This is a genomic window from Bacillus sp. 11C, from assembly GCF_055486375.1.
In genome coordinates, this window is the sequence record NZ_JBUPVZ010000007.1 from 112666 (window position 1) to 223849 (window position 111184).

A 111184-nucleotide genomic window follows, 5' to 3' on the forward strand; every position below is an offset into this window, starting at 1 on the left:
TTATTATTTTTCAAAAAAAATGAATTCTTTTATTTTTTGGAGATTTTAAACAAAAAACAAAGAAAATATTGCAAGCAGAATGTAACCCATATAGAATGTTAAAGTGACATAAGGTATTTAGAAAATTTTGAAAGGTCGTTTTATCAAATGCAAAAATTATATTTTTCCAGCTATATCAGTTCACAAAAACCTGAAACCATTGTCAATAAGCAAAACGCCTGTCCTTTTTGTGACCGCGATAACCTTACCGGCATTTTAGAAACTGACGGGGATATGATTTGGCTCGAAAATAAATACCCCACCATCCAAGATACGTACCAGACGCTGATTGTGGAGACAGGCCAGTGCAACGAAGATATAACGACTTACAGCAATAAAAAAATGAGAAAACTGATACGGTTTAGTTTAGAAAAATTGATACATATGGAAAAAGATCCTCAATACAAAAGCGTTATATTGTATAAAAACCATGGCCCGCTTTCAGGCGGCAGTATAAAACACGCCCATATGCAGATTGTCGGATTGAAACATGCGGATTATATGGAATCGCTCTCATATGAGAATTTTCTAGGGATCAAGATTGCAGAGAATCCGAATCAAGCTGAATTCAATCTGTCGAGCGATCCGATTATGGGTTTTACTGAAATGAACGTCATCATAAGTGACTCGCTGGAGCATACAGACCTAATGGCTGATTACATTCAAACAGCTGTTACATATTTGACCCAAGATTTCAGCTATAAATGTACAAGCTATAATTTATTTTTCTATCATACAAATCATCATATCATCTGCAAAATCGTACCGAGATTCGTCGTTTCCCCTTTCTTCGTCGGCTATAAAATCCCGCAAGTCTCGGTAGATGAGCGATTACATGAAATAAAAGAAGAATTGCAGAAAAAACTGAATACCCCGATGAAAGAAAACAATGTGCTATCGAAAACGAATGCTTCGAAGTTTGACAGTATAAAAGGCAACTGAGAGGTTTAAACGTGCAGGGGGCTTCAATAATGAGCAAATATAAAAAGTATTGTTGGAGGCAACTCACAATTTAAAATCATCCTTTTAGCAAGACACAGTCATTTTTGAGCATGTTTGAAAACCCTTGAAGTCTAGGAATAACGAGCATCGAAGCACAGCGAATGTTGGAATTCGTGAGCACCGAAACGCAGGCTTGACAACGTATGAGAGGGTTTGTCGACACGCTGAAAGCCGCTTCCCTTTTGGAAAGCGGCTTTTGTATTGGTTATTCTTTTTCTTCATAATACTTAGACAGCTCGATAATCATCGCGCCCATCCGCTCAATCTCCGGAGCAAGCAGTCTCGTGATGCCTTCTTCCCGCAGTGCTTCAGCAGTCACTTTTCCGACAGCCGCAGCGATGGCGCGCTCTTCGAATACGGCCTTCAATTCATTGATATAGCCGCGCTCCTTGGCAAAGTCAAACAGGGAACGAACCTGAATTGCAGTTGTAAAACAAACGGCGTCGATCTCACCGTTCATCAGCTCCCGGCATAACTGCTCCACTGTTTCCTCCTCAGGCGGGATGTGCTGATAAGGCAGAACCGGCAGGACAGACGCGCCCTTTTCTTCAAGAAATGCCATGAGGGCCGGCGCGTTTTCTCCATGAAGCTGCACCATAACTGTTTTTCCTGAAAAGTCGTAAGGCGCCAAGGACCGGATTAAACCCTTTGTTGTCCCATCTTCGTCAGAAGCTTCCGGTGTGATCCCAAGCTTTTTCAGCACAGACAGCGTTTTGTATCCCCGGCATGCCGCTTTGGCCTGGCGAATCGCCTGCAGAAACTCCTCTTTCATACCAATTTTCTCTGCCATATCGACAAGAGTCTCTGTGCCAATACCTGTCGTGAAAATGAACCAGTCAGCTTTTTCCTCCGCAAACGCCCGCAAATCCGGCTCCACCTGCTTCTCAGCTAAATAAACCGTTCCTTGGAGAGGCCGGATGACAGAAGTTCCGCCCTGTTTTTCAATGATTGTGCTGATTTCTTCCGTTTTTCGGGAGCCCCCGATCGCCACGCGTTTTCCATGTAACCCTTTTCCCATACCCGTTTCCTCTCCTCTTTGCATAGTTTTTTTATATATACGAGCTTAATAAAGCTATTGTGGCGCAAACCAAGGGAGAAATCAAGATAAACCCAAGCCTCTAAAATCCATTTGAATACACCTGAAGCTTGCTGTAATATAAACAGCAGACACGTTTGCTAACGGAGGATCGACATGGAAACAAAAAATGAAGAATATGAAACAAAAGGCTACGATACATCGATCGTTTACGAATTCAATGAATACCCGGACGTCCGCAGCGGGCGCTGTGACAATTGTGATTACACACTGTTCAAAAGCTCTGTAAAAGGCGGAAAATTTCTAAGAGAATGCCGGAGATGTGGGTTGAAAAAAAATATCTAAACAAAAAACCGAAATCGAATTTTTGATTTCGGTTTTTGTGATTTACTGCGGAACAGCCGTTTTTTTCATAAACGCTTCAATCTCTGCCGCCGCACGCTCCGCTCCGCCTGCTTCTTTTACATCCTTTTGCATGTTTTTGACGCGGCTTAACACCTCTTGATCACCGGATACGGCCTGAACTGCTTCCCGCAGCCTGGAAACAGTGACTTCCTCTTTCGGCAAATAAACGCCAAGGCCTAATTCGTCGGCACGCTTTGCGGTGAGCTCCTGCTCATACATTTGCGGAATGACGACAAGCGGCACACCGGCATTCATTGCTTCCATCGTACTGTTCATCCCGCCATGAGAAATAAACAAATCGGCTTTCGCCAACACCTCAAGCTGCGGCACGCTTTGGCGAATGGTAAAGTGAGCAGGGATATCATCCAAGCTTTCAGGATCAATCGTTTTCCCGACCGACATGATCACTTGCCACGAAGAATCCCGAAATGCCTCGATGCACATCTTATAAAATTCCGGCCATGCGTTAAACGCCGTTCCCAATGAAATCAGCATAAGCGGGCGATCACCCTTTTCAATCAACAGGCTTTCTTGTTCCGTCCGTTTTCCAAGGGAAGGGCCGACAAAACAGAAACGGTCATCGAACGTCTCATGCTGGATTTGAAAAGACTTCGGCATAAAGACAATATTTAATGCTTCCGGCACAGCTAATTGTTCAAATGAAACAACCGGCAATTGCTCTTGCTCCAAGTAGGCTTTAAATTCAGCCTCGGCCTCTTTTATCATTTTCAGCATGTCTTCACTTCCAAGCTGAAAGGATTCATTTTGGGCATATGATGAACAAAGCTTGACAGCGGGCACATGAAGCTTGTCAGCAAATAATTTTCCAGCCAGCGCGACAAAATCATAGATGATCAGATCAGGCTGATCATCTTGATATAACTCCTCAAGCTGCGGCAGAATGCTCAGTGATTCTTTTAAGAGACTGAGCGGCGCGTCATTCTTTTCCATCATCTCCCTGATTTGCTTAGGGTCAATGTTCAACGAGGTATGATAAATTAGTGCTTCTCCACCGGCTTTCTGAACAGCAGGCGCGAACTCCTCCGTCGTGGCATACGTGACACGATGCCCTCTCTCACAAAGCTTCTCTACTAATGCCAGCGTAGGATTGACATGCCCGTACGCCGGGATATTGATGAGCGAAATATGGTACTTTTTCATGAAACCAGTCCCCTTATTGATTAAATTTTGACACGAAAGCTCTTTAATCCGTATATCACGCTGTTTTCAATCGGCGTGATACTGACACATTCCATATGAGGAAAAGCAAAAATCAAAGACGTTAACGCAATATTCGCTTCAAGACGGGCAAGCGGTGCCCCAAGACAAAAATGGATGCCGTGTCCAAACGCGATATGCGGATTGGGATGGCGGTGAATATCAAACAGGTGCGCCCTGTCAAACGTCGTTTCATCACGATTTGCTGACGCCACAAAAGCCAGAACCATATCACCTTCTTTAATGTGGTGTCCCCCAATCTCCGTATCCCGCTTGGCAATTCGCCTCAAAACCGGTGCAGGCGCCCTGAAACGCAGGGCTTCCTCCACTGCCTGAGGCATTAGTTCAGGATGGCACCGCAGTTCCTCGTAAGCATCCGGCGTTTCCAATATGCTGTACATCGCATTTGAAATCAGGTTTGTTGTGGTTTCATTCCCGGCCACCAATAGCAGCGTGCAAAACGGAATCAGTTCTTCTCCGGAAAGCTTCTCGCCTGTTTCTTCCGCTTTCACTAAAATTGAAATGATATCCTGTGCCGGTTTTTTTCGCTTTTCTTCTATGATGTTGGCAAAGAACGCAGCCAGTTCTTCCTCGCACTTGTTTCGTTCTTCCAAAAAGGCTTTTTCAGCTTCTTCACTATTATCCTTCGGCGTGCTGACCAGAAGATCAGACCATGTTTTAAACCGCTCCATATGCTCAGAAGGAACCCCGAGCAGCTCAGATATCACGATGACCGGAAGCGGATATGAAAAATCGCGCACAAGATCAAACTCGCTTCGTCCCTGAAACTTTCGAATCAATTCATTTGTGATTTCCTGAATTCTCGGTTCCCATTGCTTCATCACACGCGGTGTGAAGGCTTTATTCACTACAGAACGGATTTGCGTATGCCTCGGCGGGTCCATATTAATGATGGAATTCCCAATAGCGCTTGATTGCTGCGGCATATAGCTGGAAAACACCTCTTTATCTCCAATGACTTTTTTGACATCATTATAAAGAAAAACGCTCCACACCTGGTTTTCTTCATCATAGGAAACAGGTGCATTCCTTCTCATCGATTCGTACCACGGAAACGGATGATAAGCATCCTGTTTGTTTTTTCCATTGAGCAGCGCTCGCTGCAAGGCTTGCCGGCGGTTTAACACATTCATGTATTGTCACTCTCCTTGAAAGAATTCAGCAATTGGCGCTCTTCTTCACCTCCCGCTTTCGAGAAAGAGAGGGACAATCAAGTATAGACAGATTGATAACAGCAGGCAGGCGATCATGAAGTCCGATGCAGGCATCATATATTCCCTCTCGAATTCCGTTCATCTTACCATAATCTCTCAATTTTTTTCTATTCTGCACTACCATTTGGGCTCACAACGTGACGTTAGGCATAGACATGCAAATTCAATATGCATTCAATTGCACACGTTCCGATGCGAAAACACCCCTATTTCCAACCAATAGCACTAACTTAAAAAGATGACTTTTCCATTATATAAAGCACGCTGATTCTATGATTTAATAGAAGGTAAAAGGTGAAGGAGAGAACAACATGGCAGCACAGACTGATTTCCAAAAACAATTTGTCGGCATCCTGCTTTCACTTGCATTTGTATTGTTTGTGTTCTCTTTTTCTGAGAGACATGAAAAACCGCTTGTTGAGGAAAAAAATCAAGAAAACTGGCATGCTGTCGTCGACAAAGCTTCTGTCGAGATTTACGGCAACCGATTAGTTGAAGAAAACAAATTAAAGCAAAAACTCGGCCATAAACAAGCCGATTCTATTTTGACCCTTCTGAAACTCGCCAACGAAAAACATATTGCGCTATAAAAAAGAAAGAGCTTTCCGGGCTCTTTCTTTTTTAGTCAAATAGCGTGTTTTTTTCTGGATGGCGTATAAAGTCAAACAGCATGCAAAGCTGTGAGGGTGTGTTTCGTTTTGGAGAAAGCGGCGGGAGCCTGTCCTCCGGAAAAAAAGCGGCATGGTTCGTCTCAATTCCCGTTTCCCCCTGCCCGCCCGTTATGCTGCATGCAATGAAAATTTTATAGTAATGATACGGCTGAGGCGGATGGGGATGCTTTTGGCTGTCCAACACGGCCAGCAATCGGGACGGTTCTGTATCGTACCCCGACTCTTCTTTGATTTCCTTGACCACGTTTTCAGCCGGTGATAAGCCAATCTCGCAAAACCCGCCCGGCAGTGACCACAGCTCATCATGCTTCTCCCGAACAAGCAAAATCTGATGATCTCGGAATACTGCGCCGCGAACATCCGCTTTCGGTGTCGGATAGCCTTTCTCGCCCTTCCATAATTCAGTGATCACCTCAATTTCCGTTTGCGTGTAATCCGCCATCATCTCTGCGCTTAGCTTCATCAGCTCTTCGTACCTTTCCCTGTCATACACATCCTTTGAAAAAGCGAGTCCCGCCTGCGCGATCGCCCGAATCCGCTGCGCCCGCTTCAGCCATTTGGTTTGCACTTTGATCACTCATCCTTTCACATTATTTTCCGCTATAAAAAAAGCACGTTTCCCACTAATGAAAACGTGCAACTGTAAATCTATTTCTAATCTAACTTCACCAAATAATCAATATTGTCCTTCACTCTTTCTTCAATTTTAGTGGTTGTTGAATTATTAGCTAAAAACGGATTATATACCAGTGTGCAATGTTTTTGTTCCCCTTTAGGGATGACATAACTGAGTACACCTGTAACCTTTTTCCCTGATACTAGTGTTCCTCCCATAAGCATTCTGCCCTGCTCTTCTATAGAAAAAACTGGCCGGACTGATTGATCATTCTTGTCTTTTAAGTCTATCCCGATAAAATTGTAGCTTATTGAGTCTTTCCCTATGTTTTCTATCGTAACTTCTATAATGAGCCGTTCCTCATCTTCTTTTAATGTTTTTGACTTAGAGTCTACAGCTCCTCCAAATTCCGTATATTCACCTTTTTGCACTCTATCAACTTTATTCACTGTAAAATTCGTATGTCCTGCTTTAAACGTTTCTCCTATTTTATGTATTTGATCATCTTTTTTAATCTTCGGCTCACCGCCTTTTTTCAATTCCTTATCAATTTCCTTTTTAAGCTCTTCTTCCGATTTTTTCTCTTTCGGTTTTTCTTTCTCTGACGCATCGCTCGATTGGCTGCACGCGGAAAGCGCAAGCCCGATCGTCAGGACAAATAATAGCAATAAGACTTTTTTCACGACTGTTCCCCCATCTAAAGTAATCGATTTCTATTATAATCAGGTTTTACCTTTTCCTGACAGGTAAGAAAGTAACAATTTTATTTATTTTATCTATTACCAACTGACTCTTTTCTAGTGTTTGAACATTTTTCACTAGTTCATTAGTCCTTTTCATCAAAAAAAAACCCGAGCTGGCAGCAGCCGGCTCGGGCAGGTAGTCAATCTCGCTTATTCATATCCCTTTTCTCTCTCGGTTCCTGTTGTTGTTTTTGGTGCTCCGGAGGCTGCGTCGTGCGTTCCATCTCCTTTGTATCTTGTCCCATTCCCTTTAAAAACGAGAAAAGCAGTGTAATTGATTTGTTGATTTCCGGGTCTTTGAGCGAACGAATGATATCGAAATAACCTGTTTTCTCTTCGCTGTCCTTCTGTTCCACCGCGTTTGCCACCCCCGCATTCACTTTCAAAATGAGGGGCTCCAGCTGTTTCACATCCAGCATGCCGAGCGTTCCAAACAGAAGAAGCAGATTTTTCAGCGTATTGGCCGTTTCCTCTGTATCTGCTTTTTTGACTAGGATATCAAGGACTTTATCCCCTTGGCCAAAAAGGCCGCGGAGCAATGGCAGGACGCCGCGCTCGTTCATGTGGCCGAGCATTTGCAGCGTTTCTAGAATGACTGCCTTATTTTCAACTAATGCATCTTCAATTTCTTTCATATCACGCTTACGCTGATCCTCTTCGGTTACTTGGATTTTCTGGATTTGTTTAATTGCTTTAGCCATTACGCCCAATCCCCCTTTTCACTGCGTCACCAGGGAAAATATAATCCTTCCGCGCCCATTTCTTTTGCACTTGCACACCGATTTGCGGCTGCGGGTTGCCGTTGCGGTGATTGATTTTAGGGAGCGGGTTGGTTCCGTCCCGTTTCAAAATTTCCATTTTGGCTGACGTTTCTTTGTATGCCGGCGTATCGGTATCCTTATCGGCATGGCTGCCTGTTAACAGGTTGATCGCTGCTTCCCCTGAATCGTTCATTGGCAAATATACTTCCTTCCCTTTGACACGATCAGTGATCAGGCATTTCACTTTGACATTTCCGAAAGGCGAGGTGAGTCTGACAAGTGTTCCATCCTGAATTCCCCGTTCTGCCGCTAGCTCAGGAGAAATTTCTAAGAATACTTCCGGTGTTTTCTCCGAAATCCCTTTTGATTTGTAGGTTAAGTTTCCTTCGTGGAAATGTTCTAAGAGCCGCCCATTGTTGACGTGGATATCATATTCCTCACCGAACTCATCAGGCTCCGTCCACTGAACAGGATAAAGAATGGCTTTGCCGTCCGGAAAAGGAAAGCGCTCTGTAAAGAGTAAAGGCGAATCCTTTCCATCGGCGCTTACAGGCCATTGAAGAGAATTGTAGCCTCGAAGACGTTCATAGGTAACACCGGCATAAATCGGCGACAGCATGGCTGCTTCCTCCATAATGTCACTAGGGTGTTCATAGCGCCAGCCAGCGCCAAGCTTATTGGCTACTTCCATAATAATTTGCCAATCAGGCTTTGATTCGCCCAACGGTTCAAACACCTGATACAATCGCTGAATACGACGTTCTGTGTTTGTGAAAGTACCCTCTTTTTCAAGGCTTGGGCTCGCAGGAAGAACAACATCGGCATACTCTGCTGTTCGTGAAAAGAAAATGTCCTGCACCACAAAGAAATCAAGCTTTTCATATGCGGCGTGCACATGATTGATGTTGGAATCAACCAGCCCCATTTCTTCCCCTTTTACATACATCGCTTTCAGCTGGCCGGAATGGATTTTTTCAATCATTTCGTGATTGGTCATGCCCGGCTCCTTCGGCATCGGCACCCCCCACGCCCGCTCGTATTTTTGGCGGACTTGTTCATCCGTTACATTTTCATAGCCAGGCAGTTTGTTAGGCATGCTTCCGAAGTCACTTGCCCCCTGCACGTTGTTATGACCGCGCAACGGATAAGAGCCTGTTCCCGGTTTTCCATAGTTTCCTGTCACAAGCAGCAGATTCGAGATCGCCGTGCTCGTGTCGCTTCCGCCAATATGCTGCGTCACACCCATCGCCCATAATGCACACACACTGTCAGCCTGACCGATCATCTCGGCCATTTCGATGAGAGTTTCTCGATCTATTCCGGTTTTCTCCTCGGCATATTCGAGTGTGTATGGCGCCAGGCTTTTTACGTATTCATCCCGTCCGTTCACTTTTTCTTGTAAAAAGCGTTCATCAGCCTTGCCGTTTTCAATCAAATATTTGGCGATGGCATTCAGCCAGACGATATCTGAACCCGCACGCGGCTGGACAAATAAATCAGAGCGCTCTGCCATTTCGTGTTTTCTGATATCCGCTACGATCACTTTCTGTCCTCTCAGCTTATGAGCCCGTTTAATGCGAGTGGACAAGACTGGATGGGACTCAGACGTATTCGAACCGATAATCAACACAAGGTCTGCTTGCGCGATATCTGTAATTGACCCTGAATCACCGCCATAGCCGACTGTTCGGAACAGGCCGGCAGTCGCAGGAGATTGACAATAGCGCGAGCAGTTGTCCACGTTATTTGTGCCGATGATCCCTCTTGCCAGTTTTTGCATGAGGTAGGATTCCTCGTTTGTACATTTAGAAGATGTAATAAAGGCAAGTGAATCAGAGCCAAACTCGTCTTTCAAATCGGTGAACTTGTTGGCGATCAGCGTTAACGCTTCCTCCCATTCCGCTTCCCGGAAATGGTCGCCTTCGCGGATCAGCGGCTTTGTCAGGCGCTCCTCGCTGTTTACGAAATCCCAGCCGAACTTTCCTTTTACACAAGTAGAAATGCCGTTGGCTGGCGCTTCCTCCTGCGGCTCCACTTTCAGAATGTCTCTTCCCTTTGTCCAGACATCAAAGCTGCAGCCCACGCCGCAGTATGTGCAGACGGTTTTCGTTTTCTTGATCCGTTCATCACGCATGGCGGATTCCATATCAGAAATGGCGAGAATCGAGCCGTACCCTGTTTCTACGCCTTTTGTGATCTCGATCATCGGACGGAGCGTTTCGTGATCAATGCCTGTTAAATATCCGGCTTCCCCTTCCATTCCTTTTTCCATCATCGCGTTACACGGACAGACCGTTGAACAGTGGCCGCATGACACACAAGACGACTCATTGATCGGCACATCGTTATCCCAAATGACGCGCGGGCGTTTCCGCTCCCAGTCAATGGTCAGGGTTTCAGTCACCTGAACGTCTTGGCAAGCTTCAACACAACGGCCGCACAAAATACATTGGTCTGGATCGTACCGGTAAAACGGATGAGATTCATCCTTATGATAAGGCTTATGGTCAAACGGGATGCTTTGGTGATTGACTTTCATTTCTTTCACCGTATTATGTATTTCACACCCCCCGTTGTTGTAATCGCAAACTGTACAATAAAGCTCATGATTATATAAAATCTTGTCCATCCCGATGACCTGCGCTTTTTTGACATCAGGCGAAAGCGTATCAATGACATCCCCATCCTTTACTTCAGCGGAGCACGATCTCTTTAGCTCACCATTGATGCTGACGATGCACGTATCACATGTTTCAATCGGCCCTAAGCTGGGATGATAGCAAACTTGCGGCACTTCAATCGAACTGTTGTTCAAAAGCTGCAGCAGCGTTTGATCTTCGGAGGCTTCCATTTCAACGCCGTTTATTGTGATTTTTTTCTGTTGAGCCATCTCCATTCCCCTTTCTTGCCAGTGTATATACCGAATTACCCATTTCTCTTCCCTTACAAGAGATCAATAAAACATACAAAACGCACTCAAATGTTTTAGCACATTCACACCGGGAAACGAGGTGGTAGATGAAAAAGGAGGGATATCATGAACAAAACAATGTCTGTTCTAACCGCGACAGCCGCACTGACAGCCTCTCTTTCCAGCTTTGGCGCAGCACCTTTTCCAACCCCTGTAAAGGCCGAAACTCAAGCAACAACGCTCTCCGAAGATACGAATCAATCCGCCGCCGAGCTTGTCAAAAACCTCTACAACACCGCCTACACAGGGGAAATGCCTCAGCAGGCGCAAGGCCTTACCATTAACAAAAGCACGAAAGGCGATGTCCATGCTAAATTAGGGGAACCGGAACGGCCGTCCGGAGGAGACAATCGGTTTGATTTATATCACTGGAATATGGGGAACCCGGGCTACGGATTTTCCTATCATCAAGACATGACCATTTCAGAAATCCGCTACTTTGGAACCGGCGTGGAACGGCAGCTGAATTTAGGAGGGGTTACCCCGGAAGTGCTGCGAAATGAATTAGGCGCCGCTAATCGAGTGTTAACCGTCCCGTTTACCGATGAAATAGATTATGTATATAATACAGGCCGATATGAACTCCATTTTGTAATTGGCAAGGACCAGACCGCCGACCATGTAAACCTTAAAGCGAAATAATCACATCATGCGGCTGTTCAGCCGCTTTTTTTATTGGACAAATAGAGGGTATATTCCTTACAATACATGGGAGTTGAAACAGAGACGGGGTATCAATTCTCAATGAAGCGAAATCGATGGATATATGCAGCTGTCACCATGATGATCATAGCGATGGGGCTGGGATCCAGAGCATTCTCAAGTGTTCTGCCGGATGCCGTCAATCCTTATCTGGGGGACTCGCTGTGGGCGGCCATGATCTATATGGGATGCGGGTTTCTATTTCGGAAAATGAAGACAATGATGACGGGCATGATCAGTCTTTCTTTCTGTTTTTTCATTGAAATCAGCCAGCTGTATCACTCAGATTGGATCGACCGGATCAGAGACACTTCTCTTGGCGGCCTTGTACTGGGGTACGGTTTTTTATGGAGCGATATCGAAGCGTATACGATCGGAATTGCACTCTGTGCAGCCATAGAACTGCTCGTCCTAGGAATCAAAGAGCGCCACAAAATGTGACGCTTTTTTCATATAGAAAACAACTTTTCATATTGCTCAAAGGTTTTTTCCATTACAAGATTCATCCTGATTTCCCCCTTGTTAAAAACATACGGTATGCCGCAGCGTAAGGGTCAACATGGAAAATTAAGCCCTTTTGCACTGTAAAATCATCCAAACCCGCCGATAGGTAAGGCATAGGAGGTGGAACGATGGATATTCCCGCTTTATCAGTTGCTATGCATCAAGCATCACTTGCCCAAAATGTTGATATCGCTTTAACGAAAAAAGTGTTGGACACGGCCCAGCAAAATGCCGATCAAACCTTAAAGATGATTCAGCATCCGACACTCGGACAAACCATTGATATAAAAGCTTAATCACACACCAAAGGCGGCCAAGGACTCCATCCTCCCGGCCGCCTTTATTGTTCACAAAAGAGCATGCATGTTTTGACTGTTCCTCCGTATGATGTATTGTTTGCCATATGAAGGAGGTTATTAAAAGACATGAAAAGATTGTTTACGAAAGCTTCATTGATATTATTCGCAGTTGTATTTATTTTCGCCGTCAAAGGGACGCCCGCCAACGCCGAAACCCATGCCTACGATGGAAAAAGCCCTTATTACAATGATTGTGCATCCAGCGGCTTTACAAAAAAATCCTCAAACTTAGTGAATGCCAACAATCAAGTCATCGGGGTGGTCGAGCTCAAATTCAGCAGTGCATGTAAAACGGCTTGGGCAAAAATCACGATGAATCATACATTGACGTCAGGCTATGAAGCAAATGCGGAGATTACCCGGAACACGGACGGAAAGAGATATAACTGTGATTCTGCAGGCGGCAATGGAAAAGCGGTGGCCGGCCAAAAATCTTGTTATACACCGATGGTATATGATTTGGATCCACGGACTTCTTACGCTTTCGGTAAGTATTCAGGACCGAATCTGAATGTTTGGGCCACTACAGGCTCTTACTAAAAAGAAAAAAGGCTGTCCAAACGGGCAATATCCGCGGCAGCCTTTTCGTATTAATTCGCTTCTCTTTGTTTTTTAACCTCTTCAAGCTGAGAGACCGTCACCAATTGATAGCCTTGATCGGTGAGCTTTTTGATAATTTCATCGGCCGCGTCAGCAGAGGTGCGGTAAATGTCGTGAATCAAGATGGTTCTTCCATCTCCCGCCTGACTCATGACCCGGTCAACGATTGTTTTTTTGTTGCGTTCTTTCCAATCTTCCGGGTCAATATCCCATAATGCGACATCCATTTTCAATTGACTCCGCAGCTCATCATTAATGCCGCCGTATGGAGGTCTTACAAGCGTCGGACGGTATCCGCTTATTTTTTCAATAATATCCTGCGTGTCGTTGATCTGCTTTAACGCTTCTTTTACTGAAAGCCTTGTGAGAAGCGGGTGGCTCCATGAATGGTTCCCCACCTCATGTCCTTCTTTCAGCATCCTTTTAAGCGTTTCCGGATAATATTGCACCCTGCTCCCGAGAACAAAAAACGTGGCATGCCCCTTATGTTGCTTCAAGGAGTCCAAAATTTGATTTGTTGTCGCAGGATTCGGGCCGTCATCGAAAGTAAGCGCAATGACTTTTTGATTTGGATCAACCGTTTCCTCTTTAGGCAATGAAATCACTTCATGCTTCGGCTTTTGCTCTTTGATTTTATTTTTGTTTTTTGCTTTATCAATATATTGTTCTTTCACAATGTCTTTCAAGAGGCTTTTCTTAATCGCAATCGATTGCTCCCCAAGATAGCCTGCTGCGACCTGATATGTATCGAAATAAAATTCGATATAATCTTGCTTGATGGCAAAGCGGCTGAAATTTTCTTTTTTCGGTGCCGTTCCTTCCTTTAACAGCGCTTCGTCAGCAGCAATGTCCTTATCTTTTTTCAGTTCATGATAAGCGATTAACGAAAGCTTATGTAAATAGTCAGCGTCCTCTTTGAAAATATCATCAATCGAAAGAAAAGCTTGTTTACTAAAATCATAGTTAAACGTTTTTTTCACGGTTTGCCCGTGTGCACCGCCGATATATTTATATTCATTAAATACAATCGCTACTGTCTGTTTGGCGTAATGGGCAATTTTATAATCAACATTTAATTCGTTGCGTTTTGTCGTATGCTCCTGATCAACGTCTTTTGTTTCCTTTTGAAATTGGCGAACCTCTTTCTCTGCGAAACTCTTTAATGCCGCATCCATTTTTTTATTTTTAAAAACTGGATAATTGACTGCGTAATTGAACGTTTTCCCGTCGTTCACAAGCGTTGCGATCTCCACGTTCCCATACTGAGAATCAGTTTTCACTTTAGTCATAACCGTTTCTTTTTGTAATGAATTATGGAAAAAGCCAATAAGGCCCGCCACACATACAACTGCTAATAAGATATGAAACCATTTGATTCTTTTTGCCAACAACCCAAATTCCTTCTTTCATAACCATTTCGATTTATCCTTATCAGTTAGAACTGTATCTTTTTAGAAATATTCTTGTAATATTACAGTAACATTTATTTCACATTTGTAATACTATGAGATTTAGTAGTTCTTGTCAATCCTTTTTCAGGGATTTCATCATAAAAAAATCGATTTCACGAATGTACATACACCCAACTCACACATCAAGAATATGGTAAAAGGAATAAAAAAAACATGGGAGGTTTTCCTCTTGGATTATCCTTTGAATGAACAGACATTTGAACAAATGACACCTTATGATGAAAGACAGCCTTATTATTATCCGCGCCCGAGACCGCCATTTTACCCGCCTTATTATTACCCTAGACCGTTCTATCCGTTTTATCCGCGTCCGCCTTACTATTACCCGCGCCCGAGACCGCGCCCACGACCGCCTTACTACCCTTGGTCCGGTTATGGCGGCGGTTTCGGCGGCGGATACGGAGGAGGTTACGGCGGAGGTTACGGCGGAGGTTACGGATACTAGGCGTCGTTTACCAAAATGGGGGCAGTCCAGCTCCCTATTTTTTTGTTTTAAAAATGACAATATCATGACAAATATAGGAAATGATTGTAATTCTCATAGCCGTCTTGTTACGATAACAATAGCATGCAGTTTTGGGGGAGGCGTCTATTTTTGGAGAATACAAGTGATTCTGCAGCTATATCTGAAACGAAATACATAAAACCTTCAAATCGGGTAACAATTTACGATTTTATCAAACTTGCAAAACCCGGCATTATCATATCAAACTCGATAGCAGCCTTCGGCGGATGTTGGATCGCATTTGCAAGCGCAGAAAAACCATTAACCGGAATGGCTTTTTTGATGACAATGGTGACAGCAATGTTTGGAACCGCGTTTGTTATGGCTTCCGGAACTGTTTATAACAACTATTTTGATCGGCATATGGACGCAAAAATGGCACGCACCCGCAGCAGAGCCTCGGTCACAGGGAAAATGCCGCCAGCTATGCTCTTAACGTATGGCTCTGTTTTAGGAATCACCGGTCTTGCGATGCTCTATTCCCTCAATCCATTAACTGCCCTTCTCGGACTGGCCGCCTTTATTTTTTATGCGATTATCTATACGATATGGGTGAAACGAACTTCTGTGTGGAGCACATTTGTCGGGAGCTTCCCCGGAGCTGCGCCGCCATTGATGGGGTATTGCGCGGTAACCGGAGACATCAGTATGACTGCAGTGCTGTTGTACGCGATCATGTTTCTGTGGCAGCCCCCGCATTTTTGGGCAATTGGGATCAGACGCAAAGAGGAATATCGGGCAGCGGGCGTTCCGCTTTTGCCTGTTGTAAGAGGAAATCATATAACAAAAATAAAAATGATTCAATATATTGCAGTTTTGGTGCCGGTCACGTTATTATTTCCTTTTACTCTCGCCAGCGGCCATATCAGTCCATTTTATTTCTTAGCTGCCCTGGTTCTCGGAGGCATATGGATCAAAAAAAGCATCAAGGGATTCAAAACAGATGATGATGTGAAGTGGGCAAAGGATATGTTTGTCTACTCGCTCATTTATTTTTGCTTGCTGTTTTTGATTATGATGGTTGATTCATTTGTGATGTTTTTGATCAGATAATAGTTATGCAAAAAGAGTCACACATTAATGCGACTCTTTTTTGTTTGGAAACACAGCATCTAATAGAAATGTCATGATCAAAAACACAGCCATGCAAATCAAAAATCGTACGATCTCACTCAAAATCCAGCTATCAGCAATACGCATACCATCGGTTTCTCGTAGGCTTGCATATATTGAAAAAATCATGAGTATGTTTTTTAGGGTTTCTTTGTTCATGTCATACCATCGCTTTCTTGAAATGATTACTGTAATGCAAAAATAAAAGATGAGGCAAAATCCATCCGCTTAAAAACATGTCCGCATCACTGCATGTTTTGATTGTATGAAATCCTTGTTGTTTCAGCCAGCCATTTGCAAAGTTCAGGCAAACAGATAAAAAACAATAGACACTTGTAAGACCTCTCCTTTTGCTTAAAGCTTTATTTCAGTTTAGATAACAAATTTTACTTTCAGGCCTTATCCAAGGTTTACGAAACTTCTTGCTCGAACTACCGTATACCTTATCAGGAGGGATCAAACGATGAAAGAGTATGAATTCGTAAGAGTTGAACTGAGTACGATGAGAAGAAGGCCTAAAGAAGACTACCAGCAAATCATCCATGACTATGCGAAAAGAGGCTGGACATTCATTCAGATTTTCGCTCCCAGTATCGATGGGTATGGAGCGGCTGCTTATTTTGAAATCATATTTGAAAGAGATGCGGAAAAAGCTTAGTCTATGTGTCTAAGCTTTTTTATTTACTCTTTGTATCCCAATCTCGTTGCGGGCCATCTATACAATTTCTGCAAATGCAGCATCACATGCTTTTGCTAAATCTCGCGGCGCTACCTTTAGCTGCATACCGATTTTCCCTGCACTGACAATGATAAAATCAAGTGTTTCAGCGGCCGCATCAATATATGTCGGGAACCATTTTTTCATGCCAATTGGTGAGCAGCCGCCGCGAAGATAGCCAGTTACTCTTAATAGCTCCTTCATTGCAATCATGTCTATTTTCTTTTCACCTATTACCTTTGCCGCCTTTTTTACATCTAATTCTTTTGCAACAGGTACAACAAAGACGTAGTAATGATGGGCTCTCGCTGTTGCCACCAATGTTTTATATACATACTCCAAAGGATATCCGATTTTTTCCGAAACAGAGACGCCATCTACCGGCTGGCCCCCTTCTGTTTTGTAGCCTAATAACTCATAGGAGATGTTCTGCTGTTCGATCAGACGAACCGCATTCGTTTTTGCCATTTTTTTCGCCATCCTTTTCCCCCACTATCAAAAAAATTCCTGAAGTCCTGTATGTCTACTTTATTACAGTCTATATAAATACTATCACTAGAGATATCCATATTCCACCAAGCTGCATGTCCAACTCCCAAAACACAGTCATTGTCCTCACACTTTTCGTTCTATTCTTAGTTAACATGAAATAAATCAGGAATGAACGAAATACACCCACATACAATTTGTATAAATGTAAAATGAAGGAGTGGTTGCTTTGTATCCTTACTTTCATAGTCCTCCGTCAATTCCTTACTTTACACCTACTCATAACTCTCAGAGACATCCAGACTTTACAGAAAGACAGCGAAGAAGACAAATCACATTGAATGTAGATGGCGTTGTACCGCCATCTTCCTATGAGGATCTCGGAGACGGGTTTTATTCTTACGCATGGACGAACCAACAGGTCATAAATCCGGGTGAATACCTTGTTTGCCACCTTGAAGGAAGGGATATAAAAGTGATGAATGGCGGGTTTTCATCACGCGATACTGCTCCATTGTATGCGATCGCAAGCTTTCCAAGGAGAAGAAACCAATGGGTTATTACGCTTCATAATCCTGTTCAAACCCAAAGAGCCGTATCGCTTTATCTGATTGCGAAAAGGTGATACGAAATGTCCTCAGAAAGCATTCAGGTGGCATAATGGTTCTTCTTGAAACGAACAGTTACGATAAAGATGAACCTTCTTGATGCCACATCTAAACGAGATCGGTGAATAACTTTTTTTGAATCAACACCTTATTTCCGTGAGAATTCAGTTAAAAACAACGGGACAAAAGAATTTGACTCATGGATTATTTTAAAGAAGGACAATCAGGAAATTGTTAGAGGAACCATTTTTAGGTGACCATTTAAAACAATAAAAAAAGCAGGCATTTCGTCTGCTTTTTTGAAGGCCGTGTAAATAGTTTAAACCCTTCCTCTAAACTGAGAGCGGGTTTAAACAATGATTTATGAAGTTTCCTTACTCATCTTTTTTATCTTTGTCGGTATCTTCAGGATCCTCAACTGGATCTTCTGGATCAGGATCATTATCTTCTTCATCATCTTTATTGATGGTATCATCCTCGTCGACACCTGGGACGTTGTTATTGTCAGTATCTTGGTTGTTGCCGTTATGATCTTGATCGTTCTCCTCAACATCTGGAGCATTGTTATCATTATCATTATTATCTTGACCAGTATTACAGCCCATTAATACAAAACTGGATAGGAACAACGCACTTATGATTTGCAGCCATTTTTTCATATCCACCCTCCTTTCTTCTTTTTGATCCCTATCAGTTTGTCCAGCATGTTTACTTTCATTCGTTTGCATTCTTATATTTCTTTCTTTAAAACTAAGTAACGAAACAAATATTATGAAAGGACATGGCTCGAAGATGAATCATTTCCGATAGATAACTGTCCTTATCTGGCAATTATAGGAGCCAGCATAGCTAACAGCATGAGGGAGGGGGCTAAAATAAAGGGATCAGATCACTCCCTTTTAATTCAATCAAAAAACCCTTCAATTCGAAGAAGGGTTTTTCCATTCATCAACACCTTAGTCTGCTACAGTCAACAGTCAAGACCAGCATGAATTGGCGCACTTGTTATCTTGATCGTGTCATAGATGAGAGACGATACACTCTGCCTGCCCCTCCAGTTTAAATTCTCCAAACCCGTAAGGCAGCAACATATGATCTCCTTTTTTGAAGCGATTGACACTCCCATCGGAGATGATACGGCCTTCTCCTTCAATCACACTGACAAGAAGGAATGGTTTTTGCTGCTTTAAGCTTACATATCCTGATAAACTCCACTTTTCCACTGAAAAGTAAGCGCATTCAATAAACGTGGTTGTAAGCAAATCATCTGTTTGCTCATAATGAACAGATTGCCGATCTGGAATGGATGGAACCTCTATGACTTCTATGCTCTTTTCCAGATGAAGCTCTCGCATATTGCCTTCTGCATCTTTTCGCTCATAATCATATATTCTATACGTTGTATCTGAATTCTGCTGCGTCTCTAAAACGAGAATGCCTTTTCCAATCGCATGAACGGTACCGCTTGGCACATAGAAGAAATCCCCCGGCTTTACCTTTACGCGGCGCAAGAGCTCATCCCATTCTCCAACCTCTATCATCGAGATCAGTTCTTCCTTTGTTTTTGCATTGTGGCCGTAAATGATCTCTGCATCTTTCTCGCAATCAATGATGTACCAGCATTCAGTCTTTCCTAGCTCTCCGTTTTCACGTGTATTGGCAAAATCATCATTCGGATGCACCTGAACGGACAAGTCTTGGTCTGCATCTAATACTTTTGTAAGAAGAGGAAAACGGTCACCTTCAAGATGTCCGAATAAATATCTGTGATGCTCCCATAATTCGTTAAGTGTTAATCCCTTATACATTCCGTTTTGAACAACGCTTTGACCATTTTGATGCGCGGCAAAAGCCCAGCACTCCCCTGTTCGTTCTGACGGAATGTGATAGCCGAAATCAGCTAAAGCGGTGCCGCCCCAAATCCTCTCTTTGAAAACAGGCTTGAAAAATAACGGTTCAGTCATCATGAAAATCCCCCCGCGTTACACGATTTCATCCAACAGTTTGTATGCTTCTTCTGTTGTTTGCACGGAGAGCAGCCGCTTCCTATAGCTGTCATCCATTAGTTTCCGTGATAACATCTGCAATATTTTCAGATGCTGGTTCCCTCCGCTCTCTTTCGGTACAGCAATCATAAAGATTAATTTAGCATCTGATCCATCCAGGCTGTTCCAGCCAACACCTGATCGTTTGATCCCAAAGGCAACACTCGGCTTCCTGACCGCCTCAGACTTTCCGTGCGGAATCGCGATATTCATGCCAATCGCCGTTGTTCCTTGTTGCTCACGATTCAAAATGGCTTGTTTAAACCCGCTCTCTGAAAGCAGCATACCTCCGCGGGACAATGTTTGAATCATTTCATCAATGATGTCATCTCTCGTTTCCCCGGATAAATGTGGCTCTATCAACTCTGGACTGATAATGTCTGTCAGTTTTTTGATATCCGTCATCTCGGCTTCCGGGCTTTCAGCTTGAATTGGCCGCGGTATTTCTTTTGCTGCAGCAGCTTCACTTGGCGGTGCAGTTTCGCTGAGCACAGGGGACGCTCCCGTAATATCCTTTTTTAATACATTGACGAACAGAGCAGTGACAAGAGATCCTGCAATCACAGCAATAAAAAACATCATGACATGATCAACTGCACCAAGCACTGCAACGATAGGTCCGCCGTGCGCCACTCTGTCTCCCACATTGCCAATCATCGCTATGACAGAACCAGTCATAGAACCTGCCATAATACTTGGAATGACGCGAAGAGGATCCTGCGCCGCAAATGGAATCGCTCCTTCAGTGATGCCGAAGAGTCCCATCGTAAATGCCGCTTTCCCCATTTCTCTTTGCGGCGCCTCGAATTTTCTTTTTCCAAAAAACGTCGCGATGCCGAGGCCAATCGGCGGTATACAAATGGCAACTGCAATTGGGCCCATGATTTCGTAATTTCCCTCACCAATCATGGCCGACCCGAACAGAAATGCCACTTTGTTTACGGGGCCGCCCATATCAAATGAGATCATCGCGCCTAAAATCAATGCCAGAAGGATCGAGCTCGAACCTTGCATCCCCGCCAGCCAAACCGTTAAAGTTGTGAAAATTCGAGCTACAGGTGCGCCAATCAAAAACACAAACGCTAACCCTACAATCAGTGATGCAAACACCGGAATAATAATAATCGGCATGATCGGTTGGATTGCTTTTGGAACTTTTAATTTTTTGATCCCAAGTGCCGCGTATCCAGCCAAAAATCCGGCAATGATACCGCCGAGGAAACCGGCGCCGCTTGCGCTGTCATAAAAACTTCCAGCCGCTGCAATATATCCGCCAATCATTCCTGGCACAAGTCCCGGCTTATCAGCGATGCTATATGCGATATATCCGGCTAATATCGGGATCATGAATGAAAATGAAGCACTGCCGATCTGTTCAATCGTTTTCCAGAAGGAATCATCCGGAATAACTAATCCTTTAGGTGTTTTTTCGCCCCCAAGCGTTAATGCAACCGCTATCAATAATCCGCCGACGACAATGAAAGGAACCATAAAAGAAACGCCGTTCATTAAATGACGGTAAATCGGATTTTGCTTCTTCTCCTGTTGACTGCCGGATTCCGATTTTGAAGCGGAATGATAGACCGGTATATCCCCGCTAAGTGCTTTTCGAATCAATTCTTCCGGTTTGCGGATGCCGTCCTGAACCCCGACAGACAGCAGTTTTTTCCCTATAAACCGATCTTTGTTTACGGAGCGGTCTGCCGCAATAATGATCGCGTCTGCCTCCTGAATTTCCTCAGCGGTTAGCTCATTTTCTACCCCGATTCCGCCCTGGGTCTCAACTTTAATGCGAACGCCTAATCTATCAGCAGCTTTTTGCAGATTTTCCGCTGCCATATACGTATGGGCAATTCCATTCGGACAAGAGGTTATCGCTAACAGTTTCATATAAATCCTCCTTTAAACTATGAATCGTAAGATCTTGACTCAACTGTATACTGAAATCAGGCCGTAAAAATCGTTTTATTTTACCGTTAATTCCGGAAATAAAGGCATTTTTCGCTATAAACAAAAAAAGCAAGGTTTCAACCCTGCTTTTAATATTCCAAATGAGATAAAAATGTCATGACGTCTGTTTCTTTCGTCAGCTTCTGGACGATGGCCGGCTGCTCACTCAGGTATGAAAGCTCACTAAACAGCTGCTTTGTCATATTTTGATCCTCATGTTTGACAGCCAGCATAAAAACAAGCGATACTTTCTCATTTCCCCAATCAAGCGGCTCTTTTAATGTAGCAATTGCAATGGCTGATTGTTTAATGTATTTAGCGTTTGCATGAGGAATGGCTATGCCTGCCCCAATGTTTGTCGCCGCCATTTTTTCCCGCATAACCGCATGAACCGCATATTCCTTTTCAACATAGCCTTTCTCATACAAAGCTGTCGCCAGCTGTTCAATCAACTTGTAGCGGTGCTCTGCCTCTTGCTGCAAAAAAACCAAAAAAGGAGTCGTATTGTTCAGCATATGAAAGGTTTTTCGTTTTTGGCGGTGCGATTCCCCCAGCTGACGTATAAATGCACTTAATTTCTTCTCTTCACCAGGCTCTAAAAGCGGAGATACAACAACATGAGGGATCGTTACATGTTCCAGCGCAATGGTAGAAATGACAAGATCGATATCCTCATGCTTTTTTATATAGTCCTTTAAATCAGCCTTTGCAATACAGGCCATTACAGCGATTTGATGATATTTCCGTTCAATTTTTGTCCGCAGCAATTGAGACATTCCAATGCCCATGTGGCAGACGATAACCGCCTTTTTATGTGTCTCGCTGCTGTGGTGCAGCCGTTCGATCGCTGCCTGAAAATGCAGCGTCAAATATGCTGCCTCTTCCTCAGGGATATAAAGATCAAACGATTGATTGATGTCTTCCAGAACGTCAATGATCAGATGAAACAAATAAGGGTACATCTTTTTGATGTCATTGAGCATAGGATTTGATACAGAAAGATCGTAGCTCAGCCGTTGTAGCACAGTATTGAGATGAATGTTCAATCCGTTGACCAAATCCTGATCTTTATGAAAATCCAGCATTTTCAGCTCTGAAACACGATTGATTAAATGCCCTACAACCTTTGGAAGCACTGCATTTTCAAGGTTATTTGTCTCTTCTTTCTGTAATGGATAACGAACTTTCCCGCCCAATATATGTAATGTTAAATACACAGCTTCTTCTTCAGGAAAGCGGATGGCAAAAACCGGCTCAAGCCGTTGTAAACAAGCAAAAGTCCATTGGTATTCTTTCTTCTTTTTTACTGCCGCCAGTTCTCTTGGAGATATCGAGATCGGCTGCTTCAATTTGATTCGGCGGATCATTAACAATGTATGCAGCAGCAAACTCTCAAACGTCTCATCTGTGAAATAGAGAGAATGCTTTTTTTGTAATGATTTGATTTCTTTCATCACAAAATCGACTTCATGACGTAAGAACTTACTTTTAATAAATTGGCTAGTAAACTCCGTGTTATCAATCAAATCAGATATTCTTGCCAATGCTTTTCTTTTATTTTTTTCGTTCCCTTCAACCTTCAAACCAATCCGCTGCTTCGAAACCAACGTGATCTCATACCGCTTCAGCCACTCTTCTAGCGCACATAATTCCTTTTTAATGGAAGAGCGATTCACAAAATGCTGAGCGGCTATTTCTTTTGCGGAAACAGGCTTTGCATTCATTAATAAATCATAAGCAATATGCAGCATTCTCTCTTCATCGGTCCGCTGCCTAGAATGAAAATGTTCAGTATATAATTGTTGGCTTAACCAGGTCCTTTCCTGTTCTTCTATATTTAGATAGACACCAAATCCTGGCTTCCGAATGAGCTGCGCATGAGAATGTTCATTGAGATAATCCTCAATCGCTTTCAAATCATTCCTGATCGTTTTTTCAGAACACTGTACCCTGTCTGCGAAATCTTGCACAACTAAATAGTCATCAGGTTCAGATAACAACAGATACAAAATCTCTTTTTGTCTTGTATTCATGTATTTCATCTGTTTTTCTATCCTTCCTGTCAGTATCCACTTGAACAAATATATAGTATAAGTATACTACAAATGAAACCGTTTACATCATAACGTAAAATGATAGAGTCAAAAGTTTCGTTTTTTACCGAAGCTTCCGGAAAAAAGGTTTTTTTTATGATTTTGAGTTAACTGCTCTGATTCTGTGATAGTTTCTTTTTTTCGTTTTATGTCAGCTTAGTATACGAAATAAAAAACGGACACCAACCAAAGCACAGAATTCTCTGTCCAGTGATCAGTATCCGCAGACATTCCACCTCGGGCATTTTTTTACGGCCCGGTTCCACAGTCTACTTTGTATTTACCATCTGATACTTTTTTTGAATAGCATAAGTGAGGCGTTTGTCCAGCTTTATCTTTCCAATCTAGCCAATTCACATAATAAAGATTCCCAGATTCATTGTCACCTTCTTTTTGGAGAACTGCGAAGTAGCTTTGGTAGGGATATCCTCTATTATTAATTTCATGTCTGATTGCTCCTTTTTCAGAAGCAGCTGTAAAAACAACAGGAGATAGAACTGGTAGTGCTATCAATATAACTATAAGTGCTGCTAAAAGGGAAAGTATAATTGGGCTTTTCTTTTTCATTTTTTTCTCCAAGTTTTTAAACATATTATTAATAATATGTATTTAATCCTCCGCATGATATTGTTGGCGGAGTTGGACAACAATCCGCCAACAACTTTCCGATTCTAAGTTTTTGAATGTCTCTTTTGAAGATGCCTTATTAATCATTCACATTGCTTTTCATTAACCATTCTACTTCCGTTAATTCTAGTTTTTGAACATCTTTTGTGTGTTTTTTCGTGAAATGAGCTTTAACTGCTTCTTCGTTTTCCCAAATCTCCCAAAGCATTATTTTGCGTTCTGATGGTTCAAGCGGATAAGCATGAAATGTAATACACCCTTCTTCTTTGTTCGTTTCTTCCTCAAGTTTTTTAAATTCCTTCATTATCACATTAAGGTCTTTATCACTGATGATTTTTAAGCATACCGTTATGTAATGCATCGAAATTCCCCCCCTGCCTCCCATTTTACACCGCCGATTTCAGCGAGTTCAAATATTGCAGAAAGTTGGCTTCTTTGACTTTATTGAAGATATTGCCGATTATGGCTGTTTTGATCTTTCTGATGGTATCCCGAGAGCAACAAGGTGGTTTGCGATAGCAGTGTAGCTCATGCCTTCCATCATGCAATCATAAACGATGCGGTGCTTTTCTTCTTCAATGTGTTCCATAGCGTTGTCCAGGTAATGTACAATAGATTCATATTTGTGAAGCCGTCTCTCTCTTCGGTCCATCTGTCGCAATTCTGCCTGACGGACGCCAGCTGATCCCCTTGGCATGCCCGCTTCATCCCCGTATGTTGCAGTGAAATTTGTGCTAATAAAGTCTACTTTGTTCAACACACGGTTGAGCCTTTTTATCTCCCGCAACATGAAATATAATCACGAATCCATTCCTCAATCTCCCATGCAATCATTTGATCTGTCATAGTGCTTTTTCTCCTGATAGTTAAATAGAGTAAGTGTCATTCCAGTTGTTTGCTTTTTGTTCCGCGATATATTGAGGCCTCGATACCTCTTTCACGCTTATTCTGAAGGTTTTGACCAAGAAGGCTTTCAACTCGTTATAGAGCTCTTCTTTGCCGCAAAAGATATTTACAAGCTTTCCGTTTTTATAAGCGAATCCGTATTTCATCCTGAAACTCCCCTTTTACTTTCTGCGTTTATAAGCGTCGCCTTTGCCGCGTCTGAGTGTTTGCATGTTCGTGTTCATCATTGATTGCCAGAAACGATCTGAGCGCGCCTGTTGCTTCTGTGATGGTTTCTTTTTGGACTATTTCATGTCTAATTACTCCTTTCATAGCTAGTAATCGCGATAGACATCTAGTTATTTACGAAAAAAAACGGACACCGACCGAAGCACAAATTTCTCTGTACAACGATCAGTGTCCGCAGGCTTTCCGTCTTGGACTTATTCAATTTTAAAATTTATTTTTCAGGGCCCTGTTCCACAGCTTACTTTGTATTCACCATCTGATGCCTTTTTTGAATAGCATAAGTGAGGAGTTTGTCCTGTTTCATCTTTCCAATCTAGCCATTTTACATAATAAAGATTCCCAGATTCATTGTCTCCTTCTCTTTTCTGGAGAACTGCAAAGTAGCTTTGGTAGGGATATCCTCTTTTATAAATTTCGTGCCTAATTGCTCCTTTTTCAGAAGAAGCTGTAAAGACAACAGGAGATAGAACCGGAAGTGCTATCAATATAACTATAAGTGCTACTAAGAGAGAAAGTATAATTTTAGTTTTCTTTTTCATTTTTTCCTCCGATACCTTTTTATGTATTTGTTTTTATGTTATATTATTATATGTATTTTATGCCATATTCCCACTGGTGTAAATGATAAATATTACTTATATTTAGATTTTATTGGAGGTTTCGTATGAAAAAAGAATTACTCGCTTCACTAGTTTTATGTCTATCGTTGTCACCATTAGTGTTAACAAATGAAATTTTTGCAGCCACTACTAATAAAGAGGCTAAAGAAAAAGTTTCAATTACCAACGAAATTGGTTACGAAAAAGTTAAGGATATGTTGGAACAACAAAAATATGACTTTGAACACAACACTCCTTTAGCTCATCCTAAAGAGTCTAAATTGACTGATTCCGACGAAGGAGTCTTACTGTATTCTGCGTTAAGTAAAGTGGACAAACAAAAATTCCACGAGTTTACATACGATATAGACGATGTTAAGACTTCTGAAAAAAACAATAAGCTAATTGTTGAAGCTTATATTACTCGAAACTTTGTTTTTGGTGTTGATAAAGTAACAACATCTCTGGGTGATAATATTAAACTTGAAATTCCAAAAACAGCAGCTTCTGATAAACCAAGTTCTCAATCAACAAATACTTCTAATCTAAGTTTATCTCAAGTTAAAAATTCTTCTAGGCAACTAAATGTAATACCATTGAATAATTCTTCTAAGCAACTAAATGTAACACAAGTAAATAAGTCTTCTTCAACTCTACAATATGAAAATGATGAAGAATATTCTTCGGATGTTAAATTAGATGAATTTTTAAAGAATTATAAGCAAGAAGTGAAAAATGATGATAAAGAAGAAGTAAAGAGTGAAAATAAACCAGTAAGTATGAGCTTCAATGCTGCTAACTCTAATCAACTAACTGTGATGGCAACATCTGTTAAAGGGTATAGTGGTTATGCTGCAAAAAAATATGCAGACAAATATGCATTGAAACCAAATAAAAACTATAAATATTATAAAGACAAAGATTGTACTAACTTTGTTTCCCAAGCATTAAGAGCTGGAAGAATGCCATACTTTAAAGAATGGAAACCCTATACAGATGCTTGGGTTAATGCAGGAGCCTTCAGATCATACATTTTAAAAGCTGGCGGAATAAAAATGAAGACTGTTTCTGATACATATTCAAATGTAGCGCTTGGAGATGTATATCACTATGATTACCATAATAAAATAGGTCTTCGCCGTGCTGATGGTTGGATGGATCATACGGCTATTGTAACGAGTCGAGAGAATTACAAAATTTATGTAAGTTATCATTCTACCAATAGACATAACGTCCCTCGGGAATATGTTACTTCCATGGAAGGCGGAAAACGGTACGTTTCTAGTATTCGCAATTAATAAATTGATACTAAACCGTTGATCATGCCTTCCGCTACTAATAAGCTGTTGGGAAAGCAATCCCCTGATCCAAAATGGTTCAGGGGATTTTTGTAATTTAAACGTGTTCCACCCCTCAGAGATTCCGTTCATTTGTTTCCCTTCTCTATATACTTATCAATATCTTTAAAGTAAGCCGCAGCCGTGAATGAAATGATTGCCCCGATCAAAGCAAGGTTCGCTTTCATGTCCGGCCTGTAGTCGTGTTGGAAATATATCAGAATCCGCATCCCATCAGCAGAAACAGTATTCTAAGTGCCATCCAATCCCCCTAACTCAACTCACTAACAAAAAATACTTGGATATTTTTGTATTTCATTTAATAATAAAGTTGTATTTTAAAAAAGGAAGTGCTTAAAATGAATTTGAAAAAAACTTTAACTGGTTCTGCGTTATCCCTTGCTTTACTCGTTTCTGTTGCTCCTGATTTTGCTACAAGCCTTGCAAACCATAGTACAAATCACGAATCAGTATCACCCCAAAAAGTTTAACAAGATTATTATAAAGGGGCTAGCAGAATTAAAAAATGCAATTGATGTTTTCGGTACAAAACTTTATTTAAAAGATGCATGGCTGAAGTGACGGTCTTGGACTGGCTTTTATCAATGAAGATTTAACAGAAATCCGATCTTCCGTTTGTTACTATTGGAGCTAATCAAGTAAGTTTGGAGGTAGTTTTTGGACTACGGTCAATGAATTTCGCTAACAGTTCGCCAACAACTCGCGAATTTGATAAACCGGCTTTATTAAAGCAAAGTAAAAAACCCTTGCTGCGCAAGGGTTTAAGCTATGATTCCGACTGGGCTCGAACCAGCGACCTCTACCCTGTCAAGGACGAGACACGTATTCTGACTAATCATTAACAATCCTAAATAATTGCCTAAACCCTTGCCATATAAGGGTTCATGGGATTTAGTTTCCTGACTGATATTTGTTGTTACTAAGTGGTTTTTAAAGTTTTTGTGACTCCGATGTGACGCCAAGGTGACACAAAAACATAAAGATTGCCTACGGTTTTGTAGATACCTTCACTGAACGAATCATTAACTCTGATAGCCATAATATAACATCAGGTGCTCTCAAAAATTAAAGTCCATCTATGACTGCTACCCTGTCATGAAAACAATGCGCTTAAGGCAACATAATCTTTTTCATCAAAAGAAACCGTAACTCTATCTACTTTTTCAGAGTCTGCGAACATAAAGGTTGTTTGGCGAAATTTAACTTCTCTAGGCCCAATTATGTTAAATATACAGTCCAGGACTTTAAAACAGTCTATATCTATCCCATTTTCCGAATGGTTTTTGACACTTACAGTTATAAAACCATCGCTTTTTGTAAATCTTGCTTTTTGCGGTGACATATTATGTCGCTTACAGTATGACTTAATAGCTGCTTTGAAGTAATCTTTCGAATCCATTGGTACCCCTCCTTCTCTCCCCCTTGTGAACAAAACACCCATCCATATTTTAACACAACGCATTAAAAAGACCCCCAGCTAAAGGGAGTCTAATTATCTTTTGAATCACTTAAAAACGGGGAATATTTATTTCAATCTTCTTTTCCATAGCCATGACGTTTGAAAAATTTGCTTTCCTTTATAATTCTTAAAATAAGTATCAGATTTACGTGAATATTGACCTTTCTTAGCATTGAGCAATCTAAAGTCATACCTACTCCATGTAATCGTGGTTGCTACACTACTTATACTGCTAAGAATTCCTGCTGCAGCTGTTACAGCACCAGCCCTGCCAGCTGTTTTCATACAAGTTGCCAATAAAACACCAGCAAAAACACTTACACTTGCGGAAATTCCATTGAAACTACCCTTGCTGACATTATAGCCTTCCCAATGATCTCTCAAAATTCCAGCCGATGTATCATTTTTATTAGCCAATTGCTCTACTGGTGATGAAGTTTGTTCAAAATTCACCACTTCGCCATTAACTTTAAGCTTATCGTTATTTTGGTCATATTGAATCTTGTCTGTTTTTTCCCCATCATTTACAATAATCTCAACTACATCATTAACAGTTCTTTCTGAAAAAGTGTACGTAGTTCCGTTGTAATCTACAGATTCAGTTTCATAAGCCGGTTCTACATTCTGGACAACTGAATTTGAAGATTGAAGTTCTTTTGCATCTGAAACAGGACTAAAAATTGTAACAGCAGTCAACACAGCAACACTTGAAAGGACAATCTTTTTCATGATAAATTAAAACCTCCTCTTGTTATACATTTACAATTCTGGAGGTTAATAGATTTAAATGCAACCCATTAATTGTATTTTAAGGAGAATTTAAACTAGGGGGTTTATAATGACTAGTCTTACATTCAGACTTTTCCACTACACAACGCTAGCATTGGTTCTTTTATTTATCATATTGGGCTTTACTTTAAAAGGAGTTTTCTTTTATTGGACTCTAATATTAGTCGGTCTTAATTATCTAATCAGAGGAATACTAACATCTAAATCAGAAAATAAAAAAAACGGAACGTTTATTACAGTTTGTGGAGCAATTATAATTCTTGTAGGTTTATTTAACTTATTAATCCGTTAGAAATGGCTAGATAATGGTTCAGAGGGTGCTTCTTTTTGAAACGCTCTTTTTTCATTTCTCAATAGCTTCGCTCAGGTCGTTTTTATTTCATCAAGGAGCATACCTAGGTCGTGGTTGTTTTGTCTACGACCTCCACATGGTCGTAGATTGAGTCGTTGCTAATTTATCCACGAGTGATGTAAGGTCGTATACGGTATTGGGTATGACCTCTCCACTATTACAATTGGTAATACAGTCCCATATGAACCTCACAAATTTCTTTGTTATTTGTCTTGACTTTTCTTTTGATCTTTTGCTTGATTGGTTGAGACTGTGGACAACGGCTGGACAAGTTGTCTGCCTGAATTTGCTTGTAAAAAAATAAACAAACTCAGGCAGGCGACTGAACTTGATTGTATATCCACTTGTGGTATCCGTGTGTTCACCCTATTTGCCGTTGGTTATTCCCCAAACAAGCCTACTGTGTCAAGTGTCCCTAACAGGTTCTCAAAGCTCAAATCTGAGTCCTGATACTTGTGGCTTGTCCTGCATCGTCAGAAACGATACACCCTTCCTTCGTCAGCACTTAATGGCAGCTTTCGCCTTTCAGATGCATGTGTAAATAGGGAAACACAGAAGGCATCCTATCCTCATTTATTGCGGCGGCTGAGTCACTACCCTGTCAAGTTTTACGTGTGTTAGCGCATTCCACGGCAGCCTGATCCTTAAAAAAGGCATCACTAAAGACAACACCTTAATTCAGGAGCATGAGACTGACTAATATTTAATTGTAAGGAGTCGTATTACACGACCCCCCTTGATTAAATTGTTGAGTTTAAATACAATGGAATGGCATAGTATTGACCAAGATTAGGAGAGTGTGCCAGCACTCCCTAATCATCCAAACCAAGCTACAAACTGGATACATATAGCCGGTACAGCTACTAGTAATACTCCAATAGCCACCTTACAGAACCACTCGTTATGTGCCTCAGTTTTATTCATCAGCATCTGCTTCCTCTACGTCATACTCACCAATCTCACATAAATTGTCGCTAACTCTTGGGATAACCGTTTGTCCTCCGCCCATTTCAAACATCACATATATATGATCAATTGCCATTTGCAACATTGACTCTAAATTGTCTCTTGCGTCCTCTTCACTTTCACCATCTATATTGAAGGAAACTGGAATTGTGATATCAGTATGTATGTTGAAGCGCTTTGTGGGCGCTCCATTATTACTTGTTTCAATGAAATTAACTTCTTCTGACTTGTTATTTAGGATGAAATGGTGAAAATGATTAGCCATATCCTCAAAGCGTTCCTCGTTAGTTATTGTCCCTAAGCTCGCTACGTTAGTTCCTACAGTGTGTCTGTTAATTTGCATTGTCATTATCCCCTTTAGTATGTTTTGTTTTTGTCTAAGATTTGAAACTTGTCATAGGTGATAAACAAACTACGATCATCAATAAGAACGTTCCATAAGGTTGTGTGAAGTAACTTTTTAACTACTGCATTAGTCAGACTAACAAGACTTTTGTATTGAATATCTTCACCTAAGAAATCTGAATGAAGGCTATCGTACGTCCCATCTCCTCTTTTTAAGACGTGATACAGATGAACTTGACCATCTTCGCCAGCTATTGCGAATTGCTTGTAAAAGAGTATTGCGGGCAATTTACCTAAGTCATTCCTACGGATGATTATGCGTTTCAAATCACTCACCCCTAATTCATATTTTCTAACGTGATGTTTAACTTTCTAAACATATTATATTACCTATTTTGAACTTAGTCAATGCATTTACGAAAAAAATGTTTAAAAAGTTAAATCTGAAGTTTTGCAATGTGCTATAATAAAGAAAAACCCTTGAGGTGTATTATGAAGTTAAGACCTAGTTATAAACCGATGGAAATCACTCTTATAAAAAAAGATAAGCGTAAAATAGATTTAAGGAATGACCTTGATGTTTCATCAGCAACTCTTGCTAAAATGTCTAAAGGGGAAGCAGTGTCACTCTCAGTTATAATTAAAATTTGTGAGTATCTTGAGTGCCCGATACAGGATGTAGTTGAATTAGTTGAAATCAATGACTCAGACTCTTAAGCAAAAGTATTGCTTTTATTTTTTAATTCGTTAAACAAAACCATTGAAATATTCTACTCATCGGAATTTCCGAGGATCAAAAGTATTGCAATAGCTGTTATACTGTACGGAGAGGTGAACGGGATGGAGAACAATATGCTTCAAGCTATATTGGATGAGATAAAGAAAATTGATAAGAAGATTGACGGTGTGTCATCCGAATTGAATTCCTTTAGAGAAGAAACAAAGAAGGAATTCAATCAGATTAACGTTAAATTAGACCGACTTGAGGAAAACCAACCTCAAGATATTACGGCTCATCTTAAACAGCTGCAGAATGTAGATAAGAAGACTGACGTTCTTAATAAACGTGTGTTTGAACTTGAAGCAAGATTGAATAACTGAGTAAAATTATGAGAAGTTTGTTCAAGTAATCTACACTGACGGAGCTCCCACATTTTTCATTTGATATGTGCTATGCTTCTTTTAAAGGAGGTGTTGCACATGAACTTACAGCCATTCAGAGTTAGTACAACTGATATTAAAAACTTTCAACAAAAGATAGATGATTGTAAGAAAAATAATGAGAAATTAATAACAATTGACCTTAAAGAATATGAGACGCTGGTTAGAGCCTGCTCAGCTTCTATTTTCAGATAAAAAACACCCCTTCACAGTTTGTGAGGGGGTTATCTCGTTCTGATTAATCGTCCCAGTCTTCATCTTCTTCCCAGTTTTCTTTTTTTTCAAGCAACCTTTTGTAGAAAAACTCAATAAAGCTATCGGCTAGCTTGTCTTGGTATCCAAGCACTCTATCCCAAATAAAAACAGGACATTCATTATTACTGTTCATTTTGTTAGTATCTAAGGCATATGCAAAAAAATCAATATCTTCTATTACAACAAGTCCCTCAGATAAATTAAAATGATTACGATATTCTTCTGTGGTTTCAACTACAGAAGCTCCCCCATAGTCATACCCTAAAGTATCAATTCCATATAAGCCACCAGAGCCAAAGTTTCTCAGAAACCATTTGTAACTATCAGGAAGTTGTAATTGAAGTTCCTTCTCTATATTAATAATCTTTTCTTCACCTATACCTCCAGTAAAATAACTGTCTGCTTTATTTTCAGTTATAAATTCTATGGTTTTTTCATATAAGTCCATTGATATCTCTCATTCCTTTTTTATTTTTCATATTGTTTTGCTCTCCACTTCCAATACCTATCTCGGAAATTATCATACTGGGCTTTCAAAACTGGATCGTTTCTGAAGCTTTCGCCGTCAGATTTAAGCTTATGGATAATGCCGCTATATTTAGTATGTAGGCTATTTGGAATTTCAAGCATTGGGCCAGGTTCTTCTTGAATCAGGTGATGTAAATTAATCTGTGTGCCGTCTTTTGCAAACGGAGCGTTACCATTTTTCATCAGTTGAAGATTCGTAAGGCCTTTACGATTTTTTTGATTAATATCTATATCTTTCATAGTATACACTCTTCGGCTTATATCTTTAACTTTCCCCTTCGCCTTTACCTTACCCTCTATTTCATACGCTTCATACTTTTCTTTATTTAACCATGGCGGATTAATCTTTTGTCCAGTAAACGGCTTTCTTGTTCCATCTGGTAATTTCTTCGCATTAGTCAAAAGTTCATTCTTAAGGTTTTGGCTATTAACCACATTGTATGGTACGTTATCAGCTAGAGCAAGCTTATACTTAGGGTTGTAAGGCAACATATCTGGAATCTTGACGTCCTTAATTTTCTTCCCTGCTTGACTAGCTTTATTTATTACCTTGCCTGCTGCATCTGCTTTGTTAATGGCTCCTGCACCTTTTGTTCCAACAACAGCTGCAGCCACTGAACCAATTGCATACGTTACCCATCTTGATCTAGAATAGGCATCTCCATTCACCATATCCTTTTGATAAGACTCTTCAATTGCCGCTGAAATAGCGTCATATGTTTTCACTGGATGAATAACTGCATTGCCCAGTGCTGACAATGTTTCTCCTGGATCGGTGATGAAGTCCCAAATACCGGTTACAGTGTCTTTTCCGACATCATATAAACCAACTCCTACACCCTTTACGATATCCCAGGTGACTTCTCCTGCTTCTTCCATCTGTTTGGCCTGTTCGATTTGCACAGCAAGCTGTACTTGAGCCGGCTCAAGATTCTCATAACCTACTTTTTTAGCAATCTCTAAATACTCATCAGGGTCAGAAACACCATCATTAAGTTTTTTCTTTAATTCTTTAATTTCACGTTCTTTAGCTTCTTCTTTCTTCACGTTTAAATAAGCTTCAGAATGCTTCTCAATATCGCCTTTTTTCTTATGTATGTCACTTTCTCTGTACGCTTTGGCGTTGTAGTGAATCGGTGTGGCGTTCTTCCCTTTGCCTGTAGATTCCTGCAGCTTTTTAAAATCTTGTTGAATGAATTGTTCGTTTGGCTCAGTCTCAGCGTACTCTGTTTTTAAATCCTCATCAAGCTTGTTCAATTTATCGACAGTCTTCTCACGTTTGTCATCTGCAGAAGAAAGCTTGTCTTTGAAGTCTTCTGTTGAGAATATTTCAAGAGGTAAGATGTCATTGATGTCATTCAGAATGTCTTTCATTGCTTTTTTCTGTTCAGACATAATGGATTTTGATTTTGTATAAGCGTTTGCCAGCTCATGTTCTAGAAAAGATTCTTCTATGTAAGAATCTGATAACTTTGCTTCTTCAAGTTTTGCAGAAACGCTGCTTAAGAAAGCAATCTTCATATCAATTAAATCAATCCATTGATCTGTTACGCCGACATGATCATGATAAAATGCTTTGATATTGTTAGCGCCCTTGCCGGAAAACTCACTGTCATCCAGGTTAGCTACGTCTTGAAAAGCTTTTCTTAGCTTCACCATTTGTGACCTTAATTCCTTATACTCTTTGGTTCTTTTATCCGCTTCTGAGAGCAATGAATCAGCTTCAAATACCTTCATTTCATTCTCCTTTTTTTAACACTCAATACTTAAAATTTTACCATAGTTTAGGAGAGTTAATAGCTTTAAGATCGGCCAAACATTAAAAACCCTCCAATGGAAATAGTTATTTTTACTCAATTCATTTTCGGAAAAAGGACATTTCCTTATAATCGATATACAAGACCTAAGCAATTTGTTCTTTCGCATCCTGAAAATTAGGTATATTATCCCTTGAGTTTAATTGCGTCATCACGAAATCAGAGTTGCGCTATGTCGAAAATTTTTTCTATATATTACATTTAATGTTAAAGTTGTGTTAACATTTGTTTGATAATTTAGAATCTTGACAGAAATAGGGGTTATTATGAGTAAACTTGCTTCTGAATATGTTGCTAATTTCTTAAATGAATGGTATATGGCTATAAAACAGCAGAATGTTGAGACTGCTGAAAAATATTTTAACGCAGTCAAATCTTTATTTGATGACATGGAAGAAGATCAGGAAGTATTAATGTATTATTCTCTACTTGAAGAGAGACATAAAATGATGATGTATCAAGTAAAAGGAACAGACTTTCCAAAGCATTCCTACTTCAACAAAAGACATGCGAGAGAAATTCAAAAAACAGATAACATGATAGAGTACTACTTCTTTTTATTTGAGGCGTTATACGAATCCTACAATCGAAACTTTGAGAATGCCATAAGCCTATTTAAAATTACTGAGAAAAAGTTATCCATTATTCCTGATGAAATTGAAGCTGCTGAATTTTATTCTAAAGTGGCATCAATGTACATGATGCTCCGTCAGAGTATTGTTTCACTAAATTATATAAACAACGCACTTAACATCTATAAAGGGAATGAAAATTACAAAAGGAAGTATGCAACTGCACTTATGGTTGTAGGAACTAACTATACAGATCTAGGCCAGTTTGATAAAGCTGAAGAAGCTTATTTCCAAGCCATTAGAATTTCAAAAGAGCTTGATGATAAATTTTTCGAAGCGCAAATTCATCACAATTTAAGTATTACATACTCAGCAGCAAATAGATCCCAAGACTGTCTCAACGCACTGAGAAAATCCATAAGAAATAAAGAGTGGAGACAATCAGTTTATTACATTAACTCTCTTTACATGGCTACCAAAGAGTTATTCCTCATGGGTCAAAAAGATAAAGCTGTATATTATTACAAAAAAGGACAGGAAAATTTAACCCAGAAAGAGAATAAAGTGTATGAGGCTAAAATAAACATCATTTATGCACTTCTTCAAGATAATCAAAAGGAAACCATCGAGCAATGTTGGAGCTACATTCATTTCCTTCAGGAAAAGAATGACTTAGACAGTGTTCTTGATCTTTCCTTGATTATCTCTCATTACTGCGAGAAGAAAGAATGTTATAAGGATGCTCTAGAATTTTCTAAGCGAGCAATTTTAGCCGAAAAGAAAATGAGGCAGTTGGAGGGAATAGGATGAAAAGATTAATACTTCGTGTGTCTGTTACAGCTATTATCTTAAGTGGGTTAGCTGCTGGCGCTAGTTTGTTTACTCAGTCAGACATTCAATTTAGTGAAAAACCAGTCGGAACTGATATCCAAATTGCAGAGAGACCGGTTGGAACTTAATAAAAAGTGAGGGGCATAAGATGACAAAGGGCGTTAAAATAACGTTATGGAGCATCCTAGCCGTATTCATCGTGTTAGCAATAATAGGAGTTGTATCTTATTATCAGACTCCGTCAGCGTAAAAAAGCAGATCTATAAAGCGCAGCCCTATAATGGGCTTTTTTGTATTAGATAAGAACTTAGGCTACTCAGTGCGAGGTGAAAAGGATGAGCAAAGAAAAAATACAAAGGAGCTTGATGAAGAACTAAAAAGAGTGCTTAAAATGTTTGATGATGTATTAGAGGTTTATGAACAGCATGACGGCGAACCTAACATTAAACCTGGTGTAACTTGCCCTTCATGTCAAAAAAAATCAACTAATTATGTTTGTAACTGGAGTGGGAACAAGCATGTACACTTTATTTGCGTGTGTGGCTGTCGAGTGCATCAATAATTATGAGTAATAAAACACCCTATCCTTTAAACTGGATAGGGTTAAATTAATTTTACTTCTTCTTATTTAAAACCTCTTTACTTTGATCCAAGAATGTACTCATTGTTCTATGCTCTTTAACCTTCTTAAATATTAATTCCTCTTCTAATCCCAATTCTTTCAAGACAATAAAAATAAGAATTACCTTCATTCGATATGCAGCATAAAATTTTCCAATAGGTTCTTCAAGAACCATTTTTTTATTCGTATAATCAAAATGAGTTAAATAATTTCTTGTTTCAACTACTTTTTGAATAAAACGATCTCTATTCTCGCTATTCCCTATTAAAAAGATTTTAACATCCTGTGACAACCCATTTATTAACTCTTTTAATCTTCTCCCTAAGTTATATTCATTGCCATGATTGAATTTATTTAAAAAGAAGGATTTTACTTCTTCGTCCTTAATATTTTCAATAATAAATTGCTTTATTTTTTTTGTATTATCACTATATAATTCTTGGTCTATTTTAGCTCCTTCATAGAATCTTCTATGAAAGATTTCTAATGTTTGAACAGAATTAATAAATTTAGTATCAAGATATAATCTTTCAAAATTAACTAAGTGAAAACTTATTATCGTTTTTAGCTTCTCTTCTTTTTCAAACCAATTATTTAGTATTGACTCAAGGTTTTCTTTTACATCATTATACTTAAATAGGAACTGAATATTTCTTTTTTTCTTTTTAACTTCTTTAATACTCTCAAAATATTTGTATTCTAAATATCTTTTTTCTTCCTTTTTAAACACCCTAAATAAAATATGCTCATCTGATGTAGTATAATCTAATAAAAGATTTAAAAAGCCTTTAAAAGAACGAACTATATCCAAAAACCAAGTCAGATTCTTGTTTTCATCTGGACTTACTTTAAACCAGGAAGTATGACTAGCATTGATCTCTACCTTTGAAATAAAATCTCTTTTTGTATTCCCAATAAAATATTCTTCAATAGTGGTGTTAATGCTCTTTATCTTGTATTCTTTTGTTTCTGGAGGAAAATATTCTATTTTATAATAGTTATCTTTAGTTGATCGTTCTTCTTCAAATACCCCTGGATCAATCCAGGGAGTTAAGTAATCTGCGCTAAACAATACATTATCAAAACTTTCAGGAAATTCTTCTGTATAATTACCTGCTAAAAAACTTCTCACGTTATAGGTTTCAATAGGTACGCCTGGCCAAGAAGATCTAGCCCCACTTCTATTTAAGACATCAAGTTTAAAGCTTTCTCCACCTACAGATATTCCGTAAATTTCTTCTGGTGTTTCATTTTCAAAGTTTAGAAAGTAATCTTCACCAAGAACCCCAATTAAATCAAGCGTGATTTCTTCAGGAGTATACTTTAATGTCCCGGTTACCATTTTATCTGGATTATCCTTTGTCCACCATTTTCCCATGGTTTCAAAAGTTTCAAGCCTTCCTCTTTTCCTTACTTTCAATATAACTCCCCCCATTGCAATTAGATCAACTTACCGTTGTTTATTATTAATACCATTATCCTATATCCAAATCCAAAAATAAACAAAAAAGCGTATTTCCACTATGTAATACGCTTTAAATTTATTTATCTCATATTGAAATTTAGGTTAATACCACTTTGTTTTAGTCCATTAACAAATTGTTTGTACATCAAATCAACTGCTTTTTGTGGATTTCCTGATTCATTAACTGTAACTTGGAATTTAAAATCATTATTAACCGTTGAGTTTTCAGTGTTATTGTTCACTATGGAATTTGGAACATTCGTCTTTACATTTGCATTTAGGTTTGGCAATCCAAGTTTCCCGGCTTCAAACGATACAGAACTGAGAATATCTTTGTACTTGCTTAGGCCGGGTTTAACTTGCTTCTCAGCTTCTAAATCACTATTAGATAGCTTACGTACTTCTTTTACAGCTTGAAGCATGTTCTCTGTATCTGTCTTATTTAAAATAAGTTCTTTGTCATGCAGGAATGCAAGCTTACCAGCACCTAAGCCTGTTCCAGTGTACCCGCCTGTATCAAATGACGATACTTTTTTACCGGTTGTGTTCCCCTTAACTACTGTGGAGAGGGCATTTGAAGCCTCTTTTAGCTTATCAATCAGGTTGTTTGAAATGCTCTTACCGATAGACTCCATATTGCTGTTAATAAACTTTGAAAACTCGTTCAATTGCTTGGTGATATCAGTTATCTTTCCATTCATGAGTTTGTCTTCAATCTTCTTAAATGCTCTTTCGTCATTCGTTAAATTGTCGTACTTATCATTTATGGCGTCCTGATCTTTTTCAAGCTGATCTTGTAGAGCTTCTTTCCGTTTTGTGTTGCTACGATCTTTAATGAATTCATCTAATGCTTCCTGTTGTTCTTGAAGCTGTTTTTCCAAGTCTTTGACTTGAGCTTTCGCTTCGTCAGAATCCACTGAAAGTTTATAAACTTTATCTTTGATATTTAGCTTCATCATCTTCTTTGTGGATTTCATCTATCTTATCTTGAGTAGGTTTTTGATGCGCTTCTAACTCAATATCATGCATTATATTAGAACCTGAAATCTTGCTGGATTACTGAGTCACGCCGGTAATCGAACTACATTCGATAGTATTGTTATTGCCATGCAACAATAAAATCAGCTGATAAGACAGCTTATCTTTTCAACAATTTGTCCTTAAAAAAGAGAGACGGTCAATAGATTTCGAAGCCAAAAAATCAAGTTCGCCAACAACTTGCAAATTTGATAATCCGACTTTATTAATGAAAAGTAAAAAACCCTTGCTGCGCAAGGGTTTAAGCTATGATTCCGACTGGGCTCGAACCAGCGACCTCTACCCTGTCAAGGTATCCGCAAGTGATCCGAAAAGTCATTCGGTAAGCCAAACGTTGGTATATAAGCGTTAAGTCATCGTTAAGTCATGCGACTCACATTGAACGTCCTTATTCTGTTAATTCCGATTATAGACTATAGCGCCTCAACCGCGCAAGGTATAAAAAGAGTTTATTTTTTAAAATATTACTCAGACATCTCAATAGAGACTCCGTTTGATCACGGTTGCTCTCGTATTTCGACATCAGCCAATTCCGCAAGCTTTTGAAAAGCTACGTTATTCACTAACGGACCTGCCTCGCATTCATATCCGCAATCCTTAAGCTGCTCTACGATTTCTTTTAACGTTTTAAATTCCAACAATTTTCTCATCCTTTCGACTAGTTTTTGAAGGTATTTTGATCTTTTTTGCAGAAATATATACCAAATGGAGGTGATACTATGAACTTAGTCCCCGTTAACTCTTCAAATTTAAGTGCTGTTGGCTACGATCCCCAATCCAAAGTGTTACGGATTGTTTTTAAAAGCGGCACTTACGATTATTTTGATGTACCTCAGGGTGTGTATGAAGGCCTATTGTCCGCTCCTTCTAAGGGAAGATACCATCATGCTTTTATTAAAAGAAGCTATAGATATGCAAGAGTATAGAAAGCATCTTATATTTTATAGTGGCAACCGTATGACCAACGAAACTAAAAAGGCGGCAGGAATGCCGCCCTGGTTCGTTATCCCTACCGCCCGTCCAACAACTGCGCCATGCCAACTTCATCCGACATTTTCCGATCATAGTACGGAAAAGTAGCGTTGGCAACCGTATGACCATCTATGCTTATATGGATCGAACCGTCTCGGTTCACACCCGATTCAATCGCCTTCAAAACGTGAAGCATCTCGGCTGAAACGGCCGGGCTGCCGCTCGTAGCCGCCGTATGCCCTGCGTCAATCATCCGCATAAGGTTCGCTTGCTGAGCTTCGGTTAACACCATTTCGTTACGGAGCGCGCGAATATCAACTTCGTGACTCATCGGTCGGTCTGCGAATTTAGATGCGAGGCCTCCGGTGTGAAGCTTGTTAATCTGACCGCGTCCTATAATACCTCCGGTGTGGTAAGTACCTTCGTTACCTCTTCCGCGACTTACGGCACGTTCTGTTTTCATCGAGACATCCGAAGTGATTGTCGTAATCCGTTTCGTAATATCTTTACTTAAGGTGGCGTTCATAGTTTCCGCAGCCGTTGTGATTTCTTGGACGCGTCCTTTTGCACTCTCTAGCTTGGATATCTCGCTATCGATTGCGTCTAATGACTTTCGATACTCTTGCTTCTTCTTGTCGGCGGCTGACGTGTTGTTTACGAGGTTGGCTCTGGCGTCTTTTAATCTCGCTATTTCCTTATCGATAACTTTTACGCCCTCACCTTTTTTCGCAGTCAAACCAACCTGTCGAAGTTCAAGATCGACCATTTTCTGCTTCACTGTGTCGAGTTTTGCGAGTTCTTCATTAATCTTTTGCAGTTCCTCTTTTTTACTCAACAGCTTTTCGCCGCTTGTGCCTAGCTGATCCTGAAGCTCGCTAAGAATCCGTTTTTCTGTTCCGAGTATCTGTTCTTTCTTGGCAGCTTCTTCTGTATTACCGGCTGCTTTAGCGCTGCTAATCTCTTCTTCTATAGCTTTTACCTTTTTGAGTTGTTCTTCCACTTTCGTTTCGTTATCGTAATATGTCTTTGTAAGATCATTTATTTTCTCTTGCAGGCGAGCCTTTTCTTTGAGATCATCGGATCTTTTCGATTCTAGATTCGCCCGCTGAGACTCTAATTCAATACGAAGATCTTCCGCCTTTTGGTCTGTTAGGCGTTTTAAGGCTTTCGTGTTTTTGGCAAAAGCGTTTCCTTGTTCGCTAATTGCTCTGTTTGTTTGCGGCGCTTTATCTAGGATCTGATCGTTCAGCGACAAATACCGATCAAATTCACTATTCGTCAACCCCGATTTCTCTCGAAGCCCCGCCTGCTCGTCTTTCATCCGTTTAATCGAATCCGCATTCGTCTCGGACTTAATCCGATCGTTCAAATCGAGGTAATGCGCAAACTCTTCCGATGTCAACTTCGTTTTCGCTTGGAGTTTATCGAATTCAGTTATCAGCCCGTTAAGCGAATCAATCTCTTTCTGCTTTGCGTTTGCAGCTTCGAGACTGACCGTATTCATTTCGTCATATCCGGCTTTAACGCCGACTAAAAGACCGCCAAGGATCGAAAGCCCCGTTATAATCCATCCGGCAGGGCCCATCGCAACGAACAAGCCTCGCAGTGCTATGCCGAGTTTAACCGCCGACGACGCTACAAGCGCAATCGCTGCGGCCGTACCTGCCATTTCGAGTCCGGTCGTAATGATGCCTGGGTTCAGCTTGTTGAGGAAATCGATGATCTGCGTACCTGTATCGACTATTTTTCGGAAAGCAGGTAAGAACTCATTACCGATTTTGATGCCGAGCCCGTCGAGCGCCGATTTAAATTTCTCGAATGATCCGTTAAGGTTATCCATCTGTGTCTTAGCTACACGATCGGCCGTACCGCCTGCGTCTTGTAGCGTTTTAGAGTAATCGCGCAGCCCTTTTTCTCCGACACCTAAAAGCGTTACGAATCCGGACGCTGCCTCGGTTCCGACTAATTGCGCCGCCGCTGCCGTTTTTTGTGCTGACGTCATACCATCAAATCTTTCCGCGATATGTCCGATTAATTCCGGCAACGGCTTAAGATTTCCGTGAGCGTCTTCCACTTCGATACCGTAGTTTTCCATCGCTTTAGCTGACTGCCCGACAGGATTCGCCAGGTGCAATAACGAAGCACGAAGCGCCGTACCTGCCATCGATCCCTGAATACCGGCGTCAGACATTTTCGCAACGGCTGTCGCTGTATCTTCCATCGAATAGCCAAGAGATTGCGCGACAGGGGCTACGTATTTCATCGCATCGCCCAACTGTGGCAGGTCGGTATTCGCGGTTGTCATCGTCTTGACGAGAACGTCAACAGCACGGCCGGACTCTTCTGCTTTGATGCCAAAACCGGTCATGATATTCGATACAATGTCCGCCGAACGTCCGAGACTTTCGTTTGATGCCGCCGCTAAGTTAAGTACCGATGGTAAAGAGGCGACCTGATCTTTTACGCTAAAGCCGGCCATCGCAAGGTACTGAAGACCTTCCGCAGCTTCGACCGCTGTGTACTTCGTTTCTGCGCCCATTTTAGACGCGATGTTTTTCAGGTCCTCGAATTCCTGTCCGGTCGCGCCGCTTATCGCTTTAACGTTCGACATGGCAGCTTCGAAATCAGCCGCCTTTTTGACGGATACACCTATGCCCGCAGCGACCGCGCCTCCGACCGCAAGCGACGCTTTTTGTACGAGGCCCATTTGCTTTGATACGTTTTCGGACGACCGTCCCATTTGCGTCAGATCATTTCTTACTTGCGCCTGCCTCCGGCTCCATTCGTTCGTATCTAGAACTAGCCGCGCCTTAATTTCTCCGACTGTTGTTCCGCTCATTCTTTATCGCCTTCCTGCGGACGATTGAAGAAAATCAAAAGTTCCTCCGCGCTGTACTGATTTAAGACCTCAGTTGCTTCAGCGATTTTTGATTCTTGCCCGTCGGTAAAGTCTAACTCGCCTTTTAAGACCTTTTCTGTGAGCCATTCGATAACACCGACCGCATAGGCGACTCTGTCCGCTTCTTCTTTCGTGACAAAAGGAATTATCTCTCCCATTTCACTCGCTCCTTTTAGGTAAAATAAAAAGGGCGCCCATTACGGACACCCTGCTTCATTCGGACTTTATTAAATTACTCTTGGCCGGAATACGATTCAGGATTACGAAGGTAGTCGGCCATCTGAGGACCAAACGTTTTTGTCGCTACATTGTAATACTGGTCATATTCCGGAATAAGTGGCTGTTCTTTTTTACTCAAGGCGGACTCCTTAATCTGTTGAGCTTGTTTTTGTTCCTCGGTAGACGCCATACTTATCAGCTTCGTATTTATATGGCCGAGCTTTAGTTGGCTCGATACGTCTTTATTAACAAAAGAGGCTGCCAACGCCGGGAATTCATCCATCATTTTTCGAGCAAAATACGGGTTATCGATCGCATTGACGAAAGAATCTAGCTTACTCAATCCTGATTTTGTATTCGTCGCGAGTATAGTATCCGTTCTAAGCGCAGTAAGACGTCGCTCAAATTCGGCTTCTACTGCTGCGGACGGTCTTTCCGGGTCAGCAAGAAGAATTTCGTCCGCAAAAGCGACCGCGCTTTCGGAAGACTTTTCGAATTCCTTTTTAGCACTTTGAAGTTGCCCTAAAAGTTGTTTTAAATAATGAGAGCGTGCTTTTTCTAAGTGCTGTTCTTGGCCGGCACGCGTAAGAGTAGCATCCCGGAGGATTTCTGTTTCACGCTTTTCAAGGCCCTGTTTAGCTTCCATAACAAAGCCTTTAACCGATTCGCGAATTTTTTCAGCTTGTGTGTAGCTCTGAATCATTACATCAAGTTTACTCATTATAAAATTCCTCCATTGTTTTCTTGCCGATTTTAACGCCTTATTCAGCAGGGAGTTCCCCTCTGGTCCATGCGCGATGTATTTCAGGTTCGATAATCCCGTAAGGGTTCGTACCGCTAGGTCTGTATGTGAAAATCGGTTCGTTAACGTAAATTCTCGGCCTATATTTTTCGAAAAGCCCATTTTGAGTGGCGAGTTGTGTCTCACCTATCTGTCTGGCCATATCAAAATAGGTTTGCCGGCATTGTAAATCAATTAAATCGTGATAACCTGCCGCGGCCTTTAGGTATTCCATCTTGGCTTTACGGACTCGATCGAGTGCCGACTGCTCGTATTTTTCCTTGTGTTCAGTTACCTCAGCCGATAAAGTCCGAAGTATGTCCTCTTTCGCAACCTGTATTTTTCGATCATGCACCTGTTTAACGGATCTTTTCCTTTCGCTCCCACCCGAAACTTCTAGCCGTAGCGACTCTACCATCTCTCTCGCCTTACGCTCTTTCGTTCTCTTTGCAGGAGATGGATCAAGCGCTAACTCCATTACGGCCACTTCCAAAGCTTCCTCAGCTTTTTTAAGCTCTTCCGCTAACTTTTCATCATGCTCCTGCAACTTCTCATTAGTTCTCTTTTTTTGATTTTCTAGCTCTTCCAGGTGCGATAATTTCCCTTTTAATTCTTCCGAGTATTCGAATTTCATCCTAACCCCCCTATGAAATAATATTTTTAGCATGAATAAGGTAGTTTTTTAGCAGTAATATCCGGCCCTTTAACGAACGACATCCGTCCAGCATTTCCATCGCTTCATCAATCGCGCTTACTTCTTCCGGACCTGCCTCCATATCTGTAAAGATAGTAGAAGCGAATTCATGAGACTGGAACCGCCCCATAAGCCGCGCAGAAGTCTGGTAGAGTGAAGGATATTTCGGAACCGCAACTTCGACCATTTCAAACGCTAAGTCGATAAGTGGTTGATCGAAAACGATTTTCAAGTCGACCACCCCCGCCAACTCTGACGCAGCCCTTAGACTACGCTGAAGAGCAATGTGATCGGTGCGGCTGCCATCGTATTTGTGCTTGCCTGCGGTAACAAACAGGCCGGACGTCTTTATGCCTTGGTAATTAGTAACGAGATAGGCATAAACGACCCGCTTTTCATCGCTCACCTTCGTTATATAAAGCGTATGTTTCATCTTTCATCCCCCTCGGCAGTGAGAAGTCCGACCTCGTACACGTTTACTGGTATTCGATCAACCCCCTGCACAACAAACGCATTTTTAGCGCCGTAATGATAGGCGACATCGGTGGCCGCATTGAAAAGCTCACGTCGGACTTCGAGCTCAGTCGCTTTAGGGTTGTACCGGACAGTAGACAGCGCGATAATGCCGCCGTCACGGCCTGTCACCATATAGATGCCTCTTTCTGTATCAAGCTCGATAAGCGCAACGTCGCCCGGTAGTAAGCCCGTAAAACTGCCGCCTTTTGTTTCGCGAATATACGAGCTCCCTGACTCTCCGTAACTACCCCAAAATTCGGTCATTTTAGATACGCAGTACATGCGTCTTCCTCCCTTTGATAAGCGATTGTGGGTACTTCGCCGGCCTTCCGGCAGTAAAAAAGCGCCTGTGACACGAGTAAGTCTCGGTGACAGCCGCTAATCTTTCGCAATATTTCACCTGTTTCCGCGTCAACCGTGAGCACTTCGTCAGGTTTTACATAAACAACAACTCCATACAAGCTAATACCTCCTCAAAATAGGTGTAATGAACAGATAATCGTTGAAAATGACATGAAAATAGCCGGATGATTTTCTTTCTAATAGGAATAGTTGTGCCGACTAAATAAAGGCTTGTAGCCTCTTGTTTTGTTAAAAATTTGATAGTCTCGTATTGAACATTCTTTCTGCCGCGCGCCTCTGTTCAATAGGTATTTTAAAATGGACGCCTACTAGACAGCCGTTTTTAATGTAATCCGCAGCAATCGTCCAATCTTTCTTATAGCGTTTCACCCTCCGAATGAGATCCTTGTCTTCCGTATAGCCGGCGATCCACCCTTTCCGTGATTTCCATAGCTCATTGCGTTCCATCTGTAAAAACCTCCATATAAAAAAGCCACCCTCCGCCCGGTAACGAGCATCATCGGATGACCTCTTCTAGTTTATTTAGTTAAAAAGCGCCTTGATTGCCGCTAATGTATTCCCTTTGCCCGCATACACAACTCGCGGATTCAGAATTGTCTTTTTCTTTCTACGATCGCCGCTGATTTCAAAGAAACCAAAAACCGGCTTTCCTTCGTACTCGATCTTATTAAGTGCTGCCTTAAACCTGCTAGTGTCTTTGTAACCGAGTAATGCCGCTAATTTGTCGAGTGGAATAGGTTCGACTAGATCTTCGTTCGACTCATTCGGATTGTACGCGATAATATTAAAGTTGAAATTAACAAACGGCAAAACAGCGTAAATAATTGCGAGCTGCTTTATTGTCCTCCCGTTATACATCTCGTATAAGTCACGGACAGTATCCCGAAACAATCGTGTATATTGCATATCTCTCGTTACCCGCTTAATATCGGAGTGTTTCCCGCGGTAGAATACCGCCGAATTCATAAAAATGCCGTCGCCTTCCTCGCGAAGAACGGCCTCTTTTTTTAGGTTTTCATAGAAGTCTTTAAATTTATTCGGGCTCAAGCCTACGAGATTTTTAAGACCGGATCTATCAATCGGTTTCCCGTTATCATATTTTAACTGACCGTCTCCCCATCCTGTGTATGTCCCAATAAACATCAAACGTGCTAAGTCAGATTGATTAAGTGATTGAAATTGAGACTCCATGGTAACTCTAGCGTTAAAGAAAGCTGTTACAAAACCGCCATTCTCGGACACATGCGCTGTTAGGTCATCTTTTACTTGAAGCGCTCTGACTTGTTCTTCAGTTGTTTTAGTGACCACCTCTACAAGATGAGAAACGTCAGTCCCGTTTTTATTGTAGATTCTCCCGTCCTCGATCAACGCATTTTCCTTTACCGCAAAGATATCTCTTTTGGCCCCATTCGATAAGTTCATCCACTGGCGTTGTTCAGCAATTCGATTCCCCATCCTCAAACATCCCCTTTAGTCTTTGAATAGTTTCGATTTTATCCGCATCTAAATCAAAAACGTGTTCAAGCCGTCCTCTCATCCTTTTAGACAGCCTTCTTTCTCCTCTTTCAATCATTGCAATAAGTTGTTGCGAGCAGTCTAAACGGTCAGCAAATTCGTTCTGCGTCATCCCGTACGCAAGACGAATCATCCGCATTGTTTTTGGAGTCATTTTCGTCTTCCTTTCAAATTTGTTATAGTTTCACTACATTTTTATCAAATAAAAAAGCACCACTCGATCCAGTGGTACAAACTAATCCTCTTTTAAAGTATAGACAGCTAAGGCGCTAAATGTTGATACCGTGCTACTCGTTACAAATTTTGCTCTCCTGGTACGTAAAGACAGCCAACGAACAAAAACGTGTATATTTTCCGTTAAGTTTTACGTAGCTTTACGTCCCTCTATTACGTATAGACAGCTAACGCCGTAAAAGTCACTATACTAACGTTAGGTTAGCGTAATTAACTTCGGTATACTAACGCTGTTCTTTCCGTATGTATTTAAACATAGCGCTAACTCCGGTCACTTCGTTCCCTACATACGCGCAGATATTAATTAATAAGTCCTTGATCGCGATTAACACTGGACGAAGGCGAAGCCGAAGTTCCAGAGGCTTGTGATTTACAAGACTAAGAAGTGATTGGCGGCCTAAAATCGCTGTATCCCTTGCAGCTCTAAGCACGAACCCACTTTTCGGGTGTACGAATAAAGTCGTGTTTTTTGCCGATTTGTACGAATAAAGTCGTGTTCATTATCAATTAGTTTTCCGTAATTGAGAATAGTACCATCGAAAAAAAGATGACGCAATGTTCAATCCCTCTATTACGTAAGACAGCATATCGGGGTAAATGTTGATATTGCCGTTAAGTTAACGTAGTTCTCATTACGTATAGACAACAAAACGGGTTAAAATGTAGGGTATGTACCTAACAATTTTGCCTCCTATTACGTATAGACAGCTAAGGCGCTAAAATATGGGTATTTATCGTTAAGTTTCTGTTTTTTTCGTTCCCATAACGTAAGACAGCATAATGCAGAAAATTATAGGGTTTCTGCGAAATTAATTTATGCCCTCATAATACATAGATAACTAACGGCGTAAATTATCGGGTTTCTGCCATTGGAATATCGTTATTTATGTCCTTCTATTACGTAAGACAGCATATCGGGGTAAAAGTCACCGAGTTATCGACGAAATGTTCAATCCTTCTATTACATAAGCAGGTATGATTGCGTATAGTCGGCATATCAGAAACAACTCTAAAAATACCCTGCATTTTGGGTGAGAAATTAACTAAATACCCTGCATTTCGGGTGATTCACATAATGAGGTCCGCACTTAGAGCCGTAAGGGATACAGCCGTTTTCTTACTTGCTGGCATATCTTAATCAGTCGTGCTCATCTTTAGATATAACGCAATCCATGTACTAGACTATCCGATATTTAAAACATAGCAACTCCTTCAAATTCAGTCGTTGCAGATATTTATAATCGCGATAAAGGTACTTAAATAAAATAACTGCGGACGCCAAAGCCACGGTTTCAAGTGGCGAAGGCGAGCCGCTATGGTTTACTTCTCAGCGTCTTACTTCGATTAATCTTTCCGGAACCGCATGCGCAGTCCCGGATCGCCCTTCTATTACGTATGTGTTATCGTCAGTGTTGCGGCTTAGTATTCTGCCGGTCATGGCTTCGGCTGATAGCCACGTCAGCCCGTCTGCCTTAACGCCCCAATAATGTACGGTTGTGCCTGCTTTATACATCGCATCCGCCTCCAGTGAAGAATAGGCGCACGAACTGCGCGACACTCATATTCGCTAATTCCCGACCGTCGAGCTTCTTTAGGGCCGCCGTCGTCTTGGCAAACTCGAACGCGAATGATGCCGGGTGGGCATCGTCGTATAAGTGATAACCGTCATCCTTCCGCGTTAGGCCGCCAGTGTCGTAAAACGCAAACCTGCCGCCGCCCAGCGTATCAAAGTCGCATAATGCTACCGTATCTGCTGCGATGAGATAGGCGTCGTGTGTCTCCGTATAAGGAAAGTCTGTCGAACCGTGTCGAACCAAACGTACTTTTTTCATTTCGTTTCCCCCTCGAATTTTAGTTCCGTCCGCAATCTTAGATATAAGGTACAAGAGCACGCTCTAACTCAGTCCGTTCTTTTCTGAGTGCTGATCTGTCCTGGTGCAGTTCCTTGTTATCTGAGCAGAGGTCCGCTAAACGGCTGTTTAACGCCGTGGCTTCTTCAACACTTGCGCCGATTAATTCGAAGCGCACTTTAGCGATTTCGTAACTATTTTCGTGAAAAGCAAGTTCAGCTTCGCACCATTTGCGGTGGGTCTCGTCTCTTTTCGCGATCAGAGTCTTTTTAGTCGACTCCTTAAGCGATTGGCAAACCCCTTCCGATAAGTTGTGCGGTGACTGTAGCGCGTAATCAATGGGGAAAACGTCTAGTACGGTGTCATTTTCGGCAATAACAAGGCGGACTTTTTCTTTGTAGTTATCGTAAACGGCTTGGCTGCCGCTTGTTGATTCGAGCGACCAAACGAATGAAGAGCCTTGCGCATATTTAATTAATGCGTTCGGTTGCTTGCGCATTTGTAAGACCGAGACGAGCTACCGCGTTTTTTACTGCTGATTTAGAAACACTGTATTTATTCATCGTGAACCCTCCCTTTCTAGTGAGAAAACAATCCGAATGAAATCCATAAATGTCATATTTGCGAGTTCAGGAAAATCGATTTTGGAAAGATCCGTGCCTACTTTCGACGTTCCTATCATGAAAAAGCGTGGATGATTAGCCTCGTATAAATGAAAACTGTCGCCCTTCCTCTCCAAGCTGTCAACTTCGTAAAATGCGAGTTCATCGTCTCCCATGTATTTTCCGATGATATCGTGACTCATTAACCAGGCGTCAGATACCTCGTGTATCGGCAGCCCCGTATCAAAAGCGACTCCGTGCCAGTGAAGTTCCACCTTCCTCGGACTAAATTTTTCCGTCATGCCGACCGCACCTCCTCACCGAATAATTCTTGCGCTACCTCGGGCTTGATTTCAGCGCAACCAGCAAATGCTTTTCGGGATACTTGAGGCAAGAGCGTAAAGAATTCTTCTGGCGAAAGATTTATGAACTGCTCGGCCGCACCTGCCGGATAAATATTCCACCAACCAACAACAGTTTTTCTATAGTAAACGTTCATTTCCAATTACCTCCTTTAATTTCTCATCAAGAAGCAACACTGCAATAAGAAGCAAATCGTGCGAAATTTAACCTAGGGTTAGTAGAATTCGAAATTTTCGCTTCTGATCTGATTGTCGATGTCTTCATTCGGTTTAACTACTGTAGTATTACTCGTTGAGTTAATGATATTACTCCAGAAGTAAAACGTCAAGAGGTTTTCTTGCGTTTTTTTAAAAAATATTTTACTGCTGCCGTTTTACTTGTATAATATGGTTAAAATAAAATTACGGAGGATTAGAGAAAATGCCTTTTGAATTTAAGTTGAACTATATACTGGATGAGTTAGGAATTACCAAAAACAAACTAGCTGTTGAGGCAAAAGTAAGGCCGGCAACCATCGGGGATCTTTGCGAAGGGAAAACCAAACGGATAGAACTCGAAACAATCGAGAAAATCTTGCATGTATTAAATAATCTCTCACCAACTAAGACATACACCATCGACGACATTATTCTTTACAACTTGGATATTGAGGATAGATCATAAAATGTTATTTGAAGGAGAAAAACAAGAATGGCTTCTCTTTAAGGAGAGGGATCTATCGGTTAGAGTTTTTGAAGGCAATAATACATACGAAGCATACGCGACAATAGCAGGCAAAGGTACGCATGTAGCTCGCGGACTTGAAAAATGGTCAACAATTAGAGAAGCAATTGAAGGCATTATAAAATAGAGGAGACCAGTAAATGAATAGTATCATAGAGCAGTTATCTAACTATTTTAATGAAGATACTAGTACGACACTTGCTGTTACATTAGTACTTATCATCTCACTTTGGTTATATAAAGAATTGAAAAGCTCTCAGGATAAAGATATTACAGAAATGGAACAACAGACGAAAGACTCTCAAAATGCTTGTGTGAGTATTCTAAAAGAATATGAATTACTTCAAGCAAAAAAAATAGAACAAACAGATTTTTATGCCAATGTTTATGAAAACTTATCTATGTTAGATAAGAGTATTTCGAAAGAATTAATAACTTTATTATCAGAAGATAGCAGGGATAACAAAAAAACCATAAAAATCAAAGAAATCATTTCAAAGCACCTGACAAAATTAAAAGAAACAGAGGAGGATATTTTTAAAGATACGTTTGATCAACATTTATTCAGTTTTATTTTAAAAATCAAAAAAATACTCACACCCGTTTTTTTAACAATGCTAACGTTAATATTTTTCTTCTTAGCTATAATTTGTTCCACGAACATTTTAAGTGGTATATTTTTCTTTTGTATGTGTTTTATTTTTGGACTCTTGACTGCATTAACATCTAACCTTGAAAGAAAAAAAATCTCTTTAAAGATTTATATTATAAACCTGGTAATAATCCTAATAACTTTTTTCGCTATTAGTTTGAATATAAATTTATGGTTTACTTTTTCATCTTTTTTTGTTTGTGTTGTATTCATAATAATATTTTTGAGAAAAGCTACAAAGTCATAAATATTAAGAACAACACATTATTATAATAGCTAGTTATTCGATATCGTATAATAGTCGCAGAGGTGATCGAAATGAAATTAAACGCTACGCCGCGTCTAAACGCCGTTATGAAAGAAAAAGGCTGGACGCAAGTAAGGCTTTCGGAAGCATCGGGCGTACCGCAAGGTTCGATTTCGCGATTCGATAAGAACAGCCGACACGAGGATTGGCACGTGTTTTCGATTGCGAAAGCGCTCGGAGTAGAAGTCGAGGAGCTATTCGAAATAGAGGAAGTTGGTGACGCTGAATAATCGGCGTCTTTTTTGAAATGCTCGTTTAAAACGTGCCTGGTGCCCAGGCTTTTCGAAGCGTTTGGAGGGATGCTCGTGAGACGGCGAAGGCTGACATTCCGCATAGTTTTTCCGTTATAATTAACGCGAGGTGATCGAAATGAAACTTACGGTAAAGCCTCGTCTTGGCGCGGTTCTTTCGCAGCTAAACTGGTCGCAATCCGAATTATCGCGCAGATCCGGCGTATCTCAATCGTCGATTTCTCGGTTTGATAATTCCGAAAGACACTACGACTGGCATGTCGCATCGATCATGAAAGCAACCGGAGCCAAATACGAAGAATTATTCGAAGTAAAAGAAACGGAAGAGGACGCTGAATAAACCGGCGTCTTTTTTTCGTCTTGAATTCCGTTCAACCACCCGAGTTCAAAATTTTGCGCGCAAGCTCCGAACAGCAGATGAGGCGGCCTTTGTGGGGCACTTGGGGGGTCGGCGGTTTTTTATTTATTGTCTATTTATATGATAGTATATTAAATTCACATTTATGAATAACGAATTTAACAGAATGAACTTGAGTTAAATTCAACGACAATTATAAATGTTGATATAACAGCGTTAGCAGGCGATTACCCTGCGTAACAAATCGTATGTATTTTATACAACGTTGAAGCCGCGCCACACCAACACCCCACCGACCGCCATATGCCGCATACCATGTATAAGATAATGCATATTAGTAATACGTCGGTGTTACATGCATCTATCAGTTGGACGCAATGTGTCCCGATAATGATACGCTCACATATTGGTGGAGTCGTTGATATGACGCGGTTTAACTCACTACTCTCTTATGTAATAACGCTATAACCTAGTGCCCCCATGCCCGTATTACAGGCGTAACAGTACGCAACCCCCTGAGTTTCGGGCGGCCATCCGCGGTAGACGCGGCTCGTTGGTGCAGACCCTATACCTCGATAGCCTCATACGCAGCCTCGATCTCCTCCGCAGTTATGCCGATATACCTTAACGTCTGCGCCTCCGAACTATGACCGAATATCTTCATAATCCGCGTGATATCGATTCCTTTTGCATGTAACTGATAGCCGAATGTTTTACGCAGCGTATGCGTTCCAATCGCAATATTCAGGCCGGCACGATCTGCAGCAGCCTTTAGAATATTATACGCCTGGACGCGACTGATCGGCTTGTTTACGCCTTTACGTGATCGGAAGATATACGTATCGTCAGGACCAGTCAGTTTAGCGGTCGCAAGCTGGACCGTTTTCGATAGCTTTATCGGCCGCATCTTGCCCGTCTTCCCCTCTCGTAACTTTAAATGCGTCTGACCGCGCAGATCGCCGATTTTCAACGTTAGCAAGTCAGAGATGCGCAGGCCTAAAGAAACGCCAAGTATAAACATCATCTGGTCGCGTCCATGCAGGGCGTTTTTCATTTTATTTATGTCTCGTTTCGTTTTAATTGCGTCTACAGCGTTTGCCATTATATACACCTCGTTATTTAAAGTTTGAGATATACTAAAAATCGACTTATAAATATTCCCGAAGGTTTTCAGCTACTTCATTTTTATCTAAATACAAATACTGTGTTGTTACGGAAAGATCGCTATGACCGAGCGCTTTAGATATATCTGTTAATCTAGCGCCTTTATCAAGTAATGATTTGGCGAAACCTCTTCGCAATGCATGCGGATTAACATTTTTCAATTCATACTCACGAGCGTACTTATTTAAACGCTTCTGTATGTTATTGTTTGATGGCCCCGTTGCGATTGGTCCACCTTGTTTCGTAATAAAAACGTAGTTATTATCTATATGGTATTGACTTCGGATGGCTTTGTTTTGATTCATCAAAACGTCTAACATACGTGTAAGAACATCATCGAATGGTAGCAATATAGATTCGCGATTCTTTAGAATGTCTCCGTTCAATCTTAGTAATTTATCCGAGAGATCAATGTGTTTTTCTTCGAGATTTGCCAGGGTACTTACGCGAATTCCCGTTTTATACATAAGAAGAACTGCCGTAGCATCGCGCAATTGGACGAAATCTCTTAAGTCTAATACAGATAGTAGTATTTTAATATCCTGCTCCGTCGCTCCTTCTTTCACTTGTTTATCAACCTTTATATTAATACTCTTCCAAAACTTCGTTTCAAACCATCCATTATCAAAACAGCGCGTCAAAAAAGCCTTTAGACACTTTAGACGTATTAGTCTTGTTTGTGAGCTGACATCCATTTTTTCAAGCCATAAATAAATTGATTCGGTAGTTATTTCATCTAAATATGTAAGGCCCTCTGATTCGATGAAGTCACTTACGTAAAGACGATAGTCGCTTATGGTTCGCTTCCTATTCCCTGCAACCTCCATTTGCCTTAGTACAGTAACTAGGGCTTTTTCGATCGTCGTTCGATCCCTATTAGAATTAGTTGAACTCAATTTATGTATTAAATTAGATAACTCAGTTAAATCCTCTTCGACAATGAAAATGTCCTTCTTTTTTGTCATTTTAAATACTCCTTTCTGATGAAAGGATATAGAGTTAATAAGTCACTTTCAACATAATCACGAAAATTGCATTGATATAACCAAATAAAAATTGCTATTTATACCTAAAACACGAACATAAACCAGTAAATTAATACTAATTTTAACGAAACACGAACGAAACTATTCGCTAACAAAACGACGAACTAACGCCCGAAGACGCTACCGAGGCGTTAACGAATCAAATCGCGCAGCATACAACCGGTCGAGCATACGATCCAGTACGCCATTATAATAGCCGGCCAAATTGCGTATAGTTTTCCGTTTAGTCGCGATAAATGTGTGCCGTACGGCCTCTAATCCGATCTCTTGAAGTGTATCGGCAGCATAAACGCCTTTTAAATACGACGTATGCGCAAGGTATATGCCGTAAAGCTTACTCGTTAATTTACGATCACTGACAAACGTACTGACCTCCAATTTGAACGCAGCATACGTATTCTGAAAGAACTTATTTGCGCTTTGAGAAATAACAGCTTCGTCTTTCCGTTTCGATACTTCCGCCTTTGTTTCCGTTGGCTTTTCGGCGTCTTGGCGGGGTAACACGGACGGAGTAACATCGGTCTTAACAGCCGGCAGGATCACGTACATATTGGCGCCGTTGCCTCCGGTTACTGGCCGATATTTTATTTCTTTGCGGATAATGCCGAGATTGATTAGTCGTTTAATGGAACGAATAACGGTTACGCGGTGCTTGCCGATCAGTTCTGCGATCGTTGCGAGCTTCAGATACGCCACGCCCGGCGTTTTGACGGCATGACGAGACAGCACCTTTAGAACCTCGATTGCGGCAGGCGTTAAATCGGATTTATTGCGGTATATATGCGTACGGATGGCGCCGTTAAGCTCGTCCACTGAACGGAACGACGCCATTTTAGAGGCTTCTTTCGTGTACATTCGGTTTCTCTCCTCGTTAAGAGACGGCAACCGTTTCGGAAAAGAAGGCGCACTTAAATAAGCGTTGACTTGTACGCTTTTTTCCGATATAATAGACGTAGGTCAGGACGCACTATCTATCGGAATTATTTCCGCTGGATGGCGTTCTTTTTTTTATTTTTAAGATCTTTTTATTTTTCGGGGCATAGATTGAGCTTTGATAATGTAATTCATCACTGTATGTTTGGCATGCGCCTTTGCTACAGACTTATCAGCCACGTGCGTATATCTCTGAATCATCCGTAAATCTAAATGACCGAGTAGCTTTTGAAGCATTCGGCTATCTCCTCCATTCTCCAAAAACATTGTAGCGGCTGTATGCCTAAATAAATGGGGATGAACCTTCTTTTTCACATTAGCTCTTGCTGCAAAATCAACTAATCTCTTTCTGAAGTGATTTCTATCAAGACGCGCTCCATAGTTAGTTAGAAACACATAATCGCTTTTAAAATCCAATTCATTTTCGGCAATTAACTCCTGAATTAGTCGACAGGTAGTAGGTAACAAAGGTATATACCTCATCTTTCGGTTTTTCGCAATAGACGATCGAATCGTTAAAGTATGTGATTTAAAATCAAAATCTCGCTTTTCAACATGTGTTATTTCACCGATCCGCATCATTCCATCTAATAATACGTTCATTAGTACATAATCTCGAAAGTCGGCAAAGTTTTTCTTATCAGGTGCTTTTAAAAGACGTTCCAATTCATCGGGCTGTAAAATAATAATAGGCTCCCCTATTTCTTGTACATTCTTAACTCCGCGCATTATATTATTGTCAATAAGTCCTTCGCTCTCTAAGGTGTTATACATCACTCGCAGTGTTTTTAAGCGCGTATTTATCGTGCTATCTGATAGACCTCGCTTCTTTTCCTCATCCGATATATAAACGTTCGCCTTAAATTGCACCCAATCATTGCGCATATAGTTTATGTAGTGTCGTATTGTATCTCGGTCAATAACCGTAGGAGAACGAGGTATATCGAATTCGTCAAGAAACGTAGTAAAAGATTTATAATTATCGCGATACTGTTGTAACGTTCCTTTCGCTTTCCCTTCGGCTGTCTTTATCGTGATGAACGTCTGAAATAATCCGTCTAAGTCACCGAGATCACGAAGTTTACGCCTGCGTGTTCGTTTAATCGGTTTACCCTTACGAATATTATCCATAAAAAAGAACGCCTCCTATTCCGGTTTAATAGAATAAGAAACGTTCAAACACGGTAACGGTCCACCGCTACCCTGCGCCTGTCACCGCCTAAGTCATCGACTAAGTCAACGCAATAAAAAACGGCTAGAAACGTTGATATAACGCCTCTAACCGCCGTGTATGATTCCGACTGGGCTCGAACCAGCGACCTCTACCCTGTCAAGGTAGCGCTCTCCCAGCTGAGCTACGGAATCATGATATGTATGTGTTACTGGGTATGTTGTTGTCTTTCTGACATGTTTTATTATATAACCTTCTCCTCTATTCGTCAACTGCTTTTTCAGAAAAACTTTTTTTCGGACTTGCTGTTCTGTTCATCGGCTATTATAATATGTTTTAATTTTCTAACAATAGAGGTGATGGGGTTTTGCATTCTTTGATTTCTTCTGATGATGTTTGGGTATTGTGGGGGTTTATTGCAGTGTGGGCGGCAGTGAGCATCGGGCTGGAGCAGCGTTTTAAGTGGGCGTCCGCTGTGTCTGGCGCTATCATTGCGCTTGTAGGTGCTATGGTGTTTACAAATATAGGAGTGCTTCCTGTTGAGTCGCCTGTATATGATACTGTGTGGTCTTATGTGGTGCCGCTGGCGATTCCCCTTTTGCTGTTTCAGATCAATGTGCGGCAGATTTTTAAGGAAAGCAGGCGTTTGCTGTTTATTTTTCTGATTAGCTCTGCTGGCACTGTGCTTGGGAGCGTTCTCTCTTTTTTTCTTTTCAAACAGCATATTCCTTATCTCGATAAAATCGGCGGGATGATCAGCGCTTCTTATGTCGGCGGCGGGGTCAACTTTGCGGCGATGGCGGCGAAATTTGAGACGCCGGGGGAATATGTGTCAGCTGCCGTTGTGGCTGATAATGTTATGATGGCGCTTTTGTTTTTTATCTTAATCAGCATTCCTGCGGTTAAATGGTTTCAGCGGCATTATGCTATGCCGTTTGAAGAAAAAGTAAAAGCCAATGGAAACAGCGGAAACAGTGCAGAAAGCTATTGGAAACGGAAGAACATTTCCTTAAAGGATATCGCTTTTAATGCCGGTGCTGCTTTTGCGCTTGTTGCAGTTAGTGTGAAGGTTTCCAGCTATTTTAAAAGCCTTTTTTCTCATCCCCTGTTGACCGGAACACTTGGCGATCAGTATCTGATGCTCACGTCTTTAACTGTTCTTATCATTTTTCTATTCCCGCGTTTTTTTGAAAGGCTTAATGGATCTCAAGAGCTTGGAACCTTTTTGATATATTTGTTTTTTGTGGTGATCGGCATTCCTGCAGATCTGCGCTTAATCGTTACCAATGCGCCTCTTATTCTCTTATTTGTCTTAGTTATTGCGCTCAGCAATGTAGCGGTTTCCTTAGCCGTCGGAAAATTGTTCCGCGTGCGGCTTGAAGAAATTCTGCTGGCTGTCAACGCTGCTGTCGGAGGACCGACGACAGCGGCTGCGATGGCAATTGCCAAGGGGTGGCGGGAGCTTGTCGCCCCGATCATGCTTGTCGGTACACTCGGCTACTTAATTGGGAACTATGTCGGCACCTTTATGGGAAATTGGTTTTCTTCTTTTTTATAAAAAGGATATTTGCAGTTTCTTCAGAATAATGTAAGAGGTATGCTGACATGAGAACGGAGAGATCACTGTATGTTAAAAGGAAAAAACATCTATGTAAGACCTTTAGAAGTAAAGGATGCGGAAGAAAATCTGCGGCTGCAAAGCGAAAATCGGGACTTTTTTGAACAGTTCTCCATGATTCGCGCGGACGATTACTATACGATTGAGGGGCAAAGACAACGAATAAGCGAGTATCAGCAAAGACTGGAGAAAGATGAAGAGTATCATTTTGGCATTTTTACTGCGTCAGACAATACCTTAATTGGGACGGTTTCTCTCTTTCAAATCATTCGCGGAGCGCTGCAAACGGCGTTCATCGGGTATTTTTTAGACAAAGCCCATAATGGAAAGGGCCTTATGACAGAGGCGGTCAGATTGATTGTTGATTTTGCGTTTCACGAATTGAAACTGCACCGTATTGAAGCCGGTGTGATGCCCCGTAATCTCGGATCGATGCGTGTATTGGAAAAAGCGGGATTTCATAAAGAGGGCATCGCCCAAAAAAATGTGAAAATCAACGGCGTTTGGGAGGATCATCAAGTCCTCGCGATTCTGAATCCTGATGATGAACAATAAAAGAAGCCGGGCCATCCCCGGCTTCTTTTTTAACGAACCGCCACTGCCGCGATTTCTTTCAGCGCTTGTTCGAAATCACGTTCTAAATCGTCTGCGTTTTCAACACCGACACTAAGACGGAGCAGGCCGTCTGTGATGCCGCGTTTTTCCCGCTCTTCCTTAGGCATTGCCGCGTGAGACATCGTTGCCGGATAGGACAAAATCGATTCCACGGCGCCAAGGCTCACAGCAAAGACCGGAAGTGATACATTCTCTACTAATTTCTTAACGGCCTCTTTGCTTTCAAGCTCAAAAGATAGCACAGCCCCCGCTCCCGTTGACTGGCTTTTATGGGTTTCGGCGCCCGGGTGATCAGCCAGCCCCGGATAATAGACGCGCTTCACCGCTGGATGCTTCTGGAAAAACTCCGCAAGCCGCTGCGCTGTTTCGCTTGCTTTCTCCAAACGGACCTGCAATGTTTTTAATCCGCGCAGCACGAGCCAGCAATCTTGCACGCCAAGGACGGCGCCGAACGCGTTTTGCAGCTTATACAGCTGTTTCCCAAGCTCTTCATCCTTGACAGCAGCCAGACCTGAGAGCACATCACTGTGCCCACTCAAGAACTTTGTGGCGCTGTGAAGCACAATATCCACGCCGAGATCAAGCGGACGCTGCAGTGCCGGTGTCATGAATGTATTGTCCAGAAAGGTCAAACAGCCGTTTTCTTTCGCAAGCTGAACAACCGCTTTAATATCAGTAATGCCAAGTGTCGGATTTGACGGTGTCTCCATATAAATGACCTTTGTGTTCGGCTTGATATTCCGCGCCACTTCGTTAATATCAGTCATGTCGACAAACGTATGCTCAATGCCAAACCGGGTCAGCACCTCTGTTACCATGCGGAAGGTTCCGCCGTATACATCTTCTGTCACAAGAACGTGGTCGCCCTGTGAGAGAAGTAAAAATGCTGTTGAGATCGCAGCCATGCCTGAACTGAAAGCAAATCCTCTCGTTCCGCCTTCAAGTGCGGCAATGGTTTCTTCGAGAGCTGTTCTTGTCGGCGTGCCTGAGCGGCTGTAGTCATATGCGCCAAACTCTTCAAATGAAGTTTGATGAAATGTCGATGCGTGCTGAATCGGCACACTGACCGCCCCGGTTGCGCCGTCTGTTTTAAATGGATTGTGCACGAGCTGGGTTTCCAGCGTCCAATTGTGATTACTCAAATGAAACAGCTCCCTCTTTAACGAGACATAACGCTTGTTTTACGTCTTCTTTTAAATCTTCCACATGTTCAATTCCGACCGAAAAGCGCAGCAGACGATTGCAGACCCCGTTTGCGATGCGGATCTCTTCAGGAATATCCATGTGCGTCTGTGTGGCAGGGTATGTAATAAAACTCTCCACCCCGCCGAGGCTTTCCGCAAAACAAATGGTCTTCAGCGCTTTTAAAAACGGGTTCACCCACTCTTCTTTTTGAAGACGGAAGGACAGCATGCCGCCTTTTCCCGGATACAGCACATCCGCAATTTCTTCCTGCTTTTCTAAAAACACCGCTAACTCCTGCGCGTTTGTCTGGTGCTGGCGCATTCTGAGGCTGAGCGTCTTCATTCCTCTCATCAGAAGCCATGAATCAAACGGAGGCAGGACCGCGCCAATGGCATTTTGGTGTTGAAACATTTCCTCTCCAAGCTTTTCATCTTTCACAACGACAAGCCCCGCAAGCAGGTCGTTATGCCCGCCTAAATACTTGGTTGCGCTGTGAATCACAATGTCAGCCCCCAGTTCAAGCGGTCGCTGCAAGACCGGTGTATAAAATGTATTATCTACGATCAGCAGAAGACCGTGCTCTTTTGTCATCCGGGCGATTTTTTCAATGTCCGCCTCCTGCATGAGCGGATTTGTCGGTGTTTCCACAAACACCGCTTTTGTATTCGGCGTAATCTTAGAGCGTAAACAGTCTTCGTCGCTGAAATCATCATAATGAAAGGTCAAGCCGTATTTTTTCCATTCATTTTCAAACAATCGGTACGTGCCGCCATATAGGTCCGATGAAACGATCAGTTCATCTCCGCTTTTAAACAGCGCCATAATCGTTTGGATGGCTGCCATTCCCGAACTGAAGGCAAGCCCTCTCGCTCCGTTTTCTAAGCTGGCGATCGCGTCCTCCACAAGCTGGCGTGTCGGGTTTTTTGTGCGGACATAATCAAATCCGGTTGATTCTCCGATCCCTCTGTGGCGGTATGCTGTTGATAAATAAATAGGAGGACTCACCGTTCCCGTTGCTTCGTCGCTTCGGTTCCCGATTTGGGCTAATTTCGTTTCAACATGCTGTGACATATAGCAGACACCTTCCCTTTTCAAAATAAAAAACCCCTTCTTCATAAGAAGAAGGGGTTTAACGCTTCTTCTTATCTTCCAAGCATAAAACGCTTGCTGGATTTAGCACCTTGGCGCTTTGCACATACGCAAAACAAGCCGGTTGCTGAGGTTTCTAAGGGCCAGTCCCTCCACCTCTCACGATAAGAAATATCGATTTCAATTTTCTGATTGTTTTATATTAACGCAATTCGCAGTTAATTTCAACACTTTTTTCTTCGGGTTTCGAACGGTTTAAAGAGAGAAATTTCTAATAATTCATGGTACAATAATGGAAAACGCAAGAAAGTCTAGTGATGTCCTGGAGGAATGCATTATGGCACCGAAAAACGGCACAGTGCAAGAAAAGAAATTCTTTTCGAAAGAGCTTAACGAGGAAATGACCTTGCTCGTTTATCTGCCGTCCAACTACTCCCCTCTTTATAAATACCATGTCATTATCGCGCAGGACGGCCACGATTATTTCAGGCTGGGGAGAATTGGCAGACAGGTCGAGGAATTGCTGTCCAAACGGGAAATTGACCGGAGCATTATTATCGGTGTTCCTTATAAAGATGTTCATGAGCGCAGAAAAACCTACCATCCGGAAGGCTCTAAATTTTCGGCGTATAAACGGTTCATCGCCCATGAGCTCGTACCATTTGCGGATGACGAGTATCCTACCTATCAGGTCGGCTACGGACGAACGCTGATCGGGGACTCGCTGGGAGCGACCATATCTCTTATGACAGCGCTTGATTATCCGAATATGTTCGGAAACATCATCATGCAGTCTCCCTATGTTGACAAACATGTATTGGAAGCCGTGAAGCAATCGGACAATATCGAACACCTCTCTATTTATCACCAAATCGGCACAAAAGAAACTGACGTCCACACGACAGATGGGAACATTCTGGACTTTACAGAACCGAACCGGGCGCTGAAACAGCTGTTGGAGAAGAAGCTTTCCGATTATGATTATGAGCCATTTGACGGAGACCACAAATGGACATACTGGCAGCCGCTTATCACGCCGGCGCTGAAAAAAATGCTTTAATACTTTATCATACTTTATTTCCAGGAGGGACATAATATGAAATACGGAATCGTTTTATTTCCATCAAAAAAACTTCAAGACCTTGCGAACTCTTACAGAAAGCGCTATGATCCAAGCTATTCCCTGATCCCGCCCCATTTGACGCTGAGATCATCGCTTGAATTGACGGAGGAGAAAGCGGATCAGCTTGTATCACATCTGAGAAACATCGCAAAGGAGTCCCATCCGGTCGTTCTCAAATTGACAAAATACAGCTCATTTGCGCCTGTCAATAATGTCATTTACATCAAAGCAGAGCCGACGGAAGAATTAAAAACACTCAATGAAAAGCTATACACCGGTGTGCTGGCCGGTGACCAGGAATACGCTTTTGTCCCGCATGTGACGGTCGGCCAAAATCTTTCCGACGATGAGCATTCGGATGTGCTGGGACAATTAAAAATGCAGGAAGTGTCGCATGAAGAAATCATTGATCGTTTCCATTTGCTTTATCAGCTTGAAAACGGATCATGGACAGTATATGAAACCTTTTTGCTAGGCAAAGGAGAATAGTGTTTGGAAGCAGTTATCGCAAAAAATGAAGAACAAATGAAAGACGCATTTTATGTAAGAGAAGAAGTTTTTATCAAAGAACAAAACGTACCTGCTGAAGAAGAAATTGACGAGCTTGAAAATGAATCGGAGCATATCGTCGTGTATGACGGCGAAAAGCCTGTCGGCGCCGGAAGATGGCGTATGAAGGACGGCTACGGCAAATTAGAGCGAATTTGCGTATTGAAAAGCCACCGCTCCTCCGGTGTCGGCGGCATCATTATGAAAGCTCTCGAAAAAGCGGCGGCAAACGGCGGCGCTTCGGGCTTCATTTTAAACGCGCAAACGCAGGCTGTGCCGTTTTACAAGAAACACGGGTATCGCGTGCTTTCTGAAAAAGAATTTCTCGATGCAGGCATTCCGCACTTACAAATGATGAAAGACTAAACAGCATCCGGGTCTATTTAGATCCGGATCTTTTTTTGCATAAAAAAAACCGTTCTCTGGATGTGAACGGTTTTTTATACATATCGATTAATATATGTGCCCATCCCTTTTTCTCGCAACCTCTTATAAAGAGAGCGCTTACGTTTCACCTCGTTTACTTTTCTTTCAGCGGCCGTTTGATTCTCCTGCTGCTTTTCCAGTTCCTTGTATACCCGCTGAAACGGGACATAGCTGATTTTTTCGGTTCCGGCGTAATCCTGCTTATATCCCATCGTTCTATTTGCATATTGAGCGTATTGCTGGTTTTGAATTTGACCTGCATATATCATACGATACCCACCCTTCTGCTATCTCTTTTCCCTTAAACTTACTTTTTGAAACACGTTTCTTTTGATATGATAGTCTTTGTCTGTAATGAACACCTTTTTTTGATTGGGAGGACCCCTTTTTGAAATGCGCCCGACTGAATGATCGAACGATACATTTACATACATATTCGAGAGAACATTATCAATTCCTCTTTGAAGAAGGAATAAAAGGACATTTATTTTGTTCTCATTGCGGAAAACCCGTTTTGTTAAGGCTCAACATCGCTGATCCGCCGGAGTTTATCCACCGCCAGCCAGGCCACTTTCCAGCATGTGAGGAGGCCTGCGAAACGAAGCCCGCTAAAGAGGAGAAAAAAGAAGAGTATCAGGAATCCGGTGTCTTTCGTTTGCCCAAGGGAAAAGCAATTGCTGCTGACTCGTCTCTTGCTGTCACGGAATGGCAGCGGCCGAGAAGCATTAAACCCAAAACACCATTTGTGCAAAAAACAATAGAACCTGATACGAGCCTTTTCCCGTCTGTCGGCTTGAACACGGATCAGCTGAAAGCTGTCACGGAAACGGAAGGCCCGCTGCTTGTGCTTGCAGGTGCGGGAAGCGGAAAAACACGCGTGCTGACGGCTCGTGCCGCCCACATGATCGAACACTTAGGCATACCGCCGGAAAACATGCTGCTTGTCACCTTTACGACAAAAGCTGTCGCCGAAATGAAAGAGCGGATGGCAAAGCAGTACGGATTACAGCCGGCAAAAGTCAGAAGACTTGTCACCGGAACATTCCACAGCTTATTTTATAAAATCTTATATCACGATGATCCTGCTAAATGGAACGGCGAGCATTTGCTGAAAATGGAGTGGCAGCGGGAACAATATATCAAAAAAGCACTCTATGAAGAAGGGATAGATGAAAAAGAGTTCCCCGTAGATCAGGCCTTGCAGCAAATCGGTTTTTGGAAAAACACATATGTGCCGAACGAACGCATCCCTTTGCAAGATGAGTGGGAAAAACAAGTCTATCGATTATATGAACATTATGAACGCCAGAAAAAAGAACACAACCAATTTGATTTTGATGACATGGCTTCTGCCTGCTACGAATTGTTTATCGATCGGCCGGGCCTTCTGGAACAGTATCAATCCCGGTTTACTTATATATTGATTGATGAGTTTCAGGACATTAACCCCGTTCAATATAAAATCATGCAAATGCTGGCAAGCCCGGAACAAAACCTGTGCTGTGTCGGGGACGACGATCAGTCCATCTACGCGTTTCGCGGAAGCAATCCATCTTTTATTCTTGATTTTCAGAAGGATTATCCCGGAGCGAAGACGATTTATTTAACCGCGAACTACAGGTCCACGCACCCGATCGTCTCCAGCGCTGATATCGTGGTGAAAAAGAACAAAAACAGGTATGCCAAAATGCTTGAAGCGGCGCGTGATGACGTCCAGGTCCCTATGCTGTTTTATCCTTATGACGAAGAGGAAGAGGCCACAATGGTCGTTTCCGATATCAAAGAAAAAATTCAAAACGGGGCAAATCCTGAAGACTTTGCGGTTCTCTACCGCACAAACAGCGGAGGCCGCGCCATATACGAAAGGCTTCATCATTCGTCAATTCCGTATACAGCTGACCGCGGCGTCCAATCGTTTTACAGCAGACGGATTGTCCGCCAGATTCTCGCATACTTGTACGCCAGCCAAAATGAGGATGATACTGAGGCGATTAAGCACTTGCTGCCCGCCTTGTTCTTAAAGCAGTCCGCTTTGAACACGCTGAAGGCGCTCTCGATTACCGAGGACTGTTCAATGATTAAAGCGCTGGCCAAACTGCCTGATCTGAAGCCGTTCCAGCTCAATAAAATCAAGAAGATCGTGCCACTTTTTGCAAGCATCCGCACGATGAAGCCGGTGGAAGCGATCACCTTCGCCGAAGGAAAAATGGGCTTCTCCGAGTATTTAAAAAAACGGGGAAATGAAGGCAACAAACTGGAAAAAGGCTCCGATGACCTGCGTGACATCAAGGTCGTCGCCAAAAAATTCAAATCAATTCCTGACTTTCTCGCCCACGTAGACCATATGAGGGCCGCTGAGAAAAACAAAACGGATGAAAACGGTGTTCAGCTGATGACCATTCACCGCTCAAAAGGCCTTGAATTCAAAACCGTTTACGTGTTAGGCGCGGTAGACGGCTCGATACCGCACGATTTCTCATTAGAAACAGCGAGAAAAGGCGATGAAGCTCCCCTCGAGGAAGAAAGACGCCTTTTGTATGTAGCCATGACCCGGGCCAAACAGCACTTATATTTGTCTTGTCCCGCCAACAGGCGCGGCAAAACGGCCCACGGTTCAAGATTTTTGTATCCCTTATTACGGCAAGTAAGACAGCCCTTGCATAGCTAACAGCCCGGCAGATCACTGCCGGGTCTTTTCTGTAAAAAAGGCCCGCTGTCAAAAGTCAGCTAGGCCATCCGATTATTTATTATCCAGCATTTTAGAAATCGTCCCAAAATCAAGCTTTTCTTTACCGCTTGTAATGGACTGGACAATTTTATCCTCTAATTCTTTCGGCACGCGTCTGTTTGCCAGCTGTGCTACGCGGCTAATAACACTGCGTACTGTGTTTTCGTCTTTAAAATTGGCGTTTTGAAGAGAGCCGGCAAGATTCATAACATCCTGCATATTGACGCCTGTTTTCTTTTCGATGTTCTTAAAAAATTGATTATCCATAATGCGCCTCCTTTTGGCGGAGTAATACGGTATTATATGAACACTAATGAGTGATGTGCCTATCTTATTACATTTGTTTCCTCGAATGGTTTTCAGACTGCAAGGAAGCGCGGATTTCCCGCACTTCCTCTAAAGTTTTAGCAGAAATAAGATGCACCTACAATGATTAGGAGAATGAACAATACGACTAAAAGAACAAATGTTGAACCATAGCCGCCGCCGTAACCACCGGCATAACCGCCGCTATAGCCGCCACAGCCGCCGTAGCCGCCTCCGAATCCGTATCCAAAGCCCATAGATAAGCACCTCCTTTACTCTCTATACACTATGTGAGCCATTTGATTCGGCTTGGATATTCGCATAGGGCGTTTGCGGATTTACGATGGATCATACTGAGCCTGATTTTTTTGAAGTAACGATTCCGTTTTTTCAGCAAGCTCTTCAATCTCCTCTTCAAACGCCACACCGGCTTCATCAAATGCTTCCAAGTCTTTTCCGATGCTGCTCATGATATCTTCATGTTCTTTTTTCTTTTGTTCGTGAGGTTCATATCTTCTGTCTATCCATTTTTCGAACTCATCCATTGGTATCCCCCCACTCATGATATATGCTGAGCGAGACCGCTCCGTTAAAAAAACAAAAACCGGAGATCTCCGGTTTCGTTGTCAGGCTATTGAGGCTTTTTCTTTTTATTTCCGCACCCGCAGCCTTTCTTTTTGATCTTTTTTGATTGATATGATGAATCTGTATATGGAGTTTTTTGGGAAGGTTTATTGAATTGATTCATTTAGTTCCCTTCCTTTCCTTATGTCATATATGCTACTTTATGCGTATTCTGGCAGAAAGTTGCTGGTGATAGCGCCTCATTCTTGCAGCCATTTTGATACGAGTGTTTCTATAATGCCGGCAAGACCGGCTATCGCCAATAGTAAAATCAGCCACTGCGCCGCTTGAGGGAGCAAGGCCTGGCATAAAATCAAAAAGCCGGCGCACCACACGCCTGTACACCAATAGCAGCTCAGCAATTCACCAATAAACGCCCTTACCCCCGTTCCCTTAATCACGATATACGTTTCAATGTTCCCGTCCGCATCCTTTTCTTCCTTCTCTTCATGAAACAGGCTGCGAAGCGGCGCCATAATCGTATCAAACACCAGCAGCCGAGCGAGCCGGAAAACCGCAAGCGAAAGAAGAACAATTGTCAGCCCATTGATAACCACTTGTTCACTCCTTTCAACATCCCCTTTACATATATGCAAAAACCCTATACTTCATGAGTTGCATCTTGTCCCCATGAAATTTGGTTATTTTTCTTATTCCGCTCTGTACCCTTTTTGCATTATATAAAGTATGGATAAGAAAGGAGTGAAGGTTATGTCGATTGATGAAAAAGTTGCCTCCCTACAACCTGCAATATATGAGCAATTGACAAATGAATTTATTCAGCAGATTGAAATCATTGATTGCGAAAATATAATCATTGATACGACGCATCTTACATCCGCCCTTTCTATACAAGCGACACTATCGGCAATGCTCTTTTTGGCTATACAACTTGTCGTCACCGATGAAGACTTGGCTGATACAATCGCAAGCGAATTACTCATTCTTGACAAAAGTCAAATCAAAAAAAGAACAACAATAAAAATCATAAACAGCCGAAATATCAGAGTCACTCTTCTTTCAGATCAAACAATAACCTTTATTCAAATGTTAACTCAGGTAATCGACACTTTTCTCATTGCATCCGGCATCCTTTAACTCTTTCTTTTTCACAAACTACAAAACGAGGTGAAAACAAATGTCAGATAATGAAAAACTGAAAGAAGAACTTTCAAAACTTCCAGCGATGGATCCAATGACTAAAATGCTTGTAGACAATGTTCTGAAAAAGCATGGTGTTACAAAAGATAAAATGAAGAAATTATCGGATGAAGAAAAAGAAATGTTCTTGAAAATGCTCAACGATGTTAAAGAAAAAGCACAGGCTTTAGCAGATAATCAAAATAAAAATAAAACAGTTACAGAAAAAACGAACCAAAGAACCGAAAAACAAAATACCCGCAGAGAACAATTAATTCAGCAACTAAAGCAGAAACGCCAAAATAAAAAAGAACAATAAAAATAGTGATATGAACCAAGATGAATGCCCCAATCAAAATGAATCTATCTTTCATTTAATAAAAGTAAAAGAAAAGGAGGAATAAAAATGGAAAGCAGACCATATTCATGGGTAGCATTAGATCCAGACTGTGATCACCCAAGAGAAATAAAAGAAGAGAAAAAATGCGATGGTTGCTGTAACTTAAAAGGCTTCGGTTTTAATGACGCCTTTGTAGATCAAGATGTTATTCAAGCTCACCTCAACAGACAAATCTCTGAAGAAATGATTGTGATTAGAGACTCTTGCGATGTTAATGTTCAATCAGTTGATCAACAAGCATTAACTTCAGTATTTGTTTCTATCAATGCCTTAGTTGTCATCGTTACATTGGCAGTTATTACAGATGAGACGCTTGCTGAACTGGTTGCTCAAGATTTATTACAGCTTACAGAAAGTAAACAATTGAACCGTCAAAAGATTCTTATCGACAACTCACGCTGCGTAAACGTTACTACACTCGATCAAGATGCTGCGACCCTCGTTACAGTCTTAATCAATGCCCTTGTAGCAATTTTCGGAGTTTTGATTCTCATCTGATCTCTAAAAGCAGAGCTAAAAAACGCTCTGCTTTTTCTTATTTTCCAAGCATATGATGAATATATAGACGTTCACCCACACCAAGTGGGGCACCAGTACATATGTTGTTAAGGACTAAAGTCAAATACCCTATAAAGAAGGAGCTGAAATCAATGAGCTGCGGAAAAACCCATGGCCGGCATGAGAACTGTGTATGCGATGCAGTGGAAAAGATTTTAGCAGAGCAGGAGGCAGTTGAGGAACAGTGTCCTACTGGCTGCTATACAAACCTTTTGAATCCGACGATTGCAGGTAAAGACACAATTCCGTTTCTCTTGTTTGATAAAAAAGGCGGATTGTTCTCCACATTCGGAAACGTGGGGGGATTTGTGGATGATATGCAATGCTTTGAGTCCATTTTCTTCCGCGTTGAAAAATTATGCGATTGCTGCGCAACACTGTCTATTTTACGCCCGGTGGATGTCAAAGGCGATACCTTAAGCGTTTGCCACCCTTGCGACCCGGATTTCTTCGGGCTTGAAAAAACAGATTTTTGCATTGAAGTGGATCTCGGATGCTTCTGCGCCATTCAGTGCCTGTCGCCAGAGCTGGTTGACAGAACATCCCCTAACAGAGATAAAAAGCATCATCACAATGGATAAACACTTGTAAAGAGGAATCCCCTTCCAAACTCTATTACAGGTGCAAATTATTCAGCTGCTTCCGGCGTGAGGCAGCTGACTCTCCATCATTTCGCCAGTCTCAAGAAATTTATAAGGCAGGAGGGATAATAATATGAGCCAGAAAACATCAAGCTGCGTGCGTGAAGCTGTAGAAAATATTGAAGATCTGCAAAACGCTGTTGAAGAGGACTGCCCGACTAGCTGCCATTCAAAGCTTTTGTCACCAACTCATTCGCTAGGCGATACAGTGCCTTTCGTGCTGTTTACATCAAAATCAAATCCTCTGGTCGCTTTCGGCAATGTTGGCGAACTGGAAAACGGACCTTGCTTTAATACTGTATTTTTCAGAGTGGAAAAAGTTCATGGCAGCTGTGCGACACTGTCATTATTAATCGCATTTGACGAACACAAGCACATTTTGGACTTCACCGATAAAGATACGGTTTGTGAAGCGTTTCGACTGGAAAAAACAAACTACTGTATTGAAGTGGACTTAGACTGCTTCTGCGCAATCAACTGCTTAAATCCTCGGTTAATCAATCGCACGCATCATCATCATTAATGATAAGGCGGAAAAGCTTGCAGGCCTGCAGGCTTTTCTCTATGAAAATAAGCTGCCGGGAACATCTGCCGGGCAGCTTTTTCATTTCCATTAAAAACCGAGCGGGTGCAAGGAGGTGATTTCATCAATCGCCAGTTCAGTCGGTGCGCCGTTTCCGGTCGTGCGGAGCAGGACGGAATCGTTTCTTCTGCCGACAATCACGCCTCTGTATGTTCTTCCATTGGCTTCAATCAAACAAAGCGCTCTCGGCATGTTATGAGGCAGCTTTGTTAAAAAATCAATTTTTTCGTGGATCGTCATCTTGCTCATCGGTTTTTTCACTTTTCTTGCCGGCGGTGCTTTTTCCTCCGCTTTAGCGGCATTATGGACAGCTTCCGGTTCTTTTTCAGGTTTATGCGCCTTAAGTGCAGGCTCTTCCTTTTTTTCCGCTTTCGGAGGCTCGTGTTCGATGGTTTCTTCGACGGTTTCTTCAACGGCTTGCAGCTCTGCTTCCTGTTCCTGCTGCTTCTTTGTATTCTCTGGCTCTCTCACCTCTTCTATTTGCTGGCTCACTGGCTCAGCGGCAGGCTTATCGTCTGCTTGCTGGACATCCATTGCCACGGCTTCCTCCTGCTGTTTCTCATGGTAGGCAGGCTTTTCCTCTGCTTTGGGCGGAGCGGGTTTGTTGGTCTTTTTTTTAATAACAATCTCCTGCATGGATGACCTTGTTGTTTCTGCATAATCCGGCTGAACAATATACATGAGCGGTTTTTTATCCGCGTTTCTTTTCTTATTAGACATCTTCATCCCTCCGATTGTGTCATGTTCTATCTATATGACAGAAAGCTGAAAATCAGAAGAAATAAAAAAGCAATCCCTGTTCGGGATTGCTTCAGATTGTAGACAAAGTCCTAAAACGGTTTTCGTTTTAGGATTTTGTCATCTTTTCAGCGTGATTGAAAACCCTTGAAGTCTAGGAAGGACGAGCATTGGAGCGGAGCGAATGTTATAATTCGTGAGCACCAACGCGCAGGACTGACAACGAATGCGAGGGTTTGTCGACACGCTGAAGCAATCCCTGTTCGGGATTGCTTGACATAGGTCCTGCTTAGCGGGCAGTGATATGGAAACCTGAATCAACGTGAAGATTTTCACCTGTAATGCCTCGGGACATATCGCTGAATAAGAACGCAGCTGTATCGCCCACTTCTTCAGGTGTTGTCGTGCGGCGAAGCGGCGCACGCTCTTCGATGTCTTTTAAGATAGAATTGAAATCGCTGATGCCTTTAGCAGATAATGTTCTGATCGGGCCTGCAGAAATGCTGTTAACGCGGATATTTTCTTTTCCTAAGTCGGAAGCTAAGTATTTCACACTTGCATCAAGAGAAGCTTTCGCTACACCCATGACATTGTAGTTTGGCATCACAAGCTCTCCGCCAAGGTAAGTCAAAGTGACAATGCTTCCGCCTTCAGTCATGATCGGACGTGCCGCTTTGACAACAGCTGTCAGAGAGTATGAGCTGATGTTATGAGCTAAAAGGAAACCGTCACGATTTGTGTTTAAGTATTCGCCGACAAGCTCTTCTTTGTTGGCAAACGCGATACAATGCGCGATACCGTGGATCACACCGACCTGCTCCTTGATGCTTGCGAAGCAAGTTTCGATCTCCGCGTCGTTGGTGACGTCGCACGGAAGAATAATGGAATCATTGCGTTCTAACGTTCCGGCAAGCTCTTGAACCGATTTCTCCAGACGTTCTCCTGCGTATGTGAAAATCAAACGTGCCCCCGCTTCATGTAAGGAGCGCGCAATTCCCCATGCGATACTGCGTTTGTTGGCAACCCCCATCACTACAATGTTGCGGCCTTCAAGTGAAAAATTCATATGTATAAAGCCTCCTATATTTAATAAAGACATAGTATTAGTACCTGATCTTAATTGATATCATATCATAACCTTGTCCAGATGAAAAGCGCAGACACCGACAAACGTGAAAGAGACCACCATCAGCTGGTGATCTCATCGGCTTGTTTTTAAGCTGTTTCGTTTAAAAGCGAAATGGTTTGTCGGCCCGTGGCCCGATCCGATGCCAAGCGTATTTTCCACCGCTTCGCGGACAAAGTTGGCCGCTATCTCGAATGCCTGATGGATACTGTCACCTTTAGCGGTTTGAGCTGTTAATGCCGCTGCAAAGGTGCATCCTGTGCCATGCGTATGTTTCGTATCGATATAGGGATGGCTGATTTGCATAAACATGCTCCCATCGAAAAGAAGGTCAGTAATGTGATTGTCTTCAGGCTGGTGCCCGCCTTTGATCACCACATGCTGCGCACCCATCTTTACGAGCTGCTCCGCTGCTTTTTTTCGGTCATCCAGCGAGCGGATTGTCATTCCGGTCAGCGTTTCTGCTTCCGGCACATTCGGCGTAATCGTGTAGCTTCTCGGAATAAGCAGCTCTTTTAAGGCGGCAACTGATTCATCACGCAGCAAGGATGCACCGCCCTTTGCGATCATAACCGGATCAACAATCACACGGTTAAACCCGTACTCGTCAATTTTTCTCGCCACTTCTTCAATCATTTCAGAATTCCAGAGCATTCCCGTTTTTATGGCGTCCGGTCTCAAATCCTCGGCAACAGCGTCAATTTGCTGTCTAAGCGCCTCTACAGTCAGCGGATACACTCCATGGACGCCCAGCGTATTTTGAGCGGTTACCGCCGTAAGCGCAGACATTCCGAACACATCGAGCTCTTGAAAGGTTTTAATATCTGCCTGTATCCCTGCGCCGCCGCCTGAATCAGAGCCGGCGATTGTCAATGCTTTATATATACCCATTACACTACACTCCTTTGATTACCCGATCCATTTATGATAAATGGATTTTGCCCGGGCAATATCATTCGTTCCATGGATCAATGCTCTGCCGTCCCGGAACAGCACCATTTTCATATCAGCCGAACGGCAGGAAATTAAATACGGGTTCGCGGCTACATCAAGCCCGGCTTGCTTCAGTTGACCCGCCAGCACTTCAAGATCCGTTTCTTTTGTAAAGGATGATCTGATTTGCACCGTGTTCCTGCCGCACAATACAGCCGCTTTTGTTTGATTTTCATATGACAAAAACGGAAAATCCTTTGTGCCGCAGCTTGGGCATGAGTTCTGTTTGAGACCCGCCGCTTTCACCTCTGACCGCTCATTTTTCCATAGGTCAAAGGAGCGCAGCACTGGCTCGCAATTCTCTCCCGTCAGCAGCTTCAGCGCGTCTGTCACCTGAAAGACCGCTACCTGCAATACAGCCGGACTGATGATGCCGGCTGTGTCACATGTCGCTCCGCCAATCGGAAGTGTATCGAGCAAGCAATGCAGGCAGGGGGTCGATCCCGGCACTACAGTAAAGGTGAGGCCGTAGCTCCCTACACAGGCACCGTAAAGAAAAGGGATCCCTTCTTTGACCGCAGCATCATTTACGATCAGGCGGGTTTCAAAATTATCAGCCGCATCCACGATGATCGAAGCGCCCTTAATCAGCTCAAAGATATTTTCCGCTGTCACATCCAACACAAGGCCAGTCACATCAACATCGCTGTTAATTGAACGGAGACGATGCTCAGCAGCGGCCGCTTTCGGCATTTCTTTTTTGACATCATCTTCTGTATACAGCTGCTGGCGCTGCAGGTTGCTCCATTCAACGTAATCTCTGTCGGCAATCTTCACAGAGCCGACACCCGCTCTGACCAGCATTTCTGCACTGGCTGTTCCAAGCGCGCCGGCGCCGATAATCACGGCGCGCGCTTCTTTCAGTTTCTTCTGGCCGGCTGGGCCGATCGGAGCAAACAGCTCCTGTCTGGAGTACCTGTCCGTCATACAGGAAGACCTTCTCCCGGACTGCTTGCCGTTCCGTACTGCTTCCGCGGAATACGTCCCGCCTCATAAGAAAGGCGTCCTGCTTCCACCGCGAGCTTCATGGCATGAGCCATTTTCACAGGATCATTAGCGCCTGATACAGCCGTATTGAGGAGTACGCCGTCAGCTCCAAGCTCCATTGCGTATGCCGCGTCTTTAGGCGATCCGATTCCGGCGTCCACGATAACCGGCACTTTCGCTTGTTCAATAATAAATGACAGATTCAAAGGATTTAAGATTCCTTGCCCAGATCCGATCGGAGATGCCCCCGGCATGATGGCGTGAACGCCAAGCTCCTCCAGTTTTCTTGCCAGCACAACATCATCCGACGTGTACGGGAGCACGATAAATCCTTCTTCAAGAAGCTGTTCGGACGCCTTTAATGTTTCAACAGGATCAGGCAGCAAGGAACGGCTGCATCCGATGACTTCGACTTTAATCATGTCACAAAGCCCTGACGCTTTCGCCAGCCTTGCAATCCGAACCGCTTCTTCAGCGGTCCCGGCGCCCGCTGTATTCGGCAGAAGCGTGTATTTAGATAAATCAAGCTGTTCCAGAAAATTAGGCTGAGACGCTTCAAAAATGTTCATTCTCCGCACAGCAAATGTTAAAATATCAGACTCGGAAACAGCCACCGCTTCCTTTTGGATATCAAACGATGGGTATTTCCCCGTACCCAGCAGCAATCTTGATTGAAATGATTTCCCGCCAATAGTTAACATGCTCATCCGCCTCCTACAAAATGGACAATTTCAATGACATCGCGATCACAAAGCTCAACCTCGTGATAGTGTTCTTTGCCGATAATTTCTTTATTTCTTTCAACGATAACGATTTTATTTTCAAGCTGATAGGACGCCAGCAGATCTTGAATTGTACCTGTGTCTTTTTCCCATTTCACGTCTTTACCGTTCAGCTGTAGCATCATATCTGAACCGCCTCCTTGCGATCAATTCGGAATGCGTGCAGCCAGTCTTGATTGACCTCTATATTCATGATGAGATCACTGATCAAAGCCCCCGTTGCCGGAGCAAGCAGAATCCCATTTCTAAAATGGCCCGCAGCAAATAAAATACGGCTGTCCTCAGGGTGTCTGCCGATGTACGGTTTCCCATCCTTTGTTCCCGGCCGCAGTCCTGCCCAAAAACGATCCACCTTCATATTCTGAATGGCCGGCAGCATCGTTTTTGCTTTTTTCATAACAGATTCCAGTCCGCCAAGATCCGGTATTTCACTCCAGTCACCCGGCTTCATTGTCGCGCCGACAACCAGTCTGCCGCTTTTTCTCGGCACGATATAGCAATGGTCATGGTAAAGTGTTTTTGTCAGCGGTATATCATCATTCCAAACAGACAGGCATTCCCCTTTTACAGGGAAAAATGAGTTGTTCAGCCCGAGCTGTTTAAAAAACATTCCGCTCCACACCCCGCTGGCAACCGCGACATAATCCGCACATACGTTACCATTCGGTGTCTCGATGGACAGCGCTTCACCGTCACGTTCGACATGCATGACGGGAGTATGCTCAAAAATCTCCGCGCCAAGCGCTTTCGCTGCTTTCGCATATGCCTTGCAAACGAAATAAGGCTCAACATGCACATCATCCTGAATAAAGGATGCCCCGAAAATGTCACCGGACGTATACGGCTCTTTTTCTAAAACTTCTTCTTTTGTATGCCAGCTGACTGATTCCAAATCATCCATCTTCCTCAGCCGCAGCACGTCTTCTTCAGAAAACGCCAGCTTAAACATACCGCCGTTATGTCGACTGATATCAATACCAGATAATGGGTAAAGCTCTTCTCCAAGACCTTTGTACAGACGCTGGCTGTGCATGGCGAAGTCAAAAAACGCGTCACGTTCCTCGCACTCGGCATGGGCGCCAAGCATTCCGGCAGCGGCACTTGTTGTTCTGCCGCCCATTGTCCCGCTTTCAAACAATGCGATTGTTTTGTTTTCCTTTGCTAAATGATAAGCAATCGCGGAACCAATAATCCCGCCTCCAATGACTACTGCATCATAATGCCTTTTCATAGCGCATCTCCTTTAGCTTACGGGAATATCGTCTGGCAGCTTCCAAAGGGTCAGCGGAAGAGAAAATTCCTGACATGACAGCGATGCCGTCTGCTCCCGCTTGTTTTACGTCTCTTAATCTGTCTGGTGTCATGCCGCCGATGGCCATAATCGGGATGGACATCCGCTGTTTGATTTCTGACAGCAAGGACATGCCTCTGCCTTCAAGACCCTTTTTGCAATCCGTTTCAAACACATGGCCGAACAATACGTAGTCCGCATCTTCCTTTTCTGCTTGAACGGCTTCCTCCAGTGAATGCACTGACCGCCCGATATGAAGGTGAGGAAATCTGGCTCTGACCTGCTTCGGTGAAAAGCTGTTGCTCGGCAGCTGCACGCGATGAATAGATGAAAAAAGTGCAATATCCACTCGCCCATTCATGACCAATTTTCGTTTATCTACCCCGCCTTCAGAAACAAGCTCAAGCAGTTTCAAAATGTCAGCCGCCGATTTAGACCGTTCTCGAATGTGAATGTAATCAACTTCATTCTGAATCGCTATGATGACTCTCGCTAACGTTTCAACCGGCTTGCAGTCATCAGTTATGGCGTGAAGCTCCAAATTCCTCCACCTCTTTTATGCCGCGGTTAGACCAGCCTTCTTTTTGATAGGCCATTCCCCAAAATTGATACTCATAAAAGCTTGAAATAACAAAATTCTCTTTCATCTTGGCACGCACTTCCTCCGTGCTGTTTTCCGCCAGCTCATCAAAGCGATTGATTTGCTCTTCGACCTGCTGTCTGAACCAGTCACCGCCGTATGTGCTGATCCACTTCTGATAAATCGGATGCCCCGGATCACATGTCAGTAATTTCTCGCCAACCTCGTAATACAGCCAGTAGCATGGCAGCAGGGCCGCTAAGATCTCAGCAAAATTTCCGCTCAAAACCGAACGGTACATATGGGATGTATAAGAGTATGCTGTAGGAGACGGCTTAAAGGCCTTACGCTCTTCATCACTGATGTCCAGCAGCTCCGCAAACTCGCGGTGAAGCGCCATTTCCGCCTCATATGTACCTTGGGCGTGGCTTGCCATCCGGCCCGTTGTATAAAGGTCCTTCGCATAAGCGGCGCCGAACGATTGCACCTTGGCAAAATGCGTTAAATAATAAGAATCCTGAAGCACGTAGTATTTAAAACGGTCAATCGGAAGCGTTCCGTCACCGATTCCCTGAACGAACGGATGGACAAAGCTCCCTTCCCACCATTCTGCGGCTGCACTGCGGCATTCTTCTGAAAATTTCACACGTCATTCCCCCTGTCTGATAAATAAAAAAACCACTTTCCCGCAAGGAAAAGTGGTTTGGAATTGGCGTAGTAAACTAACACAAATACCGCTCCACTTCCCTACGCAGGTCTGAACCTGTTCAAGTTATGAGGGTCTAAAAGTCACACTTTTATCTCAGCCCTTATGAAGGACACCCCTAGTGGTTATACGAATACATATTGAATTGTTGTTGCACCTCTATATTAACACGAATCCCTATTTGGTCAAGGTTTATCCTTCTAATGTTTTCTTAAGTTCCATTACATACACCCTAGACCCGGTGACAATTAAGCGGTCTCCCAGTTTCAGCCTTGTATCCCCATGAGGAACGATGCTGTCCACACCTCTAAAAATCCTGACAAAGATGACGTCTCCTGTAAAAGGGAATTCCCGTAAAATCACACCGTCGTACGTGCTGTTTTCCATATTAATTTGATACAGAGAAGACTCTTGGTTCGTGAGCAGCTTCATGACACCAGGCGCTTCTATTAGCGCGCGAAGCAGCGTTTTTGTCGACAGCAGAATAGAAAAGATGTTGATTCCCTGCTCCTTCAAAGTTGCTTCATTTTCGGGTGATCCCACGCTGGCAATGACTCTTCCTGTTCCTTTTTCTTTTGCAAGTAACGCAATGTCCGCATTCATGTCTTCATTCCCAGTTGCGACAACCAGGATATCTGCATCAAAAATGCCCAGTGATTCAAGCGTCTGGTGTTCATAGTCAGAGATGGCTTCAACGGTAAATACTGATTCTGACAGCTTTTCCTCCGCATTCTCTTGATAGACATGCACAACACGCACGTCATACTCCTCTTCCGGCAGTTCAAGAGTAACCGGCAATGTCATTTGGTTCGCGCCGATAAACGTAATTGTCTTTTTCTCCTCCGGGTGCTCTTCCCGTGTGTATAATTTTTTAAATAAGACCGGCGAAAAAATACTGGCAATGACGGCTACTAACGTCAACGCTCCTGACATATTTGCGCTGATCACGTGAAGCTGCTGTCCGATTGTCGCAGCGGCAATCACGAGCGAGAGCGTTGATGTCAGCAGGAAACCAGACGCCAAAGTGGTTCGTTTATCATACCACTTCTTCAAGTACAGGACAGGAATGATTTTGCTGACTAACAGCGCCAAAAGCAGAAGCGGGATCATGATTAAAATTTTCGGATCTTGGAAAAGGGTCCAAATATCGAGCTTCACACCGACCATTACAAAGAAAATCGGAATTAAGAACCCGTAGCCGAATGAATCCAGCTGCTGAACAAGTTCTTTGTTTGGCGAAAGAAGGGAAACGAGAACCCCCGCTAAGAAAGCGCCGAGAATATTTTCCGCCCCAAGTGATTCAGACAGGGCAACCAGTACGATAATTAACGTAAAAATGGCACGCGTCCCGATCTGAATCGTCCCTTTTGACATCGACTCAACAAATGAGCGATGTTTAAAGACCCGGCCGAAAAAGTAAAGCACCACTCCGGCTGCAAACAGGATCATCAAGAGCCACATGTTCCCGCTGTCTTCTCCGTATAGAGAAGAAAACACAGCAAGAAGAATCATCGTGACCAAATCAGCAATCACGGCAACAAGCAAAATAATCTGCCCGATATTTGAATTCATAATCCGTTCTTCTTTTAACGTTGGAACGACAACACCTAACGAAATCGTTGAAATAATTAGCGTCATTAAAAACGCATTTTCGATAAATCCTGCCAAGACGAACCCATAGGACAGCAGCAATGATAAAATAAATATACCGGCAAAAATAATGGACGCCGTAGCAAACGTATTAGGCGCCGCTTTGCCGTTCGGCAGGAGCTGCTTTTTCTTTCCTTTCTCAAACGATGAAAAATCAATTTCAAGCCCGCTTAAAAACATTAAAAAGATAAATCCGAGCAAAGAAAGCGTCTCAAGCCATGTATCACCCTCGACAACTAAATTAAGACCGCTTTTTCCGATAATCAGCCCCATAATGATTTCTGCAACAACAACCGGGATCGTCAGTTTAAAGCGGTGCAAAAGGATGGGTGTTAAAAATGCAACGATAAGTACAACAACTAAAGATGCGACAGATGAATGCGCCATAATCAGAACCTCCTTTTTAGGTCAGGGTTATTTCAGTTCTCAATCAAAGAACAAAACCTCATTTTTTAAAAAACATAACGCGATTTTAACAAGGATGATGATAAAAAATAAAGTAAAAAGGTCTTATTCCTGTTTAGAAAATAATTCTTCTATAATTTGCACATAAAAGCCTGTGATGACTCACAGCACTTTGCTCCATAATAAATAAAACAATCGGCAAGGAGGATCACGCATGGCTTACGATATAATCAGCGATATTCATGGCTGCTATGATGAAATGATGGCATTAATCCAAAAGCTTGGCTATACAATGAAAAATGGAGTGCCTGTCCACGAAGAAGGCAGGGTGCTTGTTTTTGCCGGAGATTTAACTGATAGAGGACCAAAATCGATTGAGGTCATCCGCTTTGTAGCCGGCGCTTACGAAAAAGGCGCTGTACGTTATGTTCCGGGAAATCATTGCAATAAGCTGTACCGCTACTTAAAAGGAAACCCCGTGAAAGTGATGCATGGCCTCGAAACAACAGCGGCAGAGCTTGAAGAATTTTCTACAGAAGAAAGAAAAACAGTCAGCGAACAGTTTATGAAGCTGTACGAAACGGCGCCGCTTTACGACATCTTACATAACGGAGAATTAGTTGTCGCCCATGCTGGCATAAAGGCTGACGATATCGGAAAATTTACCCGCAGAGTGAAAGACTTTGTGCTTTACGGCGATGTGACGGGTGAAACGTATCCGGACGGCAGGCCTGTCAGACGTGATTGGGCTGCATCCTATAGCGGAAGCGCTTGGGTGGTATACGGCCATACACCTGTGAAAGAGCCCCGGAAAGTCAATCGCACCATCAACATTGATACAGGCTGCGTATTCGGAAATAAACTGACAGGCTTTCGCTTTCCAGAACTAGAGACCGTCTCTGTTCCAAGCTCCCTGCCTTATGACGAATCAAGATTTCGCCCAATATAAAAGGAGAGAATTACGGATTCTCTCCTTTTATCAGTTCTTTCATATCTTGAGGCAGTGCAGCATGAAACACCATGTTCTCCTGCGTCAGCGGATGGATAAACGAAAGCTGCTCGCTGTGCAGAGCCTGCCGGCCAATTTCCCGTCTCGTTCCGCCATACAGTGTATCACCGCACAGCGGGTGCCCGAGGTAGCTCATATGTACACGAATTTGATGGGTCCGACCTGTCTCAAGCTGCAATGTCACCGATGTGATCTCGTCAGTTGCGTGTGTGACATGAAAATGGGTAACAGCCTTCTGGCCGTCCGGTGTCACGATCCGTTCAATAATACTGTCAGGATGTCTGCCAATCGGAGCATCGACAGTTCCTTCCATCTGTGTCATCCGCCCGTGGACCACTGCCGCATACCGGCGTTTCACAAGCCCGCTTTTTTGCGCTGACGATAAAATCGAGTGGGCAAAGCGATGCTTGGCAACAAGCATGAGACCTGATGTATCCCGGTCCAGCCGGGTGACAAGATGAACTGTCGCCCTCACTCCGTTTTTTTGATAATGATGGATCATTCCATTCGCAATGCTGCCGGATGGGTGCTCTCTTGAGGGGATTGATGATACATAAGGCTGCTTGTTGATCACAAGCACATGCTCATCCTCATACAAGATATCGAGCGGGACAGGCTCTGGCAATAACGTCTCACTCACCTGTTCCTCAGGAAACTTCACGACAAGAAGATCTCCCTCTCTCAAAACGTATTTGACCGTTACATGCTCACCGTTGATCAGCAGGTCTCCCCCGCCAAACTTGATATCGGTTAACAGACGTTTCGAAATTCCCAGTTCACCTGCATATTCCTTTACAGTCATTCCGTCTTCAGCGGAAGTGATGTTCTTTCTGATAAAAAAATGCTCCACGATACGTCCTCTTTCTATTCACCTTTTCCGATAAACGAATCCTGAACTCTTTTCCAAAATGGAAACGGACGGAATCTCGCAAACCTTACATTTTCAGATGCAACTTGGCAGCGAATCGACTTCACATCCTTATGAAGAAGGGTTAAATGGTCAATTGTCACTTGAAAGTCAACTTCGTTTCTCGGCTTAATCATGCAATCATGATGGGAAGGGAGAAGCAGCGGCGATCCGACCGTCCGGAATACACGGTTGTTAATAGAAGCCATTTCCGCGAGCTGGATCGCTCTGATAGACGGATGGATAATCGCTCCGCCCAGCGCCTTATTGTAGGCTGTGCTGCCGGATGGCGTTGACAGGCAAAGGCCGTCGCCCCGGAAGGTTTCAAAGAGCTGCCCCTTGATTTCCACATCAGCCACAAGGCTTCCTTCTATGCTTTTAATTGTACATTCATTCAATGCTAAATATCTTTCTTCCCGCTCGTTTTCGTGATAGGTCACAATCACTTCGAGAAGCGGATATTCGACTGTATGATACGGCGTTTTCGCAATCGCAAGAACAAGCTTTTCAATTTCATGAGGAACCCAGTCGGCATAAAACCCCAGATGACCCGTGTGAACGCCGACGAATGCTGTTTTATCCAAGCGGTCGCTGTATCTGTGAAAAGCATACAAAAGCGTTCCGTCGCCTCCGACTGAAATGACGATTTCCGGTTCATTTTCATCCAGTTCCATATCAAAATCCAATAAATACGCCTGTATTTTGCTTTTCAGCGTATCAGAAACTTGATCTCCTTTTGATGATACGGCAAATTTCATGCTTTTCTTCCCCTTTACTATTGTTGCTCGCTTCCTTTTTTCTTTCTTGAAAAGGCAGCTTGAGCTTCCTGTATTTCACCCCTGATCTCCGACATCTCTTCATCAAGCCGGGAAGCTGCTTCAGAAGCACGCTGAAGCCTTAGTTTTACTTTTTCAGGAATGTTTCCGCTGTATTTATAGTTCAATGAATGCTCAATGGTGGCCCAAAAATTCATCGCCAGCGTACGGATCTGTATTTCCACGAGAACATGCTTTTCTCCGGATACCGTCTGTAAGGGATAAAGCACGACAAGATGATATGACCGGTATCCGCTCTCTTTATGTTCCGCAATATAATCCCTCTGATCCACAACGGTGAAATCTTTTCTGGCGAAAAGCATCTCTTTTACGATTTGGATGTCATCGACAAATTGGCACATGATTCTAAGGCCTGCGATATCCTGCATGGTTTCAATTTCATGCAGCGGTATGCTTTTCTTTCTCGCTTTTTCAAGTATGCTTGCCACAGGCTTGACGCGTCCAGTCACAAATTCGATCGGCGAATGGACATCCTCGTATTCATATAGTGTGCGAACCCCTTTGAGCTTCACTTTCAACTCTTCGACAGCCTGGCGGTACGGCACTAAAAAACGCTCCCATTGTTTGTCATCCATCATACATCCCCCAATTCGAACCAGTTTCTATAAAAATACGCGTTTCACTTTATCTTCCATTTCTTCTCCGTAGTTTACATTATCTTTAATATTTTCTAAAAGATATTCCAGTTCCTCATGCAGGCCAGCCAGTTCTATTGATTCGTCTCCCGCCTCTAAAACAACCGGAATTCTTTGTGCATGGGCCTGCTTCAGTTCCGGCCATACATGTTCCTTTATAATGACATATTCAAAAGAATCTGCTAATTCAAGTATGTATACAAAAGCAAAGTGGTCAGAATCAACAAGCATTTGACCTGACGGCTTGCGTTCCGCTTCATTTCCTTCTGCCTCACAGGCAAGGCGAAGCTGATCATCCGATAATATTGCGTTTAAGATTTCGATTCTGTTTTGCATAATGCTCTCCTTTTTCAAAAAAGTACAGATTCATTTTATCATATCAAGCTCAATATTGATAAACGTAACATCTAAAGAGATAATAGTAAAAATAAGATTTACAGGGCGGAAAGGAAGAACAATATGAGCCAAGAAATTGAAATAGAATTTAAAAACATGCTGACCAAACATGAATTTGAGAAAATAACATTAGCACTCAAGCTGACAGAAAAAGATTTCACAGACCAAAACAATCACTATTTTGACACAGACAGCTTTTCGCTGAAACAAAAACACGCTGCGCTTCGAATCCGCAGAAAAAATGGTGAATATGTCCTGACATTAAAAGAACCTGCAGATGTGGGGCTTCTGGAAACGCACCAGCGGCTTTCAGAGATATCAGACCTTGCTGGCTTTTCAGTTCCCGAAGGCCCTGTGAAGGACCAGCTGCACAAGCTTGAGATTAACACAGACGCCATTCAATACTTTGGATCTTTAGCAACAAACCGTGCTGAAAAAGAAACAGAAAAAGGCTTAATAGTTTTAGACCACAGCCGATATTTAAATAAAGAGGACTTTGAAATCGAATTTGAGGCGGCAGACTGGCATGAGGGCCAACAAGCCTTTGAGAAGCTGCTTCAGCAATACAGCATTCCTCAGCGCGAAACCAAAAATAAAATTTTGCGTTTTTATGAAGAAAAACGAAAGTCTATATAAGGTGGAATGACATCGTGAACGTAACGAATTGGGCATCTTTACTTCAGCTTCAGGCATTACAGTCCATATCTAATGCGCGCAGCACAGGCACTCAAAATGATGCGGAAAGCCCGCTCTCAAGCTTCAGCTCTTTGCTCAGCCAATATACAAACGGACTAACGAATCAGCAATCACCAGCATCTTCTGCATCGTCAAACCCGCTCAGCCTGCTGAACAGCGCTTCTTCAACAGCGCCGTCACTGCTTTCAGCTTATGGGCTTCACTCATATACAAACAGCCATTCGGGTTATATCACAAAATCGGCAGAGAGCACAGAAACAGCTGCTGCAGAATTATCTTCAAACAAACAAGAAACAAAACAGATCAGTTCGGGAGACTTCTCCATTGACAGCGCGATTAAAAAAGCCGCTGATAAATATGGTGTCGATGAAAAACTAATCCGTGCCGTCATCAAGCAGGAATCAGGCTTTAATACAAAAGCTGTCAGTGGAGCAGGGGCGCTTGGCTTAATGCAGCTGATGCCGTCAACAGCGAGCTCACTTGGCGTTTCCAATCCACTGGATCCGCAGCAAAATGTGGAGGGCGGAACGAAATATTTAAAACAAATGCTGAATAAATACGGCGGCAATGTGTCTATGGCATTAGCGGCTTACAACGCCGGACCGGGAAATGTTGACCGATACGGAGGCATTCCTCCCTTCAAAGAAACGCAAAACTATGTAAAAAAAATAACTTCAGCTTATTACGCATAACCAGAGCGGCTCTTGCCCTCTGGTTTTTTTGCGAAGTGAAATCCTACGCATTCCTGATTTTTATGTGATATGATATGAAATACAAACCTCGGCTGTAAGCCGAAACTTGTTAACAAACGCATAAAAGGCAGTTTGTTTGTAGAAATGATGCCTTGTTGCTAAAATAAATCATAGATGAAATGATGTACTATATAAAATTACTTTTTGCAATAGGATTTATGATTCCTATTAGCCATATTTAAAGGAGTAGTCAACATGGGACAATCGTTTAACGCACCTTATGAAGCGATTGGAGAGGAACTTCTATCGCAACTTGTTGATACTTTTTATGAGCGTGTCGCGTCTCATCCTTTGCTGAAGCCGATTTTTCCGAGCGATTTAACAGAAACCGCCAGGAAACAGAAGCAATTTTTGACTCAGTATCTAGGCGGTCCTCCGCTTTATACTGAGGAACACGGCCACCCCATGCTCAGAGCAAGGCATCTTCCCTTTCCAATTACAAACGAGAGAGCTGATGCGTGGCTCAGCTGTATGAACGACGCAATGGACCATGTAGGGCTCGAGGGCGATATTCGTGAGTTTTTGTTTGGCCGGCTGGAATTGACCGCAAGGCATATGGTGAATCAAACGGAAGCGGAGGATCGATCATCTTGACAAACTTTCAGCATGAGCAATACTTCGCCCATTGTCACGGCCATCCAAAAAAACCGCTTGAAATTTATATGTTTGTAGACCCTTTATGTCCAGAATGCTGGTCCTTAGAGCCCGTCATGAAAAAGCTGAAAATCAGATACGGACGCTTTTTTACCTTACGCATTATCGCTTCAGCAAGCCTTACCGCGTTAAATAAGAAACGGAAAAAGCATCTTCTTGCAGAGGCATGGGAAAAGATCGCGAGCCGCTCCGGCATGTCGTGTGACGGCAATGTCTGGCTCGAGCAAGACCACCCTCTTTCATCGCCTTATATGGCTGCTCTCGCTTTTAAAGCAGCCGAACTGCAAGGAAGAAAAGCCGGCATGCAATTTCTCAGAAATATGCAGGAGAGTCTGTTTGTTTCAAAGAGAAATATTACGAATGAAAACGTGCTTTTGGAAATTGCGGAAAAAACGAGTCTCGACCTTGAAGAATTCAAAAACGATCTGCATTCTCAAAGCGCGGTCAAGGCGCTTCAATGCGACATGAAAATTGCCGCTGAGATGGATGTTTCCGTTAATCCGACACTGACGTTTTTCAATACGCAGCATGAGGACGAAGGACTTAAAGTACCCGGCAGCTATTCGTATAATGTATATGAAGAAATCTTATTTGAGATGCTTGGCGACGAGCCGAAGCCGTCGGAAACACCGCCTCTGGAATGTTTTATTGAATATTTCCGCTTCGTTGCCTCGAAGGAAATTGCTCTGGTATATGACCTGAGCCTTGAAGAGGTAGAAAAAGAAATGAAAAAATTGGCGTTTGCTAAAAAGGTTGCCAAAGTGGAAGCCAAACACGGAATGTTTTGGAAATCTCTCAGCACTTATTCTGATGAATATCAATCATGTGAAAAATAGCCGCAGGCGTATATATGCTTGAGGCTGTTTTTTGCGGCCTTAACCAAACGTACGTTCTATTCATAACACTAAAGAAACCGCGCCGGGATAAGCGCGGTTTCATATGTCTTAACGACAACAAAGGGGATGGGAGAAATTTTTCACGGTCAAACAAAGGGGTAATGTTTGTTTGTGATCAATTTCACATCCTTATGATAACAAAAGATGTCGAACTTTGGCAACCTCTATGCTTAATGTTCATATTTTTGTCACAAAACATAACGGAGTACATTCACTCATATCCTAATAAGGAAAAAGGACGAGGAGGAACGCTATCATGTATACTGTTATCTCAATTGTGTGCATAGCCGTTTTTTTCTGTTTGAATATACTAGGTATGATGCAGATGCTGCCGCTTTATATTACCTCTCCTCTGCTGTTTCTGTCTATTTTGTTTACCCTCTACCGCCTGAACCACCGTAAAACCTTTAAAGGGTTTTAAAAAAGCCTGTGCATATTTCTGCACAGGCTTCTTTTTTAAGACTGCTTGACTTTCATCAGCAGCTCTTCCATTTCATCAAGTTTTTCTTCAAACATTTTGCACGCAGCTTCGATTGGCTCTGGAGATGTCATATCAACGCCCGCTTTTTTCAGAACATCAATCGGGTATTGTGAGCTTCCCGCTTTCAGGAAGTCAATATAACGGTCAACCGCCGGCTTTCCTTCCTTCAAAATCTGGCTGCTTAACGCTTGGGCAGCGCTGTATCCCGTCGCGTACTGATACACATAGTAATTGTAATAGAAGTGCGGAATCCGCGACCATTCAAGGCCGATTTCCTTATCAATCACCATGCCGTCCCCGAAATACTTTTTATTCAGGTCGTAATAAACATTCGTCAGAAGCTCAGGGGTAAGCGGCTCCCCTTCTTGCGCCTTTGTATGGATCAGATGTTCAAATTCAGCAAACATCGTTTGTCTGAAGACCGTTCCTCTGAAGCCTTCAAGCATATGGTTGAGAATATATAAGCGCTGTTTTTCATCGTCTAAATTGTTCAGCAGATATTCGCCAAGAAGCGCTTCGTTTGTCGTAGATGCAACTTCCGCGACAAAGATGCTGTAATTGCCGTATGGATATGGCTGATGCTTTCTCGTATAGTAGCTGTGTACGGAATGGCCGAACTCGTGCACGAGCGTAAAGAGATTATTGACGTTATCATGCCAGTTCATCAAAATATACGGATTCGTGCCGTAAGATCCAGATGAATAAGCGCCATTGCGTTTGCCTTTATTTTCATAAATGTCGACCCAGCGGTTTTCCAGCCCTTCTTTTAAAATGGAGGCGTATTCTTCTCCTAAAGGCGCCAGACCTTTCAGCATGTAATCTTTTGCTTCCTCGTACGTGACCTTCATCCCCGCATCCTTCACAAGCGGTGTATACAGATCATAGATATGCACTTCATCAAGCTCAAGCACTTTCTTTCTCAGCGCGATATAGCGGTGCAGGAGCGGCAAATGCTTATCAATCGTTTTGACGAGGTTGTCGTATACTTCCTCAGGAATACTGTTGTTAGAAAGCGCAGCTTCACGCGCTGACTTGTACTTCTTCACTCTCGCGTAGAAGTTGTCCTTTTTCACAGTGCCGCTTAGCGTCGTGGCCATTGTGTTTTTATATTGTCCGTATGTTTTATATACTGCGTCAAATGCATTTTTGCGGACTTCACGGTTTTCACTTTCTAAGAAATTAATAAAATTGCCGTGAGTAATCTGCTTTTCATTTCCCTCTTCATCTTTAATGGACGGGAATGTAATCTCAGCATTATTTAACACGCTGAACGTATTGGAAGATGAACCTAGTACATCAGAAGCTTCAGCAAGCAGCGCTTCTTCCTTCTCGCTCAGCACGTGCGGGCGTTCCTTTGTAATCTCCTCAATCGCATGGGAGTACAATTTCAGTTCTTCTTTTTCAAGAATAAACTGCTGCAGTTTGTCTTCTTCTATGGATAAAATTTCCGGAACCAAATAAGCTGTTGCGCTTGCGGCCTGTGTATACAGGTTTCCCGCCTTGTCATTCAGCCCCTGATAAAAGGAATTCCCGGTATCTTGGTCAGAGCGCATATGCGCATATGTGTACAGCCTGCCCAGCCGCTCCATCACTTTATCTTGAAACGTAAGAGCCTCGTATAAATGATCGGCTGAATCTGCCAGCTTTCCTTTATACTTAGATAAATTCGGAATTAATTCTTTTACAGCTTGAAATTCTTTATTCCAGGCCTCATCATTAGGAAAAATATCCTCTAGTCTCCATGTGTCTTCTGCCTTTACCTCACTTCTGTCAGGCAGTTGGTTTGCTTTTTTTTCCTCAGCCATGGTGATCCCCCTTGTTTTCTTTGATTCAAGCCAATTGAAAAAACCGCTGTTTCTCAATAAACTTGCGTTGTGAATATCTTCCGGTTTTTCACTGCCTTTTGTCAAATCATATGCAGTAATGAAGAGAACGAATGCCAAAAAAGCAGTAAAAACTCGAAAAACCTTTCCTTTTGTGCCTCTCAAAGCCAGCCCACCACCTTTTGTCTTAGGGTGAGCCAAATGAGACAAACTCATTCTATAAAACAGCTGCGGTCTCTTTCTAAGAGTTCCTGTAATGAGCGTCCGCCCTCTGCAGGCTGATTCAGCATATATACTTCTTTCTGAGTTTCCCTTAAAAATCCCTTCTTGCACAAAAAATCAATGTACTGTTTAACGGCTTCAGAAAGACAATCTTCGCTGCATTCGTATCTGAGCGCAATGTTCTGTTTATGAATGTGCAGTTTGCACTGCTGTAAAACGGCTGAAAAGCGAATTGGCGCGCGTTTATGCCCTAGATCTGTTATAAACAGATAAAGAAACCCCTGCCACACAAAAACAGGACTTCTAAAAACGGCCCCTTTTGTAACAGGGACAAACACTTCAGTCGGAAGAAAAGAAAGGGGCGTCTGCCGTTTCTCATAAAACAGCAGCCTGAGGCGATTTGTTTCTTTTGAGATGAACCGATGGGGTTTATGGCGAAAACGATGAATGGCCTTCATCCAGTTGTCATAACGCAATGAGGATTTAGATTCAGCAAAAAAGAGATCTCCTGCAGATGCCTGGTGGATAGGAATCGTTTGTACGGAGCAAAAAGAATGGTTGGTGTAAAACGGTATACTAGAGCTGAGCCGGTGAAAAAAGCGTGTTTCGGGGCAATAAAATAAAAGCTCGCGGTGAGGATGGTCATGAATAAACTGCCAATGGAAAGCGGTTAGCTGATAAAAGGATGGCGATGTTCTTTTTAAGCGGCTGCCTCCAACAATCCACTGCGGAATGATTCCTGCTTGTTTGAAGCCCTCTGTCCGCTTTTGAAAGACATCTGGAGCAAGAGTGGCACATTGATACTCAACAGCATGCATGCGCATCTTGATCTTTGCCATGATGTCGGGTCGTTGATTGATGTTCTTAATATACGGTTCTAATACTGGAGATGCCAGTTGCGTTTTCAGCCATACATACAGCTGTCTTTTTCCTTCTAAGTGGTAGGCGCTTTCCGGTTCTGCGTCTATCGAACAAGACTTGTTCTGTTTATGAGCGAAATGCGGCGCTTTTTGAAGTCCAAGCTTTACATCAAGCTCTCCCCCGCATACCGGGCAGAAGAATCGTCCCCGCTTTAATTTCTGGCTTCGCTGAGCGCCTAGAAGGTGAAACATTTGGCCATCTTCAGTCACAGCACTAAACAATTGTCATCTCTCCTTTCCAGATGAGGTATACTTTCTGGAAAGATTGACCGACTCCTGCTCGTTGTCTGTTTCACACGTATGTCAGTTTTTTGATTTCACACCTCAAAAATGGCATATCAGCGCATAAAAAAAACCGATTTCTGAAAAGAAATCGGTTTTTTATGATGCAAAGTGTTTTTTTATCGTTTCTAGAGCATGCTCTGAAATAATCAGCTTGCCGTATTCTTCAAGACGGTGTATGCTGATTGAGGATTCAGTTGCGTACTCCAACAGGATGCTTAGCTGATTTTCAACCTCTTCATCAGTCATATTGCCAAAATCCACATATAAATAATATCGGTTCTCAAACGAATATAAAGTCGTTTTGCTTCCGTTAACGTATAATTTAGATAGAGAAATAACATCCTCAAAATCGCCAAACCGCAAGACAAATTGAAGCTTTTGCTCCTTCTCTTCCTGATTGACGTCTTGCTCTTCTTTCTGGAAATCATCCAGCAAGGCGTCCAGATCTTCAGATGCTGGTTCTTGCTTTTTATCCTCAGGAATCGGCAGTTCGAGCTTTTGTCCGTCTTTGGAAAGCTGGGCTTTTGTGACGATAATTTCCAATCCTTTGTCCAGTGCCTGCACTTGAATCCAAAGAGGGCCTTCCACAGCGAATTCCTCTTCCTCATGAACTTCATCCATGACTTCCCAGAAAAGTTCTTCACTGCGCTCACGGTTATACCAAATTTCTTCTCTGTCAAAACCGCGATCTTCAATATCTCCGTAAGACATATAAAATTTTACTGTATGCTCGTTAATTCTTTCAATTTCCATTTGCCAACCTTCCCTTCTATATAAGATGTTGAAGGGACATCTAAGCTCCCGATTAATAGTACTTTACTACACTTTACCCATTCCGTCCACATCTTAACCTTGAAGCAAGGCCAGTGTGAATTCCTTTGTATTTCTATTTTATGATAAAACCGCCGCAAAAGAAATAAAAATGCACCTTTGCCCAAAAAACGGCATATCTGCGGCTGATATCATAAAATACAACCCGTCTCATATAGTAGTAGTACAAGCGATGGAACGAAAGCGAGGTGCCGATTCATGGAGCATGACTATCTGATTTCTCTGCTTGTCATTGTGGGGATCGACCTGATCCTGGGCGGAGATAATGCGGTCGTCATTGCTATGGCCAGCAGAAATTTGCCGGACAAGCAAAGACAGCAAGCCATTCTTCTCGGAACATTTATCGCCGTTGCCATGAGAATCGGATTAACAAGCGCAGCGGTATATCTTTTGAACATTCCTTTCTTGCAGTGCGCCGGCGGCATTTTCCTGCTGTATTTAGGATATCAGCTGCTGATTGAAAAAAAAGACACGCAGCACATCAAAAGCAGCACCTCCCTGTGGAGAGCGATACGAACCATTGTGCTTGCAGATCTCTTTATGTCGCTGGACAACGTCATAGCAGTTGCGGGAGCGTCACACGGTGAATTTTCTCTCGTTATCATAGGTTTGTGTGTATCGGTGCCGGTTATTATTTGGGGCAGCAAACTCATCCACATTGCACTTGAGAAAATACCGCTCCTGATTTACGCGGGAAGCGGGCTGCTTGCTTATACAGGCGGAGAAATGATTGTCAGGGACAAAAAGCTGTCCTTTTTTATGGCGCAGCACGGGGCAATCGAAACGCTCCTCCCCATTTTAACGGTCGCGTTTGTCATTCTTGCGAGTATTTATTATCAGCAGGTTGAAAAATAAAAGAAGGCTGATGACTCAGCCTTCTTTTGATGATATGATCTATTAGTTTGCCAAACGCTGTGCTTCTCTTAATTGGAAAGAGCGGACTTTTCTTGGCAAAAAACGTCTGATTTCGTCTTCGTTGTATCCGACCTGCAAACGTTTTTCGTCAATGATGATCGGACGGCGAAGCAAACCTGGGTGCTCGTTGATCAAGCTGTACAAATCTTGCAGCGGCATAGATTCAACGTTCACATTCAGTTTTTGGAATACTTTTGAACGGGTGGAGATGATTTCATCTGTTCCGTCCTCAGTCATTCGCAGAATTTGTTTTATTTCATCAATTGATAAAGGTTCAGAGAAAATGTTTCTTTCTTCAAATGGAATATCGTGCTCCTCCAGCCACGCTCTCGCCTTTCTGCATGAAGTACAGCTTGGTGATGTGTATAGTGTAACCATTCATCTTCACTCCTCTAATTAGTAGGATGAACATCTATTTTATTCTCAAATTGAAATTACTCTAAAAAAGGAATCTTTATAGGTATTATACTATAAAAAAGTAAGTGTGAACAGTATCCTAAGAAAAAAATGTGTCAATCCAGCAAATTTTTAATTTCAATGATATGTTCTGATTCTCAATTAGTCTAACTGATCGAAAATATTTTTTTGTTTTTCTTCATCAATGAGCTTCAGGACCTCATCCGTCTTTTCGTATGATTCCCCGTACCATTTCTCATCTTTATAAGTATGAATGTTTTCATATGTCTGTTTCATGGCTTCAAGAATTTCTTCTTCTGATTCTGTTTTCGGTGACCAGTACAGAATCTCCATCTTGTTTACTTCATTCGTAGCCAATGACCGGCGCCGGTACCCAATTGACTGAGCATGGTTGAAATGCTCTCTTTGATAAAATCTCAGGCGTTTTTCTGTATCAGCATCATCTTCATCCACAGGCTCCACCTCAAGCAATATCGGCTTATTTTTCTTTTTCAGCTTCGCGATCAATTTGCCGCCAAGCCCCTGCCCTCTTGCATCCTTAGACACATACAGATAATCAACGAAGATAAAAGAATCGAATTCCGCAAACATTAAGATATGATGTTTGCCTTCATCTTTATGATAAACATCGCTCCGCTCTTTCAAAAGAGCTTCCATATGCGCTTTTGATTTCATTTCTTCAATTGGAAAGTACTCGCTAAGCTTTTCATACCAGTTCATTGATTTGCTCCTTATGAGTTCATTGTCTTCATACTTTTAGATATACCCCATTTCTTCTTGTTTAAACAGCTTTACATCTATAAAGACGTACGAACTTCCGCCTTGGTTTCATTTTTTTTCAGGAAAAAACGGAGTCAAGTGCGCGATTCATTGTGAAGGGTATGCAAAAAGGTCTCATGGAGTGCGGCTTTCTCTCTTATAATGAAGCAGCCGAGGCTGCGCCAGTGCGATAAAAAAGGTCATGCCATATAGTGCGGCAGCTGTGATAAAAACCGTTTTCGCACCAGCCGCATCAGCCACGAGCCCCATAATGGAGTAGGTGACGCCTGACCAAGGAGTCAAAATCGCATTTTTGGCAGCCATGATCCCGATACGCTTCTGTTCCGGAATGACCTCCTGCAGCACGGTTTCCTGGCAAATATCACGCACCTGATAAAAAGGCCCCATTGCAGCACAAGCGAGAGCGCATAAAAACGGGATGGGAGAAAATGAGAACAAAAGGGTCAGCACCGACATGACTAGCGAACTGAACATAATTGAAAACCCCATTTTCCGCTCAAAAAAAGCAGAAAAGCGAATGGCAATCACGCTGCCGACAATGGCACCTATAAAATAAGAAGCGTTAAACATCCCCCACCACACCTCTGTTTCATGCAAAACAGCCGCAGTAAATGCGAGGAGAATAGCAGATGACCAAACAGAACCAGCCAAAGCTTCTATCATGTCCATTAGAGTAATGTCTCTTACAATAGGGATGATCATTACATCCTTCCATATACTTCTGGCAGATGCTGATTCAGCTGTGCCATCAGCCGTTTCTTCATTTACTTGTGGCAAACAAATCGAAGCCCCCGAAAGAACAAACAGGCAAATGGCTGCACCGACAACGAGTTCAAAAGGTACGGCATACGTCAGAAGGCCTCCCAGCCCCCAGCCTGCTGTTAGAAACAACTGGTTTGAGAGGGAGATCACGCCATTCGCTTTCACATATTGCTCTTTTGGCACGATCATCGGCAGCAGCGCAAATCTTGCCGGCTGAAAAAAGGCGCCCGCGAAAGAAAAAAAGAACACAAACAGCAGCGTTATCCAAAAGAAAACCTGTCCGTGATGACTGACGCTAAAAGCCATCAGTATCGCAAAGACCGCTCTCAGCAGATTTGCGCCCGCAAGCACCTTTTTAAAACCGAGATTGCGAAGCACCGCAGAGATGCAAAAGCTTGCTGCTATACTCGCAAACGACATGAACGATAAAACAAGGCCCGCCAAAAAGACGGAATCGGTCATTTGATAGACCCGGACCATTAAAACGATTGTGACAAGGACTCCTGCTAAAGATTGAAGAGATTGAGACAGCAGCAGCGCAAAAAATCCTTCAAGAGATTTCTCTTGAAGGATTGATGAATCATGAATACGTTTTAAATTCCGCTTCCGTGCACATCACAAAATGTCCCGGTTTAACTTCACGGAATTCCATCGTTTCCCCATCTTTTAATTGATGGACAGACGGATCGTATTTCTGGCGGGCGCGATTTCTCTCGTAATCCGGATCGGGAAGCGGAATCGCCGAAAGCAATGACTTTGTATATGGGTGAAGCGGATTTTCATAAAGCTCATCTGCCGGCGCAAGCTCAACAAGTTTGCCGAAATACATCACTCCGATGCGGTCGCTGATGTATTTGACCATCGATAAATCGTGGGCGATAAACAGGTACGTGAGCCCTTTTTCTTTTTGCAGTTCTTTCATTAAATTCACGACCTGCGCCTGAATGGACACATCCAAAGCAGAAATCGGCTCATCCGCGATAATAAATTCCGGATCAACGGCAAGAGCTCTGGCAATCCCGATTCTTTGGCGCTGGCCGCCGGAAAATTCATGCGGGTAGCGGTTTGCGTGCTCCTTGTTTAATCCGACTGTTTCCAAGAGCTCGTGAACCCGCTCCATCCGCTCTTTTTTCGTTTTCGCCAGCTTATGAATATCGAGGCCTTCAGCAATAATATCAGCAACTGTCATTCTCGGATTGAGGGATGCATATGGGTCTTGGAAAATCATCTGCATTTTGCGGTTAAATTCCAGCAGCTTTTTCCGTGATTTTTTCCCGTGCACATTTTCGCCATTAAACAGCACCTCGCCATCGGTTGCCTCGTACAGCCGGATAATACTTCGGCCTGTTGTCGATTTACCGCAGCCAGATTCACCAACCAGCCCTAATGTTTCACCTTTATAGATATCAAATGACAAATCGTCTACAGCCTTTACCGTTCCTTTCGGCGTGACAAAGTGCTGTTTTAAATGCTTGATTTCTAATAGTTTCTCAGTCAATTCATTCACCTTCTCTCACTAAGACAGGTTTTTCATACGTATTTGCCAGTTTACGCATTTTCGCTTTTACCGCTTCAGGCGGCTCTGCCTTCGGCGCGTCAGGATGAAGCAGCCACGATTTGACATAATGAGTATCAGATACCTTAAACATTGGCGGCTCCTGTTCAAAATCGATTTTCATCGCGTAAGAACTCCGCAAAGCAAAAGCATCTCCTTTTGGCGGGTTTGTCAAATCAGGCGGCGTGCCCGGAATTGCAGTCAGCTGTTCCTCTCCTGAACTTTCCAGTGTCGGCATGGATGCAAGCAGACCCCACGTATACGGATGTCTCGGATCGTAGAAAATCTCGTCTACTGTGCCGGTTTCTACAATCTGCCCCGCGTACATGACAGCGACCCGGTCTGCAACGTTGGCCACAACACCAAGATCGTGTGTAATAAAGATGATGGATGTGTCAATTTTCTTTTGCAAATCCTTCATCAATTCGAGAATTTGCGCTTGTATCGTTACATCAAGAGCGGTTGTCGGCTCATCGGCGATCAGAAGCTTCGGATTCGCCGCAAGGGCCATGGCAATGACAACCCGCTGTCTCATTCCGCCTGAAAATTCGTGCGGAAATTGATTGACCCGTTTTTCCGGCATCGGAATACCGACTAAATCCAACAGTTCAATTGCGCGTTTTTTCGCCGCTTCCTTTGAAATCTTATCGTGTTTAAAAAGAACTTCCGTAATTTGTTTGCCGACCTTCATCGTCGGATTTAAAGAGGTCATTGGATCCTGAAATATCATCCCGATATCTTTTCCACGGACATTTTGCATCTCTTTTTCGGACAGCGGCACCAGATCCTTTCCGTCAAACAAGATCTCACCGCGCTTAAAATAACCCGGAGGCATTGGAATCAGCTTCATGATCGCTTGAGAGGTCACACTTTTTCCGGAACCTGATTCTCCGACGATGGCCAGCGTCTCTCCCTTATTCAGATGGAAATTCACCCCGCGGATCGCCTGAACCTCTCCGCCATATGTTTTAAATGAAATCGCTAAATCTTTTACTTCTAATAGGCGTGTCACCCGTATCACTCCCTTATTTACGTAACTTAGGATCCAATGCGTCTCTTAATCCGTCGCCGACCACGTTAAAGCCAAACATCGTAATGCAGATGAAACCGGCAGGGAAGAATAAACGCCACGGATAATAGGTCAATGCAGGCAATCCGTCAGAAGCCATCGTTCCCCAGCTTGCCAGCGGAGCCGGAACACCAAGTCCCAAATAGCTTAAAAAGGCTTCTGTAAAAATCGCAGTCGGAACTGTCAATGTCATCGTAACCAAAATGGAACCCATCGCGTTTGGCACGATATGTTTAAACAGCAGACGGGATGTTTTTGCGCCGAGTGTCTGTGAAGCAAGCACATACTCCTGATTTTTCAGCTGCAGCACTTGACCGCGTACGATTCTGGCCATATTAATCCAGCCCGTAATGGTCATGGCAATAATAATGGTTAACAGCCCTTTCGGCAGAACAACCATCAGTAAGATGACCATTAATAATGAAGGAACTGCCCAAAGGATATCGGCGATACGCATCATAATTTCATCCGTTCTGCCTCCGCGGAAGCCTGAAATGCTTCCCCAAATCACGCCGATCAGCAAATCAAGAACAGCGGCCGCTACACCGATAAAGATCGAGATTCGCGCACCTACCCATGTACGGACGAAAATGTCCCGTCCAAGGTCATCTGTTCCGAACCAATGGTCTTTTGAAGGCGGCTTATCCGCATTTAAGAGATTAGTAGTCGAATAATCATACTTTGAGAACAGCGGCGCAAAAATCGCCATAAGGATAATGAGAACAATAATGATAAGCCCGACCATTGCAAGCTTATTGCTGCGGAAGCGAAGCATCGCATCTTTCCAGAGGGAAAGGCTCTTTTTACTGATTTTTTCTGCATCGCCGGCATTCGCTGCGGCTGGTTCAAACAGGTTTTTCGGAATGTTTTGCATGGCCTAGGCTCCTTTCTTTGCTTTGGAAAGCTTGATTCTTGGATCAATAATGCCGTATAGCACATCTACAATTAATACACACAATAGCAAGATAACACTGAAGAATACCGTTACACCCATAATGACTGTATAATCGCGGTTTGTAATACTGTTTACGAAGTGTGACCCCAGCCCCGGGATCCCAAAAATCGTTTCAATAATAAAGCTTCCCGTTAAGACCTGCGCGGCCATCGGGCCCATGTATGTAACGACTGGCAAAAGCGCGTTTCGGATGGCGTGCCGCACTGTAACTGCTGGACGGGACAGCCCTTTTGCTTTCGCTGTGCGAATATAATCACTGTTTAACACTTCGATCATGCTTGAACGGGAAAGTCTGGCAATAAACGCCATCGGCATAGAAGCAAGTGCCACTGAAGGCAAAAAGGTGTATGCCCAGGACTCCCAACCCGCGACGGGAAACAGATCAAGCTTCATGGAGAACACATATTGCAGAACAGCCGCCATGATAAAGCTTGGAACTGAGATACCGAATATCGTTAAAATCGCGACGGTATAATCCTGCCACTTATTATGGTAAAGAGCTGCTATGACCCCAAACAATACACCAAACGCTAAAGCGAGGAGAATAGCTTCTGCTCCGAGAGTGAATGAAACGGGGAAACCTGAACTGATCAGGTCGTTAACACTCTGACCTTTATATTTAAATGACGGTCCGAAATCCCACATTGCAACTGATTTCAAATAACTGGCGTATTGTACAAACAGCGGCTTGTCCAAGCCGTAATGCGCATTTAAGTTTGCTTCAATTTCAGGCGGAAGCTTTTTCTCACCTGAAAATGGCCCGCCCGGTGCTGCCTGCATTAAGAAGAATGTCACAGTTACAATCACAAATAATGTGATAATCATATAGACTAAGCGTCTTCCGATATATTTTAGCAAGGGGGAACACCTCCATGGTTTTTACATTTTTATACTCTTTCAGTAAGAAAGGTATATGGGAAATAGGTCCCCATATACCTTGAGGTTATTGTTTTCACAAATAAGACTTATTGAAAGTACGCGTTTCTGAAATAAATTTCTCCGGTTCCAGTAATAATGGTTCCTTTCAGATTTTCGTCTTGCACCCAAGGAATCGTATAAAAATAAACTGGCGCAACCGGCATTTCATCAATGAAAATACCTTCTGCTTTTTTCAGCAGCTCTGCACGTTTTGTTGGATCTGTTTCAGTTTGCGACTGATTCAGGAGCTTTTTGAATTCTGGGTTTTCCCATCCAGTATCGTTATTTCCTCCGTCTTTGTCACGGAACAATTCAAGGAAGTTAATAGGGTCGTTGAAGTCGCCGAGCCAGCCCATACGGCCGATTTGATAATCTTGGCTGTGAAGCTTATCAATATATACATTCCATTCTGAGTTATCAAGCTCAACATTCACGCCTAAATCTTTCTTCCACATTTCTTGTACAGCTTGAGCGATTTTCGCATGCGCGTCATCAGTGTTATAAGACAATTTGATTTTCGGCAGGTCAGATGCCTTGCTTAAGCCCATTTCTTTCAGGCCTTTCTCAAGGAATTCTTTTGCCGTTTTGACATCGTTGTCTTTGAAGTAGCCTTCTTTGTTATCTTCAAACCCCTTCATTGTCGGCGGCACCGCAGCCATTGCCGGGATTTGTTCACCTTGTGTAATGTTTTTAACAATTGATTGGCGGTTAATCGCATAAGATAATGCTTTACGGATATTGACGTTGTCTAACGGTTTCGCTTCAGTATTGAATTTGTACCAATACACACCTGCCATCGGCTCAACATGTAAAGAACCGTCTTTTTTCAAAGTAGGGAGCGATTCAGTCGGAAGCTGTCCGAGCGGCAAACCGGCCCAATCAAGTTCACCAGCTTGGAATTTTTTCAGTTCAGTATTGGTATTGTTGATCATAACCATTTTAATTTTCTTCAGTTTGACTTTGTCTTGCTCCCAATACTGGTCATTTTTCTCAAGAGTAATAGATCCGCTGTGTTTCCATGCCGTCATTTTGAATGGCCCGTTCGATACATAATTATCTCCGGCATTTGTGTTCCATTTTTTATTTTTCTCTGCAATTTTTTTGTTGATCGGCATATACGTATAGAACGCCGTTAATTCAGTGAAATATGGAGTCGGGTTATTTAATTCAACCTTTAGCGTTTTGTCATTTACAGCTTTTACTGCCACATCATCAAGACTGCCTTTGCCGGTATTCGCCGCTTCAGCACCTTTTATGTAGTAAAGCTGGTAAGCATATTGTGATTCGTTATTAGGATCAAGCGCCCATTTCCAAGCATATTCAAAATCTTGTGCTGTTACAGGGTCACCATTAGACCATTTCACACCATCACGAATAGTGAACGTATATGTCTTTCCATCTTTGCTCGTTTCAATTTTAGAAGCCATGCCTTCTTCAGGCTCTCCATCTGCATTGATGCGTGTCAATCCTTCAAAAGTCTGACGGATGACACCGCCTGATACTGAATCATTTGCCAATCCCGGATGTAAGGAGAACGGCTCAGTTTTAATATTAATGTTAAGTGTCGTCTTTCCTTTACTGTCCTTTTTCCCTTCACCGTTTGATCCGCTGCCGCCAAAGCCGCAAGCGCTCAGCACGAGAGTGAAAATGAGCATCAACGTGACAATCGACCAACGTTTTTTCATATTCGCAAACCCCCTAATATAATTTTTTCAGCTCATTACGGCTAAATCCTCAGAAATATCAGACAAATGAACCTGTGTTTCCATAACTTTTATTCTGTTCCGTCTTTTCTGATTATTTTTGTAAAAAAGCTGTAACAATAGAGTGAACAAGTTCATTATAATGAAACAAATAATTTATTGCAATATTATTTTATCAATTTAAAATATTTGAACTTCGTTAGTTTTTCTTCCACGAACATAATATCCTTCTACCATTTAAAGCATAAATTGATTAAAAACTATTTAATCAGTTTTCTTCCCATATTGCTTTTTACATATAATATCTAGCTGTTTTCACGCTGATAGCAGTTATCATTTAGGGATTTGGCGGCGTGTTCGTGATTTTTATATCATTACCATGTTACTGGGAAAAGAATGTTTTTTCATGATGACAATTGGTTATAATTGATTTATAATGAAGCAATCAAAAGAAAAGCGTGCTATGAAAAAGAGTAGTACACATTTCACCTGTTTGAAGAGAGTCTGCGGTGCTGGGAGCAGATAACGGGCAATGTGGAATGGACTTTGGAGCAGCTGACCGAATCCGAAAAAGTAGGCTCAGCCGGAGCAGTCTCCGTTAAAAACGTCAGAGTGATTCCATTTTAATGGAATAATCAGGGTGGCACCACGGTTCATTCGTCCCTTTTTTACAGGGGAAGAATGAGCCTTTTTATTATGTTTTAAGAAATGAGGTTGATGTTTTCATGAAACAAACGATTTTTTCAGGTATTCAGCCAAGCGGATCTGTTACGCTCGGCAACTATATCGGTGCAATGAAACAATTTGTCGAACTGCAAAATGATTATAACAGCTATTTTTGCATCGTGGACCAGCATGCGATCACCGTGCCTCAAGACCGGATTCAGCTCAGAAAGAATATCCGCAGTCTGGCGGCGCTATACTTAGCTGTCGGGCTTGATCCAGAAAAAGCAACATTGTTTATTCAATCAGAGGTTCCCGCGCATGCGCAGGCCGGATGGATGATGCAGTGTGTCGCGTATATCGGCGAGCTCGAAAGGATGACTCAATTTAAAGACAAGTCCAAAGGCAATGAAGCTGTCGTCTCCGGACTGCTAACATACCCGCCGCTGATGGCCGCTGATATTCTGCTGTATGGAACGGATCTTGTGCCTGTCGGCGAGGATCAAAAGCAGCACCTTGAGCTAACGCGGAATCTCGCAGAACGCTTCAACAAAAAATATAACGACATCTTTACGGTTCCGGAAGTGAAAATTCCAGAAGTCGGCGCACGCATCATGTCTCTTAATGATCCGCTGAAGAAAATGAGCAAATCCGATCCGAACCAGAAATCTTATATTACCTTGCTGGATGAACCAAAGCTTCTTGAAAAGAAAATCAAAAGCGCTGTGACAGATTCTGAGGGCATTGTGAAATTTGATAAGGAAAACAAACCGGGCGTTTCCAACCTTCTTACAATTTATTCAATCCTCGGCAATACGACGATTCAAGAGCTTGAAGCTAAATACGAAGGGAAAGGCTACGGCGAGTTTAAAGGGGATTTGGCAGAAGTCGTGGTTAACGCATTAAAACCGATTCAGGATCGCTATCATGAACTGATTGAATCTGATGAATTAGACCGTATTCTTGATGAAGGCGCGGAACGTGCGAACCGGACAGCGAACAAAATGCTGAAAAAAATGGAGAACGCCATGGGTCTTGGCCGAAAAAGACGCTGATCAAAAAACCGCTCTTGCAAAGAGCGGTTTTTCAGATTGTAGACAAAGTCCTAAAACGGTTTTCGTTTTAGGACTTTGTCGTCTTTTCAGCGTGATTGAAAACCCTTGAAGTCTAGGAAGGGCGAGCATCGGAGCACAGCGAATGTAGGAATTCGTGAGCACCGACGCGCAGGCCTGACAACGAATGCGAGGGTTTGTCGACACGCTGAACCGCTCTTGGCAATGAGCGGTTTTTTTCAGTTTACCTTTGATTCGTTTTCCATTTCCCATAGCTTTTCGAAAAAAGGCTGTCCTTTTATCAGGTTTTCGCAAAAAGCCAAATGCTTGTCCGACCAGCCTTCAATTGTTTCGTTATACAGCATGTCCCAAATCTCTTCAAAGCTCATCCGTTTGATTTGTTCATACATATGCGGGTTCCATTCTGTGTACCAGTAGCCGATTTCAGCGCGGTTTTCCAGCCCTTTTAATTGGTCCAGCGCCATAAACATCAACTGCTTGATTTGCCGTTCTTTTCTTGTCAGCCCTCTGACGTGCTCTGGTGCTAATGATAAAATATGATATTCTTTGGAGGATTCGAGCTTCTTTGGCTCAAATTCATATGTTTCAGGCTCTACATCTTTTACCATTTCATAAACGAGCTGCTCCTGTCTTGGGATCAGACGGCTTTTTCTGACAGGGATCGTGTAGCCGATTGTGTCAACAGCCAAAATGCCGATTCCGTCTGTTACGACAAAACAATACTCAAGCTTTGTCCGCTCATGATTTTTCCGAATGTACGATTTCTGATGTATATCTTCAAGCAAATCTTTAGGAAGCTCAGATAAATCGTTTTCTATGTAATGAAACAGTACCGACGGCACCCTTAACAGCGGCACCTGATCCAAAAGCTCAACCGTATCTTCCTTACGCCATTCGTGAAAGTGGCAAACATTGTAGCCATTTTCTTCCCCTTCAAACCAATTGACCCACACATCATGAAGAAATAACATCTCTAACCCCTCACTTTTATAAAAACTGTTGTCCACAGTATAGGCAAGGGATAGAGAAATTATTCCAAAGAAATTGAGGAAATCTGGAATCGTTGGGTTAATATAAGAATCACAAAAAGCAGATCTCTTTGTAGATTTTCTGACAAAAAGAGATCTGCTTTTCTTCTGTTTTCGTTATATTTTATAACAAATATTGTTTTCATTTTTATTTAATATTTTTCGGATCCAGTGCATCTCGCAGGCCATCACCGACAAAGTTGAAGCATAAAACGGTCATTAAAATAAATAGCCCGGGAAATAATGGATACCACCATGCCTGAATCATCACTGTGAAATTTTGTGCGTCTTGAAGCATATTTCCCCAGCTTGCGATTGGCGGCTGAATCCCGAAGCCTAAGTAGCTCAGCGCTGACTCAGCGAGAATAACTGAACCTACCTTTAATGTTGCTGACACAATAATCGGTCCTAACGCATTGGGGAGAATATGTGAAAAGATAATTTTGTGAGTCTTCGTTCCGATTGTTTTAGCAGCCAGAACGTATTCCCTTGAACGAAGCGATAGAAACTCTCCTCTTACCAATCGTGCCGTTGTTGTCCAGCCGGTGAGACAGAAAATTAAAATCAGTTTGTCCACACCAGGCTTAAAGATGGTAACAAGCGTGATCAACAAGAAGATATCAGGAATGGATAATACAATGTCGACCAAACGCATAATGACAGCATCGACTATTCCTCTGAAATATCCCGCTAACGCCCCTAAAACCGTTCCGATCAAAATCGAACCGACTACTGACGCAAAACCAACCAATAAAGAGACACGCGCCCCATACAAGATTCGGCTGAAAATATCTCGGCCGAATTTATCTGTTCCCATCAGATGTTCAAGGCCCGGCGCCTTATATTTATCAAGCAGGCTTTGCTGCTCTTGGGGATAAGGCGCAATTAAAGGAGCGAAAACAGCCGACATAATAATGATAAACAGAATGACGGCACCTAGAATAGCCAGTTTGTTTTTCGAGAATTTGTCCCAGAAGATCTTGGTCATCGTCTCTGGTTTTTTCGAAATATTTTCTTTCAGCCTGATCTCCGGCGAGGGAGTTGTTTGCAGCTCTGACATCTCTGTTTCCCTCCTTTTAATATTCGATCCGCGGATCAACAATCGCGTAAAGGATGTCTGCAATGAGGTTTCCGACAACGACAAGAACCGCCGAGATCACAGTCATTGCCATGATAACCGGATAATCGCGTTGGAATGCCGAATCGACAAACAGCTTTCCTAACCCCGGCCAAGTGAAAATCTGCTCTACGACAACCGCTCCGCCGATAAAGGAGGGAATCATTAAACCGAAGATCGTAATAACAGGCAATAGCGCATTCCGCAAGCCATGCTTAAATAACACACGATTTTCTTTGAAACCTTTTGATCTGGCAGTCCGAATATAGTCTTGGTTTAACACATCGATCATATTGGATCTTGTATATCTCGTTAAGCCTGCCATATCAGCTGTCGCCAGCACAAAAGCGGGTAAAAGCAAATGATGAATCCGGTCTACATAACTAAAATCCGCGTTAAGCGTTGCGACTCCCCCGGTCGGGAACCAGCCGAGATTCACAGCAAACACCATAATTAAAATCAGTCCGAACCAAAAATTCGGAATCGCCAAACCGATAAATGAAGTAAATGTAATGCCGTAGTCCAACTTCGAATAAGGTTTTTTTGCAGAAATGACCCCGAATGGGATGGAAATGATCAGCGCCAATATCGTTGACACCAGCATCAAGAGGAGTGTGTTGGGCAGCCGTGCTAAAATCAGTTCTGAAACGGGCGTCCCTTTTCTGATGATGGACGTGCCGAAATCCCCTTGAACCATATTGCCGAGCCATTTTAAATATTGAACGTACTCAGGATCGTTGAGGCCGTATTTTTCAATAAACTGCGCCCTGTCTGCCTGGCTGATCGTCGGGTCCATCATAAGCGTCATCGGATCTCCCGGAGCGGCTTTCATAATAACGAAAGACAAAATTGTAATTCCCAATAAAATAGGAATCGAAGATAGCGTTCTTCGAATGATATATGTAACCATATTCTTGTCCCCTTCGTTGTTCTTTTTCAAAATCAAAGGGGAAGGAAACGCGCTCCCTCCCCTGCAAGGGAAATTTATTCGGCAAGCCACCATTTTTCAATTTGGTACAGCTCGCGTTTCGGATGATACACATAACCCTCTAAATTAGCCGGCATCGCCATATGGTTGTTCGGATAATAAAGGAAGGTGTACGGCTGGTCTTCAGCAAGCTTTTGATAAATTTTTTCATAGGCTTTAGAATATTCCTTGCGGTCACTGATTGATTTTGCATCTTTGAGAAGCTTATCAACTTCAGGGTTTTTGTACCACATATTATTCAATCCGTTTTTAGACTGGCTTGAATGGAAGATATCGTAATGATCCGGGAACGTGGACAAACTCCACCCTAAAACCATTGCGTCATAGTCCCAGTTAGGGGCACTTGTCTGTTCGACTAACGCGCTCCATTCCACGATTTGCGGTGTTACTTTAATACCGACTTTCTTCAGCTGTTCTTGGACAACAACTGCAATGTCTTCACGAACTTTGTTTCCTTGGTTCGTTTTCAGTGTAAACTCGAATTTTTTGCCGTCTTTATCTAAGAAACCGTCACCATCAGTATCTTCCCAGCCGGCTTCTTTCAGCATCTTCTTCGCTTTTTTCACATTGTATTCAAATTTAGGAACCTCTACATCTTTCGGGTAATTCCATGAAGCAGGGCTTTCCGGGATGTAAGCGACCTCACCGTCCCCATCCAATACGGTTTGCACCATCGTTTTACGGTCTAATGCGGTGGTGAGCGCCTGACGCACTTTTTTGTCTTTAAACAGCTCGTTTTTCTCATTCCAGCCGATATACGCGTAGCTCAGCGCCAAATCTGTAACGACTTTGACATTATTAAACGATTCCGCTGTCTTATAATCCGTTGACGGCACGTTAAAGAAATCGATATCTCCCGCTTGAAGCTGGGCAACCGCTGCATTGGCGTCAGGAATGATTTTATACGTGACGCTGTCTAAGTACGGACGGCCGTCATAGTAGTCATCATTGGCAACGAGCTTGACGTATTGCCCGTCTTTCCATTCTTTAAATTTGAAAGGACCCGAGCCGATTGGATTTTTTCTATTAAAATCATTATCCTCAAGCTCTGCAACCGGTACATCTTTTAAAATGTGCTCCGGCAGAATTCCGTAGCTGTCTAACGTGTTGTTATAGAAGTTAGGGTCTTTGTACTTCAGTGTAAATAAAACCTCGTAATCTCCCTTTTTCTCTACCGATTTCAGCATTTCAAAGTTCGAGCCGCGCTCTCCTTTGTAATCCTTGTTCAATGGAATGTTGTACGTAAAGACCACATCATCGGCAGTAAGCTCTTCTCCGTCGTGGAACTTAACGCCTTTTTTGATTTTCACGTCATATTTCAAACCGCCATCCAGCTCTTTCACACTTTCCGCCAGTGACATTTTGACATTTAAGTTTTCATCTGTTTTTGTTAAAAAGCTGTAAATCATTTGTTCAATATCTGTACTCGATTCATCAGTTGAATATAGTGAGTTGAAAAGTGTTGGCGCTCCGATTGAACCCACAACCAAATCCCCGCCTTGCTGCGGTTTTCCGTTTGATTTTTTCTCACTGCTGCTGCTCGATTTTGATCCCGAGCAGGCCGATAAAAAGATGGCCAGAACCATCAATACACTTAGCATCATCAGTGCGGTTTTCCGTCTTTTCATTCAATATTCCCCCTCTTGAAATGTTCGTTCTTCTCAGCTGTTGTTTATGTAGTGTGCATACCCCCTCTCAAAGCTGTGCGGGCAACATTAGCTATAAAGGTGACAAGCCACAAAATGGCTGGGAGCAGCTTCTTTGAATTCTGGTATTTGTTCCTTGCAAATCGGCTTTGCAACAGGACATCTTGTGTGGAAAACGCAGCCTTTTGGCGGATTGGCCGGACTTGGCAGTTCTCCCTTCAGGACGATGCGTTCACGTTTGACAGATCCTTTTTTTCTTGTAACCGGAACGGATGATAGAAGAGCTTGGGTGTAAGGGTGTAGCGGATGGTCGTAAAGCTCATGCTTGCCGGTCAGTTCCATCATTTTGCCTAGATACATCACTCCGACTCTGTCGCTGATATGGCGGACGACACTTAGATCATGAGAGATAAATAGATACGTCAGATTAAATTCTTCCTGTAATTCTTCCATTAAGTTAATCACTTGAGCCTGAATGGATACATCAAGTGCGGAAACCGGCTCATCTGCGATGATCAATTCCGGATTCAAAGTGAGCGCTCTGGCGATGCCGATCCGCTGACGCTGGCCGCCGGAAAATTCATGGGGATAACGGCTGGCAAACGACGGGTGAAGGCCTACTCTCGCAAGCAGTTCTTCGACTTTCTCGTTTCGTTCACGCATCGTATACATGTGGTGCGTATGTAACGGCTCCTTAATGATAGAACGCAGCGTTTTTCTTGGATTCAAAGAAGCAAACGGATCTTGGAAAACCATTTGAATATTTTTGCGGACACTTTTCCGCAGCTTCTCCTCTGACAAATTGGAGATATCCTGCCCTTTAAAAAGGATTTGGCCTTCTGTCGGTTTGTAAAGCCTGATCATCATCCTGCCGGCAGTCGATTTTCCGCAGCCCGACTCTCCAACGATCCCGAGTGTTTCTCCTTTTTTTAACGAAAATGAAACACCGTCCACCGCTTTTACATCGCCGACTTTTCTTTGAAAAAAGCCTGAGCGGATTGGGAAGTATTTTTTTACGTCACGTAGCTCTAAGATTGTTTCTTGATTAGCTGCAGTCATGATTGTTCGGCACCCTCTTCCTCATATAAAAAGCATCTCACCGTTCTTCCGCTTTTGTGCGTCAAAAGCGAAGGCTGATTTGTCCAGCATTTATCCATGGCTTTCGGGCACCTTGGGGCAAAACGGCACCCCGGCGGCAGGTTATCCGGTGTCGGCACGCTGCCTTTAATCGCATTTAATTTATCAATCTCTCCATCTATGACCGGAATCGACGTCAGCAGGCCTTCTGTGTAAGGATGAAGCGGCTCTAAAAATAAATCGTCGACGGTGGCGTTTTCCACGACTTGTCCGCAGTACATGACAATTACTCTGTCAGCTGCTTCCGACACGACACCTAAGTCGTGTGTGATGAGAAGAATTGACGTGTTGAACTTCTGACAAAGATCTTTCATAAGTTCCAGAACTTGGGATTGTATTGTCACATCCAGCGCTGTCGTCGGTTCATCGGCAATGAGCAGTTTAGGATTGCAGCTGAGTGCGATGGCAATCATTACCCTTTGCCTCATTCCGCCGGACAGCCGGTGCGGATACTCCTTCATCATTTGCTCTGCCCGGGAGAAACCGACCATCTGCAAAAGTTCAACAGCTTTTTGGCGGGCTTCTTTTTTCTTCATGTTTTTATGGTAAATCAGCACTTCGGTAATTTGGTCTCCGATTGTTAACACCGGATTAAGGGAGGTCATTGGTTCCTGAAAGATCATAGATACTTCGTTTCCGCGGATTTTGCAATAGTCATTTTCAGTGAATGAGGTGAGGTCTCTGTCTTCGAGTTTAATAGAGCCGTCCATGATTTTTCCGCCTGAGCTTTGGACGAGGCCCATAATGGATAAAGAAGTAATGCTTTTTCCGGAGCCCGATTCACCTACAAGCGCTACGGTTTCGCCTTTGCTGATGTGAAAATCGACTCCGTCAACCGCAGGGATCGGCTCCTTTTTCCTAAAAAAATAAGTCTTTAAATTATTCACTTCTAAAAGTGTGCTCATGCTAGCTCCCCTTTCCCCCTCTTGTTGTCAAACATTTTCAAGAGAAAGCAATCCCTTTATTCAGAAATAATAAATAATATTGAATTATCGAAAAATTTTATAGTTGTATATTATTACAATCATTTTGCAAAATCAAGAATTTTTTAGGATAAATGTAATATTATTAACGAAATTCCATTATTTTATTCTTTTAAAGCGTTGCATTCAAAAAGGTTTCAGCAGGAATGGACAGTCCGTCTGCCGTGTTTGCTTTGTTGACTGTTAAATATTTTTTCACTATATTGAATCCGACTGCGTATCCAAGCATTTTTGGCTGATATCCTTTGCCGAATAACAGCTGTGAGAATAATCGATTGTCCCGTTTGATATCCTGGTTGGGTGCAATTTTTTTCTCGTATAAAGCCTGCAGCTGCTCCGGGGTATACCAAGATGCCCATTCAGCCGTTTGACTTCGGCCGAACCTCTCATAAACAGCATATTCCGCAAGCCCTTCCATGATGATTGTATCAAGTAATGTGACATCCTTTTCATCTTTTGTCAGATGATCTAACCTGCAAACGTGATGATATTCATGTGTCATCAGGGCAGATACTGACGCAAAATCCAACTCTGACGAGAGAAAGAGGAACATTTTGTCTTGAAAAGCGAGTCCTGATTTTGATCCGAATTCTAAACGGATTCTCCTGTTTCGTTCGTCAACCGGCAGTGTGACAATCGGCACATCGGGACCTTGCCATTTGTTTTTAAGGTACTGTTCTTCTTTTTGAATATGCTCAAAAAAACCTTTTTCTTTCAGCTCGGAAGCAGTATGGATGCCCTCTTTTATGTTTTTAAACATTCCATGATGCTGAAGGTGCCCTAGAATGCCTTTCCAGTTCTTTTTCTCCACACCTGAAAAAAGCGGGACAATGTAATGCGCCAAATCATCTATTGACGCAGCCTTCCCGAGCCAGCTATATGTTTGTTCCACACTCATATGTGATCGCCTCCTCTTTTTATCCTATGCGCACAAAAAAAACCGGCTACCCTTTAGGGCAGCCGGTGTGGCGTGATCATGATTGGTATTTCTTAAAGATTAATGTTGCATTGTGTCCGCCGAATCCCAATGAGTTGCTGAGAACATAATTGAGATCCTGTCTGCGGGCTTCATCAGGCACATAATCTAAATCGCATTCTTCGTCTGGTGTTTGAATATTGATTGTAGGCGGGATCACACCTTCTTTAATGGCAAGCACAGAGAAAATCGCTTCAATACCGCCAGCTGCTCCTAAGAGGTGGCCTGTCATCGATTTTGTAGAGCTTACCGCAAGTTTATGCGCATGCTCGCCGAAAACGGTTTTAATCGCCATTGTTTCGTATTTGTCATTGTAATACGTGCTTGTCCCGTGAGCATTGATATAATCAATGTCTTCAGGAGAAACGGCCGCATCTCTAATGGCTTCTTGCATTGCTCTCGCTCCGCCTTCACCGTCTTGGGCCGGCGCTGTGATATGATAAGCGTCTCCCGTTGAGCCGTAGCCTACAATTTCTCCGTAAATCTTAGCGCCGCGGGCCAGAGCATGCTCAAGTTCTTCAAGAACAACAATCCCTGCACCTTCACCCATGACAAAGCCATCTCGGTTTTTATCGAACGGGCGGCTTGCTGTTTTCGGATCTGGATTAGTAGACAGCGCTTTGTTGGCGCTGAAGCCCGCGAATGACATTCTTGTCAGCGGCGCTTCTGTTCCGCCTGTGACCATAACATCTGCATCACCGCGCTGAATGACTTTAAACGCGTCACCGATGGAGTTCGTTCCTGTAGCGCATGCTGTAACCGTACAAGAGTTAACCCCTTTTGCTCCTAATGCAATGGAAATCTGCCCTGTCGCCATATCCGGAATCATCATTGGCACGAAAAACGGGCTTACTCGTCTCGGGCCTTTCGTTAAGAAGATTTCAAATTGAGACTCTAGTGTTTCAAGTCCTCCAATACCGGAGCCTA

General features: G+C 42.7%; 128 protein-coding genes, 1 tRNA gene, 5 pseudogenes, 2 riboswitches and 1 other annotated feature (1 of these 137 cut by a window edge). Of the genes and pseudogenes, 45 read left to right on the forward strand and 89 right to left on the reverse strand.

The features are described 5' to 3' along the window. The first annotated feature begins 147 nt into the window (after positions 1-147). Positions 148-981: a DUF4931 domain-containing protein gene (locus ACY3LV_RS11940; protein WP_333560626.1), complete on the forward strand. Its 834-nt coding sequence runs from the start codon at positions 148-150 to the stop codon at positions 979-981. A 265-nt stretch (positions 982-1246) separates the two neighbouring features. On the opposite strand, the gene ACY3LV_RS11945 is transcribed toward ACY3LV_RS11940, so the two are convergent. Then, positions 1247-2059: a uroporphyrinogen-III synthase gene (locus tag ACY3LV_RS11945; protein WP_464863853.1), complete on the reverse strand. Its 813-nt coding sequence runs from the start codon at positions 2057-2059 to the stop codon at positions 1247-1249. A gap of 174 nt (positions 2060-2233) precedes the next feature. On the opposite strand from ACY3LV_RS11945, the gene ACY3LV_RS11950 reads away from it, so the two are divergent. Further along, positions 2234-2422 (forward strand): hypothetical protein, encoded by a 189-nt coding sequence (locus tag ACY3LV_RS11950; protein WP_087990849.1) that lies wholly within the window; start codon positions 2234-2236, stop codon positions 2420-2422. A 42-nt stretch (positions 2423-2464) separates the two neighbouring features. Here ACY3LV_RS11950 and ACY3LV_RS11955 read toward each other — a convergent pair whose 3' ends face one another. Further along, a complete protein-coding gene (locus tag ACY3LV_RS11955; RefSeq protein ID WP_464863854.1) occupies positions 2465-3643 on the reverse strand; it encodes a glycosyltransferase in 1179 nt (392 codons plus the stop codon). A gap of 20 nt (positions 3644-3663) precedes the next feature. Beyond that, entirely contained in the window at positions 3664-4854 is a 1191-nt protein-coding gene (locus ACY3LV_RS11960; RefSeq protein WP_464863855.1) for a cytochrome P450, read from the reverse strand. A gap of 392 nt (positions 4855-5246) precedes the next feature. Here ACY3LV_RS11960 and ACY3LV_RS11965 point away from each other — a divergent pair, with 392 nt between their 5' ends. Further along, the gene (locus ACY3LV_RS11965) at positions 5247-5525 is read left to right on the forward strand and encodes a hypothetical protein (RefSeq protein WP_148963894.1); all 279 of its coding nucleotides are present in this window, start codon (positions 5247-5249) and stop codon (positions 5523-5525) included. Between the two features lie 31 nt (positions 5526-5556). Here the strand turns inward: ACY3LV_RS11965 and ACY3LV_RS11970 are convergent, their stop codons facing one another. The 4 genes from ACY3LV_RS11970 to fdhF form a co-directional block, all read right to left on the reverse strand. Continuing rightward, on the reverse strand, positions 5557-6183 hold the full coding sequence (locus ACY3LV_RS11970; protein WP_464863856.1) for an NUDIX hydrolase: 627 nt from the start codon (positions 6181-6183) through the stop codon (positions 5557-5559). 77 nt (positions 6184-6260) lie between these two features. Next, positions 6261-6905: a DUF4352 domain-containing protein gene (locus tag ACY3LV_RS11975; protein ID WP_464863857.1), complete on the reverse strand. Its 645-nt coding sequence runs from the start codon at positions 6903-6905 to the stop codon at positions 6261-6263. 200 nt (positions 6906-7105) lie between these two features. Continuing rightward, positions 7106-7666, reverse strand: coding sequence for a helical membrane plugin domain-containing protein (locus tag ACY3LV_RS11980; RefSeq protein WP_087990844.1), 561 nt, complete (start codon positions 7664-7666; stop codon positions 7106-7108). Then, on the reverse strand, positions 7659-10616 hold the full coding sequence (gene fdhF / locus ACY3LV_RS11985; RefSeq protein WP_202328417.1) for a formate dehydrogenase subunit alpha: 2958 nt from the start codon (positions 10614-10616) through the stop codon (positions 7659-7661). The genes ACY3LV_RS11980 and fdhF overlap by 8 nt, the downstream gene beginning before the upstream one ends. Positions 10617-10763: 147 nt before the next feature. On the opposite strand from fdhF, the gene ACY3LV_RS11990 reads away from it, so the two are divergent. From ACY3LV_RS11990 to ACY3LV_RS12005, 4 genes are all read left to right on the forward strand, one after another. Further along, positions 10764-11339, forward strand: a complete 576-nt coding sequence (locus ACY3LV_RS11990) for a YjgB family protein (RefSeq protein WP_087990842.1) — start codon at positions 10764-10766, stop codon at positions 11337-11339. A 102-nt stretch (positions 11340-11441) separates the two neighbouring features. Continuing rightward, positions 11442-11840 (forward strand): ribosomal maturation YjgA family protein, encoded by a 399-nt coding sequence (locus ACY3LV_RS11995; protein WP_087991037.1) that lies wholly within the window; start codon positions 11442-11444, stop codon positions 11838-11840. A 191-nt stretch (positions 11841-12031) separates the two neighbouring features. Further along, positions 12032-12199: a YjfB family protein gene (locus tag ACY3LV_RS12000; protein ID WP_087990841.1), complete on the forward strand. Its 168-nt coding sequence runs from the start codon at positions 12032-12034 to the stop codon at positions 12197-12199. Between the two features lie 129 nt (positions 12200-12328). Then, positions 12329-12802, forward strand: a complete 474-nt coding sequence (locus ACY3LV_RS12005) for a YjfA family protein (protein ID WP_464863858.1) — start codon at positions 12329-12331, stop codon at positions 12800-12802. 50 nt (positions 12803-12852) lie between these two features. On the opposite strand, the gene pdaC is transcribed toward ACY3LV_RS12005, so the two are convergent. Continuing rightward, positions 12853-14253 carry a peptidoglycan-N-acetylmuramic acid deacetylase PdaC gene (pdaC, locus tag ACY3LV_RS12010; RefSeq protein WP_087990839.1) on the reverse strand — a complete coding sequence of 467 codons (1401 nt, stop codon included), beginning with the start codon at positions 14251-14253 and terminating at the stop codon, positions 12853-12855. A gap of 250 nt (positions 14254-14503) precedes the next feature. Between pdaC and ACY3LV_RS12015 the strand changes: the two genes are divergently transcribed. The 3 genes from ACY3LV_RS12015 to ACY3LV_RS12025 all read left to right on the forward strand — a co-directional run bounded on the left by ACY3LV_RS12015 (position 14504) and on the right by ACY3LV_RS12025 (position 16610). Beyond that, positions 14504-14779, forward strand: a complete 276-nt coding sequence (locus tag ACY3LV_RS12015) for a spore coat protein (protein ID WP_202328418.1) — start codon at positions 14504-14506, stop codon at positions 14777-14779. A gap of 123 nt (positions 14780-14902) precedes the next feature. Continuing rightward, positions 14903-15892: a heme o synthase gene (gene cyoE, locus ACY3LV_RS12020; RefSeq protein ID WP_333560636.1), complete on the forward strand. Its 990-nt coding sequence runs from the start codon at positions 14903-14905 to the stop codon at positions 15890-15892. A gap of 523 nt (positions 15893-16415) precedes the next feature. Beyond that, a complete protein-coding gene (locus ACY3LV_RS12025) occupies positions 16416-16610 on the forward strand; it encodes a DUF4177 domain-containing protein (protein WP_148964335.1) in 195 nt (64 codons plus the stop codon). A 57-nt stretch (positions 16611-16667) separates the two neighbouring features. On the opposite strand, the gene ybaK is transcribed toward ACY3LV_RS12025, so the two are convergent. Then, positions 16668-17150, reverse strand: a complete 483-nt coding sequence (ybaK, locus tag ACY3LV_RS12030) for a Cys-tRNA(Pro) deacylase (RefSeq protein WP_333560637.1) — start codon at positions 17148-17150, stop codon at positions 16668-16670. Positions 17151-17388: 238 nt separating this feature from the next. Here ybaK and ACY3LV_RS12035 point away from each other — a divergent pair, with 238 nt between their 5' ends. Next, positions 17389-17784 carry a hypothetical protein gene (locus tag ACY3LV_RS12035; RefSeq protein WP_333560638.1) on the forward strand — a complete coding sequence of 132 codons (396 nt, stop codon included), beginning with the start codon at positions 17389-17391 and terminating at the stop codon, positions 17782-17784. 114 nt (positions 17785-17898) lie between these two features. Continuing rightward, positions 17899-18018, forward strand: a pseudogene (locus tag ACY3LV_RS12040) (GNAT family N-acetyltransferase); the annotation flags it as partial. A gap of 123 nt (positions 18019-18141) precedes the next feature. On the opposite strand, the gene ACY3LV_RS12045 reads toward ACY3LV_RS12040, so the two are convergent. The 10 genes and pseudogenes from ACY3LV_RS12045 to ACY3LV_RS12090 all read right to left on the reverse strand — a co-directional run bounded on the left by ACY3LV_RS12045 (position 18142) and on the right by ACY3LV_RS12090 (position 26155). Further along, a complete protein-coding gene (locus ACY3LV_RS12045; protein ID WP_148964332.1) occupies positions 18142-18426 on the reverse strand; it encodes a hypothetical protein in 285 nt (94 codons plus the stop codon). Between the two features lie 360 nt (positions 18427-18786). Further along, positions 18787-19734, reverse strand: coding sequence for a mannose-6-phosphate isomerase, class I (gene manA / locus ACY3LV_RS12050; protein WP_202328422.1), 948 nt, complete (start codon positions 19732-19734; stop codon positions 18787-18789). Positions 19735-19749: 15 nt separating this feature from the next. Continuing rightward, a complete protein-coding gene (locus tag ACY3LV_RS12055; protein WP_202328423.1) occupies positions 19750-21702 on the reverse strand; it encodes a fructose-specific PTS transporter subunit EIIC in 1953 nt (650 codons plus the stop codon). A 149-nt stretch (positions 21703-21851) separates the two neighbouring features. After that, the gene (locus ACY3LV_RS12060; protein ID WP_202328424.1) at positions 21852-23804 is read right to left on the reverse strand and encodes a BglG family transcription antiterminator; all 1953 of its coding nucleotides are present in this window, start codon (positions 23802-23804) and stop codon (positions 21852-21854) included. A 300-nt stretch (positions 23805-24104) separates the two neighbouring features. Beyond that, entirely contained in the window at positions 24105-24422 is a 318-nt protein-coding gene (locus tag ACY3LV_RS12065) for a hypothetical protein (protein WP_464863859.1), read from the reverse strand. 139 nt (positions 24423-24561) lie between these two features. Beyond that, positions 24562-24843, reverse strand: a complete 282-nt coding sequence (locus tag ACY3LV_RS12070) for a putative quinol monooxygenase (RefSeq protein WP_464863860.1) — start codon at positions 24841-24843, stop codon at positions 24562-24564. A 25-nt stretch (positions 24844-24868) separates the two neighbouring features. After that, positions 24869-25328, reverse strand: a pseudogene (locus tag ACY3LV_RS12075) (hypothetical protein). Between the two features lie 36 nt (positions 25329-25364). Continuing rightward, positions 25365-25534: pseudogene (locus tag ACY3LV_RS12080) on the reverse strand (hypothetical protein). A gap of 15 nt (positions 25535-25549) precedes the next feature. Then, positions 25550-25672 (reverse strand): annotated as a pseudogene (locus ACY3LV_RS12085) (hypothetical protein); the annotation flags it as partial. A 162-nt stretch (positions 25673-25834) separates the two neighbouring features. Beyond that, positions 25835-26155 (reverse strand): hypothetical protein, encoded by a 321-nt coding sequence (locus ACY3LV_RS12090; RefSeq protein WP_464863861.1) that lies wholly within the window; start codon positions 26153-26155, stop codon positions 25835-25837. Between the two features lie 125 nt (positions 26156-26280). On the opposite strand from ACY3LV_RS12090, the gene ACY3LV_RS12095 reads away from it, so the two are divergent. Together ACY3LV_RS12095 and ACY3LV_RS12100 are read left to right on the forward strand one after the other, a co-directional pair. Further along, the gene (locus ACY3LV_RS12095) at positions 26281-27513 is read left to right on the forward strand and encodes an amidase domain-containing protein (RefSeq protein ID WP_464863862.1); all 1233 of its coding nucleotides are present in this window, start codon (positions 26281-26283) and stop codon (positions 27511-27513) included. Between the two features lie 398 nt (positions 27514-27911). Further along, on the forward strand, positions 27912-28043 hold the full coding sequence (locus ACY3LV_RS12100; RefSeq protein ID WP_464863903.1) for a hypothetical protein: 132 nt from the start codon (positions 27912-27914) through the stop codon (positions 28041-28043). 623 nt (positions 28044-28666) lie between these two features. Here the strand turns inward: ACY3LV_RS12100 and ACY3LV_RS12105 are convergent. The 4 genes from ACY3LV_RS12105 to ACY3LV_RS12120 all read right to left on the reverse strand — a co-directional run bounded on the left by ACY3LV_RS12105 (position 28667) and on the right by ACY3LV_RS12120 (position 31811). Continuing rightward, entirely contained in the window at positions 28667-28972 is a 306-nt protein-coding gene (locus ACY3LV_RS12105; protein WP_268449797.1) for a hypothetical protein, read from the reverse strand. Positions 28973-29098: 126 nt separating this feature from the next. After that, positions 29099-29761: a hypothetical protein gene (locus ACY3LV_RS12110; RefSeq protein ID WP_464863863.1), complete on the reverse strand. Its 663-nt coding sequence runs from the start codon at positions 29759-29761 to the stop codon at positions 29099-29101. 1328 nt (positions 29762-31089) lie between these two features. Continuing rightward, positions 31090-31482, reverse strand: coding sequence for a hypothetical protein (locus tag ACY3LV_RS12115; protein WP_268449791.1), 393 nt, complete (start codon positions 31480-31482; stop codon positions 31090-31092). Positions 31483-31496: 14 nt separating this feature from the next. Beyond that, entirely contained in the window at positions 31497-31811 is a 315-nt protein-coding gene (locus tag ACY3LV_RS12120) for a hypothetical protein (protein WP_464863864.1), read from the reverse strand. A 165-nt stretch (positions 31812-31976) separates the two neighbouring features. Here ACY3LV_RS12120 and ACY3LV_RS12125 point away from each other — a divergent pair, with 165 nt between their 5' ends. The 3 genes from ACY3LV_RS12125 to ACY3LV_RS12135 all read left to right on the forward strand — a co-directional run bounded on the left by ACY3LV_RS12125 (position 31977) and on the right by ACY3LV_RS12135 (position 32840). After that, positions 31977-32201, forward strand: coding sequence for a helix-turn-helix domain-containing protein (locus ACY3LV_RS12125; RefSeq protein ID WP_268449788.1), 225 nt, complete (start codon positions 31977-31979; stop codon positions 32199-32201). A 123-nt stretch (positions 32202-32324) separates the two neighbouring features. Then, positions 32325-32585, forward strand: coding sequence for a hypothetical protein (locus tag ACY3LV_RS12130; RefSeq protein WP_166849122.1), 261 nt, complete (start codon positions 32325-32327; stop codon positions 32583-32585). A 99-nt stretch (positions 32586-32684) separates the two neighbouring features. Beyond that, complete coding sequence (locus ACY3LV_RS12135; RefSeq protein WP_268449775.1) at positions 32685-32840, forward strand: hypothetical protein; 156 nt, start codon at positions 32685-32687, stop codon at positions 32838-32840. Between the two features lie 43 nt (positions 32841-32883). On the opposite strand, the gene ACY3LV_RS12140 is transcribed toward ACY3LV_RS12135, so the two are convergent. Both ACY3LV_RS12140 and ACY3LV_RS12145 read right to left on the reverse strand, forming a co-directional pair. After that, positions 32884-33348, reverse strand: coding sequence for an SMI1/KNR4 family protein (locus tag ACY3LV_RS12140; protein ID WP_080529497.1), 465 nt, complete (start codon positions 33346-33348; stop codon positions 32884-32886). Positions 33349-33368: 20 nt separating this feature from the next. After that, on the reverse strand, positions 33369-35165 hold the full coding sequence (locus ACY3LV_RS12145) for a T7SS effector LXG polymorphic toxin (protein WP_464863865.1): 1797 nt from the start codon (positions 35163-35165) through the stop codon (positions 33369-33371). Between the two features lie 346 nt (positions 35166-35511). On the opposite strand from ACY3LV_RS12145, the gene ACY3LV_RS12150 reads away from it, so the two are divergent. The 3 genes from ACY3LV_RS12150 (at position 35512) to ACY3LV_RS12160 (ending at position 37210) form a co-directional block, all read left to right on the forward strand. After that, positions 35512-36627 carry a response regulator aspartate phosphatase gene (locus tag ACY3LV_RS12150; RefSeq protein ID WP_464863866.1) on the forward strand — a complete coding sequence of 372 codons (1116 nt, stop codon included), beginning with the start codon at positions 35512-35514 and terminating at the stop codon, positions 36625-36627. Further along, positions 36624-36776: a PhrK family phosphatase-inhibitory pheromone gene (locus ACY3LV_RS12155; RefSeq protein WP_014479495.1), complete on the forward strand. Its 153-nt coding sequence runs from the start codon at positions 36624-36626 to the stop codon at positions 36774-36776. Before ACY3LV_RS12150 ends, ACY3LV_RS12155 begins: the two co-directional genes overlap by 4 nt. Before the next feature lie 152 nt (positions 36777-36928). Beyond that, positions 36929-37210, forward strand: a complete 282-nt coding sequence (locus ACY3LV_RS12160) for a hypothetical protein (RefSeq protein WP_464863867.1) — start codon at positions 36929-36931, stop codon at positions 37208-37210. A 52-nt stretch (positions 37211-37262) separates the two neighbouring features. Here the strand turns inward: ACY3LV_RS12160 and ACY3LV_RS12165 are convergent, their stop codons facing one another. The 3 genes and pseudogenes from ACY3LV_RS12165 to ACY3LV_RS12175 form a co-directional block, all read right to left on the reverse strand. Continuing rightward, entirely contained in the window at positions 37263-38690 is a 1428-nt protein-coding gene (locus tag ACY3LV_RS12165) for an ApeA N-terminal domain 1-containing protein (RefSeq protein ID WP_464863868.1), read from the reverse strand. Positions 38691-38815: 125 nt separating this feature from the next. Further along, positions 38816-39764, reverse strand: a pseudogene (locus tag ACY3LV_RS12170) (phage tail tape measure protein); the annotation flags it as partial. 506 nt (positions 39765-40270) lie between these two features. Further along, a complete protein-coding gene (locus ACY3LV_RS12175) occupies positions 40271-40411 on the reverse strand; it encodes a hypothetical protein (RefSeq protein WP_176113081.1) in 141 nt (46 codons plus the stop codon). 81 nt (positions 40412-40492) lie between these two features. On the opposite strand from ACY3LV_RS12175, the gene ACY3LV_RS12180 reads away from it, so the two are divergent. Continuing rightward, entirely contained in the window at positions 40493-40699 is a 207-nt protein-coding gene (locus ACY3LV_RS12180; RefSeq protein ID WP_079288581.1) for a KTSC domain-containing protein, read from the forward strand. 83 nt (positions 40700-40782) lie between these two features. Here the strand turns inward: ACY3LV_RS12180 and ACY3LV_RS12185 are convergent, their stop codons facing one another. From ACY3LV_RS12185 to ACY3LV_RS12255, 15 genes are all read right to left on the reverse strand, one after another. Then, the gene (locus ACY3LV_RS12185) at positions 40783-43584 is read right to left on the reverse strand and encodes a phage tail tape measure protein (protein ID WP_464863869.1); all 2802 of its coding nucleotides are present in this window, start codon (positions 43582-43584) and stop codon (positions 40783-40785) included. Continuing rightward, on the reverse strand, positions 43581-43802 hold the full coding sequence (locus ACY3LV_RS12190) for a hypothetical protein (RefSeq protein ID WP_079288583.1): 222 nt from the start codon (positions 43800-43802) through the stop codon (positions 43581-43583). The genes ACY3LV_RS12185 and ACY3LV_RS12190 overlap by 4 nt, the downstream gene beginning before the upstream one ends. A gap of 74 nt (positions 43803-43876) precedes the next feature. Further along, positions 43877-44584 (reverse strand): hypothetical protein, encoded by a 708-nt coding sequence (locus ACY3LV_RS12195; RefSeq protein ID WP_464863871.1) that lies wholly within the window; start codon positions 44582-44584, stop codon positions 43877-43879. A gap of 40 nt (positions 44585-44624) precedes the next feature. Further along, positions 44625-45278 carry a hypothetical protein gene (locus tag ACY3LV_RS12200; RefSeq protein WP_464863872.1) on the reverse strand — a complete coding sequence of 218 codons (654 nt, stop codon included), beginning with the start codon at positions 45276-45278 and terminating at the stop codon, positions 44625-44627. A gap of 10 nt (positions 45279-45288) precedes the next feature. Further along, positions 45289-45771 (reverse strand): hypothetical protein, encoded by a 483-nt coding sequence (locus tag ACY3LV_RS12205; protein WP_464863873.1) that lies wholly within the window; start codon positions 45769-45771, stop codon positions 45289-45291. Next, positions 45768-46136: a hypothetical protein gene (locus ACY3LV_RS12210; protein WP_464863874.1), complete on the reverse strand. Its 369-nt coding sequence runs from the start codon at positions 46134-46136 to the stop codon at positions 45768-45770. Before ACY3LV_RS12210 ends, ACY3LV_RS12205 begins: the two co-directional genes overlap by 4 nt. After that, positions 46115-46315 (reverse strand): hypothetical protein, encoded by a 201-nt coding sequence (locus ACY3LV_RS12215; RefSeq protein ID WP_464863875.1) that lies wholly within the window; start codon positions 46313-46315, stop codon positions 46115-46117. The genes ACY3LV_RS12210 and ACY3LV_RS12215 overlap by 22 nt, the downstream gene beginning before the upstream one ends. 130 nt (positions 46316-46445) lie before the next feature. Beyond that, on the reverse strand, positions 46446-46664 hold the full coding sequence (locus ACY3LV_RS12220) for a hypothetical protein (protein WP_464863876.1): 219 nt from the start codon (positions 46662-46664) through the stop codon (positions 46446-46448). A gap of 75 nt (positions 46665-46739) precedes the next feature. Beyond that, positions 46740-47672 (reverse strand): hypothetical protein, encoded by a 933-nt coding sequence (locus ACY3LV_RS12225; protein WP_464863877.1) that lies wholly within the window; start codon positions 47670-47672, stop codon positions 46740-46742. Further along, the gene (locus tag ACY3LV_RS12230) at positions 47653-47886 is read right to left on the reverse strand and encodes a helix-turn-helix domain-containing protein (RefSeq protein WP_464863878.1); all 234 of its coding nucleotides are present in this window, start codon (positions 47884-47886) and stop codon (positions 47653-47655) included. Before ACY3LV_RS12230 ends, ACY3LV_RS12225 begins: the two co-directional genes overlap by 20 nt. Positions 47887-49293: 1407 nt before the next feature. Beyond that, complete coding sequence (locus ACY3LV_RS12235; RefSeq protein WP_464863879.1) at positions 49294-49479, reverse strand: hypothetical protein; 186 nt, start codon at positions 49477-49479, stop codon at positions 49294-49296. Beyond that, complete coding sequence (locus tag ACY3LV_RS12240; protein ID WP_464863881.1) at positions 49472-49798, reverse strand: hypothetical protein; 327 nt, start codon at positions 49796-49798, stop codon at positions 49472-49474. The genes ACY3LV_RS12235 and ACY3LV_RS12240 overlap by 8 nt, the downstream gene beginning before the upstream one ends. 37 nt (positions 49799-49835) lie before the next feature. After that, complete coding sequence (locus ACY3LV_RS12245) at positions 49836-50315, reverse strand: hypothetical protein (protein WP_464863883.1); 480 nt, start codon at positions 50313-50315, stop codon at positions 49836-49838. Positions 50316-50375: 60 nt separating this feature from the next. Beyond that, positions 50376-50720, reverse strand: coding sequence for a hypothetical protein (locus ACY3LV_RS12250; RefSeq protein WP_464863884.1), 345 nt, complete (start codon positions 50718-50720; stop codon positions 50376-50378). Continuing rightward, entirely contained in the window at positions 50717-50917 is a 201-nt protein-coding gene (locus ACY3LV_RS12255; protein WP_079288596.1) for a hypothetical protein, read from the reverse strand. The genes ACY3LV_RS12250 and ACY3LV_RS12255 overlap by 4 nt, the downstream gene beginning before the upstream one ends. 284 nt (positions 50918-51201) lie before the next feature. Between ACY3LV_RS12255 and ACY3LV_RS12260 the strand changes: the two genes are divergently transcribed. The 5 genes from ACY3LV_RS12260 to ACY3LV_RS12280 all read left to right on the forward strand — a co-directional run bounded on the left by ACY3LV_RS12260 (position 51202) and on the right by ACY3LV_RS12280 (position 53054). Beyond that, a complete protein-coding gene (locus ACY3LV_RS12260) occupies positions 51202-51444 on the forward strand; it encodes a helix-turn-helix domain-containing protein (protein ID WP_079288597.1) in 243 nt (80 codons plus the stop codon). Position 51445: 1 nt separating this feature from the next. Then, positions 51446-51631 carry a hypothetical protein gene (locus ACY3LV_RS12265; protein ID WP_079288598.1) on the forward strand — a complete coding sequence of 62 codons (186 nt, stop codon included), beginning with the start codon at positions 51446-51448 and terminating at the stop codon, positions 51629-51631. A 13-nt stretch (positions 51632-51644) separates the two neighbouring features. Continuing rightward, complete coding sequence (locus ACY3LV_RS12270) at positions 51645-52403, forward strand: hypothetical protein (RefSeq protein WP_079288599.1); 759 nt, start codon at positions 51645-51647, stop codon at positions 52401-52403. Between the two features lie 71 nt (positions 52404-52474). After that, the gene (locus ACY3LV_RS12275) at positions 52475-52693 is read left to right on the forward strand and encodes a helix-turn-helix domain-containing protein (RefSeq protein ID WP_079288600.1); all 219 of its coding nucleotides are present in this window, start codon (positions 52475-52477) and stop codon (positions 52691-52693) included. Between the two features lie 139 nt (positions 52694-52832). Beyond that, positions 52833-53054, forward strand: coding sequence for a helix-turn-helix domain-containing protein (locus tag ACY3LV_RS12280; protein ID WP_129110670.1), 222 nt, complete (start codon positions 52833-52835; stop codon positions 53052-53054). Between the two features lie 583 nt (positions 53055-53637). On the opposite strand, the gene ACY3LV_RS12285 is transcribed toward ACY3LV_RS12280, so the two are convergent. From ACY3LV_RS12285 to ACY3LV_RS12305, 5 genes are all read right to left on the reverse strand, one after another. Further along, the gene (locus ACY3LV_RS12285; RefSeq protein ID WP_464863885.1) at positions 53638-54174 is read right to left on the reverse strand and encodes a tyrosine-type recombinase/integrase; all 537 of its coding nucleotides are present in this window, start codon (positions 54172-54174) and stop codon (positions 53638-53640) included. Between the two features lie 46 nt (positions 54175-54220). Continuing rightward, positions 54221-55201, reverse strand: coding sequence for a tyrosine-type recombinase/integrase (locus ACY3LV_RS12290; protein WP_079288603.1), 981 nt, complete (start codon positions 55199-55201; stop codon positions 54221-54223). Positions 55202-55402: 201 nt separating this feature from the next. Next, positions 55403-56137: a helix-turn-helix domain-containing protein gene (locus ACY3LV_RS12295; protein WP_464863887.1), complete on the reverse strand. Its 735-nt coding sequence runs from the start codon at positions 56135-56137 to the stop codon at positions 55403-55405. A 159-nt stretch (positions 56138-56296) separates the two neighbouring features. Continuing rightward, positions 56297-57346: a tyrosine-type recombinase/integrase gene (locus ACY3LV_RS12300; protein WP_464863888.1), complete on the reverse strand. Its 1050-nt coding sequence runs from the start codon at positions 57344-57346 to the stop codon at positions 56297-56299. A gap of 161 nt (positions 57347-57507) precedes the next feature. Then, positions 57508-57580: transfer RNA gene (locus ACY3LV_RS12305), tRNA-Val, on the reverse strand. Between the two features lie 173 nt (positions 57581-57753). On the opposite strand from ACY3LV_RS12305, the gene ACY3LV_RS12310 reads away from it, so the two are divergent. Both ACY3LV_RS12310 and ACY3LV_RS12315 read left to right on the forward strand, forming a co-directional pair. Continuing rightward, positions 57754-58944 carry a DUF819 family protein gene (locus ACY3LV_RS12310; RefSeq protein WP_464863890.1) on the forward strand — a complete coding sequence of 397 codons (1191 nt, stop codon included), beginning with the start codon at positions 57754-57756 and terminating at the stop codon, positions 58942-58944. Positions 58945-59013: 69 nt separating this feature from the next. Continuing rightward, a complete protein-coding gene (locus ACY3LV_RS12315) occupies positions 59014-59559 on the forward strand; it encodes a GNAT family protein (protein ID WP_333560648.1) in 546 nt (181 codons plus the stop codon). A gap of 29 nt (positions 59560-59588) precedes the next feature. On the opposite strand, the gene metC is transcribed toward ACY3LV_RS12315, so the two are convergent. Beyond that, positions 59589-60761 (reverse strand): cystathionine beta-lyase, encoded by a 1173-nt coding sequence (gene metC / locus ACY3LV_RS12320; protein WP_464863891.1) that lies wholly within the window; start codon positions 60759-60761, stop codon positions 59589-59591. Next, positions 60754-61875, reverse strand: a complete 1122-nt coding sequence (metI, locus tag ACY3LV_RS12325) for a cystathionine gamma-synthase/O-acetylhomoserine thiolyase (RefSeq protein ID WP_148964319.1) — start codon at positions 61873-61875, stop codon at positions 60754-60756. Before metI ends, metC begins: the two co-directional genes overlap by 8 nt. Before the next feature lie 68 nt (positions 61876-61943). Further along, positions 61944-62064, reverse strand: a riboswitch (SAM riboswitch). Positions 62065-62230: 166 nt separating this feature from the next. On the opposite strand from metI, the gene ACY3LV_RS12330 reads away from it, so the two are divergent. Genes ACY3LV_RS12330 through ACY3LV_RS12340 form a run of 3 tightly spaced genes read left to right on the forward strand, consistent with a single transcriptional unit; the run spans position 62231 to position 63931 of the window. Beyond that, positions 62231-62953 carry an esterase family protein gene (locus ACY3LV_RS12330; protein ID WP_148964318.1) on the forward strand — a complete coding sequence of 241 codons (723 nt, stop codon included), beginning with the start codon at positions 62231-62233 and terminating at the stop codon, positions 62951-62953. A 36-nt stretch (positions 62954-62989) separates the two neighbouring features. After that, entirely contained in the window at positions 62990-63505 is a 516-nt protein-coding gene (locus ACY3LV_RS12335) for a YjcG family protein (RefSeq protein ID WP_464863892.1), read from the forward strand. A gap of 3 nt (positions 63506-63508) precedes the next feature. Continuing rightward, positions 63509-63931, forward strand: a complete 423-nt coding sequence (locus tag ACY3LV_RS12340) for a GNAT family N-acetyltransferase (protein ID WP_202328437.1) — start codon at positions 63509-63511, stop codon at positions 63929-63931. 74 nt (positions 63932-64005) lie between these two features. On the opposite strand, the gene ACY3LV_RS12345 is transcribed toward ACY3LV_RS12340, so the two are convergent. Continuing rightward, a complete protein-coding gene (locus tag ACY3LV_RS12345; protein ID WP_087993927.1) occupies positions 64006-64260 on the reverse strand; it encodes a hypothetical protein in 255 nt (84 codons plus the stop codon). Positions 64261-64379: 119 nt separating this feature from the next. Here ACY3LV_RS12345 and ACY3LV_RS12350 point away from each other — a divergent pair, with 119 nt between their 5' ends. Continuing rightward, positions 64380-66659, forward strand: coding sequence for an ATP-dependent helicase (locus ACY3LV_RS12350; RefSeq protein WP_141113439.1), 2280 nt, complete (start codon positions 64380-64382; stop codon positions 66657-66659). 72 nt (positions 66660-66731) lie between these two features. Here ACY3LV_RS12350 and spoVIF read toward each other — a convergent pair whose 3' ends face one another. The 4 genes from spoVIF to yjcA form a co-directional block, all read right to left on the reverse strand. After that, a complete protein-coding gene (spoVIF, locus tag ACY3LV_RS12355) occupies positions 66732-66986 on the reverse strand; it encodes a sporulation-specific transcription regulator SpoVIF (protein ID WP_019714009.1) in 255 nt (84 codons plus the stop codon). Between the two features lie 137 nt (positions 66987-67123). Then, positions 67124-67282 (reverse strand): YjcZ family sporulation protein, encoded by a 159-nt coding sequence (locus tag ACY3LV_RS12360; protein WP_202328439.1) that lies wholly within the window; start codon positions 67280-67282, stop codon positions 67124-67126. A gap of 81 nt (positions 67283-67363) precedes the next feature. Then, positions 67364-67570 (reverse strand): hypothetical protein, encoded by a 207-nt coding sequence (locus tag ACY3LV_RS12365; RefSeq protein ID WP_087993929.1) that lies wholly within the window; start codon positions 67568-67570, stop codon positions 67364-67366. Between the two features lie 279 nt (positions 67571-67849). Continuing rightward, complete coding sequence (gene yjcA / locus ACY3LV_RS12370) at positions 67850-68206, reverse strand: sporulation protein YjcA (protein ID WP_087993930.1); 357 nt, start codon at positions 68204-68206, stop codon at positions 67850-67852. Between the two features lie 154 nt (positions 68207-68360). Between yjcA and ACY3LV_RS12375 the strand changes: the two genes are divergently transcribed. From ACY3LV_RS12375 to cotZ, 5 genes are all read left to right on the forward strand, one after another. Next, positions 68361-68747 carry a spore coat protein gene (locus tag ACY3LV_RS12375; protein ID WP_202328440.1) on the forward strand — a complete coding sequence of 129 codons (387 nt, stop codon included), beginning with the start codon at positions 68361-68363 and terminating at the stop codon, positions 68745-68747. Between the two features lie 40 nt (positions 68748-68787). Next, on the forward strand, positions 68788-69108 hold the full coding sequence (locus ACY3LV_RS12380) for a spore coat protein (protein ID WP_087993932.1): 321 nt from the start codon (positions 68788-68790) through the stop codon (positions 69106-69108). Between the two features lie 87 nt (positions 69109-69195). Further along, a complete protein-coding gene (locus tag ACY3LV_RS12385) occupies positions 69196-69687 on the forward strand; it encodes a spore coat protein (RefSeq protein ID WP_087993412.1) in 492 nt (163 codons plus the stop codon). Between the two features lie 152 nt (positions 69688-69839). After that, a complete protein-coding gene (gene cotY, locus ACY3LV_RS12390) occupies positions 69840-70328 on the forward strand; it encodes a spore coat protein CotY (protein ID WP_010329406.1) in 489 nt (162 codons plus the stop codon). 133 nt (positions 70329-70461) lie between these two features. Continuing rightward, the gene (cotZ, locus tag ACY3LV_RS12395) at positions 70462-70911 is read left to right on the forward strand and encodes a spore coat protein CotZ (RefSeq protein WP_087993413.1); all 450 of its coding nucleotides are present in this window, start codon (positions 70462-70464) and stop codon (positions 70909-70911) included. Positions 70912-71001: 90 nt separating this feature from the next. On the opposite strand, the gene cotO is transcribed toward cotZ, so the two are convergent. The 10 genes from cotO to ACY3LV_RS12445 form a co-directional block, all read right to left on the reverse strand. Beyond that, the gene (cotO, locus tag ACY3LV_RS12400; protein ID WP_464863893.1) at positions 71002-71697 is read right to left on the reverse strand and encodes a spore coat protein CotO; all 696 of its coding nucleotides are present in this window, start codon (positions 71695-71697) and stop codon (positions 71002-71004) included. A gap of 301 nt (positions 71698-71998) precedes the next feature. Beyond that, on the reverse strand, positions 71999-72775 hold the full coding sequence (gene fabI, locus ACY3LV_RS12405; RefSeq protein WP_289346907.1) for an enoyl-ACP reductase FabI: 777 nt from the start codon (positions 72773-72775) through the stop codon (positions 71999-72001). 135 nt (positions 72776-72910) lie between these two features. Further along, positions 72911-73726 (reverse strand): bifunctional hydroxymethylpyrimidine kinase/phosphomethylpyrimidine kinase, encoded by an 816-nt coding sequence (thiD, locus tag ACY3LV_RS12410; RefSeq protein WP_333560654.1) that lies wholly within the window; start codon positions 73724-73726, stop codon positions 72911-72913. 18 nt (positions 73727-73744) lie between these two features. Continuing rightward, on the reverse strand, positions 73745-74755 hold the full coding sequence (thiF, locus tag ACY3LV_RS12415) for a thiazole biosynthesis adenylyltransferase ThiF (RefSeq protein WP_333560655.1): 1011 nt from the start codon (positions 74753-74755) through the stop codon (positions 73745-73747). Further along, positions 74752-75522 (reverse strand): thiazole synthase, encoded by a 771-nt coding sequence (gene thiG / locus ACY3LV_RS12420; protein ID WP_087993418.1) that lies wholly within the window; start codon positions 75520-75522, stop codon positions 74752-74754. The genes thiF and thiG overlap by 4 nt, the downstream gene beginning before the upstream one ends. Beyond that, on the reverse strand, positions 75519-75719 hold the full coding sequence (gene thiS / locus ACY3LV_RS12425) for a sulfur carrier protein ThiS (RefSeq protein ID WP_072182824.1): 201 nt from the start codon (positions 75717-75719) through the stop codon (positions 75519-75521). Before thiS ends, thiG begins: the two co-directional genes overlap by 4 nt. Then, on the reverse strand, positions 75719-76828 hold the full coding sequence (gene thiO / locus ACY3LV_RS12430) for a glycine oxidase ThiO (RefSeq protein ID WP_464863894.1): 1110 nt from the start codon (positions 76826-76828) through the stop codon (positions 75719-75721). The genes thiS and thiO overlap by 1 nt, the downstream gene beginning before the upstream one ends. Then, complete coding sequence (gene tenI, locus ACY3LV_RS12435) at positions 76812-77429, reverse strand: thiazole tautomerase TenI (protein ID WP_333560657.1); 618 nt, start codon at positions 77427-77429, stop codon at positions 76812-76814. Before tenI ends, thiO begins: the two co-directional genes overlap by 17 nt. After that, positions 77407-78114 (reverse strand): thiaminase II, encoded by a 708-nt coding sequence (gene tenA, locus ACY3LV_RS12440; protein WP_464863895.1) that lies wholly within the window; start codon positions 78112-78114, stop codon positions 77407-77409. Before tenA ends, tenI begins: the two co-directional genes overlap by 23 nt. 81 nt (positions 78115-78195) lie before the next feature. After that, positions 78196-78304, reverse strand: a riboswitch (TPP riboswitch). A 62-nt stretch (positions 78305-78366) separates the two neighbouring features. Further along, positions 78367-80211 carry a monovalent cation:proton antiporter family protein gene (locus ACY3LV_RS12445; protein WP_148964300.1) on the reverse strand — a complete coding sequence of 615 codons (1845 nt, stop codon included), beginning with the start codon at positions 80209-80211 and terminating at the stop codon, positions 78367-78369. 232 nt (positions 80212-80443) lie between these two features. Between ACY3LV_RS12445 and prpE the strand changes: the two genes are divergently transcribed. Further along, entirely contained in the window at positions 80444-81178 is a 735-nt protein-coding gene (prpE, locus tag ACY3LV_RS12450; RefSeq protein WP_333560659.1) for a bis(5'-nucleosyl)-tetraphosphatase PrpE, read from the forward strand. A gap of 10 nt (positions 81179-81188) precedes the next feature. Here the strand turns inward: prpE and ACY3LV_RS12455 are convergent, their stop codons facing one another. The 4 genes from ACY3LV_RS12455 to ACY3LV_RS12470 are packed head-to-tail and all read right to left on the reverse strand — an operon-like array spanning position 81189 to position 83952. Further along, the gene (locus tag ACY3LV_RS12455) at positions 81189-82088 is read right to left on the reverse strand and encodes an RluA family pseudouridine synthase (RefSeq protein ID WP_333560660.1); all 900 of its coding nucleotides are present in this window, start codon (positions 82086-82088) and stop codon (positions 81189-81191) included. Between the two features lie 14 nt (positions 82089-82102). Continuing rightward, complete coding sequence (locus ACY3LV_RS12460; RefSeq protein ID WP_003224622.1) at positions 82103-82903, reverse strand: NAD kinase; 801 nt, start codon at positions 82901-82903, stop codon at positions 82103-82105. 17 nt (positions 82904-82920) lie between these two features. Beyond that, positions 82921-83556: a GTP diphosphokinase gene (yjbM, locus tag ACY3LV_RS12465; RefSeq protein ID WP_087993424.1), complete on the reverse strand. Its 636-nt coding sequence runs from the start codon at positions 83554-83556 to the stop codon at positions 82921-82923. A 27-nt stretch (positions 83557-83583) separates the two neighbouring features. Next, complete coding sequence (locus tag ACY3LV_RS12470) at positions 83584-83952, reverse strand: UPF0738 family protein (RefSeq protein WP_148964297.1); 369 nt, start codon at positions 83950-83952, stop codon at positions 83584-83586. Between the two features lie 123 nt (positions 83953-84075). On the opposite strand from ACY3LV_RS12470, the gene ACY3LV_RS12475 reads away from it, so the two are divergent. The 5 genes from ACY3LV_RS12475 to ACY3LV_RS12495 all read left to right on the forward strand — a co-directional run bounded on the left by ACY3LV_RS12475 (position 84076) and on the right by ACY3LV_RS12495 (position 87431). Further along, a complete protein-coding gene (locus tag ACY3LV_RS12475; RefSeq protein ID WP_148964296.1) occupies positions 84076-84648 on the forward strand; it encodes a CYTH domain-containing protein in 573 nt (190 codons plus the stop codon). A 14-nt stretch (positions 84649-84662) separates the two neighbouring features. Next, positions 84663-85400 (forward strand): lytic transglycosylase domain-containing protein, encoded by a 738-nt coding sequence (locus ACY3LV_RS12480; RefSeq protein WP_333560661.1) that lies wholly within the window; start codon positions 84663-84665, stop codon positions 85398-85400. 255 nt (positions 85401-85655) lie between these two features. Further along, a complete protein-coding gene (locus ACY3LV_RS12485) occupies positions 85656-86054 on the forward strand; it encodes a globin domain-containing protein (protein ID WP_003239269.1) in 399 nt (132 codons plus the stop codon). After that, positions 86051-86950 (forward strand): protease adaptor protein SpxH, encoded by a 900-nt coding sequence (spxH, locus tag ACY3LV_RS12490; protein ID WP_289346900.1) that lies wholly within the window; start codon positions 86051-86053, stop codon positions 86948-86950. Before ACY3LV_RS12485 ends, spxH begins: the two co-directional genes overlap by 4 nt. Positions 86951-87263: 313 nt before the next feature. After that, a complete protein-coding gene (locus ACY3LV_RS12495; RefSeq protein WP_148964295.1) occupies positions 87264-87431 on the forward strand; it encodes a hypothetical protein in 168 nt (55 codons plus the stop codon). A gap of 35 nt (positions 87432-87466) precedes the next feature. Here ACY3LV_RS12495 and pepF read toward each other — a convergent pair whose 3' ends face one another. The 4 genes from pepF to ACY3LV_RS12515 all read right to left on the reverse strand — a co-directional run bounded on the left by pepF (position 87467) and on the right by ACY3LV_RS12515 (position 91586). Continuing rightward, complete coding sequence (gene pepF, locus ACY3LV_RS12500) at positions 87467-89296, reverse strand: oligoendopeptidase F (protein ID WP_176365309.1); 1830 nt, start codon at positions 89294-89296, stop codon at positions 87467-87469. Between the two features lie 230 nt (positions 89297-89526). After that, positions 89527-90678, reverse strand: a complete 1152-nt coding sequence (locus tag ACY3LV_RS12505; protein WP_333560662.1) for a competence protein CoiA family protein — start codon at positions 90676-90678, stop codon at positions 89527-89529. Between the two features lie 159 nt (positions 90679-90837). Then, positions 90838-91494 (reverse strand): adaptor protein MecA, encoded by a 657-nt coding sequence (gene mecA / locus ACY3LV_RS12510; protein ID WP_148964292.1) that lies wholly within the window; start codon positions 91492-91494, stop codon positions 90838-90840. Next, the gene (locus ACY3LV_RS12515) at positions 91461-91586 is read right to left on the reverse strand and encodes a hypothetical protein (protein WP_120698858.1); all 126 of its coding nucleotides are present in this window, start codon (positions 91584-91586) and stop codon (positions 91461-91463) included. Before ACY3LV_RS12515 ends, mecA begins: the two co-directional genes overlap by 34 nt. 184 nt (positions 91587-91770) lie before the next feature. Here ACY3LV_RS12515 and ACY3LV_RS12520 point away from each other — a divergent pair, with 184 nt between their 5' ends. Then, the gene (locus ACY3LV_RS12520; protein WP_087993431.1) at positions 91771-92427 is read left to right on the forward strand and encodes a TerC family protein; all 657 of its coding nucleotides are present in this window, start codon (positions 91771-91773) and stop codon (positions 92425-92427) included. Positions 92428-92469: 42 nt separating this feature from the next. On the opposite strand, the gene spx is transcribed toward ACY3LV_RS12520, so the two are convergent. The 8 genes from spx to oppA all read right to left on the reverse strand — a co-directional run bounded on the left by spx (position 92470) and on the right by oppA (position 100628). After that, the gene (spx, locus tag ACY3LV_RS12525; protein WP_087993432.1) at positions 92470-92865 is read right to left on the reverse strand and encodes a transcriptional regulator Spx; all 396 of its coding nucleotides are present in this window, start codon (positions 92863-92865) and stop codon (positions 92470-92472) included. A gap of 180 nt (positions 92866-93045) precedes the next feature. Next, positions 93046-93624, reverse strand: a complete 579-nt coding sequence (locus ACY3LV_RS12530) for a GNAT family N-acetyltransferase (protein ID WP_148964291.1) — start codon at positions 93622-93624, stop codon at positions 93046-93048. A gap of 174 nt (positions 93625-93798) precedes the next feature. Next, positions 93799-95019, reverse strand: coding sequence for an MFS transporter (locus ACY3LV_RS12535; protein WP_464863902.1), 1221 nt, complete (start codon positions 95017-95019; stop codon positions 93799-93801). 7 nt (positions 95020-95026) lie between these two features. Further along, the gene (gene oppF, locus ACY3LV_RS12540) at positions 95027-95944 is read right to left on the reverse strand and encodes an oligopeptide ABC transporter ATP-binding protein OppF (RefSeq protein ID WP_148964289.1); all 918 of its coding nucleotides are present in this window, start codon (positions 95942-95944) and stop codon (positions 95027-95029) included. A gap of 1 nt (position 95945) precedes the next feature. Next, entirely contained in the window at positions 95946-97022 is a 1077-nt protein-coding gene (gene oppD / locus ACY3LV_RS12545) for an oligopeptide ABC transporter ATP-binding protein OppD (RefSeq protein WP_148964288.1), read from the reverse strand. Between the two features lie 4 nt (positions 97023-97026). Next, on the reverse strand, positions 97027-97944 hold the full coding sequence (gene oppC, locus ACY3LV_RS12550) for an oligopeptide ABC transporter permease OppC (RefSeq protein ID WP_087993437.1): 918 nt from the start codon (positions 97942-97944) through the stop codon (positions 97027-97029). 3 nt (positions 97945-97947) lie between these two features. Then, entirely contained in the window at positions 97948-98883 is a 936-nt protein-coding gene (gene oppB / locus ACY3LV_RS12555) for an oligopeptide ABC transporter permease OppB (protein WP_148964287.1), read from the reverse strand. Between the two features lie 107 nt (positions 98884-98990). Then, on the reverse strand, positions 98991-100628 hold the full coding sequence (oppA, locus tag ACY3LV_RS12560) for an oligopeptide ABC transporter substrate-binding protein OppA (protein ID WP_333560664.1): 1638 nt from the start codon (positions 100626-100628) through the stop codon (positions 98991-98993). Positions 100629-101100: 472 nt separating this feature from the next. After that, positions 101101-101314 (forward strand) — a binding site (T-box leader). A 57-nt stretch (positions 101315-101371) separates the two neighbouring features. Between oppA and trpS the strand changes: the two genes are divergently transcribed. Continuing rightward, the gene (trpS, locus tag ACY3LV_RS12565) at positions 101372-102364 is read left to right on the forward strand and encodes a tryptophan--tRNA ligase (protein ID WP_464863896.1); all 993 of its coding nucleotides are present in this window, start codon (positions 101372-101374) and stop codon (positions 102362-102364) included. A gap of 236 nt (positions 102365-102600) precedes the next feature. Here the strand turns inward: trpS and ACY3LV_RS12570 are convergent, their stop codons facing one another. The 8 genes from ACY3LV_RS12570 to fabF form a co-directional block, all read right to left on the reverse strand. Continuing rightward, positions 102601-103353, reverse strand: coding sequence for a YjbA family protein (locus ACY3LV_RS12570; protein ID WP_087993441.1), 753 nt, complete (start codon positions 103351-103353; stop codon positions 102601-102603). Positions 103354-103558: 205 nt separating this feature from the next. Continuing rightward, positions 103559-104470, reverse strand: coding sequence for an oligopeptide ABC transporter permease AppC (gene appC, locus ACY3LV_RS12575; RefSeq protein WP_148964284.1), 912 nt, complete (start codon positions 104468-104470; stop codon positions 103559-103561). A 16-nt stretch (positions 104471-104486) separates the two neighbouring features. Further along, a complete protein-coding gene (locus tag ACY3LV_RS12580) occupies positions 104487-105437 on the reverse strand; it encodes an ABC transporter permease (protein ID WP_087993443.1) in 951 nt (316 codons plus the stop codon). Positions 105438-105511: 74 nt separating this feature from the next. After that, a complete protein-coding gene (locus ACY3LV_RS12585; protein ID WP_464863897.1) occupies positions 105512-107143 on the reverse strand; it encodes a peptide-binding protein in 1632 nt (543 codons plus the stop codon). A gap of 87 nt (positions 107144-107230) precedes the next feature. After that, on the reverse strand, positions 107231-108220 hold the full coding sequence (gene appF, locus ACY3LV_RS12590; RefSeq protein WP_464863898.1) for an oligopeptide ABC transporter ATP-binding protein AppF: 990 nt from the start codon (positions 108218-108220) through the stop codon (positions 107231-107233). Next, a complete protein-coding gene (gene appD / locus ACY3LV_RS12595) occupies positions 108217-109203 on the reverse strand; it encodes an oligopeptide ABC transporter ATP-binding protein AppD (RefSeq protein ID WP_333560667.1) in 987 nt (328 codons plus the stop codon). The genes appF and appD overlap by 4 nt, the downstream gene beginning before the upstream one ends. A 190-nt stretch (positions 109204-109393) precedes the next feature. Beyond that, entirely contained in the window at positions 109394-110179 is a 786-nt protein-coding gene (locus ACY3LV_RS12600; protein ID WP_464863899.1) for a DUF2268 domain-containing putative Zn-dependent protease, read from the reverse strand. Positions 110180-110255: 76 nt separating this feature from the next. Continuing rightward, positions 110256-111184: the 3' portion of a beta-ketoacyl-ACP synthase II gene (gene fabF / locus ACY3LV_RS12605; RefSeq protein WP_087993447.1), read on the reverse strand. 313 nt of this gene lie beyond the right edge of the window; the window shows 929 of its 1242 coding nt (coding positions 314-1242); the start codon falls outside the window, past its right edge; its stop codon occupies positions 110256-110258.

Excerpts from the sequence above, each read along its gene's own strand:
- ACY3LV_RS12105 (WP_268449797.1), bottom strand. The coding sequence starts at position 28,972 with ATGGATTCGAAAGATTACTTCAAAGCAGCTATTAAGTCATACTGTAAG.
- ACY3LV_RS12110 (WP_464863863.1), bottom strand. The coding sequence starts at position 29,761 with ATGAAAAAGATTGTCCTTTCAAGTGTTGCTGTGTTGACTGCTGTTACA.
- ACY3LV_RS11960 (WP_464863855.1), bottom strand. The coding sequence starts at position 4,854 with ATGAATGTGTTAAACCGCCGGCAAGCCTTGCAGCGAGCGCTGCTCAAT.
- metI (WP_148964319.1), bottom strand. The coding sequence starts at position 61,875 with ATGTCACAGCATGTTGAAACGAAATTAGCCCAAATCGGGAACCGAAGC.
- ACY3LV_RS12185 (WP_464863869.1), bottom strand. The coding sequence starts at position 43,584 with ATGAGCGGAACAACAGTCGGAGAAATTAAGGCGCGGCTAGTTCTAGAT.
- thiO (WP_464863894.1), bottom strand. The coding sequence starts at position 76,828 with ATGAAAAGGCATTATGATGCAGTAGTCATTGGAGGCGGGATTATTGGT.
- manA (WP_202328422.1), bottom strand. The coding sequence starts at position 19,734 with ATGATGACTGAACCGTTATTTTTCAAGCCTGTTTTCAAAGAGAGGATT.
- ACY3LV_RS12460 (WP_003224622.1), bottom strand. The coding sequence starts at position 82,903 with ATGAAATTTGCCGTATCATCAAAAGGAGATCAAGTTTCTGATACGCTG.
- ACY3LV_RS12380 (WP_087993932.1), top strand. The coding sequence starts at position 68,788 with ATGTCAGATAATGAAAAACTGAAAGAAGAACTTTCAAAACTTCCAGCG.
- thiG (WP_087993418.1), bottom strand. The coding sequence starts at position 75,522 with ATGAGCATGTTAACTATTGGCGGGAAATCATTTCAATCAAGATTGCTG.
- ACY3LV_RS12150 (WP_464863866.1), top strand. The coding sequence starts at position 35,512 with ATGAGTAAACTTGCTTCTGAATATGTTGCTAATTTCTTAAATGAATGG.
- mecA (WP_148964292.1), bottom strand. The coding sequence starts at position 91,494 with ATGGAAATTGAAAGAATTAACGAGCATACAGTAAAATTTTATATGTCT.
- ACY3LV_RS12140 (WP_080529497.1), bottom strand. The coding sequence starts at position 33,348 with ATGGACTTATATGAAAAAACCATAGAATTTATAACTGAAAATAAAGCA.
- ACY3LV_RS12515 (WP_120698858.1), bottom strand. The coding sequence starts at position 91,586 with ATGTGGACGGAATGGGTAAAGTGTAGTAAAGTACTATTAATCGGGAGC.
- cotZ (WP_087993413.1), top strand. The coding sequence starts at position 70,462 with ATGAGCCAGAAAACATCAAGCTGCGTGCGTGAAGCTGTAGAAAATATT.
- ACY3LV_RS12280 (WP_129110670.1), top strand. The coding sequence starts at position 52,833 with ATGAAACTTACGGTAAAGCCTCGTCTTGGCGCGGTTCTTTCGCAGCTA.
- ACY3LV_RS12200 (WP_464863872.1), bottom strand. The coding sequence starts at position 45,278 with ATGAAATTCGAATACTCGGAAGAATTAAAAGGGAAATTATCGCACCTG.
- fabI (WP_289346907.1), bottom strand. The coding sequence starts at position 72,775 with ATGAATTTTTCACTTGAAGGCCGCAACATTGTAGTGATGGGGGTTGCC.
- ACY3LV_RS12600 (WP_464863899.1), bottom strand. The coding sequence starts at position 110,179 with ATGAGTGTGGAACAAACATATAGCTGGCTCGGGAAGGCTGCGTCAATA.
- ACY3LV_RS12585 (WP_464863897.1), bottom strand. The coding sequence starts at position 107,143 with ATGAAAAGACGGAAAACCGCACTGATGATGCTAAGTGTATTGATGGTT.
- spx (WP_087993432.1), bottom strand. The coding sequence starts at position 92,865 with ATGGTTACACTATACACATCACCAAGCTGTACTTCATGCAGAAAGGCG.
- ACY3LV_RS12275 (WP_079288600.1), top strand. The coding sequence starts at position 52,475 with ATGAAATTAAACGCTACGCCGCGTCTAAACGCCGTTATGAAAGAAAAA.
- pepF (WP_176365309.1), bottom strand. The coding sequence starts at position 89,296 with ATGGCTGAGGAAAAAAAAGCAAACCAACTGCCTGACAGAAGTGAGGTA.
- ACY3LV_RS12260 (WP_079288597.1), top strand. The coding sequence starts at position 51,202 with ATGCCTTTTGAATTTAAGTTGAACTATATACTGGATGAGTTAGGAATT.
- ACY3LV_RS12190 (WP_079288583.1), bottom strand. The coding sequence starts at position 43,802 with ATGGGAGAGATAATTCCTTTTGTCACGAAAGAAGAAGCGGACAGAGTC.
- ACY3LV_RS12570 (WP_087993441.1), bottom strand. The coding sequence starts at position 103,353 with ATGTTATTTCTTCATGATGTGTGGGTCAATTGGTTTGAAGGGGAAGAA.
- ACY3LV_RS12330 (WP_148964318.1), top strand. The coding sequence starts at position 62,231 with ATGGCACCGAAAAACGGCACAGTGCAAGAAAAGAAATTCTTTTCGAAA.
- oppC (WP_087993437.1), bottom strand. The coding sequence starts at position 97,944 with ATGCAAAACATTCCGAAAAACCTGTTTGAACCAGCCGCAGCGAATGCC.
- ACY3LV_RS12125 (WP_268449788.1), top strand. The coding sequence starts at position 31,977 with ATGAAGTTAAGACCTAGTTATAAACCGATGGAAATCACTCTTATAAAA.
- ACY3LV_RS12300 (WP_464863888.1), bottom strand. The coding sequence starts at position 57,346 with ATGGATAATATTCGTAAGGGTAAACCGATTAAACGAACACGCAGGCGT.
- ACY3LV_RS12265 (WP_079288598.1), top strand. The coding sequence starts at position 51,446 with ATGTTATTTGAAGGAGAAAAACAAGAATGGCTTCTCTTTAAGGAGAGG.
- yjbM (WP_087993424.1), bottom strand. The coding sequence starts at position 83,556 with ATGGATGACAAACAATGGGAGCGTTTTTTAGTGCCGTACCGCCAGGCT.
- ACY3LV_RS12245 (WP_464863883.1), bottom strand. The coding sequence starts at position 50,315 with ATGCGCAAGCAACCGAACGCATTAATTAAATATGCGCAAGGCTCTTCA.
- ACY3LV_RS11990 (WP_087990842.1), top strand. The coding sequence starts at position 10,764 with ATGAACAAAACAATGTCTGTTCTAACCGCGACAGCCGCACTGACAGCC.
- ACY3LV_RS12285 (WP_464863885.1), bottom strand. The coding sequence starts at position 54,174 with ATGGCAAACGCTGTAGACGCAATTAAAACGAAACGAGACATAAATAAA.
- ACY3LV_RS11945 (WP_464863853.1), bottom strand. The coding sequence starts at position 2,059 with ATGGGAAAAGGGTTACATGGAAAACGCGTGGCGATCGGGGGCTCCCGA.
- ACY3LV_RS12580 (WP_087993443.1), bottom strand. The coding sequence starts at position 105,437 with ATGGTTACATATATCATTCGAAGAACGCTATCTTCGATTCCTATTTTA.
- ACY3LV_RS12220 (WP_464863876.1), bottom strand. The coding sequence starts at position 46,664 with ATGGAACGCAATGAGCTATGGAAATCACGGAAAGGGTGGATCGCCGGC.
- ACY3LV_RS12130 (WP_166849122.1), top strand. The coding sequence starts at position 32,325 with ATGGAGAACAATATGCTTCAAGCTATATTGGATGAGATAAAGAAAATT.
- ACY3LV_RS11995 (WP_087991037.1), top strand. The coding sequence starts at position 11,442 with ATGAAGCGAAATCGATGGATATATGCAGCTGTCACCATGATGATCATA.
- ACY3LV_RS12235 (WP_464863879.1), bottom strand. The coding sequence starts at position 49,479 with ATGTATAAAGCAGGCACAACCGTACATTATTGGGGCGTTAAGGCAGAC.
- ACY3LV_RS12295 (WP_464863887.1), bottom strand. The coding sequence starts at position 56,137 with ATGTACACGAAAGAAGCCTCTAAAATGGCGTCGTTCCGTTCAGTGGAC.
- ybaK (WP_333560637.1), bottom strand. The coding sequence starts at position 17,150 with ATGGCGAAAAAAATGGCAAAAACGAATGCGGTTCGTCTGATCGAACAG.
- oppA (WP_333560664.1), bottom strand. The coding sequence starts at position 100,628 with ATGAAAAAACGTTGGTCGATTGTCACGTTGATGCTCATTTTCACTCTC.
- cotO (WP_464863893.1), bottom strand. The coding sequence starts at position 71,697 with ATGAAGATGTCTAATAAGAAAAGAAACGCGGATAAAAAACCGCTCATG.
- ACY3LV_RS12025 (WP_148964335.1), top strand. The coding sequence starts at position 16,416 with ATGAAAGAGTATGAATTCGTAAGAGTTGAACTGAGTACGATGAGAAGA.
- ACY3LV_RS12195 (WP_464863871.1), bottom strand. The coding sequence starts at position 44,584 with ATGAGTAAACTTGATGTAATGATTCAGAGCTACACACAAGCTGAAAAA.
- ACY3LV_RS11950 (WP_087990849.1), top strand. The coding sequence starts at position 2,234 with ATGGAAACAAAAAATGAAGAATATGAAACAAAAGGCTACGATACATCG.
- ACY3LV_RS12095 (WP_464863862.1), top strand. The coding sequence starts at position 26,281 with ATGAAAAAAGAATTACTCGCTTCACTAGTTTTATGTCTATCGTTGTCA.
- ACY3LV_RS12445 (WP_148964300.1), bottom strand. The coding sequence starts at position 80,211 with ATGGCGCATTCATCTGTCGCATCTTTAGTTGTTGTACTTATCGTTGCA.
- ACY3LV_RS12335 (WP_464863892.1), top strand. The coding sequence starts at position 62,990 with ATGAAATACGGAATCGTTTTATTTCCATCAAAAAAACTTCAAGACCTT.
- ACY3LV_RS12210 (WP_464863874.1), bottom strand. The coding sequence starts at position 46,136 with ATGTACTGCGTATCTAAAATGACCGAATTTTGGGGTAGTTACGGAGAG.
- ACY3LV_RS12070 (WP_464863860.1), bottom strand. The coding sequence starts at position 24,843 with ATGCATTACATAACGGTATGCTTAAAAATCATCAGTGATAAAGACCTT.
- ACY3LV_RS12180 (WP_079288581.1), top strand. The coding sequence starts at position 40,493 with ATGAACTTAGTCCCCGTTAACTCTTCAAATTTAAGTGCTGTTGGCTAC.
- ACY3LV_RS12290 (WP_079288603.1), bottom strand. The coding sequence starts at position 55,201 with ATGACAAAAAAGAAGGACATTTTCATTGTCGAAGAGGATTTAACTGAG.
- spoVIF (WP_019714009.1), bottom strand. The coding sequence starts at position 66,986 with ATGGATAATCAATTTTTTAAGAACATCGAAAAGAAAACAGGCGTCAAT.
- ACY3LV_RS12225 (WP_464863877.1), bottom strand. The coding sequence starts at position 47,672 with ATGGGGAATCGAATTGCTGAACAACGCCAGTGGATGAACTTATCGAAT.
- ACY3LV_RS12240 (WP_464863881.1), bottom strand. The coding sequence starts at position 49,798 with ATGAAAAAAGTACGTTTGGTTCGACACGGTTCGACAGACTTTCCTTAT.
- ACY3LV_RS12205 (WP_464863873.1), bottom strand. The coding sequence starts at position 45,771 with ATGAAACATACGCTTTATATAACGAAGGTGAGCGATGAAAAGCGGGTC.
- appD (WP_333560667.1), bottom strand. The coding sequence starts at position 109,203 with ATGAGCACACTTTTAGAAGTGAATAATTTAAAGACTTATTTTTTTAGG.
- cotY (WP_010329406.1), top strand. The coding sequence starts at position 69,840 with ATGAGCTGCGGAAAAACCCATGGCCGGCATGAGAACTGTGTATGCGAT.
- ACY3LV_RS12360 (WP_202328439.1), bottom strand. The coding sequence starts at position 67,282 with ATGGGCTTTGGATACGGATTCGGAGGCGGCTACGGCGGCTGTGGCGGC.
- ACY3LV_RS12270 (WP_079288599.1), top strand. The coding sequence starts at position 51,645 with ATGAATAGTATCATAGAGCAGTTATCTAACTATTTTAATGAAGATACT.
- ACY3LV_RS12385 (WP_087993412.1), top strand. The coding sequence starts at position 69,196 with ATGGAAAGCAGACCATATTCATGGGTAGCATTAGATCCAGACTGTGAT.
- ACY3LV_RS12255 (WP_079288596.1), bottom strand. The coding sequence starts at position 50,917 with ATGAACGTTTACTATAGAAAAACTGTTGTTGGTTGGTGGAATATTTAT.
- ACY3LV_RS12145 (WP_464863865.1), bottom strand. The coding sequence starts at position 35,165 with ATGAAGGTATTTGAAGCTGATTCATTGCTCTCAGAAGCGGATAAAAGA.
- ACY3LV_RS12000 (WP_087990841.1), top strand. The coding sequence starts at position 12,032 with ATGGATATTCCCGCTTTATCAGTTGCTATGCATCAAGCATCACTTGCC.
- fdhF (WP_202328417.1), bottom strand. The coding sequence starts at position 10,616 with ATGGCTCAACAGAAAAAAATCACAATAAACGGCGTTGAAATGGAAGCC.
- appC (WP_148964284.1), bottom strand. The coding sequence starts at position 104,470 with ATGTCAGAGCTGCAAACAACTCCCTCGCCGGAGATCAGGCTGAAAGAA.
- ACY3LV_RS11965 (WP_148963894.1), top strand. The coding sequence starts at position 5,247 with ATGGCAGCACAGACTGATTTCCAAAAACAATTTGTCGGCATCCTGCTT.
- prpE (WP_333560659.1), top strand. The coding sequence starts at position 80,444 with ATGGCTTACGATATAATCAGCGATATTCATGGCTGCTATGATGAAATG.
- thiS (WP_072182824.1), bottom strand. The coding sequence starts at position 75,719 with ATGCTACAGCTGAACGGTAAAGACGTGAAATGGGAAAAAGACACAGGT.
- ACY3LV_RS12470 (WP_148964297.1), bottom strand. The coding sequence starts at position 83,952 with ATGCAAAACAGAATCGAAATCTTAAACGCAATATTATCGGATGATCAG.
- ACY3LV_RS12475 (WP_148964296.1), top strand. The coding sequence starts at position 84,076 with ATGAGCCAAGAAATTGAAATAGAATTTAAAAACATGCTGACCAAACAT.
- ACY3LV_RS12090 (WP_464863861.1), bottom strand. The coding sequence starts at position 26,155 with ATGAAAAAGAAAACTAAAATTATACTTTCTCTCTTAGTAGCACTTATA.
- ACY3LV_RS12250 (WP_464863884.1), bottom strand. The coding sequence starts at position 50,720 with ATGACGGAAAAATTTAGTCCGAGGAAGGTGGAACTTCACTGGCACGGA.
- ACY3LV_RS12100 (WP_464863903.1), top strand. The coding sequence starts at position 27,912 with ATGAATTTGAAAAAAACTTTAACTGGTTCTGCGTTATCCCTTGCTTTA.
- ACY3LV_RS12375 (WP_202328440.1), top strand. The coding sequence starts at position 68,361 with ATGTCGATTGATGAAAAAGTTGCCTCCCTACAACCTGCAATATATGAG.
- trpS (WP_464863896.1), top strand. The coding sequence starts at position 101,372 with ATGAAACAAACGATTTTTTCAGGTATTCAGCCAAGCGGATCTGTTACG.
- ACY3LV_RS11955 (WP_464863854.1), bottom strand. The coding sequence starts at position 3,643 with ATGAAAAAGTACCATATTTCGCTCATCAATATCCCGGCGTACGGGCAT.
- ACY3LV_RS12055 (WP_202328423.1), bottom strand. The coding sequence starts at position 21,702 with ATGAAACTGTTAGCGATAACCTCTTGTCCGAATGGAATTGCCCATACG.
- ACY3LV_RS12060 (WP_202328424.1), bottom strand. The coding sequence starts at position 23,804 with ATGAAATACATGAATACAAGACAAAAAGAGATTTTGTATCTGTTGTTA.
- ACY3LV_RS12160 (WP_464863867.1), top strand. The coding sequence starts at position 36,929 with ATGGGCTTTTTTGTATTAGATAAGAACTTAGGCTACTCAGTGCGAGGT.
- ACY3LV_RS12115 (WP_268449791.1), bottom strand. The coding sequence starts at position 31,482 with ATGCAAATTAACAGACACACTGTAGGAACTAACGTAGCGAGCTTAGGG.
- ACY3LV_RS11980 (WP_087990844.1), bottom strand. The coding sequence starts at position 7,666 with ATGGCTAAAGCAATTAAACAAATCCAGAAAATCCAAGTAACCGAAGAG.
- ACY3LV_RS12155 (WP_014479495.1), top strand. The coding sequence starts at position 36,624 with ATGAAAAGATTAATACTTCGTGTGTCTGTTACAGCTATTATCTTAAGT.
- ACY3LV_RS12230 (WP_464863878.1), bottom strand. The coding sequence starts at position 47,886 with ATGACTCCAAAAACAATGCGGATGATTCGTCTTGCGTACGGGATGACG.
- cyoE (WP_333560636.1), top strand. The coding sequence starts at position 14,903 with ATGCAGTTTTGGGGGAGGCGTCTATTTTTGGAGAATACAAGTGATTCT.
- ACY3LV_RS12065 (WP_464863859.1), bottom strand. The coding sequence starts at position 24,422 with ATGAAAAAGAAAAGCCCAATTATACTTTCCCTTTTAGCAGCACTTATA.
- thiD (WP_333560654.1), bottom strand. The coding sequence starts at position 73,726 with ATGGGTATATATAAAGCATTGACAATCGCCGGCTCTGATTCAGGCGGC.
- ACY3LV_RS12345 (WP_087993927.1), bottom strand. The coding sequence starts at position 64,260 with ATGATATATGCAGGTCAAATTCAAAACCAGCAATACGCTCAATATGCA.
- appF (WP_464863898.1), bottom strand. The coding sequence starts at position 108,220 with ATGACTGCAGCTAATCAAGAAACAATCTTAGAGCTACGTGACGTAAAA.
- ACY3LV_RS12135 (WP_268449775.1), top strand. The coding sequence starts at position 32,685 with ATGAACTTACAGCCATTCAGAGTTAGTACAACTGATATTAAAAACTTT.
- ACY3LV_RS12485 (WP_003239269.1), top strand. The coding sequence starts at position 85,656 with ATGGGACAATCGTTTAACGCACCTTATGAAGCGATTGGAGAGGAACTT.
- ACY3LV_RS12315 (WP_333560648.1), top strand. The coding sequence starts at position 59,014 with ATGTTAAAAGGAAAAAACATCTATGTAAGACCTTTAGAAGTAAAGGAT.
- ACY3LV_RS12365 (WP_087993929.1), bottom strand. The coding sequence starts at position 67,570 with ATGGATGAGTTCGAAAAATGGATAGACAGAAGATATGAACCTCACGAA.
- ACY3LV_RS12530 (WP_148964291.1), bottom strand. The coding sequence starts at position 93,624 with ATGAACTGGTATGAAAAGCTTAGCGAGTACTTTCCAATTGAAGAAATG.
- thiF (WP_333560655.1), bottom strand. The coding sequence starts at position 74,755 with ATGACGGACAGGTACTCCAGACAGGAGCTGTTTGCTCCGATCGGCCCA.
- ACY3LV_RS11940 (WP_333560626.1), top strand. The coding sequence starts at position 148 with ATGCAAAAATTATATTTTTCCAGCTATATCAGTTCACAAAAACCTGAA.
- ACY3LV_RS12005 (WP_464863858.1), top strand. The coding sequence starts at position 12,329 with ATGAAAAGATTGTTTACGAAAGCTTCATTGATATTATTCGCAGTTGTA.
- ACY3LV_RS12520 (WP_087993431.1), top strand. The coding sequence starts at position 91,771 with ATGGAGCATGACTATCTGATTTCTCTGCTTGTCATTGTGGGGATCGAC.
- ACY3LV_RS12045 (WP_148964332.1), bottom strand. The coding sequence starts at position 18,426 with ATGAAAAAATGGCTGCAAATCATAAGTGCGTTGTTCCTATCCAGTTTT.